This window comes from Streptomyces sp. NPDC107550, from assembly GCF_055639095.1.
In genome coordinates, this window is sequence record NZ_JBVKBC010000013.1 from 111,823 (window position 1) to 196,350 (window position 84,528).

Annotated in this window: 72 protein-coding genes and 1 pseudogene (1 of these 73 only partly in view); 36 read left to right on the forward strand and 37 right to left on the reverse strand. The window is 73.4% G+C overall.

Translation table 11 applies throughout. The features are described 5' to 3' along the window. Nucleotides 1–766 carry the 5' portion of an MFS transporter gene (locus ACZ7LY_RS19350; protein WP_471625843.1) on the reverse strand. It extends 689 nt beyond the left edge of the window, so 766 of the gene's 1,455 nt are visible here — the first part of the coding sequence; the start codon lies at nucleotides 764–766; the stop codon falls past the left edge of the window. A 179-nt stretch (nucleotides 767–945) separates the two neighbouring features. Here ACZ7LY_RS19350 and ACZ7LY_RS19355 point away from each other — a divergent pair, with 179 nt between their 5' ends. The 3 genes from ACZ7LY_RS19355 to ACZ7LY_RS19365 all read left to right on the forward strand — a co-directional run bounded on the left by ACZ7LY_RS19355 (nucleotide 946) and on the right by ACZ7LY_RS19365 (nucleotide 4,537). Then, the gene (locus ACZ7LY_RS19355; protein WP_471625844.1) at nucleotides 946–1,398 is read left to right on the forward strand and encodes a MarR family winged helix-turn-helix transcriptional regulator; all 453 of its coding nucleotides are present in this window, start codon (nucleotides 946–948) and stop codon (nucleotides 1,396–1,398) included. A gap of 359 nt (nucleotides 1,399–1,757) precedes the next feature. Beyond that, the gene (locus tag ACZ7LY_RS19360) at nucleotides 1,758–3,851 is read left to right on the forward strand and encodes a catalase (RefSeq protein WP_471625845.1); all 2,094 of its coding nucleotides are present in this window, start codon (nucleotides 1,758–1,760) and stop codon (nucleotides 3,849–3,851) included. Next, entirely contained in the window at nucleotides 3,848–4,537 is a 690-nt protein-coding gene (locus tag ACZ7LY_RS19365; RefSeq protein WP_471625846.1) for an HAD family hydrolase, read from the forward strand. The genes ACZ7LY_RS19360 and ACZ7LY_RS19365 overlap by 4 nt, the downstream gene beginning before the upstream one ends. 219 nt (nucleotides 4,538–4,756) lie before the next feature. Here the strand turns inward: ACZ7LY_RS19365 and ACZ7LY_RS19370 are convergent, their stop codons facing one another. From ACZ7LY_RS19370 to ACZ7LY_RS19380, 3 genes are read right to left on the reverse strand one after another with little or no spacing between them, the layout of a single operon-like run. Then, on the reverse strand, nucleotides 4,757–5,044 hold the full coding sequence (locus ACZ7LY_RS19370) for a CDGSH iron-sulfur domain-containing protein (protein WP_471625847.1): 288 nt from the start codon (nucleotides 5,042–5,044) through the stop codon (nucleotides 4,757–4,759). Further along, entirely contained in the window at nucleotides 5,025–5,702 is a 678-nt protein-coding gene (locus ACZ7LY_RS19375; RefSeq protein WP_471625848.1) for a HemK2/MTQ2 family protein methyltransferase, read from the reverse strand. Before ACZ7LY_RS19375 ends, ACZ7LY_RS19370 begins: the two co-directional genes overlap by 20 nt. Continuing rightward, a complete protein-coding gene (locus ACZ7LY_RS19380; protein WP_471625849.1) occupies nucleotides 5,699–6,745 on the reverse strand; it encodes an iron-containing redox enzyme family protein in 1,047 nt (348 codons plus the stop codon). The genes ACZ7LY_RS19375 and ACZ7LY_RS19380 overlap by 4 nt, the downstream gene beginning before the upstream one ends. Before the next feature lie 117 nt (nucleotides 6,746–6,862). On the opposite strand from ACZ7LY_RS19380, the gene ACZ7LY_RS19385 reads away from it, so the two are divergent. The 4 genes from ACZ7LY_RS19385 (at nucleotide 6,863) to ACZ7LY_RS19400 (ending at nucleotide 11,053) form a co-directional block, all read left to right on the forward strand. Beyond that, nucleotides 6,863–8,002: an FUSC family protein gene (locus ACZ7LY_RS19385; protein ID WP_471625850.1), complete on the forward strand. Its 1,140-nt coding sequence runs from the start codon at nucleotides 6,863–6,865 to the stop codon at nucleotides 8,000–8,002. A gap of 256 nt (nucleotides 8,003–8,258) precedes the next feature. Further along, nucleotides 8,259–9,791, forward strand: coding sequence for an FAD-dependent oxidoreductase (locus ACZ7LY_RS19390; RefSeq protein WP_471625851.1), 1,533 nt, complete (start codon nucleotides 8,259–8,261; stop codon nucleotides 9,789–9,791). A 49-nt stretch (nucleotides 9,792–9,840) separates the two neighbouring features. Beyond that, nucleotides 9,841–10,029 (forward strand): hypothetical protein, encoded by a 189-nt coding sequence (locus ACZ7LY_RS19395; RefSeq protein ID WP_471625852.1) that lies wholly within the window; start codon nucleotides 9,841–9,843, stop codon nucleotides 10,027–10,029. Then, entirely contained in the window at nucleotides 10,019–11,053 is a 1,035-nt protein-coding gene (locus ACZ7LY_RS19400) for a YihY/virulence factor BrkB family protein (protein WP_471625853.1), read from the forward strand. Before ACZ7LY_RS19395 ends, ACZ7LY_RS19400 begins: the two co-directional genes overlap by 11 nt. Before the next feature lie 78 nt (nucleotides 11,054–11,131). Here the strand turns inward: ACZ7LY_RS19400 and ACZ7LY_RS19405 are convergent, their stop codons facing one another. After that, nucleotides 11,132–11,797, reverse strand: coding sequence for an endonuclease (locus ACZ7LY_RS19405; protein WP_471625854.1), 666 nt, complete (start codon nucleotides 11,795–11,797; stop codon nucleotides 11,132–11,134). A gap of 111 nt (nucleotides 11,798–11,908) precedes the next feature. Beyond that, on the reverse strand, nucleotides 11,909–12,940 hold the full coding sequence (locus tag ACZ7LY_RS19410) for an NAD-dependent epimerase/dehydratase family protein (protein WP_471625855.1): 1,032 nt from the start codon (nucleotides 12,938–12,940) through the stop codon (nucleotides 11,909–11,911). Between the two features lie 117 nt (nucleotides 12,941–13,057). On the opposite strand from ACZ7LY_RS19410, the gene ACZ7LY_RS19415 reads away from it, so the two are divergent. Together ACZ7LY_RS19415 and ACZ7LY_RS19420 are read left to right on the forward strand one after the other, a co-directional pair. Beyond that, complete coding sequence (locus ACZ7LY_RS19415) at nucleotides 13,058–14,374, forward strand: ATP-grasp domain-containing protein (protein WP_471625856.1); 1,317 nt, start codon at nucleotides 13,058–13,060, stop codon at nucleotides 14,372–14,374. 55 nt (nucleotides 14,375–14,429) lie between these two features. After that, nucleotides 14,430–16,457: a CocE/NonD family hydrolase gene (locus ACZ7LY_RS19420; protein WP_471625917.1), complete on the forward strand. Its 2,028-nt coding sequence runs from the start codon at nucleotides 14,430–14,432 to the stop codon at nucleotides 16,455–16,457. 390 nt (nucleotides 16,458–16,847) lie between these two features. On the opposite strand, the gene ACZ7LY_RS19425 is transcribed toward ACZ7LY_RS19420, so the two are convergent. From ACZ7LY_RS19425 to ACZ7LY_RS19440, 4 genes are read right to left on the reverse strand one after another with little or no spacing between them, the layout of a single operon-like run. Next, entirely contained in the window at nucleotides 16,848–17,966 is a 1,119-nt protein-coding gene (locus ACZ7LY_RS19425) for an XdhC family protein (protein WP_471625857.1), read from the reverse strand. Next, nucleotides 17,959–20,088 (reverse strand): xanthine dehydrogenase family protein molybdopterin-binding subunit, encoded by a 2,130-nt coding sequence (locus tag ACZ7LY_RS19430; RefSeq protein ID WP_471625858.1) that lies wholly within the window; start codon nucleotides 20,086–20,088, stop codon nucleotides 17,959–17,961. Before ACZ7LY_RS19430 ends, ACZ7LY_RS19425 begins: the two co-directional genes overlap by 8 nt. Continuing rightward, nucleotides 20,085–21,077: an FAD binding domain-containing protein gene (locus ACZ7LY_RS19435; RefSeq protein WP_471625859.1), complete on the reverse strand. Its 993-nt coding sequence runs from the start codon at nucleotides 21,075–21,077 to the stop codon at nucleotides 20,085–20,087. The genes ACZ7LY_RS19430 and ACZ7LY_RS19435 overlap by 4 nt, the downstream gene beginning before the upstream one ends. Continuing rightward, nucleotides 21,074–21,640, reverse strand: a complete 567-nt coding sequence (locus tag ACZ7LY_RS19440; protein ID WP_471625860.1) for a (2Fe-2S)-binding protein — start codon at nucleotides 21,638–21,640, stop codon at nucleotides 21,074–21,076. Before ACZ7LY_RS19440 ends, ACZ7LY_RS19435 begins: the two co-directional genes overlap by 4 nt. Before the next feature lie 191 nt (nucleotides 21,641–21,831). Here ACZ7LY_RS19440 and ACZ7LY_RS19445 point away from each other — a divergent pair, with 191 nt between their 5' ends. Beyond that, nucleotides 21,832–22,413 carry a TetR/AcrR family transcriptional regulator gene (locus tag ACZ7LY_RS19445; protein WP_471625861.1) on the forward strand — a complete coding sequence of 194 codons (582 nt, stop codon included), beginning with the start codon at nucleotides 21,832–21,834 and terminating at the stop codon, nucleotides 22,411–22,413. A gap of 67 nt (nucleotides 22,414–22,480) precedes the next feature. Here the strand turns inward: ACZ7LY_RS19445 and ACZ7LY_RS19450 are convergent, their stop codons facing one another. Then, nucleotides 22,481–23,290 carry a LysR family transcriptional regulator substrate-binding protein gene (locus tag ACZ7LY_RS19450; RefSeq protein WP_471625862.1) on the reverse strand — a complete coding sequence of 270 codons (810 nt, stop codon included), beginning with the start codon at nucleotides 23,288–23,290 and terminating at the stop codon, nucleotides 22,481–22,483. 58 nt (nucleotides 23,291–23,348) lie between these two features. Between ACZ7LY_RS19450 and ACZ7LY_RS19455 the strand changes: the two genes are divergently transcribed. Next, nucleotides 23,349–23,756, forward strand: a complete 408-nt coding sequence (locus ACZ7LY_RS19455) for a DUF5997 family protein (RefSeq protein ID WP_471625863.1) — start codon at nucleotides 23,349–23,351, stop codon at nucleotides 23,754–23,756. 152 nt (nucleotides 23,757–23,908) lie between these two features. Here the strand turns inward: ACZ7LY_RS19455 and ACZ7LY_RS19460 are convergent, their stop codons facing one another. Both ACZ7LY_RS19460 and ACZ7LY_RS19465 read right to left on the reverse strand, forming a co-directional pair. Continuing rightward, entirely contained in the window at nucleotides 23,909–25,075 is a 1,167-nt protein-coding gene (locus ACZ7LY_RS19460) for an MFS transporter (protein WP_471625864.1), read from the reverse strand. Further along, complete coding sequence (locus ACZ7LY_RS19465; RefSeq protein WP_471625865.1) at nucleotides 25,072–25,641, reverse strand: helix-turn-helix domain-containing protein; 570 nt, start codon at nucleotides 25,639–25,641, stop codon at nucleotides 25,072–25,074. The genes ACZ7LY_RS19460 and ACZ7LY_RS19465 overlap by 4 nt, the downstream gene beginning before the upstream one ends. Here ACZ7LY_RS19465 and ACZ7LY_RS19470 point away from each other — a divergent pair. Beyond that, nucleotides 25,640–26,161 (forward strand): GNAT family N-acetyltransferase, encoded by a 522-nt coding sequence (locus ACZ7LY_RS19470; RefSeq protein ID WP_471625866.1) that lies wholly within the window; start codon nucleotides 25,640–25,642, stop codon nucleotides 26,159–26,161. The two genes, ACZ7LY_RS19465 and ACZ7LY_RS19470, sit on opposite strands and share 2 nt — an antisense overlap. Before the next feature lie 34 nt (nucleotides 26,162–26,195). On the opposite strand, the gene ACZ7LY_RS19475 is transcribed toward ACZ7LY_RS19470, so the two are convergent. Then, nucleotides 26,196–26,504, reverse strand: a complete 309-nt coding sequence (locus ACZ7LY_RS19475) for an ANTAR domain-containing protein (RefSeq protein WP_471625867.1) — start codon at nucleotides 26,502–26,504, stop codon at nucleotides 26,196–26,198. A gap of 180 nt (nucleotides 26,505–26,684) precedes the next feature. Between ACZ7LY_RS19475 and ACZ7LY_RS19480 the strand changes: the two genes are divergently transcribed. From ACZ7LY_RS19480 to ACZ7LY_RS19490, 3 genes are all read left to right on the forward strand, one after another. After that, nucleotides 26,685–27,650 carry a helix-turn-helix transcriptional regulator gene (locus ACZ7LY_RS19480; protein ID WP_471625868.1) on the forward strand — a complete coding sequence of 322 codons (966 nt, stop codon included), beginning with the start codon at nucleotides 26,685–26,687 and terminating at the stop codon, nucleotides 27,648–27,650. 122 nt (nucleotides 27,651–27,772) lie between these two features. Further along, nucleotides 27,773–29,548 (forward strand): aminotransferase class I/II-fold pyridoxal phosphate-dependent enzyme, encoded by a 1,776-nt coding sequence (locus ACZ7LY_RS19485; protein ID WP_471625869.1) that lies wholly within the window; start codon nucleotides 27,773–27,775, stop codon nucleotides 29,546–29,548. After that, nucleotides 29,545–30,348: a phosphatidate cytidylyltransferase gene (locus ACZ7LY_RS19490; protein ID WP_471625870.1), complete on the forward strand. Its 804-nt coding sequence runs from the start codon at nucleotides 29,545–29,547 to the stop codon at nucleotides 30,346–30,348. The genes ACZ7LY_RS19485 and ACZ7LY_RS19490 overlap by 4 nt, the downstream gene beginning before the upstream one ends. A gap of 597 nt (nucleotides 30,349–30,945) precedes the next feature. On the opposite strand, the gene ACZ7LY_RS19495 is transcribed toward ACZ7LY_RS19490, so the two are convergent. After that, nucleotides 30,946–32,361, reverse strand: coding sequence for an aminopeptidase P family protein (locus ACZ7LY_RS19495; RefSeq protein WP_471625871.1), 1,416 nt, complete (start codon nucleotides 32,359–32,361; stop codon nucleotides 30,946–30,948). 128 nt (nucleotides 32,362–32,489) lie between these two features. On the opposite strand from ACZ7LY_RS19495, the gene ACZ7LY_RS19500 reads away from it, so the two are divergent. Next, nucleotides 32,490–33,512 (forward strand): helix-turn-helix domain-containing protein, encoded by a 1,023-nt coding sequence (locus ACZ7LY_RS19500; protein ID WP_471625872.1) that lies wholly within the window; start codon nucleotides 32,490–32,492, stop codon nucleotides 33,510–33,512. 50 nt (nucleotides 33,513–33,562) lie between these two features. On the opposite strand, the gene ACZ7LY_RS19505 is transcribed toward ACZ7LY_RS19500, so the two are convergent. Next, nucleotides 33,563–34,492: an NADP-dependent oxidoreductase gene (locus ACZ7LY_RS19505; protein WP_471625873.1), complete on the reverse strand. Its 930-nt coding sequence runs from the start codon at nucleotides 34,490–34,492 to the stop codon at nucleotides 33,563–33,565. Nucleotides 34,493–34,797: 305 nt separating this feature from the next. Between ACZ7LY_RS19505 and ACZ7LY_RS19510 the strand changes: the two genes are divergently transcribed. Next, nucleotides 34,798–35,619 (forward strand): aldo/keto reductase, encoded by an 822-nt coding sequence (locus ACZ7LY_RS19510; protein ID WP_471625874.1) that lies wholly within the window; start codon nucleotides 34,798–34,800, stop codon nucleotides 35,617–35,619. Between the two features lie 58 nt (nucleotides 35,620–35,677). Here ACZ7LY_RS19510 and ACZ7LY_RS19515 read toward each other — a convergent pair whose 3' ends face one another. Further along, nucleotides 35,678–36,172: a methyltransferase domain-containing protein gene (locus ACZ7LY_RS19515; RefSeq protein WP_471625875.1), complete on the reverse strand. Its 495-nt coding sequence runs from the start codon at nucleotides 36,170–36,172 to the stop codon at nucleotides 35,678–35,680. A 495-nt stretch (nucleotides 36,173–36,667) separates the two neighbouring features. On the opposite strand from ACZ7LY_RS19515, the gene ACZ7LY_RS19520 reads away from it, so the two are divergent. The 3 genes from ACZ7LY_RS19520 (at nucleotide 36,668) to ACZ7LY_RS19530 (ending at nucleotide 40,191) form a co-directional block, all read left to right on the forward strand. Next, a complete protein-coding gene (locus tag ACZ7LY_RS19520) occupies nucleotides 36,668–37,720 on the forward strand; it encodes a zinc-binding dehydrogenase (protein WP_471625876.1) in 1,053 nt (350 codons plus the stop codon). Between the two features lie 423 nt (nucleotides 37,721–38,143). Further along, on the forward strand, nucleotides 38,144–39,109 hold the full coding sequence (locus ACZ7LY_RS19525) for an alpha/beta hydrolase (protein ID WP_471625877.1): 966 nt from the start codon (nucleotides 38,144–38,146) through the stop codon (nucleotides 39,107–39,109). A 65-nt stretch (nucleotides 39,110–39,174) separates the two neighbouring features. After that, nucleotides 39,175–40,191: a hypothetical protein gene (locus ACZ7LY_RS19530; RefSeq protein ID WP_471625878.1), complete on the forward strand. Its 1,017-nt coding sequence runs from the start codon at nucleotides 39,175–39,177 to the stop codon at nucleotides 40,189–40,191. A gap of 7 nt (nucleotides 40,192–40,198) precedes the next feature. Here ACZ7LY_RS19530 and ACZ7LY_RS19535 read toward each other — a convergent pair whose 3' ends face one another. Further along, nucleotides 40,199–40,621: a YjbQ family protein gene (locus ACZ7LY_RS19535; protein ID WP_471625879.1), complete on the reverse strand. Its 423-nt coding sequence runs from the start codon at nucleotides 40,619–40,621 to the stop codon at nucleotides 40,199–40,201. 169 nt (nucleotides 40,622–40,790) lie between these two features. On the opposite strand from ACZ7LY_RS19535, the gene ACZ7LY_RS19540 reads away from it, so the two are divergent. From ACZ7LY_RS19540 to ACZ7LY_RS19565, 6 genes are all read left to right on the forward strand, one after another. Then, the gene (locus tag ACZ7LY_RS19540) at nucleotides 40,791–40,874 is read left to right on the forward strand and encodes a putative leader peptide (protein ID WP_471625918.1); all 84 of its coding nucleotides are present in this window, start codon (nucleotides 40,791–40,793) and stop codon (nucleotides 40,872–40,874) included. Between the two features lie 193 nt (nucleotides 40,875–41,067). Beyond that, a complete protein-coding gene (locus ACZ7LY_RS19545; RefSeq protein ID WP_471625880.1) occupies nucleotides 41,068–41,952 on the forward strand; it encodes an ABC transporter permease in 885 nt (294 codons plus the stop codon). After that, nucleotides 41,925–42,692 carry an ABC transporter ATP-binding protein gene (locus ACZ7LY_RS19550; RefSeq protein ID WP_471625881.1) on the forward strand — a complete coding sequence of 256 codons (768 nt, stop codon included), beginning with the start codon at nucleotides 41,925–41,927 and terminating at the stop codon, nucleotides 42,690–42,692. Before ACZ7LY_RS19545 ends, ACZ7LY_RS19550 begins: the two co-directional genes overlap by 28 nt. 116 nt (nucleotides 42,693–42,808) lie before the next feature. Then, nucleotides 42,809–43,858 (forward strand): ABC transporter substrate-binding protein, encoded by a 1,050-nt coding sequence (locus ACZ7LY_RS19555; protein WP_471625882.1) that lies wholly within the window; start codon nucleotides 42,809–42,811, stop codon nucleotides 43,856–43,858. A gap of 3 nt (nucleotides 43,859–43,861) precedes the next feature. Further along, complete coding sequence (locus ACZ7LY_RS19560; protein ID WP_471625883.1) at nucleotides 43,862–45,052, forward strand: LLM class flavin-dependent oxidoreductase; 1,191 nt, start codon at nucleotides 43,862–43,864, stop codon at nucleotides 45,050–45,052. A gap of 235 nt (nucleotides 45,053–45,287) precedes the next feature. Further along, nucleotides 45,288–46,454, forward strand: coding sequence for an NAD(P)-binding domain-containing protein (locus ACZ7LY_RS19565; RefSeq protein ID WP_471625884.1), 1,167 nt, complete (start codon nucleotides 45,288–45,290; stop codon nucleotides 46,452–46,454). 86 nt (nucleotides 46,455–46,540) lie between these two features. On the opposite strand, the gene mltG is transcribed toward ACZ7LY_RS19565, so the two are convergent. Both mltG and ACZ7LY_RS19575 read right to left on the reverse strand, forming a co-directional pair. After that, complete coding sequence (gene mltG, locus ACZ7LY_RS19570; RefSeq protein WP_471625885.1) at nucleotides 46,541–47,377, reverse strand: endolytic transglycosylase MltG; 837 nt, start codon at nucleotides 47,375–47,377, stop codon at nucleotides 46,541–46,543. Nucleotides 47,378–47,458: 81 nt separating this feature from the next. Continuing rightward, the gene (locus tag ACZ7LY_RS19575) at nucleotides 47,459–49,273 is read right to left on the reverse strand and encodes an ABC transporter ATP-binding protein (protein ID WP_471625886.1); all 1,815 of its coding nucleotides are present in this window, start codon (nucleotides 49,271–49,273) and stop codon (nucleotides 47,459–47,461) included. A gap of 128 nt (nucleotides 49,274–49,401) precedes the next feature. Between ACZ7LY_RS19575 and ACZ7LY_RS19580 the strand changes: the two genes are divergently transcribed. From ACZ7LY_RS19580 to ACZ7LY_RS19590, 3 genes are all read left to right on the forward strand, one after another. Next, nucleotides 49,402–49,845, forward strand: a complete 444-nt coding sequence (locus ACZ7LY_RS19580) for a MarR family winged helix-turn-helix transcriptional regulator (protein ID WP_471625887.1) — start codon at nucleotides 49,402–49,404, stop codon at nucleotides 49,843–49,845. 14 nt (nucleotides 49,846–49,859) lie between these two features. Next, nucleotides 49,860–52,787: an FAD-binding and (Fe-S)-binding domain-containing protein gene (locus ACZ7LY_RS19585; RefSeq protein ID WP_471625888.1), complete on the forward strand. Its 2,928-nt coding sequence runs from the start codon at nucleotides 49,860–49,862 to the stop codon at nucleotides 52,785–52,787. Nucleotides 52,788–53,009: 222 nt separating this feature from the next. Continuing rightward, a complete protein-coding gene (locus ACZ7LY_RS19590) occupies nucleotides 53,010–54,536 on the forward strand; it encodes a Gfo/Idh/MocA family oxidoreductase (protein ID WP_471625889.1) in 1,527 nt (508 codons plus the stop codon). An 86-nt stretch (nucleotides 54,537–54,622) separates the two neighbouring features. Here ACZ7LY_RS19590 and ACZ7LY_RS19595 read toward each other — a convergent pair whose 3' ends face one another. The 9 genes from ACZ7LY_RS19595 to ACZ7LY_RS19635 all read right to left on the reverse strand — a co-directional run bounded on the left by ACZ7LY_RS19595 (nucleotide 54,623) and on the right by ACZ7LY_RS19635 (nucleotide 66,447). Continuing rightward, nucleotides 54,623–56,296 (reverse strand): dipeptide ABC transporter ATP-binding protein, encoded by a 1,674-nt coding sequence (locus ACZ7LY_RS19595; protein ID WP_471625890.1) that lies wholly within the window; start codon nucleotides 56,294–56,296, stop codon nucleotides 54,623–54,625. Next, the gene (locus ACZ7LY_RS19600; protein WP_471625891.1) at nucleotides 56,293–57,282 is read right to left on the reverse strand and encodes an ABC transporter permease; all 990 of its coding nucleotides are present in this window, start codon (nucleotides 57,280–57,282) and stop codon (nucleotides 56,293–56,295) included. The genes ACZ7LY_RS19595 and ACZ7LY_RS19600 overlap by 4 nt, the downstream gene beginning before the upstream one ends. Further along, a complete protein-coding gene (locus tag ACZ7LY_RS19605; protein WP_471625892.1) occupies nucleotides 57,279–58,328 on the reverse strand; it encodes an ABC transporter permease in 1,050 nt (349 codons plus the stop codon). Before ACZ7LY_RS19605 ends, ACZ7LY_RS19600 begins: the two co-directional genes overlap by 4 nt. A gap of 2 nt (nucleotides 58,329–58,330) precedes the next feature. Beyond that, nucleotides 58,331–60,052 (reverse strand): ABC transporter substrate-binding protein, encoded by a 1,722-nt coding sequence (locus ACZ7LY_RS19610; protein WP_471625893.1) that lies wholly within the window; start codon nucleotides 60,050–60,052, stop codon nucleotides 58,331–58,333. A gap of 213 nt (nucleotides 60,053–60,265) precedes the next feature. Beyond that, entirely contained in the window at nucleotides 60,266–60,361 is a 96-nt protein-coding gene (locus ACZ7LY_RS19615; RefSeq protein ID WP_471625894.1) for an Ms4533A family Cys-rich leader peptide, read from the reverse strand. Between the two features lie 545 nt (nucleotides 60,362–60,906). Continuing rightward, on the reverse strand, nucleotides 60,907–61,959 hold the full coding sequence (locus ACZ7LY_RS19620; RefSeq protein WP_471625895.1) for a hypothetical protein: 1,053 nt from the start codon (nucleotides 61,957–61,959) through the stop codon (nucleotides 60,907–60,909). Continuing rightward, on the reverse strand, nucleotides 61,959–63,602 hold the full coding sequence (locus tag ACZ7LY_RS19625) for a M48 family metalloprotease (protein WP_471625896.1): 1,644 nt from the start codon (nucleotides 63,600–63,602) through the stop codon (nucleotides 61,959–61,961). The genes ACZ7LY_RS19620 and ACZ7LY_RS19625 overlap by 1 nt, the downstream gene beginning before the upstream one ends. A gap of 262 nt (nucleotides 63,603–63,864) precedes the next feature. After that, on the reverse strand, nucleotides 63,865–65,496 hold the full coding sequence (locus ACZ7LY_RS19630) for a peptide-N4-asparagine amidase (RefSeq protein ID WP_471625897.1): 1,632 nt from the start codon (nucleotides 65,494–65,496) through the stop codon (nucleotides 63,865–63,867). A 198-nt stretch (nucleotides 65,497–65,694) separates the two neighbouring features. Beyond that, complete coding sequence (locus ACZ7LY_RS19635) at nucleotides 65,695–66,447, reverse strand: L,D-transpeptidase family protein (RefSeq protein ID WP_471625898.1); 753 nt, start codon at nucleotides 66,445–66,447, stop codon at nucleotides 65,695–65,697. 343 nt (nucleotides 66,448–66,790) lie between these two features. Between ACZ7LY_RS19635 and ACZ7LY_RS19640 the strand changes: the two genes are divergently transcribed. Then, nucleotides 66,791–68,692 (forward strand): ABC transporter transmembrane domain-containing protein, encoded by a 1,902-nt coding sequence (locus ACZ7LY_RS19640; protein WP_471625899.1) that lies wholly within the window; start codon nucleotides 66,791–66,793, stop codon nucleotides 68,690–68,692. Further along, nucleotides 68,689–70,479 (forward strand): ABC transporter ATP-binding protein, encoded by a 1,791-nt coding sequence (locus tag ACZ7LY_RS19645; RefSeq protein ID WP_471625900.1) that lies wholly within the window; start codon nucleotides 68,689–68,691, stop codon nucleotides 70,477–70,479. Before ACZ7LY_RS19640 ends, ACZ7LY_RS19645 begins: the two co-directional genes overlap by 4 nt. A gap of 188 nt (nucleotides 70,480–70,667) precedes the next feature. Here ACZ7LY_RS19645 and ACZ7LY_RS19650 read toward each other — a convergent pair whose 3' ends face one another. Then, the gene (locus ACZ7LY_RS19650; RefSeq protein ID WP_471625901.1) at nucleotides 70,668–71,462 is read right to left on the reverse strand and encodes a metal-dependent hydrolase; all 795 of its coding nucleotides are present in this window, start codon (nucleotides 71,460–71,462) and stop codon (nucleotides 70,668–70,670) included. Nucleotides 71,463–71,604: 142 nt separating this feature from the next. On the opposite strand from ACZ7LY_RS19650, the gene ACZ7LY_RS19655 reads away from it, so the two are divergent. The 3 genes from ACZ7LY_RS19655 to ACZ7LY_RS19665 all read left to right on the forward strand — a co-directional run bounded on the left by ACZ7LY_RS19655 (nucleotide 71,605) and on the right by ACZ7LY_RS19665 (nucleotide 75,645). Next, a complete protein-coding gene (locus ACZ7LY_RS19655; RefSeq protein WP_471625902.1) occupies nucleotides 71,605–74,178 on the forward strand; it encodes a DEAD/DEAH box helicase in 2,574 nt (857 codons plus the stop codon). 82 nt (nucleotides 74,179–74,260) lie between these two features. Beyond that, a complete protein-coding gene (locus ACZ7LY_RS19660; protein WP_471625903.1) occupies nucleotides 74,261–75,133 on the forward strand; it encodes an acyl-CoA thioesterase in 873 nt (290 codons plus the stop codon). Then, entirely contained in the window at nucleotides 75,130–75,645 is a 516-nt protein-coding gene (locus ACZ7LY_RS19665) for a tetratricopeptide repeat protein (RefSeq protein WP_471625904.1), read from the forward strand. The genes ACZ7LY_RS19660 and ACZ7LY_RS19665 overlap by 4 nt, the downstream gene beginning before the upstream one ends. A 158-nt stretch (nucleotides 75,646–75,803) precedes the next feature. On the opposite strand, the gene ACZ7LY_RS19670 is transcribed toward ACZ7LY_RS19665, so the two are convergent. Beyond that, the gene (locus ACZ7LY_RS19670; protein WP_471625905.1) at nucleotides 75,804–76,805 is read right to left on the reverse strand and encodes a DUF6397 family protein; all 1,002 of its coding nucleotides are present in this window, start codon (nucleotides 76,803–76,805) and stop codon (nucleotides 75,804–75,806) included. 243 nt (nucleotides 76,806–77,048) lie between these two features. Next, complete coding sequence (locus ACZ7LY_RS19675; protein WP_471625906.1) at nucleotides 77,049–77,462, reverse strand: roadblock/LC7 domain-containing protein; 414 nt, start codon at nucleotides 77,460–77,462, stop codon at nucleotides 77,049–77,051. A gap of 117 nt (nucleotides 77,463–77,579) precedes the next feature. Here ACZ7LY_RS19675 and ACZ7LY_RS19680 point away from each other — a divergent pair, with 117 nt between their 5' ends. Further along, nucleotides 77,580–78,008: a PPOX class F420-dependent oxidoreductase gene (locus tag ACZ7LY_RS19680; protein WP_471625907.1), complete on the forward strand. Its 429-nt coding sequence runs from the start codon at nucleotides 77,580–77,582 to the stop codon at nucleotides 78,006–78,008. A gap of 17 nt (nucleotides 78,009–78,025) precedes the next feature. On the opposite strand, the gene ACZ7LY_RS19685 is transcribed toward ACZ7LY_RS19680, so the two are convergent. From ACZ7LY_RS19685 to ACZ7LY_RS19705, 5 genes and pseudogenes are all read right to left on the reverse strand, one after another. Beyond that, nucleotides 78,026–78,634 carry a GTP-binding protein gene (locus tag ACZ7LY_RS19685; RefSeq protein ID WP_471625908.1) on the reverse strand — a complete coding sequence of 203 codons (609 nt, stop codon included), beginning with the start codon at nucleotides 78,632–78,634 and terminating at the stop codon, nucleotides 78,026–78,028. Beyond that, a pseudogene (locus ACZ7LY_RS19690) lies at nucleotides 78,615–78,995 on the reverse strand (DUF742 domain-containing protein); the annotation flags it as partial. The gene ACZ7LY_RS19685 and the pseudogene ACZ7LY_RS19690, both read right to left, overlap by 20 nt. Before the next feature lie 245 nt (nucleotides 78,996–79,240). Next, complete coding sequence (locus tag ACZ7LY_RS19695) at nucleotides 79,241–79,684, reverse strand: roadblock/LC7 domain-containing protein (protein WP_471625909.1); 444 nt, start codon at nucleotides 79,682–79,684, stop codon at nucleotides 79,241–79,243. After that, nucleotides 79,681–82,215 (reverse strand): sensor histidine kinase, encoded by a 2,535-nt coding sequence (locus ACZ7LY_RS19700; protein ID WP_471625910.1) that lies wholly within the window; start codon nucleotides 82,213–82,215, stop codon nucleotides 79,681–79,683. Before ACZ7LY_RS19700 ends, ACZ7LY_RS19695 begins: the two co-directional genes overlap by 4 nt. A 235-nt stretch (nucleotides 82,216–82,450) precedes the next feature. Then, entirely contained in the window at nucleotides 82,451–83,224 is a 774-nt protein-coding gene (locus ACZ7LY_RS19705) for an MHYT domain-containing protein (RefSeq protein ID WP_471625911.1), read from the reverse strand. 217 nt (nucleotides 83,225–83,441) lie between these two features. On the opposite strand from ACZ7LY_RS19705, the gene ACZ7LY_RS19710 reads away from it, so the two are divergent. Then, entirely contained in the window at nucleotides 83,442–84,041 is a 600-nt protein-coding gene (locus ACZ7LY_RS19710; RefSeq protein ID WP_471625912.1) for a class I SAM-dependent methyltransferase, read from the forward strand. Nucleotides 84,042–84,528: the final 487 nt, after the last annotated feature.

The window sequence follows — 84,528 nt, forward strand, 5'->3', positions numbered from 1 at the left end:
TGAGCGGGTCGCGGGTGCGCAGTTCGTACGCGCCCCAGACGAGCAGGGTGACGACGGCGACGGCGAACAGGCCGAGCGTGGTGCCCGAGGCCCAGCCCCAGTCGGCGCCCTTGGAGATGGCGAGCAGCAGCGAGACGAGCCCGATGGCGAGGCCGACCGCGCCGGGCGCGTCGAAGCGCTGCCCCTTGGCGGCCGCCGGGGAGTCGGGGACGACGGCGAAGATGAGCGCGCCGACGGCGAGGGCGAGCACGGCCGAACCCCAGAACAGGACGCGCCAGTCGGCGTACTGGGCGACGGCGGCGGCCAGCGGCAGGCCGATCGCGCCGCCGATGCCCATGGAGGCGCTGACGAGGGCGATGGAGCCGCTGAGCTTCTCGGCCGGTACGACGTCCCGCAGCAGGGCGATGCCGAGCGGGACCATGCCCATGCCCATGCCTTGCAGTCCGCGTCCGACGATCATCGGGACGACGGACGAGGACAGCGCGCACACCACCGAGCCGGCGACGAGCGGGATCACGCAGACGAGGATCATGCGCCGCTTGCCTATGAGGTCGCCGAGGCGGCCGGAGACGGGGACGCAGACGCCGCCGACGAGGAGCGTGACGGTGACGACCCACGCGGAGTTCGACGAGGACGTGTGCAGGATCCGCGGGAGTTCCGCGATGAGCGGGGTCACCAGCGTCTGCATGATCGCGGCGACGGTGCCGGCGAGCGCGAGGGTGGCGACGATGCCGCCCGCCCGGCCGCTCGACTGGGGGGCATCCATGGGCGGACTCCTCAATCTCTTCAGATGTGTCAGCAAGCGATGTGCATCATACATACTCCATGCATCGCACACATTCCATGCATGGGCCATATTCTGTGTATCGCCCATATGCTGTGCGGGACGCATAGTCTGGGTCGTGACGCCCCTGCGATACGGTCGGGCCGGGAGGACGCACGTACATGGACAAGCCATCGCATCTGGTGGAGTTCGAGCACATGGTGCTCGGGCGGCATCACCTGAGCACCTCCAAGCGGCTGCATCAGCAGGGCCGCCTGGAGCGCAGCACGTACATCATGCTCAGCCGCATCCGGATGCAGGGGCCCATGTCGATCGGGCAGATCAGCGAGGCGTTCGCCCTTGACGCCTCGACCGTGAACCGGCAGACGGCGAGCGCCGTGAAGGCCGGGCTCCTTGAGCGCATCCCCGATCCGGACGGCGGCATGGCCCGTAAGTTCCGGCTGACGCGGGAGGGTGAGGCGCGCCTCGACCACGAGCGTGAGACGCATGTCCAGGAACTGGACAAGGTCTTCGAGGACTGGTCGGCGCAGGACGTCGAGACGTTCGCCCGCTACCTCCAGCGGTTCAACACGAGCGTGGAGCGGCTGAGCGGCCAGCCCTGGCCCCGCGACTGAGCCTTTGGCGGGGGCGGGTTTTCGGCGCGGGGTGCTTGTACTGGGCGTGTGCGCGGTTCCTCGCGGGGGCCTCCCGGCGGGGTCCCTGGGTGCAGGGGGCTGGCCTCTTCGTGCGCGGTTCCTCGCGCCCCTCGGCGGGGTTCCTGGGGTGCAGGGGGCTGGCCGCCTCGTGCGCGGTTGCTCGCGCCCCTTTGCCGGGGTTGTCCCGGCGCCGGCCGGAGGGGGTGGGGCATGAGGTGGGTGGGGGTGGGTACTCCGCGGCGTGTGGTGAGCAAGATCGCGGCCGGCGGACGCCCCCGGTGGCGGGTCGGCGGCTGTCGGCCGACGATCGAACCGACCCCGTACGTGAGGAGCAGACGGTGACCGACCCCAAACAGGAGCAGCGTGACGCGGCGCGCGCGGAGGATCCCTCGACCGGACCGCTGACCACCGATCAGGGGGTACCGGTCGATCACACCGACGACTCACTGGCGGCGGGCGAACGCGGCCCCACCCTGATGGAGGACTTCCACTTCCGGGAGAAGCTGACCCGCTTCGACCACGAGCGCATCCCCGAGCGTGTGGTGCACGCCAGGGGCGCGGGCGCGTACGGGTACTTCGAGCCGTACGAGTCGTGCGCCGAGTTCACGCGCGCCGCGTTCCTCCAGGACCCGTCCGTGCGCACCCCCGTGTTCGTCCGGTTCTCCACCGTGCAGGGCCCGAAGGGGTCGGCGGACACGGTGCGTGACGTGCGCGGCTTCGCCACGAAGTTCTACACGTCCGAGGGGAACTACGACCTCGTCGGCAACAACTTCCCCGTGTTCTTCATCCAGGACGGCATCAAGTTCCCGGACTTCGTGCACGCGGTGAAGCCGGAGCCGGACACGGACATCCCGACCGGCGCCTCCGCGCACGACACCCTGTGGGACTTCGTCTCGCTCCAGCCGGAGACGCTGCACGCCATCATGTGGCTGATGTCGGACCGGGCGATCCCGCGCAGCTACCGCATGATGCAGGGCTTCGGCGTGCACACGTTCCGGTTCGTGAACGCCGAGGGGCGCGGTACGTTCGTCAAGTTCCACTGGACGCCGAAGCTCGGCGCGCACTCCCTGGTGTGGGACGAGGCGCAGGAGTGCCAGGGCCGCGACCCGGACTTCAACCGGCGTGACCTGTGGGACATGATCGAGGCGGGCGAGTACCCCGAGTGGGAGCTGGGCGTCCAGCTCGTGCCGGAGGAGGACGAGTTCAACTTCGACTTCGACCTGCTCGACGCGACGAAGGTCATCCCCGAGGAGCAGGTGCCGGTGCGGCCCATCGGCCGGATGGTCCTCAACCGCAACCCCGACAACTTCTTCGCGGAGACCGAGCAGGTCGCCTTCCACACGGCGAACGTCGTGCCCGGCATCGACTTCACCAACGACCCGCTGCTCCAGGCCCGTAACTTCTCCTACCTGGACACGCAGCTCATCCGGCTCGGCGGCCCCAACTTCAGCCAGATCGCGGTGAACCGGCCCGTCGCACCCGTACGCAACAACCAGCGCGACGGCTACCACCAGTCGCAGATCCACACCGGCACGAACTACACGAAGAACTCGCTGGGCGCCGGGTGCCCCGCGCTCGCGGGCGACGCCGGCTACAAGCACTACGCGGAGCGCGTCGACGGCGCGAAGATCCGGCGCCGCAGCCCCAGCTTCGAGGACCACTACAGCCAGGCCGCGCTGTTCTGGAACAGCATGAAGGACTGGGAGAAGGAGCACATCGTCCAGGCGTTCCGGTTCGAGCTGGGCAAGGTGAACGCCCTCGCGGTGCGCGCCCGCACGGTCGAGCAACTGGCGCAGGTGGACCTTGAGCTGGCCCGGGACGTGGCGCGCGGCGTCGGCGTGCCCGAGCCCGAGGACGGCGTGGCGCCCGGCACGTACAAGGGGCAGTCGCCCGCGCTCAGCCTCACGGCACTGACCGGCGACGGCTCGATCCGCACCAGGCAGATCGCGGTGCTCGTCACCGACGGCATCGACGCGGAGCAGGTCACCTCGGTGCGGGAGGCGCTCGCCGCGCAGGGCGCGGTCGTCGAGGCCATCGCCCCGACCGACGGCACGGTCACGGGCGCGGACGGCGAGAAGTACCAGGTCGACCGGGCGCTGCCGACGGTCGCCTCGGTGCTGTACGACGCGGTGCTCGTCCCGGGCGGTCCGGTCGGCACGCCCCCCGTGGCGAAGGACCCGGACGCGATCCGCTTCATCCGGGACGCCTACCGGCACGGCAAGCCGGTCGGCGCCCTCGGTTCCGGTGTCGGCGCGCTGACGCCGGTCGTGCCGGAGGACGTACGGGTGGCGACACAGCAGGGCAGCGTCGTCTCCGACCAGGGCGTGGTGACGGACTCGTCGCCGGGAGCGGCCGGGGAGGAGTTCGTGCGGGCGTTCACCGAGGCCGTGGCAGCGCACCGGCACTGGGGCCGTCCGTCGGTGCGCGCATGAGCGGCAAGGGAGACGGCCGGGCCGCGCTGTTCGACGTGGACGGCACGCTCGTCGACACCAACCACCTCCATGTGACGGCCTGGTGGGAGGTCCTGCGCCAGGCCGGGCACCGCGTGCAGATGCACGAGGTGCACCGGTCGGTGGGGCTCGGCGGCGGCGACCTCATCGAGCGGCTGCTCGGCCCCGACCGGGACAAGGACCAGGACGACGCGCTGAGCGCCGCGCACAAGACGCTGTACGCGACGTACTTCGAGCGGCTGCCCGCGTTCGAGGGCGCCGGCGACCTGCTGCGGGCGCTCGCGGAGCGCGGGCGGCGGATCGTGCTGGCCACGTCGGCGGGCGGCTCCGAACTGGGGGCGCTGCGCCGGGCCATCGACGCGGACGACGTGATCGCCGGGGTGGCCAGCGCCGACGACGTGGAGGAGGGCAAGCCCGCGCCCGAACCCGTCGAGCACGCGCTGGAACTGGCGGAGGTGCCCGCCGAGCGGGCCGTCTTCGTCGGCGACACCGTGTGGGACATGCGGGCGGCCGCGCACGCCGGGGTCGTCCCGGTGGGGCTGCTGTGCGGCGGCATCCCGGCGGAGGATCTGCGGGCGGCGGGCGCGCGGGCGCTGTTCCGTGACCCGGAGGACCTGCTGCGGCACCTGGACGAGAGTCCGTTCGCCGACGGGGGCGCCTCCGGCTGACGGCGGCGTACGAGCTGCCTCACGCGCGTGTACGGCCCGGACCGATGACTTCGGTCCGGGCCGTCGTGCGTGTGTGCCGTCGTGCGTGTGTGCCGTCGTGCGTGTGTGCCGTCGTGTGTGTGTGCCGTCGTGTGTGCGTGTCGGCGGTACGTGGGGGCCGTATACGGGGTGGAGCGGGGCGCGGGTCGGTCGGTGCGCCGCGGGACGTCCGGGAGGGCGTCAGTCGGTGCGGCGGGGGGTGGGCTTGGCGCGGCGGTGGCTGGTGTCGCACCAGGGGTAGCGGCGGCTGCGGCGGCAGGTGCAGATGGCGACGAGGAAGCGGTCCGAGGACGCCACGGTCCCGTCGTCGAGCGTCACCTCGACGGGACCCTCGACGAGCAGCGGCCCCTCGGCCCGCCGGGCGGAGATCCGGGTGACATCGCGGTGACCTGCGGCGATGCCCTCCGACTCCGGCGCCGGGCCGGGGCCGGCGGCGGGGGGCGGCGGGTCAGTGGGGGCGTTCGGCACGGATGACCACCAGTCCTTCCTTCGTCTGGTCGGGGGCGAGGAGTTCCTGTTCCCGGAACCAGGACTGCCGCTCGGTGACGACGGGCCCGAACGGGATCCAGCGGCGGCGCACCAGCGCGGGCCGCAGCCCGTGCCCGTCCAGGAGGTCCATCGTGCGGTCGGGGCCGCTGAGCACGGAGTGGACGAGCAGCAGCGTGCCGCCGGGCCGCAGCAGGCCGGGGGCGCCCCGGCAGATCCGGTCCAGGACCAGCCGCCCGTCGCGGCCCGCGTCCCAGGCCCGCGCGGGCCCCCTGCGCGGGACGCGGGCGGCGGGCGCGGGCACGTACGGCGGGTTGGCGAGGACCAGGTCGAAGGTGCGGTCCGCGACCGGCGCGAAGAGGTCGCCGCGCAGCACCCGCAGCGGCAGCCGGGACAGGCGGGCGTTGAGGCGGGCGGTGAGGACGGCGCGCCAGGAGACGTCGACGGCGGTGACGCGGGCGCCGAGTTCGGCGGCGGCGAGGGCGACCGCGCCGGTCCCCGTGCCGATGTCGAGGACGTCGGCGCCGGGCGGGAGGTCCTCGCGGCGCAGTTCCTCCGCGAGCAGCCGGGTGTCGTGCTGCGGGGCGTACACACCGGGCAGCGTGAACAGCGAGGTCAGCGGCGTCAGGGGCAGGGTCACAGCGCGCCTCCCGCGCTACCGGCCCACTCGGGGCGCAGGGACGTGACGCCGGACTCCCAGGCGGGGCGCAGGCGGCCGGCGAACCGGTCCTCCAGCCAGCCCGTGGCGTCCGCGCCGAACGCGATGTCGGCGTCCAGATGGGGTTCCTCGGCGAGCAGCCCGTCGACGATCTCGTGCCGCACGACCTGCTCGTGCACCGCGTCGGCGGAGACGTGCTCGTCGTAGAAGAAAGCGGCCCGCTCCCCCGCGTCGCACCGCCGCATGGCCTCGGCGAGCCGCCGGGAGCCGGGCGAGGAGGTGATCTCGACGGCGGCGAAGTGCCCGACGAGCGCGCCACGCAGCGAGCGGTGCAGCCCGAACAGGGACATCTGGTTGACGAGGGCGAGGGCCTGTGCGGGCGCCGCGTCCACGTAGTGGCCGTAGTCGGTGACGAGGCCGAGGTCGTCCATGAGGTCGGCGAAGAGCTGGGCGTGCACCCGGTCGGCGCGGCCCCCGCCGAACTCGTCGAACTCCACGGCCGCCATCCCCGCCTTCGCGCGGCCCCAGAGCCGGGGCAGCACCCAGGCGTGCGGGTCGGCTTCCTTCAGGTGGTACAGGGAGCGGTGGACCGCGTACTCGCGGAGCTGCCACAGTTCGCCCCGCTCGCGCAGGAAGTGACTGAGCCCGTCGCCCTCCGCGTCCGGCGGCTCGATCAGGAGTTCGGCGATCGCGTCCTGGGCGCGGTCGTGGCGGGTGGCACCGGCGCGCAGCTCGCGCAGGAAGCCGCGTTCGAGGTGGGCGCGGACCCGCAGCAGGTCGGGGTCCCACTCGCGGGCGTCGGGTACGCCGTCGAAGCCCCGGTAGTGCAGTTCGTAACAGGCGTAGAGCGCGAGCTGCGCGTCGTCCCCGAGCGGGTCGAGGGCGGTGGTCGTCGCGGCGTCGGGCAGCGGGGCGCGCGCGTCGCGCAGATAGGCGAGGACGGCGGCCGAGACCGGTCCCCTCGGCGCGGGCGGGGCCGGCGCGCGCTGCCCCCGGGCCGTGGTCGTCGTCGTGTCGGTACGCATGGCGACCGAGTACCCCCATCCTCCCGAGCACCACCTGTCACCTGCGTGTTTGGTTCGCATCCGGGTGGGGAACCCGGTGCGCTCCCCGCTGACCGACCGATCATGAAAGGACGCCGCATGCCGCGTTTGCCGGGGTCCGCGCTCCTGGTGCGGGAGGCACAGAACGTCGCGCACTCCGCCCGGCTGGCCGTGACGACGTCGGGCCCCGAACGGGCCACGGCCGTGCAGGCCCTCAAAGCCGCCGGAGCCGCGATGCTCGCGTGGACCATCGCCGGCTGGTGGTGGAACGCCCCGCTGGCGCTGCTCGCGCCCTGGACGGCGGTCGTCCTCGTCCAGCGCACGGTGTACCGGTCGCTGCGCTCGGCGGTGCAGCAGTTCGTGGTCGTCGCCGTCGCCACGCTGATCGCGGCCGGTTCGATGGCGCTGACGAGGGACGTCCTCGCGGCGATGGCCATCGCGCTGCCGATCACGGTCTTCCTCGGCTCGTACGGGCGCTTCGGCGACCAGGGCTGGTACGCGCCGACCGCCGCCCTCTTCGTCCTGACGTACGGGTCGTACGCGCCGATCGAGATCGCCCACCGCCTCCTGGAGACGCTGCTCGGTGCGGTGATCGGCATCGGCGTCAACGCGCTGGTGCTGCCGCCCGTGCACACCGACGAGGTACGGCGGCTGCGGGCCCGCGTGCCCGCCGAGTGCGCGCGGCTGATGCGGGACGCGGGCGACGGGATCGACGCGGGGTACGGGGTGGCCGACGCCGAGGAGTGGCACGGGCGGGCGCTGCGGCTCGGGGCGACAGTCGCGGAGCTGCGGGCGGCGCGGGGGCGCGCGGACGAGGGGCGGCGCTTCAATCCGGGGCGGCGGTTGCGGCGGGGGGCGCCGTTGCCGCCGGAGGGGCCGGTGGCGTGGGAACGGGTGACGGATCATCTGGCGACGGTGTTGCGGCCGCTCGCGGAGACGGCGCGGGACTCGCCGCCGTTCACCGCGCCGACCGCGGGGGCGCTCGCGGAGCTTGCGGGGCTTTTGCGGGCTGCGGCGGAGGTGTGTGAGGCCGACGCGGAGTGGGTCGGGGGGCGGGAGCCGGATGACTCGGGGCGGGCTGAGAAGGCGCTGGATCAGGCCCGGGGGGCGGCGGGGCGGCTCGGGGCGCTCCTTGAGGACCCTTCGCAGGGCGCGTCCGCGTCCCTCGGCGAGCTGACAGCGGCGGCCACCCGCCTGATCACCGACCTGACCCCTTCCGCCCCGGCCCAGCCGAAGTAACCGCCGTGCGGAGTTCCCCGCGCCCCTGAGGGAGCGGGGCTTCGCCCCAGCTCCCCAGGGGAGGAGGTGGCGACGCTGTCGCCCCGACAGGGGCGCGGGGAACTGCGCGAGAAGCCCCACCCACCGGTAGACAAAGAACCACGGGCAGGCCCACCCACCCAGGGGCGCGGGGAACTGCGCGACCAGCCACCCACCGGCATGCAGGGGAACCGGCACCCCGGGGCGTGAGCCCCGTTTCGTGGGGGACTCGGGTCACATGACCCAGAACGTGAACGACCCCCCACGCTCCTACTGGATCGAGTCCACCCCGGCCCCACCCCACCCCGCCCTGGACACGGACCTCACCGTGGACGTCGCGGTCATCGGCGCCGGCATCGCCGGCCTGAGCACGGCGTGGGAACTGACCCGCGCCGGCCTGGACGTAGCCGTCCTGGAGGCGAACCGCGTGGCGGAAGGCGTCACGGGCCACACCTCGGCCAAGCTCACCGCGCAGCACACCCTCGTCTACGACCGCCTGCGCCGCACCCAGAACGCCGAGGCCGCCCACCTGTACGCCCGCTCCCAGGCCGCCGCCGTCGAACACGTCGTGGAGATCGCCGCCGAGCTGGGCGCGGACTGCGACATCGAACGCGCCGACGCCTACACGTACGCCACCGGCGAGGACCTCGTACCGTCGCTGCTCGCGGAGGCGGAGGCGGCGCGGGAGGCGGGGCTGGCGGCGACGTTCACGACGGAGACGGATCTGCCGTTCCCGGTGGCCGGGGCGGTGCGGGTGAGCGGGCAGGTGCAGTTCCACCCCCGGAAGTACCTGCTGGCGCTCGCCCAGGACCTCCAGGCGCGCGGCGCACACGTGTTCGAGCACACGCGGGTGACGGGCCTGGAGGAGCGGCACAGCCCGTGCGTGCTGACGACGGAGGGCGGCGCCCGGGTACGGGCCAGGGACGTCGTGGTCGCCACGCACTACCCGATCTTCGACCGCGCGCTGCTGTTCGCGCGGCTCGCCCCGCGCCGCGAACTGGTGGTGGCCGCCCCCGTGGACGCGGCGGAGGCCCCGCGCGGCATGTACATCACGCCGGAGAACGACACGCGGTCGATGCGCAGCGCCCCGTACGGGGACGGACAGCGGCTGCTCGTGGTGACCGGGGAGAAGTTCACGCCGGGCACCGGGGACACCGCGCACCGCTTCGAGACGCTGACGAAGTGGGCCCGTGAGCACTTCCCCGGGTTCGAGCCGCGCTACCGGTGGGCGACGCAGGACACGTTCCCGACGGACACGGTCGCGCTGGTCGGCGCGCTGCATCCGGGGGCCCGGCACACGTACGTGGCGACGGGGTTCGGCGGCTGGGGCCTGAGCGGCGGGGTCATGGCCGGTTCGCTGCTGACGTCGCTGATCGTCGGCAGCGAACCGCCGCCGTGGGCGGGCCTGTACGATCCGCGCCGCCTCAAGCCGCTGCTGCGCGAGGCGCCCCGCCTGCTCGGCCAGCAGGCGGAGGTGGCCCAGCACTTCGTGGGCGACCGGCTGCGCCCGCCGGAGCTGGACGACGTCGCGGACCTGGCGCCGGACAGCGGCGCGGTCGTCCGGATCGACGGGCACCGTACGGCGGTGTACCGCGACGCGGCCGGGGAACTGCACGCTGTGTCGGCGCGCTGTACGCACCTGGGGTGCCTGGTCGCGTTCAACGCGGCGGAGCGGGCCTGGGAGTGCCCGTGCCACGGCTCCCGTTTCGACACGGACGGCAAGGTCGTCCAGGGGCCGGCGGTCGAACCGCTCGCACCCCGCGACCTGTGAGCCACGGCGAGCGAAGTCCCGTACCACGACGAACTACTGAGGGAGTGTCATGACGGCGGACAAGCGTCACGAGCAGGGCGGCGAGAAGCCCGAGACGGCGGTGGAGAGCGTCCTCGAAGGGATCGAGAAGGACCAGCGGGACCCGCGCCCGGCGCCCGAGAAGGACCGCCACGACGGCGAGAGCGGCGACGCCGTCACGCCCAACGAGGAGGCGCAGGAGGAGTCGCATGGCAACTGAGGGGGAGGACGAGCCGGACAAGCCGGCGACACTCGCGCCCGACGACGCGCCCGACGCCCCGACCGAGCTGCCCGCCCGGTCCTGGGGCGCGGTGCTGCGCCGCACCGGCAAGGAGTTCCTGGACGACGACCTGCCCGACAAGGCGGCGGCACTCACCTACTACGGCGTGCTGTCCCTGTTCCCGGCGCTGCTCGTCATGGTGTCGCTGCTCGGCGTCATCGGCGAGAGCGCGACCCGGGCCGTCCTGGCGAACCTGCGCCACCTGACGCCCGGCCCGGTACGGGACCTGCTGGGCCAGGCCGTGCTCCAGTTGCGGGACAAGGGCGGCGCGAGCGGGGTCGTCGCGGTGGTGAGCCTGGTCGCGGCGGTCTGGTCGGCGTCGAGCTATGTCGCCGCGTTCATCCGTACCGCGAACGCCGTGTACGACCTGCCCGAGGGGCGCCCGGTGTGGAAGCTGACGCCGCTGCGGCTCGCGCTGACGGTGACGCTGATGGTGCTGCTCGCGGTGAGCGCGGTGATCGTCGTGTTCACCGGGCCGCTGGCGCGGCGGGCGGGCGAGGCGGTCGGCGCGGGCCACGCGGCGGTGCTGACGTGGAACATCGCCAAGTGGCCGGTGCTGCTCGTGCTGGTGGTGGTGATGGTGGCGCTGCTGTTCTGGCGGGCGCCCAACGTCCGCGGCCCGGGCTTTCGCTGGCTGAGTCCGGGCAGCTTGCTCGCGGTCGTGCTGTGGCTGGTGGCGTCGGGCGCGTTCGCCCTGTACGTGGCGGGGTTCAGCTCGTACAACAAGACGTACGGCGCGCTCGGCGGTGTCGTCGTGTTCCTGATCTGGCTGTGGCTGTCGAATCTGGCGATCCTGCTGGGCCTGGAGTTCGACGCGGAGCTGGCGCGGCAGCGGGCGATCAGCGGCGGGCTGCCGGAGGGCGAGGAGCTGTATGTGCAGCCGCGTGACACGCGGACGTGGCCGCCCCGGCTGCGGCGCAGGCTCGCGCGCCTGAACCGCGCCGCCGGAGACGACACCGCGTAGGGCCGGTCCGCGCCGGTGACGACACCGCGTAGGGCCCGTCCGCGCCGGTGACGACACCGCGCAGGGCTGGCCCACCGCTCAGGCCGCCGCCTCGCGGACCTCCTCGGCGATCTTCTTGTCGAGGGCGGCCCGCACCAGGGCGGCGGCGCAGCGGGCCGGGTCGGCGTCCCCGGCGGCGCGGGCGAGGGCGTCGGCGTCGTCGGGCAGGCCGAGCTGCCGGGCGCCCTGGAGCGCCTTGGCGTCGAAGTGCGGCGCGTACTCGGGCCAGACGCCCTGGACCTCGCGGACGAAGATGTCGGCGCCGGCGGGCCCGATGCCGGGGGTTTCGGTGAGCAGGCCGCGCAGGGTGGCGAAGTCGCCGTCGGCCTCTCGGCGCAGCCGGCGCAGGTCGCCGCCGTGGTCGCGGAGCAGGAGGGCGGCGCCGTCGCCGAGTTGGGTGGCGGTGCGTTCGTCGTAGCGCCGGTAGCCGCCGCGCCCGAGGGCGTCGACGCGTTGCTGCCAGGTGGCGTCGGCCATCTTGCGGGGCGTGTTCATGCCCGCGTCGAAGAGTTCACGGGCGGCGGCCACGGCGACCGAGCCCCGGATGCGGGCGCTCAACAGGTCGGCCAGGACAAGGAGTTGGTAGAGGGGTTGCGGGGTGTCCCGCAGCCGGATCCCGGCTTCCCGCGCATAGGTCTGCCCATGCCGGTCGAGGAGCGCCCGCAGGAGGGCGGACGCCTTCGCGGAGGTGGTTCGCTCGGACATGCGCGCCGAGTACCCCGGCATACGTGGATGAACCGGGCGGATGTCACCCACTCCCCCGGCGCGCGGGACGCCGGTGCGCGCCCCGTCGTCCCGGAGCGCCTTCCCGGGGCCTCAGGCGGCGCCCACCGCGCTCCCCGCGAGCGGTGCCGTGGGCGCGCCCGCGCCTTCCCGCAGGCCGCGCAGCAGTTCCTCGACGGCCTCGACGGCGGTGTGCTCGGGCCGCCAGCGCAGCACGGCCGCCGCCCGCCCGCAGTCCATCAGCGGCAGCCGCAGCACGGCGTCGAAGAGCTGCGGCGACGCCTGCACGAGGTGCATCCCGTACGCGGCGGCGAGCGCCGTACGGGCCGCCCGGCGCGGCAGCCGCACCGCCCGCGCGTGGAACAGCTCACCGAGCCGCTCCGCGTCGAGGACGGGCTCGGCGGCCAGATTGAACGGGCCGCGCGCGTCCTCGTCGAGCGCGGCGAGCACGAACGCGCGGGCCGCGTCGTCGGTGTGCAGGGTCTGCACGCGCAGGCCCGGTACGTCGGGCAGCACCGGCAGCCACTCGGGCCGGGCCAGCTGCCCGGGCAGGAACCGGCCGCCGAACAGCCGCCGCTGCTCGCTGGCCGCCTCCTCCTTGAAGAGGAACGCGGGCCGCATACGCGCCACCCTGACCTCGGGGTGGGCCTGCTCGAAGGAGTCGAGGGCCCGCTCCAGATACGCCTTCTCGCGGCAGTACGCGGCACCGGGCCAGCCGTGCGTGGGCCACGACTCGTCGACCAGGCGGTCCTTGGGCCCCGGCGAGTACGCGCCGACCGACGAGGAGTGCACGAACGCGGGGACGCGGGCGCGCGCCACGGCGTGCAGCACGCGGACGCTGCCGAGGACGTTGGTGTGCCAGGTGACGGCCGGGTCCCGGGTCGGCTGGAACCGCCAGGCCAGATGGATCACGGCGTCGGCGCCCCGGAAGCAGTCCGCCAGGTCGTCCATGTCGGTCAGATCGGTGGCCCGCCACGCCGTCTTCGGCGGTGACCACTCGGGGACCCGGCGCGCGAGGCCCAGGACCGAGCCGACGCGCGGATCGGTGGCCAGGTGCCGGACCACGCTCGTGCCCACGTTCCCGGTCGCGCCGGTCACGACGATCCGCTTGCCCTGCGTGGTCATGGCGTACCCCTTCCGTGATGCTCCGGCGTCCGGTGTGCCGGAACGTGACACGCGACGTGTGCCCATGTCAGGCATGGGTACACGGCCGCTCCGTACCCACAACCCCTAGGAGCCGCTGTGCCCGATACCGCCGCCACCGCCCGTCGTCGGAACGTGTTCGTGCTCGGCCTCGACGAGGCCAACCTGCCCGCACTGCGTGCCGTGCCCGGCGCCGACGGCGTCCGTTTCCACCCACTCCTCGGCATCGACGAGCTACAGCACGGGGAGGTGAGCGTGCCCGACCTCATGGCGCGTGCCTGCCGGGTCCTGGACGCGTTCGAGGAGCCGATCGACGCGATCGTGGGGTACTGGGACTTCCCCGTGAGCACGCTCGTCCCCCTGCTCGGCGAGCGCTACGGCACCCGGGCCACGAGCCTGGAGTCGATCGTCAAGTGCGAGCACAAGTACTGGAGCCGGCTCGTGCAGCAGGAGGTCGTCACCGAGCACCCGCGCTTCGGCCGGGTCGACCTCGACGCCGATGACCCGCGGCCGCCGGAGGGCGTGCGCTTCCCGATGTGGCTCAAGCCGGCTCTTTCGTACTCCTCCGAACTCGCCTACGGGGTCGAGGACATGGACGGGTTCCGGGAGGCCGTCTCCCGGATCAAGGAGGGCATCGCCCGGGTGGGCCGCCCCTTCGAGTACATCCTCGACCAGCTCGAACTCCCGCCGGAGATGGACGGGGTGGGCGGCCAGGTGTGCCTCGCGGAGGAGAAGCTGACCGGGGTGCAGGTCGCCGTCGAGGGCTACGTCCACGACGGCGAGGTCACCGTCTACGGCGTGCTCGACTCCATCAACTACCCGGACTCCACGAGCTTCTTGCGCCACCAGTACCCCTCGATGCTGCCCGAGCGGGTGCAGCAGCGGGTGCGGGAGGTCGCCGAGCGCGTGATGCGCCAGGTCGGCATGGAAGGGGCCACGTTCAGCATCGAGTTCTTCCACGACCCGGGCACCGACGAGACGAACGTCCTGGAGATCAACCCGCGCCACTCCCAGTCGCACGCCGAGCTGTTCCAGTACGTCGACGGGGTTCCGAACCACCACTGCATGCTGGCGCTCGCCCTCGGCGGCGACCCCGAACTCCCGCACCGGCAGGGCCCGTACAAGCTCGCCGCGAAGTGGTACTACCGCTGGTTCACGGACGGCGTGGTGCACGAGGTGCCGCGTGACGAGGAGATCGCCCGGATCGAGAAGGAGATACCGGGCGTACGGGTGGACGTCGTGCCGCACGAGGCGCAGCAACTGACCGACATCGACCAGCAGGACAGCTACAGCTACGAGGTGGCGCACATCTTCACCGGCGGCGACAGCGAGGAGGAGCTGCGGGAGAAGTACGACCGCTGCGTGGCCGCCCTGCGGCTCGCGTTCGACCCGGCGGACGGCGAGCAGCCCGCCTGACCCGCACCCCCGACCGGCCCCCTGAGGACCCCGAACGGAGATGAGCCACCGCACCATGCGACACGTCGACAACCTCCCCCACCCGACGAAGGAAGAGAACCACGTCCGCATCCCCCTGTCGGACGGCGTCGAGCTGTCCGCCCGGCTGTGGCGCCCGGTGACCTCCGACACCGAGCCCGTGCCGGCCGTCCTGGAGTACATCCCGTACCGCAAGGGCGACCTCAGCTCGGTCCGCGACTCGATCCACCACCCCTACATCGCGGGGCACGGCTACGCGTGCGTGCGGGTGGATCTGCGCGGCACCGGCGACTCGGAGGGGGTGCTGACCGACGAGTACCTGGAGCGTGAACAGGCCGACGCGGAGGAGGTGCTGGCCTGGCTCGCGGCGCAGCCGTGGTGCGACGGGACGACGGGCATGATGGGCATCTCGTGGGGGGCGTTCGCCGCGTTGCAGGTCGCCGCCCGCCGGCCGCCGAGCCTCGGCGCGATCGTCATCTCGTCGTTCACCGACGACCGGTACGCCGACGACATGCACTACATGGGCGGTGCGCTCCTCTCCGACAACCTCGCCGAGTCCGGCACGATGTTCGCGTACTCGACGTGCCCGCCGGACCCGGCGGCGGTCGGCGACCGGTGGCGCGCGATGTGGCGGGAGCGGCTGGAGGCGGTCGAGCCGTGGGTCCTGCCGTGGCTGCGCCACCAGCGCCGCGACGACTACTGGCGGCACGCGTCGGTGTGCGAGGACTACGGCGCGGTGCGCTGCCCGGTGCTCGCGTCCAGCGGCTGGGCCGACGGCTACTCGAACGCCGTGACGCGGCTGCTCGGGCGGCTCGACGTGCCGCGCAAGGGCCTGATCGGGCCGTGGTCGCACACGTACCCGCACCTGGGTGAGCCGGGGCCCGCGATCGGCTACCTCCAGGAGGTGGTGCGCTGGTTCGACCACTGGCTCAAGGGCGCGGACAACGGCGCGGCCGACGGGCCGATGCTGCGGGCGTGGATGCAGGAGAGCGTGCCACCGTCCACCGCGTACGAGGAGCGCCCCGGGCGCTGGGTGAGCGAACCGGAATGGCCCTCGCAGCGGATCGGGCCCGTCTCCTACGCGCTGCGCGACCACCGGCTCACCCCGCCGGACGACGCGGACGGCGCGCGGGGCGCGGGCACGGCGACCGTGTCGTCGCCGCTGAGCGTCGGGCAGTTCGCCGGGAAGTGGGCGTCGTACAACGCGCCGCCGGACCTGCCCTACGACCAGCGCGAGGAGGACGGCGGCTCCCTCGTCTACGAGACGGAGCCGCTGACCGAGCGGCTGGAGATCTTCGGCTCGCCCCGCGTCGAACTGGAGGTCAGCTCCGACCGGCCGGTGGCGCAGGTCGCCGCGCGGCTGTCCGACGTGGCGCCGGACGGGCGCGCGACCCGGGTCACGTACGGGATCCTGAACCTGACCCGGCGCGAGGGCGCCGACGCGCCCGACCCGCTGGAGCCGGGGCGGCGCTACCGGGCGACCGTGGAACTGAACGGCGTCGCGCAGGCGTTCCCGCCCGGTCACCGGGTGCGGCTGTCCCTCTCCACCTCGTACTGGCCGCTGGCGTGGCCGCCGCCGGAGCCGGCGCTGCTGACGGTGCACGAGGCGGACTCGCGGTTCGTGCTTCCGGTGCGGCCGGTGTGCGAGGAGGACACCGCGGAGCCGTTCGGGCCGCCGGAGGGCGCGGAGCCGCTGGTCACGTCCCGTACGGAGCCGCCGGAGCAGCGGTGGCAGGTCACGCGGGACCTCGTCGACTACGGGCAGAAGCTCGACATCGTCAAGGACCGGGGCACGGTCCACTACGACGCGATCGATCTGTCCGTCGGGTGCCGGGCGCACGAGTGGTACACGTCGACGGCCGACGACTTCGCCTCTCCGGCGGGGACTTCGGCGTGGACCATGCGGTTTCGGCGGGGCGAGTGGGATGTGGAGGTGCGGACGGGGACGACGCTGCGGTGTGACGCGGGGATGTTCTACGTCGACGCGACGCTGGATGCGTATGAGGGGGGCCGGAGGGTGTTCTCCCGTACGTGGAATGAATCCGTCCCCCGAGACGCGCTCTGACGCTCCGCTGAGCGGGGGTCTTCATCCTTCGCCGGGTGGTGGGCTGATCGCGCAGTTCCCCGCGCCCCTGGGTTGTACGTCGTGTGCGGGTGGGTGGGGCTTCTCGCGCAGTTCCCCGCGCCCCTGGAGGCGGGGCTTCGCCCCAGCCTCCCCCGATAGAGGTGGCGACGCAGTCGCCCCTCCAGGGGCGCGGGGAACTGCGCGAGCAACCACGACGAAAGCCGAGCATCTCCACCCGGCTGAGGCCACCCACTCACCTCAGGGGCGCGGGGAACTGCGCAAGGCGGTCACTGCAAGCGGCCCCCGCCGGAGAACTCCCCAGGGGCGCGGGGAACTGCGCGATCAGCCACGACGAATGTCGAGGAAACCCACCGGCCGGGGCCCCCCCACTTACCCAGGGCGACCATGGATCCGGCCCCCGCTCCCGCGCAACGGCACACCAGTCCCACCCCGCCGCACGGCAACCACCTCCGCCCCGATGGAGATCGCCGTCTCCTCCGGCGTCCGCCCACCCAGATCCAGCCCGATGGGCGACCGCAGCCGCGCCAGCTCCCCCTCCCCGAGCCCCGCCTCCCGCAACCGCGCGAGCCGCTCCTCGTGCGTACGCCGCGACCCCATCGCCCCGACGTACGCGACCGGCAGCCGCAACGCCACTTCCAGCAGCGGCACATCGAACTTGGCGTCGTGCGTCAGCACACACAGCACCGTCCGCTCGTCGGTCTCCGTACGCCGCAGATACCGGTCGGGCCATTCGACGACGACCTCGTCGGCGTCGGGGAAGCGCGCGGCCGTGGCGAACACCCCGCGCGCGTCGCACAGGGTGACGTGGAACCCGAGGAGCTTGCCCACGCGGACCAGCGCCCCCGCGAAGTCGACCGCGCCGAACACGATCATCCGGGCGGGCGGCACGCTCGACTCCACGAACAGGGTGACGTCCCCGCCGCAGCGCGCGCTGTCCTCGGGGACCGCGCACGTGCCGGTGCGGCCGAGGTCGAGCAGCGCGCGGGCCTGCCGGGCGAGCGCGTCGTCGTCCGCGGAGCCGAGCCCGCCCTCGTGGGACCCGTCGGAGCGCACCGCCAACAGGCCGCCCTCGAGGGCGAGTTCGCCCGGCCCGTCGAGGACGCGGGCGAGTGCGACGGCCTCCCCGCGGGCGGCTGCGCCGAGCGCGGCGACGGCGGTGTCCCGGGCGGGTGAGCCGATCCGCAGCGGTACGACGACGACCTCGACCTCGCCGCCGCACGTCAGGCCCACGGCGAACGCGTCGTCGTCGCTGTACCCGAACCGCTCGCGCCGCACGGCCCCGTCCGCGAGGGCGTCGGCGCACAGTTCGTACACCGCGCCCTCGACGCAGCCGCCGGAGACCGAGCCGATGACCTCGCCGTCGGCGTCCACGGCGAGGGCCGCGCCGGGCGGCCGGGGCGCGCTGCCGCTCACCGAGACGACGGTGGCGACGGCGAACTCCCGGCCCTGCGCGGCCCACGCGCTCAGTTCGGCGGCGAGGTCAAGCATCCCGCTCGTCTCGCCCGGCCTCGCCGAGCAGGACCCGGTCGGGGCGGATGGGCAGTTCCCGGTGGCGGACGCCGGTCGCGTGCCAGACGGCGTTGGCGACGGCGGCGGCCGTGCCGACGATGCCGATCTCGCCGACGCCCTTGATGCCGACCGGGTCGTCGGGGTCCTCGTCGGGCACCCAGTCGGCCTCGATGACGGGCACGTCCGCGTTGGCGGCGAAGTGGTACCCGGCGAAGTCCGCGCCGACGTGCCCGCCGCTCGCCTCGTCGCGTACGGCCTCTTCGTGCAGGGCCATGGACAGGCCCCAGGTCATGCCGCCGACGAGCTGGCTGCGGGCGGTGAGCGGGTTGATGATGCGGCCGGCCGCGAACACGCCGAGCAGCCTGCGCACCCGCACCTCGCCGGTGCTCACGTCGACGGCGACCTCCGCGAACTGGGCGCCGAAGGAGTACCGCTCCTTCTCGGACAGCGCCGCGATGAGGGCGCCGGTGTCGGTGGTGGCGGTGAGCCCGTCGGCGGGGATGTCGCCGCCGGCGAGGGCGAGCTTCTCGCGCAGTTCGCGGGCGGCGGCGATGACGGCCCAGCCCCAGGAGCGGGTGCCCATGGAGCCGCCCGCGACCCAGGCCGCGCCGAAGTCGCTGTCGGCGATGCGGACATGGACGCGCTCGGGCGTCGTCTCCAGCGCGTCGGCGGCGATCAGGGTGAGCGCGGTGCGGGCGCCGGTGCCGACGTCGGCGGCGGTGATCCGCACGGTGTACGTACCGTCGGGTTCGGCGGTGACGGACGCCGTGGAGGGGATCGACCCGGCCGGGAAGAGGGAGCCCGCGACACCCGTGCCGAGCAGCCAGCGGCCCTCGCGGCGCACGCGCGGGCGGAAATCGCGACCCGCCCAGCCGAAGCGGCGGGCGCCTTCCTCGTAGCAGGCGAGGAGGTTGCGGGTGGCGAAGGGCAGGCCGGACAGGGGCCCGCGGTCGGGCTCGTTGCGGCGGCGCAGCTCGATGGGGTCGAGGCCGAGCTGTTCGGCCAGTTCGTCCATCGCGGCCTCGACGGCGAAGGAGCCGGGTGCCTCGCCGGGGGCGCGCATCCAGGTGGGGGTGCCGACGTCGACGGGCGTGACCCGGTTGACGGTGTGATGCGCGTCGGCGTCGTACATGATGCGGCCGAACCCGGCGCTGCCCTCGACGAACTCGCGCAGCGTCGACGTCCAGTTCTGGTTGTCGTGCGCGAAGGCGCGCAGTCTGCCGTCCGCGTCGGCGCCGAGGCGGACACGCTGCACGGTGGGGCTGCGGTAGCCGGTGATGGCGAAGACCTGGCGCCGGGTCAGGGCGATGCGGACGGGCCGCTGGAGTTCGGTGGCGGCCATGGCGGCGGCCACATGGTGCGAGCGCAGCCCCTTGGAGCCGAAGGCGCCGCCGACGTGCTCGGAGCGGACGCGCACGGCCGTCAGGTCGAGGGAGAACAGCCGGGCGAGGTCGTCGGCGATCCACTTGCTGCCCTGGTTGGAGTCGAAGACCTCCAGGCGCCCGTTGTCCCAGTGGACGGTGACGGTGTGCGGCTCCATGGCGCTGTGGTGCTGCTCGGGCGTGGTGTAGGTGGCGTCCAGCACCGTTGCCGACGCGGCGAGTTCGGCTTCCAGGTCGCCCTTGGCGCTGGCCTGGCCCTCGGGGACGTACGTGCCGTCCTTGCCGGGCGCGAAGCCGATGTCGTGGGGCTCGGTGTCGTAGGTGACGACGAGCCGTTCGGCGGCCTCGCGGGCCTGCTCGGGGGTCTCGGCGACGACGAGGGCGACGGGCCAGCCCGCGTGCGGCACGCGGTCGTGCTGGAACACCTCGACGATGGGGTCGGGGCGGCCGAGGGCGCCGACGACGTCGTCGCGTACCCGTGGCGCGTTGCCGTGGTGCAGGACGGTGACGACGCCCGGCATGGCCCGTACCTCGGCGTCGGCGATCTCCCGGATCCGGCCGCGCGCGATCGTGGAGAGCACCAGCCAGCCGTGGGCGAGGTCGGTGAAGGGGATCTCACCGGCGTAGCGGGCGGCGCCGGTGACCTTCTCGACGCCCTCGACGCGGGTGTGCGCGACGCCCACCGACCGGGGGGCCGTCGTGGTCTGCGCTGTGGTCATCGGGTCGCCTCCTGCGCGAGTTCGGTGAGCAGTGCCACGACGAGGTTGCGCAGCAGCGGCACCTTGTAGGCGTTCTGGGTGAGGGGGCGGGCGGCGGCGAGTTCGGCGTCGGCGGCGGCGGCGAACGCCTCGGCGTCGGCGGGCCCGCCCAGCAGTGCCCGCTCGGCGGCGCGGGCGCGCCAAGGCCGGGAGGCGACGGCGCCGAACGCGAGCCGCACGTCGTGGACGTGTCCGTCGCGGACGTCGAGCGCGGCGGCGGCCGAGCCGATGGCGAAGGCGTACGAGGCGCGCTCGCGGACCTTGCGGTAGCGGGAGTGGGCGCCGACGGGCGCGGGCGGCAGCGTGAGGGAGGTGATGAGCGCGCCCGGCGGCAGCGCGGTCTCCAGGTGCGGGGTGTCGCCGACGGGCCGGTAGAAGTCGGTGAGGGCCAGCTCGCCGGGCCCGTCCGCGCTCTCGTACTGGACGACGGCGTCGAACGCGGCGAGCGCGACGCCCATGTCGGAGGGGTGCACGGCGACGCAGGAGTCGCTCGCGCCGAGGATCGCGGCGTTGCGGTGCTCGCCGGTGACGGCGGGGCAGCCGGTGCCGGGCTCGCGCTTGTTGCACGGCTTGGTGACGTCGGTGAAGTAGCCGCAGCGGGTGCGCTGGAGGAGGTTGCCGCCGACGGTCGCCATGTTGCGCAGCTGCCCGGAGGCGCCGGCGATGACGGCCTGGGTGAGCGCCGGGTAGCGGCGGCGGACCTCGGGGTGCGCGGCGAGGTCGCTGTTGGTGACGGTGGCGCCGACGCGAAGGCCGCCGTCTTCGGTGGACTCGACGCGGTCCAGGGGCAGTTCGGTCACGTCGACGAGGGACGAGGGGCGCTCGACGCCCGCTTTCATCAGGTCGACGAGGTTGGTGCCGCCGCCGAGGAAGCGGGCCTCGGGGTCGGCGCCGAGGACGGCGACGGCGCCGCTCACGTCGGCGGCGCGCTGGTATCCGAACTCCCTCACGCGACGGGCTCCTTCGGCTCGTTCGTCTGCTGGGCGGCGGCCTGGGCGACGGCCCGCACGATGGACACGTACGCGCCGCAGCGGCACAGGTTGCCGCTCATCCGCTCGCGGATCTCTTCCGGGGTGAGCGGCGGTGGCCCGGCCTCGGGGCGCACGTCCTCGGTGGCGGCGCTCGGCCAGCCGGCGGCGTGCTCCTCCAGGACGGCGAGGGCGGAGCAGATCTGGCCGGGGGTGCAGTAGCCGCACTGGTAGCCGTCCAGTTCGACGAACGCCTCCTGCACCGGGTGCAGCCGGCCGTCCTGGGCGACGCCCTCGATGGTGGTGATCTCCCGGCCCTCGGCGGCGACGGCGAGCTGGAGGCACGCGACGGTCCTGCGGCCGTCCACGAGGACGGTGCAGGCGCCGCACTGGCCCTGGTCGCAGCCCTTCTTGGTGCCGGTCAGGTCGAGGCGCTCGCGCAGGGCGTCCAGGAGGGTGGTGCGGTGGTCGACGGGCAGCGTGTACTTCTCTCCGTTGATGTGCAAAGTGATCGCGCTGGAGGTGGAGTTGCCCGCTGGGGCCATGAGCAGCCTTCTTTCACGTGTCCGGTGCGTGGAGAATCAGCGCTGTACGCGGGAGGGGCGGCGGTCTCGGCCGGTGGCGCCGCTAGGGTGGCCGGACCGAAGTGGACAGTTGTCCGCTCTGCGGCGACGAACGTAACGGACAACTGTCCGTACGAGCAAGGACGTTTACGCGCCACGGCCGAGGAGGACGCGTGCGGGACCCGGACAGACAGGCGGCGCTGCGCACGGACGCCCAGCGCAACCGCGCCCGCATCCTGGAGGTGGCCCTCGCCGAGCTGACCCGCTCGTCGGGGACGCCGCTGAGCGCCATCGCGCGCAAGGCGGGCGTCGGACAGGGCACGTTCTACCGGAACTTCCCGAGCCGGGAGGCGCTGGTCCTTGAGGTCTACCGCTACGAGGTGGCCCAAGTCGCCGAGGCCGCTGCCGAGTTGCTGTGTACGCGGCCGCCCTGCGAGGCGCTGCGCGAGTGGATGGACCGGCTCGCCCGGTACGCGATGGCCAAGGCGGGGCTCGCGGACGCGCTGCGCGAGGTGACGGGTGTGCGCGGCACGATGAAGCGCCTCGGGCACGGCCCGCTCACGGAGGCGGTGACGCTGCTGCTGCGGGCGAACGAGGAGGCGGGCACGATCCGCCCCGGCGTCGACGCGGACGACTTCATGCTGGCCATCGCCGGCCTGTGGCTGATCGACCCGCACGCGGCCGACTGGCGCGAGCGCGCGACCCGCCTGATGGACCTCGTCATGGACGGCCTGCGCGCGGGGGCCCCGGGCTGACGCCTTTCCTTCGGGTCAGGCCGGCCCAGGCCGAGGCCCAACGGCAGGGCACGGCGGGACGGGCGGGTCAGGAGCGGCGGCGGGGCTTGCCGCGCTTGGCGGGCTGGGCGCGGCCGCCCTTCTTCGCGGTGCCGCCGGCCTTGGAGGCGCCCTTGGCGGCCGGCTTCCGGGGCTTCTGGGGCTTCTGGGCCGCCTTCTTGGCGTCCTTGCCCTTCTGGCCCTGCGCCGCCTTGCCCGCGTCGGCCGGAGCGGTGCGGCCCCGGGAGCTGTTGACCGTACGGCCGCGCACGATGCCGATGAAGTCGTCCACCTCGTCCGTGGTGCGTTCCTCGGGCCAGGCGAGCGCGACGGTGGACGCGGGCGCGTCGGTGACGGGCCGGTACGTCAGGTCCCTGCGGTGGTGCAGCCGGGCCAGCGACTGCGGCACGATCAGCAGGCCGACCCCGGCGGCGACCAGTTCCACGGCGTCGGCGGTGGTCGCCGGCCGTTCGAACGCGGGCTGTCCGGGCGGCGCGTCCGGCCAGTCGAGCACGTCGTCGAGGGGGTGCTGGACGATCTCGTCGGCGAGGTCGGCGAGCGTGACCTCCTCGACGGCGGCCACCACATGGCCCTTGGGGACGAGGACGACGGTCGTCTCGGTGTAGAGGGGGATGGCGCTGAAATACGTACGGTCCACGGGGAGCCGGACCAGGCCCGCGTCCGCGTCGCCCGCGCGCAGCACCGCGCCGGCGTCGGCGGCGGCCACCTGGAGGAGGGCGAGCGGGGTCGCGCGGTGCCGCTCGCTCCAGACCCGCGCCCACTTGGCGGGGGTGGCTCCGGGAACGTACGCGAGCCGGAAGCCGGGGGGCGGAACGGGGGTGTCTTGCGTGCCTGTCACCCCGCAAGGCTACCCGCCGTGGTCGGACCTCTCCCCCGCGCTCGATACCCTTGACCTCATGAGTTCGCACCAGAGCACCCAGACCATGAAGCCCGCCACGGCGGCGAAGAAGCTGGGTGTGCTCCTCGACGCCACGCCCTCCGAGTTCCAGGAGGGCGTCGTCTCGCGCGCCGAGCTGTCCGCGCTGCAGGCCGACCCGCCGCAGTGGCTGACCGAGCTGCGCGCGAACGGCCCGCACCCGCGCCCGGTGGTCGCGTCGAAGCTCGGTGTCTCCATCGCGGGCCTGGCCCGGGGCGGTGTCACCGAGCCGCTGACCACCGAGCAGATCGAGGCGCTCAAGGCGGAGAGCCCCGAGTGGCTGGTCAAGGAGCGCGCCACGCAGGCCGAGGTCCGCAAGGAGAACGTCCGGGTCAAGAAGCTGCACGCCGAGCAGGCGGAGCGGCGCGCGGCCCGCGCCGAGGACTGACGGACACGGCACACCGCTGACGAGGCGGCCGGGGCACTTCCGCCCCGGCCGCCTCGCGTTTCCCAGCCCGTAGGAGAGTCCTCCCAGCCCGTACGAGAGCCCTCCCAGCCCGTACGAGAGTCCGTACGAGGATTCCCTGCCCGTACGAGGATTCAGGCCGCCCCGCGCGCGCGTCCCGGCGCGAGGGTGACGAGCGCGGCGAGCAGCAGTGCCGCGAGGACCGCTCCGGCCGCCGCCGCCCAGTCGCCGGCCGTCAGCAGGGGCGCGGCGACGGCGGAGCCGACGACCCCGGCGAGGAAGTAGAGCAGCAGGTAGACGCCGCTGAGGCTGCCGGAGCGGGCGGGGTCGACGGCGAGGACGCGGGTCTGGTTGGCGGCCTGCGCGGCGAAGCAGCCCGCGTCGACGAGGGCGAGCCCGGCGGCGGTGACGGCGGGCCGGTCGAGCCCGGTGTACAGCAGCGCGGCGCCCGCGGCCGCCACCGCGAGGGAGCCGCGCACGACGGCGAGCGGACCGTACCGGTCGCCGAGGCGCCCGGCGAGCGGCAGGGCGGCGAACCCGAGGGCGCCCGCGAGGCTGTACAGCCCGATGGCGGCGGCGTCGAGGCCGTACGGGGGCGCGGCGAGCCGGAGCGTGAGCGCCACCCAGACGAGGCTGAACGCGAAGTACCACAGGCCGCCCGCGAGGACCGCCCGGCGCAGGGTGCGGTGGCGGCGCAGCAGTCCCGGCGCGGCGGCGAGCGTGGCGAGGTAGCCGGCGCCGGGGACGGGCCGCTCGGCGGGCAGCAGCAGGCGGGCGGCGAGGGCGCAGGCGAGGACGAGCGCGGCGAAGGCGAGCAGCATGCCGCGCCAGCCGACGGCGTCGGTGAGGGCGCCCCCGACCAGGCGGCTCAGCAGGATCCCGGCGGACATCCCGGCGGCGACGAGCGCGACGGCGCTGCCCCGGCGGGCGGGCCCCGCGCCGCGTCCGGCGATGGTGGAGGCCATGGCGCTGACGCAGGCGCCGGCGCCCACGACCACGTACGCCACGAGCAGGGCGGGGAGGGTGCGGGCGCTCGCGGCGAGGAGCAGCCCGGCGGCGAGGACGGCGAGCTGGGCGGGGACGAGGCGGCGGGGCGCGGTGCGGTCGGCGAGCGGCAGCAGGAACGCGAACCCGGCGATGCAGCCCGTCAGCGCGGCCGTGGTGACCAGGCCGACGGCGGCGGCGGGCGTGCCGGTGTCGCGGGCGATGTCGGCGAGGGCGGGCTGCACCGCGTAATTGTTGGCGAGGGCCACCCCGGCGGTGCAGGCGAGCAGGGCGTTGGCGCCGCGCGGCAGGCTCACGGGGCCGTGTCGCGGACGAGGACGACGGCGTAGCGGCAGGCGCGGTCGTTGGCGTTGACGAAGACGCAGGGGGCTGGCGGGCCGAGGGCGACGGTGTCGCCGGGGCCGAGTTCGTGGACGAGGTCGCCCTCGTGGAAGGTGAGGTGCCCGTCCAGGACCCAGACGGTCTGCCGGTGGAAGGCGAACGCGGCGCTCGGGTACGGCACGCGCGCGCCCGGAGGCAGCCGGATCTCGGCGACCTCGGCGGGGAAGCCCGGGGCGGTGATCTGGCGGCGCTCGTAGCCGGTCGCGGGGTCCTGCCACAGCGGTGCGTCATCGGCGCGGCGTACGCGCTCGGGCGGTGCCTCGGGGTCGAGGAGGGTGGCGACGCTGAGCCGGAACGCGGCGGACAGCTTGCCGAGGACGACGGCGGTCGGGCTGCTCTCGCCGCGCTCCACGCGGTGGATCATCGCCCGTGAGACCCCGGAGTGCTCCGCGAGGTCCGCGAGGGTCCAGCCGCGCCGGTCCCGCTCGGCGCGGACGCGCGCGCCGATCCGCTCCACGAGGGGGTCTACGATATTGGACATGGATCTAGCATATGAGACGGGACGCGGGGAGGTGACCGTCCGCCCGGCGCGGGCCGACGACCTCGACGCCGTGCTCGCCATCCGCAACCACGCCATCGCGCACGGCACCGCCCTGTGGACGGACACGCCGCAGACGCGCGCGGAGGGCGCGGCCTGGCTCGGCGCGCATCTGGCGCGGGGTTCGGCGTACGTGGCCGAGCGCGGCGGCGCGGTCGTCGGGTTCGGGGTGTACGGGCCGTGGAAGGACTACTCGGGGTTCGCGCACACCGTGGAGAACTCGGTGTACGTGGCCGAGGGCGCGCACGGCGCGGGCATCGGCTCGGCGCTGCTGGCGACGCTCGTCGCGTCGGCGCGGGCGGCGGGCCTGCATGTGATGGTCGCCGGCATCGAGTCGGGCAACGCGGCCTCGATCCGGCTGCACGAACGCCATGGCTTCGAGCACGCGGGGACGGTGCGCGAGGTGGGCCGCAAGTTCAGCCGCTGGCTGGACCTGACGCTGATGCGGCTGCCGCTGGAGTAGCGGCGGCACCCCGTGATCGGCTGCCGGCGTGGGGTCACAGGCTCTCCACCGCGCCCGTCCTGGCTCTCGCCAGGGCCGCGTCCAGGGCGATGCGGACCTCGTTGTCGAGCCCGCCGCCGTGGGTCCAGGCCACCAACTGGTCGGCGACGACGCGCAGTTTCGTGTTGGTGTGCTGCGAGACCTCCCGCAGCACCGTCCAGCCCCGGTCGGGGGTGAGCCCGCCGAGGACGATGACGACGCCGATCGCCTGGTCGACGACGGTGTGCGATGCGATGGCCTGGTGGAGTTGGCGCACCTCGTTCTCGAGCACGTCGATCCGCTCGTGTCCGCCTTGCTCCGCCATCAGCACCCGCCCTTCTTCGATGATCTCGTACGTCCCCACTGTCGACGGCCGCTGACCGGCGCGACGACTCGCTGAGCGAACACTTCTGCGGGCCGCGGTCCATAAAACGAAACCGCGCGTGATGTGTACCTCTTTTTCGTTCGTCGCCCGGCTCGACGGCGTCGCCGTACGCTGCCGGACATGGAGACCGTCCACTTCGACAGCAGCGACATCTCAAGGACAGAGGCGTTCCTCTCCGAGGCGTACGCCAAGATGCGCATCGGCAACGGCACTCCCGACAGCAGCCGGGCCCAGATCGTGCGCACGGCCGTACCGGGGCTGAGCATCGACGAGCTCGACCTCGACTTCGACATGCGGTACGCGGTCACGCCGCTCGGCAAGATCTGCCTGTGCGTCGTCCATGACGGCACCATCGACGACCACAGTTTCGCGGGCGTGGAGGACGAGGCGTTCGGACCCGGTGACGTGGTGTCGTTCGCGCCGCCGGAGCTGCCGTACGAGGGGCGGATCCGCGGCGCCCGCTACAACATCACGATGCTGGACACGGATCTGCTGACGCAGGTCGCGGCGAACGCCCCGCAGTCGCCGGCCGGCCCGGTGCGGCTGACCGGGCACCGCCCGACGTCGCAGGCGGCGGGCCGCGCCCTGCACCGCTCGATCGTGCATGTGCGGGACCACGTCCTGGGCGAGCCGGAACTGGCCGCCGAGCCGCTGGTGGTGTCGACCGCGCTCCAGCATCTGGCGGCGAGCGTGCTGGCCGCGTTCCCGAACACCGCGCTGATCCGGCCCACGGGCACCGACCGGCACGACGCGCATCCGGCGACGCTGCGCCGGGCCATGGCGTACATCGACGCGCACGCGCACGAGCCGCTGTCGGTCGCGGACATCGCGGCGGCCGCCCATGTCACCGTGCGGGCGTTGCAGTACGCGTTCCGCCGCCATCTGGACACCACGCCGCTGGCGTACGTGCGCCGGGTCCGGCTGGAGCACGCCCACGAGGAGCTGCGGGACACCGATCCCGTGGCGACCGGCGCGACGGTGACGTCCGTCGCGGCCCGCTGGGGCTTCCACCACCCGGGCCGCTTCGCCTCGCTGTACCGCAGGACGTACGGCCGCCCGCCGCTGCGCACGCTCACCGAGGGCTGAGGGGCCCACGCGCGGGTCGGCGCCTGAGTACGGATACTCAGGCGCCACCCGTCACTTCACCCTCGTGGCGGCGGCGCGGGGCCGCCACGATGAAGCCCTTTCCGTGTCGAGAGAGGGTTTCCATGAGCCGCGACCGCCTGCATGTGCGCAGCGCCACCACCGAGGACCTGGAGTGGGTCCACGAGCTGCGGCACCGGGTGTACGCCCTCGAACTGGGCCAGCACCGGCCGGTCGCCGAGGGCCGGTTGAGCGACGCGCTCGACGGCACGGGCATCGTCCATCTCGTCGTGGCGCGCGGCGCGGAGCGCGTCGGGTTCGTCAGTGTCACGCCGCCGTGGGCGGGCCGCTACAGCCTCGACAAGTATCTGAGCCGGGCGGAGCTGCCGGTGCTGGACGAGGCCGGTGTGTTCGAGGTGCGGCTGCTCACGGTCGAGCCGGGGCGGCGCGCGACGGCGGCGGCGCCGCTGCTGATGTACGCGGCGCTGCGCTGGGCCGCGTCCCGGGGCGCGCGCCGGATCGTGGCGATGGGCCGCACCGACCTGCTCGGCATGTACGAGGCGGCGGGCCTGCGGACGGTAGGGCACACCGTGCGCTCGGGCGCGGTGACGTTCGAGGTGCTGACGGGCGCGGTGCCGGAGCTGACGGCGGGCGCGCTCCGCCGGTTCGGCCCGGCGCTGGACCGGCTGCGGGCGGGCGTGGACTGGGAGCTGGACATGCCGTTCGCGCCCGCGCCGGACGGCTGCGAGCACGGCGGCGCGTCGTTCACGGCGATCGGCGCGGACTTCCGGACGCTGGAGCGGCGCCATGAGATCGTCGCCGCCGATGTGCTGGACGCGTGGTTCGCGCCCGCGCCCGGGGTGGGCGAGGCGCTGGCCGTGGACCCCGCGTGGGCGGCGCGGACCTCGCCGCCGTCGGCCGCGCAGGGGCTGATCGCCGAGATCGCGGGCGCCCGTGACCTGCCGGAGAGTTCCCTCGCGGTGGGCGCCGGTTCCTCGGACCTCATCTTCCGGGCGTTCGGCCACTGGCTGACGCCGGACAGCCGCGTCCTGCTCACGGACCCGGCGTACGGGGAGTACGCGCACGTCACCGAGCGGGTCGTGGGCTGCCGGGTGGACCGGCTGCCGCTGCGCCGCGAGGACGGCTGGCGGATCGACCCGGACCGGCTCGCCGCGCAGGTCGCCGCGCACCCCTATGACCTCGTCGTCCTCGTGAACCCGAACAATCCGACGGGCCGGCACGCCCCGGCGGCCGGGCTGCGGCCCGTGCTCGCGGCGGCGCCCGCCCGCACCCGCTGGTGGATCGACGAGACGTACCTCGGGTACGCGGCGCCCGACGACTCCCTCGCGCCGCTCGCCGCGGCCGACGAGCGGGTGACGGTGTGCACGTCCCTGTCGAAGATGTACGCGCTGTCCGGCATGCGGGCCGCCTATCTCGTCGCCGGCCCCGGCACGGCGGCGGAGCTGCGGCGCCGGACACCGCCGTGGCCGGTGAGCCTTCCCGCGCAGCTCGCCGCCGTCGCCGCGCTGCGCGATCCGGCGTACTACGCGGAGCGCTGGGCCCGTACGCACGCGCTGCGCGCCGAACTCGCGGGGGCGCTCGCCGAGTTGGACCCGGCGTGGGAGGTGGAGGAGTCGGTGGCGAACTTCCTGACGGTGTTCCTGCCGCCGGACGGGCCGAGCGCCGCCCGCCTGGTGGAGCGCTGCCGCCTGGACGGCGTGTATCTGCGGGACCTGTCGCCGCTGTCGGCGCGCTACGAGGGGCGTGCGGTGCGGATCGCGGTGCGCGGCGCCGAGGAGAACGCCCGGACGGTCGCGGCCTGCCGGTCCGCCCTCGCCGCGCTGCGCCCTGCCGCTCATGCCGCTCCGGCCGCTCCGGCCGCGGTGGGGGCCGCGCTGTGACGACGGCGGCGGCGCTCGCGCCGGTCCTCGGCGGGGCACTGGCGGTCGGCGGGGTGGCCGTCGTGGCGTCCCGGCGCCGGGAGCTGATGGTGCGGTGGTGCGCGTGGGCGGTGGGGGTGCCGCTGGTGACGGGCGCGTTCTGGTGGGGACCGTCCGGCGCGGCGCTGGTCGCGGGGGCGGCGGGGGTGGTGGCGGTCGCGGAGTTCGGGGCGCTGACCCGGCTGCCGCGCGCGGACCGGCTGGTGCTGGGCGCGGCCGTGGTGGGCCTGGTGGTGACGGTGTGGCTGGCGCCGGGCCAGGTCGCCCGGGTGGCGGGGGCGGCGGCGCTCGCGGTGGCGGCGGTGCCGTTGCTGGCGGCGGACGCGGAGGACGGGCTGCGGCGGCTGGCCACGGGGCTGCTCGGGCTGGTGTGGCTCGGGGTGCTCGCGGGGCTCGTGCCGCTCGGCGCGGACGGGCTCGCGCTGTTCGTCGCGGTGTCGGTCGCGGACATCACGGCCTACTTCGCGGGCCGCCGCCTGGGCGGCCCGCGCCTGTCGCCCCTCTCCCCTGCCAAGCGCTGGAGCGGCACTCTGGCGGGCGCGGTCGCGGGCGTCGGTGCCCTGGCCGCGCTGTCGGTGCTCAGCTGGCCGGCGGCGCTCGCGGTGGCGGTCGGCGGCCCGGCGGGCGATCTCCTGGAGTCGATGGTGAAGCGCGGCGCCCGGGTGAAGGACGCGGCCGGCTGGCTCCCCGGCTCCGGCGGCCTCCTGGACCGCGTCGACTCCCTGCTCGTGGCGCTGGCGGTGGTGCTGCTCACCCGCTGAGGGTCTGGGCTCAGCGCCCCAGAGTGCCGGGTGCGCTGTGGCTGGGCGCGCAGTTCCCCGCGCCCCTGAGGGAGTCGGCCTCAGCGCCAACTCCCAGCCCCTCCGGCGCTTGAGGAGCGGGGCCTGGGGCAGCGCCCCAGAGTGCCGGGTACGTCGGGGCTGGGCGCGCAGTTCCCCGCGCCCCTGAGGGAGTCGGCCTCAGCGCCAACACCCAGCCCCTCCGGCGATTGAGGAGCGGGGCCTGGGGCAGCGCCCCAGAGTGCCGGGTGCGCTGTGGCCGCTCGCGCAGTTCCCCGCGCCCCTCAGGGAGTCGGCCTCAGCGCCAACACCCACCCCCTCCGGCGATTGAGGAGCGGGGCCTGGGGCAGCGCCCCAGAGTGCCGGGTGCGTCGTGGCTGAGCGCGCAGTTCACCGCGCCCCTGAGGGAGTTGGCCTCAGCGCCAAACATCCAGCCCCTCCGGCGATTGAGGAGCGGGGGCTGGGGCAGGGCCCCAGAGTGCCGGGTTCGCTGTGGCTGGGCGCGCAGTTCCCCGCGCCCCTGGCGGGGTTGGGCTGAGCGCCGAACTTACAGCCTCTCCGGCGCGCGGGGCATGGTGCTCAGCCCGCGTGCCGGGCCATCCACTCCTCGACCTCGGACGAGGAACGCGGCAGGCCCGCCGAGAGGTTCTCGTGGCCGTCCGCCGTGACGAGGAGGTCGTCCTCGATGCGGACGCCGATGCCCCGGTACTCCTCGGGCACGGTCAGGTCGTCGGCCTGGAAGTAGAGGCCGGGCTCGACGGTGAGGACCATGCCGGGCTCCAGGACCCCGTCGACGTACTCGCTGGTCCGCGCCTGCGCGCAGTCGTGCACGTCGAGGCCGAGCATGTGCCCGGTGCCGGCCATGGTGAAGCGGCGCTGGAGGCCCAGCTCGTAGGCCCGGTCGGCGGGGCCCTCGATGAAGCCCCACTCGACGAGCCGGGCGGCGAGATGGCGCTGGGCCACCTCGTGGAAGTCGCGGTAGGCGGCGCCCGGCTTCACGGCGGCGAACCCGGCCTCCTGCGCCTCGTACACCGCGTCGTACACCTCGCGCTGTACGGGCGTGAAGGTGCCGTCGATCGGCAGGGTGCGGGTGACGTCGGCGGTGTAGAGGCTGCGGGCCTCGACGCCCGCGTCGAGCAGGAGCAGGTCGCCGGGGCGGACCGGGCCGTCGTTGTCGGTCCAGTGCATGATCGTGGCGTGCGGTCCCGAGGCGCAGATCGTGCCGTAGCCGACGGCGTTGCCCTCCAGGCGGGCGCGGCGGAAGAACGTGCCCTCGATCCAGCGCTCGGACGTGGCGACGGCGCGGGAGAGTTCGCCGACGACGTCGGTGAAGCCGCGCACGGTCGCGTCGACGGCCTTGCGCAGCTCGCCGATCTCCCAGTCGTCCTTGACGGCGCGCAGGTCGCTGAGCGCCTCTTCGAGTCCGGCGTCGCGGGCGGGGTCGGTGGTGACGGCGGCTTCGAGGGCGGGGGCGACGCCGCGCACGATGCGGGTGGGTACGCCGGTGCTCGCGGCGGCGAGGTCGGCGGCGGCGGTGCGCACGTCGCGGCAGGGCAGCCCGAGGACGCGCTCGGACTCGGCGAGGGAGCGGCGGCGGCCCATCCACAGTTCGGCGTGGGCGCCGGTCCAGAACTCATCGTCGTCACGGCTGTCGCGCGGCAACTGGAAGCAGTACGCGTCGTGCCCGCCGTCCGCGCGCGGCTCAAGTACGAGGGCGCCGTCGCGGGCCTGGTCGCCGGTCATGTGGACGTAGGCGGAGTGCGGGCGGAAGGGGTAGGTGTCGTCGTTGGAGCGCACCTTGAGGTTGCCGGAGGGCACGATCAGCCGCTCGCCGGGGAAGCGGGCGGAGAGCGCGGCACGGCGCCGCGCGGCGTACGGGGACTGCGGCGCGGGCTCCAGGTCATGGCGCTCGGTGTCCGCCCACCCGGTGCGCATCAGCGCGGACAGCTCCGCGGAGATCCCTGCGTACAGCCCGTTCTTGCGGCCCTCTGCCACGGCGTCCACCCTTCTGCGGTCCAGTTCGGTCCCGGGCACCGTACGCCTGCGGGAGCCCGTCCGGCGCCCATCTCTGCCATTGGCACGATTCGGCCACGCGGCGGGCGCGCACCGCCGATAATGCGGACATGACGCAGCGCTCCACCCCGCCTACGACGCCCGCGCCCACGCCCCCGCCCGCCGACCGTCTCGGCGCGGCGCTGCGCCGCCTCGGCGTGGACGCGGACGCGGCCCGCATGTACGCGACGCTGCTGGAACGGGCGCCCGCTCCGCTCGACGAGATCGCGGGCGCGGCGGGCCTGAGCGTCAGGTCGGCGGGGCGGGCGTACGCGGCGCTGGTGGACGCCGGTCTCGCGGGCGCCCCCGACGCCGGTGAGGGCCTGCCCGTACCGCCGGGCGCGGCGCTCGACGCGCTGGTGCGGCGCAGGTCGGCGAAGATCGAGGAGTCGCGGGTCGCGGTGGGCGGCGCGTTCGAGGCGTTCCGGCGGCGCAGGGTCGCCGCGCACGACGCGCACCTCGTGGAGGTCGTCACCGGGGAGGCCGTCGGCCCGCGCATGCGGCAGGCGTGGCGCGGGGCGCGGGAGCAGATCCGACAGTTGGAGTCGCCGCCGTACGTGCCGCTGCCGGGGGCGACCGACGACGCGCTGGAGACGCTGGCGCGGGGCGTCACGCAGCGAGTGGTCTACTCGCGGGAGTCGCTGCACCACCCGGGCCGTCTCAAGGACGCCATCGAGCCGTGCGTCAACGCGGGCGAGCAGGCACGGGTGCTGCCGTCGGTGCCGGTGAAGCTGGTGATCGTGGACGAGGCGTGCGCGCTGGTGTCGCTGGCGCTCGTGGACGCGGACGTGCACCACACGATGCTGGTGGTGCAGCCGTGCGGGCTGCTGTCGGCGCTGATCGCCCTGTTCGAGCAGTGCTGGCGCGACGCGCTGCCCTTCCACGGCAGCACGGCCCTGCCGGGCGGTCTCGCACCCGCCGACCGGCGCCTGCTGTGGCTGCTGGCGGGCGGGGCGGGCGACGAGACCGTGGCGCGGGAGTTGGGCATCAGCCGCCGCACCCTGTACCGGCGCCTTCAGGTGCTGATGACGCGGCTCGGGGCGGCGAACCGGTTCCAACTGGCGTTGCAGGCGGGGCGCCAGGGCTGGCTGTGAGCCCCGGCGGGGCGGCCTGCTAGGGCATGACCCGAAGGACAGGCCCCAGGTCAGTCCGAGGACACGGTCAGGACGAGCTTGCCGCGGGTGTGGCCCTCGGCGTTGAGCCGCCAGGCGTCGGCGGTCTCGGCGAGCGGGAAGACGCGTTCGACGTGGACGGGCAGCTTGCCCCGGTCGGCGAGGTCCGCGAGGGCGGTGAGCCCGTCGTGGTCGGGCCGCACCCACACGTAGTGGCCGCCCGCGCTCGCCGCCTCCGGGTCCACGATCGAGGCGAGGCGCGCGGGGTCGCGCAGCAGGTCGAGGGAGGCGGCGACCGATCCGGCGCCCGCGAAGTCGAGCACGGCGTCCACGCCGTCGGGCGCCAGTTTCCGTACGCGGTCCCCGAGCCCGTCCCCGTACGCGACGGGCTCGGCGCCCAGTTCCCGTACGAAGTCGTGGTTGCGGGGGCTCGCGGTGCCGATGACGCGGGCGCCCCGGTCGGCGGCGAGACGGACGCCGAGGGAGCCGACGCCGCCCGCCGCGCCGTGCACGAGGACCGTGTCGCCGGCGCGGACCCCGACGCGGTCGAGGGACTGGAGGGCGGTGAGGCCGGCCAGCGGCACGGCGGCGGCCTCCTCCCAGCTCAGGGCGGCGGGCTTGCGGGCGATGAGGCGTACGTGCGCGGAGACGAGTTCGGCGTACGCGCCGTGCTGGACGACGTCCTTGCGGACGTAGCCGAAGACCTCGTCGCCGGGCGCGTACTCCTCCACGTCGAGGCCGACGCGTTCGACGACTCCGGCGACGTCCCAGCCGGGGACGAGCGGGAAGTGCGTGTACATGAGCGCGTCGAGGCCGCCGGAGGCGTGCTTCCAATCGACGGGGTTGACGCCCGCCGCCCGCACCCGGATCAGGACCTCGCCGGGCGCGACCTTCGGTTCGGGCAGGTCGGTCAGGCGCAGGTCGTCGGGGCCGCCGTAGGCGTCGAGGGCGATGGCCTTCATGCGGCACCTCCCGCGCGGGCGGGCTCGGCCGCGGTCACGGCGGTCAAGGCGGTCTGGGTCACGGTCATGGGACCTCCTTCGGTCGCGCTTCGGTCCGTGCGGGCCGTACGCGACGACCCCGCACGGAGCACTGCTTGCACACAACCATAGACGCACTACGCGAATGTCGTCATTTGCATTTAACCCGCGCGTGCAAGTAATGTCGTGGCTGTCCGAGGCGCCGTCCCCCGACCGGGGACCGCCGCCTCTCCTGTTCCACCGTGCGCACAGACCGCACCCCCGCACCACCCGGAAGGACCCCCGCCATGGCACCCGCCACCGTCACCCTCAACAACGGCGTCACGATCCCGCAGCTCGGCTTCGGCGTCTTCCAGGTCCCCGACGAGGAGACCACCGCGGCCGTCTCCGCCGCCCTGGACGCCGGGTACCGCTCCATCGACACCGCCGCGATCTACGGCAACGAGGCGGGCGTCGGCCGCGCCCTCGCCGAGTCCGGGATCGCCCGCGAGGAGCTGTTCCTGACGACGAAGCTGTGGAACGCCGACCAGGGCCACGACGCCACGCTCCGCGCCTTCGACGCCTCGCTCGCCAAGCTCGGCGTCGACTACGTCGACATGTACCTGATCCACTGGCCGACCCCGGAGCGCGACCTGTACCGCGAGACCTGGAAGGCCATCGAGCGGCTGGTCGCGGACGGCCGGGTGCGCGCCGCCGGCGTCTCCAACTTCCAGCCGGCCCACCTCCAGCGCCTCCTCGACAGCTCCGACCTCGTGCCGGCGGTCAACCAGATCGAGCTGCACCCCGGCCTCCAGCAGCGCGAACTGCGCGCCCTGCACGCCGAGAAGGGCATCGTCACCGAGGCGTGGAGCCCGCTCGCCCAGGGCGCGGTCCTCGGCGACGAGACGCTGACCGCGCTCGCCGAGCGGTACGGGAAGTCGCCCGCACAGGTCGTCCTGCGCTGGCACCTCCAGCTCGGCAACGTCGTCATCCCGAAGTCGGTGACCCCGGCCCGCATCCGCCAGAACCTCGACGTCTTCGACTTCACGCTGACCGACGACGAGATGGCGGCCGTGGCCGGCCTGGACCGCGACCTGCGCACGGGCCCGCACCCCGACGAGCTGAACTGACCCCGCTCCCCCGCCCGCGCCTCAGCCTCAGTCCCCGCCCCCACCCCCGCCCCCACCGTCAGGCGCTGGCGGGGGTGGCGCGCAGCAGGACGAGCGAACCGAGGTAGGCGGGCCGGCCGCGCAGATGCCCGTACGCCTCGTCCCAGGTACCGGAGCCGAGCGCGCGGCGCAGCGAGAAGTCGAACTCCTGGCGGGCCCGGTCGTCCAGGAAGCTCCAGGCCGGGGACGCCTGCCGCACCGCCGGGTCGAGCAGCAGTTCGGGGCGCCCGTAGTACGCCAGGTCCTCGGCGGCCGCCTCGAGCGCGGTCGCCAGTTGCGCGGGGCGGCGCACGCGCAGGGCCGGTGACGGCTCGACGGCCGTGACGGTGTGCGCGCGGCTCTCGTACGCGCCGACGCCCGCGCCGACGTTCAGGACGGTGTCGGCGTCACCGAGCGCCCGCGCGACGACCCGGGCGATACGGGCGTCGGGGCGGCCGCGGCGCGGGGGGTGTCGGGCGCCGGGGGCACGGGAAGCGGTGGCGAGGCCCCGGGCGCCCCCTTCGTGGCTGCGCATGACCATGGAAGACCTCGCCTCGGGGCCTCGATCCGGCCGGGACGAGGACCCCGCCCCGGACAACTCCTTCATCTTGCATCTGCGAGGCGAATAAGGATGGATGGCTTGCTGATGCTTGGGTGATTACTCAAACAGGCTCGTGTCTGCACCTGTCGTTTTGGACGTTGCGCCGGTGGGATCACGGCTTTTCGCCCCGGCGCGCGATCGGCGGGGCCCCCGGCCCGTATCCGCCGCACTCGGCGGTGGCCCGGGCCCTCGGCCGACCCGCACGATGATCCGGACACCGCAGTCGTGCACCGGGCAGTTCTCCCGGTGGCCGGCGTACTCGTCCGCCCGTCGGCCGGTCCCCGGTGCCGCCCTCTCACCCCGCCGGGCCCCCCCTTGCCCGGCGTGCGCGACCGGGGGCCCGGGCCGGCCGCCGCGCGGACGGGGCGGGTCGTGTCGAACCGACGGCGACCGGCCGCACATCGGTCGCCAGTGACAGGGAGTTGAACGATGAAGGCAGCACGCTTCCACGCAAAAGAAGACCTCCGCGTGGAGGAGGTCCCCGAGCCGAGCCCCGGCCCGGGCCAGGTGAAGCTGCGCAACGCCTACGCCGGCATCTGCGGCTCCGATCTGCACCTGTACTTCTATCCGGAATCCATGCCGTTCGACGTGCACGCGCCGCACCCGGTGACGGGCGCGATGGCGCCGCTGATCGTGGGCCACGAGTTCTCGGGCACGGTCGTCGAGGTCGGCGAGGGCGTCACGGACATCCAGGTCGGCGACCGCTGCGCCGTCTACCCGCAGCAGGTCTCCTGCGGCACCTGCACGGCCTGCCGCCGCGGCCGCCCGTTCATCTGCACGAAGATGGCGGCGCTCGGCGCGAACGTCGAGGGCGGCGGCCTCGCCCAGTACACGGTCTGCGACGCGCGGACCGCGCACGTCCTGCCGCAGAACGTGGACCTGCGCATGGGCGCGCTCGTCGAGCCGATGTCCGTGGGCTGGCACGCGGTGACCCGCAGCGGCGTCGAGGCCGGCGGCAGCGCGCTGGTCATGGGCGCGGGCCCCATCGGCATCGGCGCCTGGTTCGCGTTCAAGGCCAAGGGGGTCGACAAAGTCCTCGTCTCGGAGCCGAACGCGGAGCGGCGCGGCGTCCTCGCCGCCCTCGGCGCGCACGTCGTCGACCCGGCGAACGAGGATCTGGCCGCCGCCGTCGCCGCGCTCACCGACGGCGAGGGTGTGGACGCGGCGGTGGACGCGGCCGGCGCGGGGGCCGCGTTCACCAGTGCGGTGGCCTCGCTGGCGCCGGGCGGTCGCGTCGTCGCCACGGCGCTGCACGAGCATGCGCTGGAGTTCAATCCGACGCCGCTGATGATGCACGAGACCGAGGTCATCGGCTCGGTCGGTTACCGTCCCGAGGAGTTCGACGCGGTCATCTCCGCGATGGCCGAGGGGTTCTACGACACGGCCGGGTGGGTGCGGGAGATGTCGATGGACGAGGCGGTGGACGCCCTGCGTCTGCTCCGTTCCGGGGCAGGCGGCAAAATCCTCCTCACCATCGACTGACCGAGCCCCAGAGTGCCGGGTGCGTCGTGGCCGCTCGCGCAGTTCCCCGCGCCCCTGACGGGGCTGCCAATCCCGGTGCCTTTCGGGCGCCGCCCGCCCCCGCCGCCTTGGGCAGTCTGCCTCCCCCAGACTTCGTCCGGGGGGACCCCCAGGGCGGCACGGGTGGGCAAGGCGGCACCCAGCGCCGGGTGCGTTGATGTTGTACGTCCAGTTAAGCCCCGGTGGGGCTTCTCGCGCAGTTCCCCGCGCCCCTGACGGGGCTCACCTCAGCGCCGGTCAATTCAAGCCCCTCCGGCGATTGAGGAGCGGGGGCTGGGGCGGAGCCCCAGAGTGCCGGGTTCGTCGTGGCTGGGCGCGCAGTTCCCCGCGCCCCTGAGGGGGCTGACCTCAGCGCCGATCCATGTACTAAAAGAAGGAGCCCCGATGCCCGCTAACCCGCCGCGCCCCCCGTTCGACCCGGAACTGGACGCCGTACTCGCCGCCCTCGCCGCCCAACTCCCCCCGACGATGACGGCAGAAATGATCCCGTACATGCGTCAGGCAGAACCCGCCGAGGTCACCGACGACATGCTGAAGGCACGCGCGCTGGCCCGCCGCGACGTCACCGTCCCCGGCCACCTCGGCGAGGACATCACCCTCTCGGTGATCACCCGCGAGGACCACCGCGGCTACGGCCCCGGCATCTACCACACGCACGGCGGCGGCATGGTCAGCGGCGACCGGTTCTCGGGCCTGATCCAGGCGCTGCCGTGGGTCGTGGAGCACGACGCCGTCCTCGTGACCGTGGACTACCGGCTGGCGCCCGAGCACCCGGACCCGTACCCCGTCGAAGACGCGTACGCGGGACTGCTGTGGACCGCCGAGCACGCCCGCGAGATCGGCATGGACCCGCACCGCCTGCTGATCGCCGGCCAGAGCGCGGGCGGCGGCATCGCGGCCGGCGTCACCCTGCTCGCGCGCGACCGGCAGGGCCCGCCGCTGCTCGGCCAGGTGCTCATCTACCCGATGCTCGACGACCGGGACCGCACGGTCTCCGCCGCGCAGTTCGAGGGCATCGGCCTGTGGGACCGCGCGAGCAACGTCATGGGCTGGACCGCCCTGCTCGGCGAGCGGCGCGGCACGGACGACGTGTCGGTGTACGCGGCTCCCGCGCGCGCCACGGACCTGTCGGGGCTGCCGCCCGCGTACATCGACTGCGGTTCGGCGGAGGTCTTCCGCGACGAGGACGTGGCGTACGCGGGGGCGCTGTGGGCGGCGGGTGTGCAGGCGGAACTGCATGTGTGGCCCGGCGGCTTCCACGGCTTCGACCTCACCGCGCCGCACACCGCGCTCGCGCACGCGATGACGGCCGCGCGGAACGCCTGGGTGGCGCGCACGCTGGGCGCCTGAGCCGGCCCGGCGCCGCGTGGCGTGGATCTCGCTAGACTGTGCGAAAGGGCGCAAAGGAGTGCACATTGCACCAGTTGGTGAGGCGGTTGAACGCCCTCGATCCGGAGGCCGGCGAGTTTCTGCGGATCGTGTCCTACTTCGACGTCCTCTTCGCGCGCGGCGCCGGGCTCGACGGGTTGTTGCGCGGCGCGGCGGTGCTGTCCGGGACGGTCGCCGGCGCGGAGATCCGCGGCCGGGTCAGCAGACGTGACCCGGACGGGCGCCTGCTGCCGGCCGCCGCCGAGCCCGAGGCGCCCCACCGCTCCGGCGAGCGCGCGCACGCGGACCGGCGGGTGTGGCTGGAGCGGGAGGGCGAGCCGGGTCCGCACGACGAGATGATCGTGGAGCGTCTCGCGCTCGGCGTGGAACTCCTGGAGGCCCGCCGCCGCCCGGACGGCGGCCTCGACGCCGTCATCGACGCGTCCCGCCCGCTCGCCGAGCGCGTCACGCTGCTGTCCCGGTTCCGCGTGGACGCGGGGACGCGGGTGCGGCTCGTCGCCACGTTCGCGGACTCCCCCGAGTCCGATCCCGGTAAGGGCGCGCCGAGCGCGATCGTGCCGACCCGGTACGGGCTGCTGCGGGCGACGCTCGACGCGCACGGCGGGATCGAGCCGCCCGGGCCCGTCGGCTACGGGACCTGGACGCGCGCCGACCAGGCCCCCGAGTCCTGGGACGCGGCGATCGTGGCGCTGCGCCTGACGGACGCGGAGAACCCGGCCGTCCGGGCGGAGGACCTGGGCGCGATGCTGCTGCTCGCGCAGGCGTACGACGCGCGGACCCCGCACCCGGACGTGCTGGCCCTCGCCGGCCTCGACCCGCGCTCCGCCGCCATCCTCCAGACACTGGTGGAGTCCGACAGCATCCGCTCGGCCGCCGCCGAACTCGGCATGCACCACTCGACCGTGCAGGCCCGCCACGACGCCCTGACCCACGCCATCGGCTACGACCCCCACACGAACCTGGGCCGCATGCGCTACATCGCGGCGGCCCTGCTCCTGCGCCTGACCGACCCGGCGGCCCCGGGCAGCACCCGCGAGGACTGACGCGCGCTCACCCGAGAAAGCTCAGCCGGACCTTGCGGCTCGGATTGTCCACGTTGGTGTCCACCAGGCAGACGGACTGCCAGGTGCCCAGTTCCAGCGCGCCGCCGATCACGGGGAGCGTCGCGTGCGGCGGGACGAGGGCGGGCAGGACGTGGTCGCGGCCGTGGCCGGGCGTGCCGTGGCGGTGCTGCCAGCGTTCGTCCGCCGGGAGCAGGGTGTGCAGCGCCGCGAGCAGGTCGTCGTCGCTGCCCGCGCCGGTCTCGATGACGCCGATGCCGGCGGTGGCGTGCGGGACGAAGACGTTGAGGAGCCCGTCGCGGCCCCGGGCCGCTTCCCGCAGGAAGGACTCGCAGTCGCGGGTGAGGTCGACGACGCGCTCGCTTGAGCCCGTGTCGACGGTGAGGATTCGGGTCGTGAATGCGTCGGACATGCCGTCATTGTCCCCCGGAACGCCCAGCTCACGCCTGTCCTGTCGCCCTGGGCGCGCCCGGCCCGGCACCAGTCCCCCTTCCAGGACTTGCGCCCGCCCCCTGATACGGGCGGTCCACCCGGTGAGACGGCATTGACCGTGCGCCGGGGAACTGGCTACGTTCTGCGGCATGTTGCGTTCAGCCCTGCTCACCACGCGCGGTCACATCGACCTGCTGCGGGTGGCCTCCGCCGCGTGTCGCCTCGGCCGCTGACGCCTTCTCGCGCCTCTTCCGGCCCCCTGCGCAACATCACCCTCACCTCCCTGCCCCGGCTCTCGCCTCCCGTGCGCCCCTCTCGGCACCGGCCCCCGCTCTCGCGCTCCGGGCCCGCCCGCCGCTGAGGTGTGCCGTGCCGCCGTCGCGGCACGTCTGACGCCGGGACGCGCTCCCCCGTCCTGGAGTCCCTTTGAGCATCAGCCATGCTCCACCCGCACGCCCTGAGGCAGACATATCCGCTACTTCGGATACGTCCGCGCCCCGACCGGCGCCCGAACTCGCCCCCCTCGTCCCCTCCTCCGCGCGCCGCACCCGCGTACCGCGCTGGCTCCGCCGTACGTCGGGGCCGCTCCTGCTGCTCGCACTGTGGCAACTCCTCAGCTCCACCGGCCTGTTGACACCGGACGTGCTCGCGTCGCCGGGCACGATCGCCCGGGTGGGCGGTGATCTCGTCGCGGACGGTTCCCTGCCGGGCGCGATGGGTGTCTCCCTCCAACGCGTCGCCCTGGGCCTGCTGTTCGGGGTCGTCGTCGGCGTCGGGCTCGCTCTCGTCTCCGGCCTGTTCCGGGTCGGCGAGGACCTTGTCGACGCCAGTGTGCAGATGTTGCGTACGGTGCCGTTCGTCGGTCTGATCCCGCTGTTCATCATCTGGTTCGGCATCGGCGAGGCCCCGAAGATCGCCATCATCACGCTGGGCGTGTCCTTCCCGCTCTATCTGAACGTGTACGCCGGCATCCGGGGCGTCGACTCCCAACTCATCGAGGCAGGCGAGTCATTGGGCCTGAGCCGCTGGGGTCTCGTACGGCATGTCGTCCTGCCCGGCGCGCTACCCGGCGCCATGACCGGGCTGCGGTACTCGCTCGGCATCGCCTGGCTCGCGCTGGTCTTCGCCGAGCAGATCAACGCGGACGCGGGGATCGGCTTCCTGATGGTGCAGGCGCGGGACTTCCTGCGCACCGACGTCATCGTCGTGTGCCTCGTCGTCTACGCGTTCCTCGGCCTGCTCGCCGACTTCGTCGTCCGTACCCTCGAAAGGCTGTTGCTGCAATGGCGACCGACGTTCACCGGCCGGTGACCCCCACCGAGGCACCCGCCGCCGAGGTCAGTGCCGTGCGGGTCGAGGGGCTGACGCGGTCCTTCGACGGGCGGGCCGTCATCGACGATCTGCGACTGACCGTGCGGCCGGGCGAGTTCGTGGCGCTGCTCGGCCGCAGCGGATGCGGCAAGTCGACGCTGCTGCGCGTCCTCGCCGGGCTCGACCGGGACATCGAGGGCACGGTCCTCGTGCCGCGCCGCAAGGCGGTCGCGTTCCAGGCGCCCCGGCTGATGCCATGGAAGCGGGTCTGGCGCAACGTCCTGCTCGGCCTGCCCGACAAACCCGAACGCGCCGTCGCCGAGCGGGCGTTGGCCGAGGTCGGTCTCGGGCAACGCGCGCTGGCCTGGCCGAAGACGCTGTCCGGTGGTGAGGCGCAGCGGGCCTCGCTGGCCCGCGCCCTCGTCCGCGAGCCCGATCTACTGCTGCTGGACGAGCCGTTCGGCGCGCTGGACGCCCTCACCCGGCTCAAGGCGCAACGTCTGGTGGGTGAGTTGTGGCGGCGGCGCGGCTGCGCGGTGCTGCTCGTGACGCATGACGTCGAGGAGGCGGTCCTGCTCGCCGACCGGGTGCTCGTCATGGACGGCGGCGTCATCGCGCACGAGGTCGAGGTCCCGCTGGAGCGGCCGCGCGAGCTGTCCGACCCGGCCGTGGGCGCGCTCCGCGCGGAGTTGCTGCGGCTGCTGGGCGTCGACCACGACGAACCCGGCGCCCCCGAGTGAGCGCGCCCGCTCGCGGTTCCTCACCCCCGGCTCCGGTCGCGGCCCACCCCGCGGCGACCCGCGCCCCTGGCAGGGCGGCCGCGCCGCCGCCTCCCCCTCTCCCCGAACGGACCGACATGCGACGCCCCCTCCTCGTACCCGCCCTGCTGACCCCGCTCGCGCTGCTTCTCGCCGCCTGCTCCGGCGCGTCCTCCGCCGGCACGACCGCCGCCGCGGGCGTCGGCGGCGGCAGGACCGACGGCAAGGGGTCGCTGACCCTCGACGTCGGTGACCAGAAAGGCGGTTCGGAAGCCGTGCTGCGGGCCGCGGGCGAGCTGGACGATCTCACGTACAAGATCCACTGGTCCACCTTCACCTCGGGCCCGCCGCTGCTCGAAGCGGTGAACGCGAAGGCCGTCGACATCGGCGGCGTCGGCAACACCCCGCCCGTCTTCGCCGCGGGCGCCGGATCGAAGATCAAGGTGGTGGCGGCCACGCACGGCACCGCGAAGGGCGACACGATCCTCGTCCCGCACGGCTCGAAGCTGCGCGCCACCGCCGAGTTGAAGGGCCGGTCGGTCGCCGTCGCGCAGGGATCGTCGGCCCACTACCAACTGGTCGCGTCACTCGAGAAGGCCGGCCTCGGACTCAAGGACGTGCACGTCAAATACCTCCAACCGGCCGACGCGCTGGCCGCGTTCACCGCCGGGAAGGTCGACGCGTGGGCCGTGTGGGACCCGTACACCTCGCAGGCACTGCGGGGCGCGAAGGCCCGCGTGCTCACCGACGGCGACGGCATCACGAACGGGCTCGGCTTCCAGGTCGCCTCCCCCACCGCGCTCGCCGACCGTGCGAAGTCCGCCGCCATCAAGGACTATCTGGCGCGGCTGCGGCGCGCTCAGAACTGGGTCCACCGGCATCCCGAGGCGTGGGCCAAGGTGTGGGCCAAGGACACCGGCCTGCCCTACGAGGTGGCGCTCGACGCCGTGAAGCGGACGAACGGCACCCGGGTCTCCGTCGCCGTCGACAAGGCCGCGGTCGCCTCCGAGCAGCAGATCGCGGACGCCTTCACGGAGTTGAAGCTGATCCCGCGCAAGGTCGACTTCTCCGCGTTCGTCGACACCCGGTTCAACGGCGATCTGCCGCCGTCGTCCACCGCCCCGCGCACGTACCCGAAGGAAGGCTGAGCCATGACCGTCCACCTGCACTGGTTCCTGCCGACGGGCGGCGACGGCCGCACGCTCGTCGACCGGCACGCGTTCAGCGGCGGCGCGCTGGAGCGCACGCCGGGCGGCGGTGTCGCCGGGGTGCGCGCGCCGAGCCTCGACTATCTCGTCCAGATCGCCAAGGCCGCCGAACAGCTCGGTTTCGAGGCGGTGCTCACGCCGACGGGCACGTGGTGCGAGGACGCCTGGCTGACCACGGTGGCGCTCGCGCAGCACACCGAACGGCTCAAGTTCCTCGTCGCGTTCCGCCCCGGCCTCCTCTCCCCCACGCTCGCCGCGCAGATGGCGTCGACGTACCAGCGCCTGACCGGCGGGCGGCTGCTCCTGAACGTCGTGACCGGCGGCGACTCCACCGAGCAGCGCCGCTTCGGCGACCGTCTCGACCACGACCGCCGCTACGCCCGCACCGACGAGTTCCTGTCCGTGGTGCGGGGCGTCTGGGGCGCGAGCGCGGGGCGCCCGTTCGACTTCGAGGGCGAGCACTACCGCATCGAGCAGGGTTTCGGGGCGCTGCCGCCGGACCCGGTGCCGCCGATCTTCTTCGGCGGGTCGTCACCGGCCGCCGGGCCGGTCGCCGCCCGGCACACGGATGTGTATCTGACGTGGGGCGAGCCGCCCGCGCAGGTGAAGGAGAAGATCGACTGGATCCGTGAGCTGGCCGAACGGGAGGGGCGCACCGTCCGGTTCGGCATCCGGCTGCACACCATCACGCGCGACTCGGCGCGCGAGGCGTGGGCGACGGCGGACCGGCTGCTCGACGACCTGTCGCCGGAGACGGTCGCGGCCGCGCAGGCCGCGCTCGGGCGCAGCGAGTCGGTCGGGCAGCGGCGGATGCTCGCCCTGCACGGCGGCCGGCGCGAGGGCCTGGAGGTCTCACCGAACCTGTGGGCGGGCGTGGGCCTGGTACGCGGCGGCGCCGGAACCGCGCTGGTCGGCAGCCACGCGGAGGTCGCGGACCGCGTCGAGGAGTACCACGCGCTCGGCGTCGAGCACTTCGTCCTGTCGGGCTACCCGCATCTGGAGGAGGCGTACTGGTTCGGCGAGGGCGTCATCCCGGAACTGGCGGCCCGGGGCCTCCTCCCGGCGGCCGGGGCCACGGGCCCGCGCCGGGACGTGGCGCGGAGCGCGCCGCTGCTGCTGGCGCGCGGACGCTGAGACCCCGCGGCCCCTCCCGCCGCTTCCGCCTGCGCGGGGGGCCGGGACCGCGCTCGGGTCGCCTCGGGGGCGACTCGGGTCGCCTCAGGGCTGGCTCGGGGGCGGCCCGCGGGCGACTAGGGTCGGCTCGGGGCCGCTCGGGGCCGCTCGGGGCCGCTCGGGTCGGCTCGGGGCCGTTCGCTCTCGTTCGGTCTCGTACGGGAAGAAGCAGGACCCCGGCCGGGTTGGTTAAAGCGTGAACGATTTCGGGGTACGGGATGTGCCGGCCGGCCGCGCGCGTGAGGCGCGGCCGGTCGACGTCGTCGTGATCGGCGCCGGTCAGGCCGGTCTGTCCGCCGCCTACCACCTGCGGCGCGTCGGGTATGTGCCGGAGCGGGACTTCGTGGTGCTCGACCACGCGCCCGCGCCCGGCGGCGCCTGGCAGTTCCGCTGGCCCTCCCTCACCTACGGCAAGGTCCACGGGATGCACGCGCTGCCCGGCATGGAGCTGACCGGCGCCGACCCCGACCGGCCCTCGTCCGAGGTGATCTCCGGCTACTTCGCCGCGTACGAGGACGCCTTCGACCTGCGCGTCCGGCGACCCGTCGAGGTGCGCCGGGTGCGGGAGGGCGAAGGCGGGCGGCTGCTCGTGGAGACCTCCGACGGCACCTGGTCGACGCGGGCGCTGATCAACGCGACGGGCACCTGGGACCGCCCGTTCTGGCCGCGCTACCCGGGGCAGGAGTCGTTCCGCGGGCGGCAACTGCACACCGCGCAGTATCCGGGGCCCCGCGAGTTCGCCGAGCAGCGGGTCGTCGTGGTCGGCGGCGGCGCGTCCGGCACCCAGCACCTGATGGAGATCGCCCCGTACGCGGCACGGACGTACTGGGTGACGCGCCGCCCGCCGGTGTTCCGCGAGGGGCCCTTCGACCAAGAGCGCGGCCGGGCGGCGGTGGCGCTCGTCGAGGACCGGGTGCGGCAGGGGCTCGCCCCGCTGAGCGTGGTCTCGGTGACGGGGCTGCCGGTGAACGACGCGATCCGCGAGGCCCGCGCCAACGGCGTCCTCGACCGGCTGCCCATGTTCGACCGGATCACCGAGACGGGCGTGGCCTGGGACGACGGCCGCGCGATCGACGCGGACGTCATCTTGTGGGCCACCGGTTTCCGCGCGGCGATCGACCATCTGGCACCGCTGAAACTGCGGGAGCCGGGCGGCGGCATCCGCATGGAGGGCACGCGCGCGGCGCTCGATCCCCGGGTACATCTGGTCGGGTACGGGCCTTCCGCGAGCACCATCGGCGCCAACCGCGCCGGACGCGCCGCGGTCCGCGACATCCAGCGCCTGCTGACGCCCCGGGCCGGGGCTGAGGAAGGGTCGGCGGGGCCGGCCGGGGCTGAGGCGGCGGCCGGGGTCACCGCCTGATCGTCCGGTGTACCGGCGCGCCCGGCTCCCCCTCCCCCGGCCGGTCGGTCGTCGGGGCGCGGGGGGCCTACTCGACCGGCGGCCCCTCAGCCGGAGCCGTTCGAAGCGGCCTGGTTCTTGTTGAACTCCTCGACGTTCCTCTTGTGCTGCTCATAGTCCCCGGTGAACCGCGTGTCGCCGGGCTTGACCGTCACGAAGTACAGCCAGTCCCCGTGCGGCGGGTCCAGCGCCGCCTTCATCGCCTGCTCCCCCGGGTTGTCGATCGGCGTCGGCGGCAGCCCCTTGCGCGCGTACGTGTTGTACGGACTGCGGGTGCGGGTGTCCTCGTGGGTGGTGGCGAGCGTGGAACGGCCGAGCGCGTAGTTGATGGTGGAGTCCATCTGGAGCGGCATCCCGCGGTTGAGCCTGTTGTAGACGACGCGGGCGACCTTGCCCATGTCCGCCGCGTTGTCCGCCTCGGCCTCGACGATGCTCGCCACGATCACGGCCTGGTACGCGTTCACCCCGTTGCCCTGGGCGCCCGCTGCGCTCCGCGCGCCCTGGAACTTCTTGTTCGCCGTGTCCACCATGTACGCGAGCAGCGACCTCGGTGTCGACTTGTCGCTGAGCGGATAGGTCGCCGGGAAGAGGTAGCCCTCCGGGTTGCCGCCGGCCTCGGCGGGCAGCCGCAGGTCCGCGTTCGGGACCGCCTTCTTCGTGGTGCCGGGCGGGACGTCCAGCGCCTTGTCGACGGCCTCGTACACCTGCGTCGCGCGCCGGCCCTCCGGGATCGTCAGCGTCCGGGGCCCGCCTGGGCCCCCGCCGGAGAGCAGCAGCGGGACCGCGACGGCGATGGCCACCACGACGGCCCCGATGACCAGCAGGGCGATGCGTCCTCGGCGCGTCAGTCGTGTCCCGCGGCGGCGCGGAGTCTCGTTCACCATGCCGGAACGGTAACCCGACCCCTGCGACAACCCCGACATATCTTCATCCCGGGCCGTCGCCTCACACCACGGTCTCCAGCCTCACGCCACTGTCTCCAGCCGCGTGTCGCGCTGGACGAGTGCCGCGTAGCGCCCCTGTCTGCGCAGCAGTTCCTCGTGGGTGCCGCTCTCGGCTATGCGGCCGCCGTCCAGGACGACGATCTGGTCGGCGTCGCGGATCGTGGAGAGGCGGTGCGCGATGGTGAGCGTCGTGCGGTCGGCGGACAGGGCGTCGATGGCTTCCTGCACGGCGTGCTCGGTGCGGGTGTCCAGGGCGCTGGTCGCCTCGTCGAGTACGAGGATCGGCGGGTCGCGCAGGATCGTGCGGGCGATGGCCAGGCGCTGCTTCTCGCCGCCGGAGAAGCGGTGCCCGCGCTCGCCGACCACGGTGTCGTACCCGTCGGGCAGGGCGGCTATGTGGTCGTGGATCTGGGCCGCGCGGGCCGCCGCGTGCAGTTCCTCGTCGGTCGCGTCGGGCTTGGCGAACCGGAGGTTGTCCGCGACCGTCGCGTGGAAGAGGTACGTCTCCTGCGAGACGACGCCGACCGCGCGGGCCAGGGTGTCGAAGTCCAGGTCGCGCACATCGACGCCGTCGATGGTGACCCGGCCGCCCGTCACGTCGTACAGGCGCGGCACGAGATGGCTGAGCGTGGACTTTCCGGAGCCGGTGGGGCCGACGACGGCGAGGCTGCCGCCCGCGGGGACGGAGATGTCGATGCCGGCGAGCACGGGCCGCTGCCGCGCGTCCTCGGTGTCGTAGCGGAAGTCGACGTCCTCGAAGCGGATCTCGCCCTTGACGGTGTCGAGGTGGACCGGGTCCGGCCGCTCGGTGATGTCGACGGGCAGGTCGAGGTATTCGAAGATGCGCTGGAAGAGGGCGAGCGAGGTCTGGATCTGGACGCCGGTCTGGAGCAGGCTCACGGTCGGCCGGAACAGGCCCTGCTGGAGCGAGACGAACGCGACGAGCGTGCCGATGGAGACGGTCGGGCCGCCGAGCTGGAAGGCGATGCCGGCCGCCCAGTAGATGACGGCGGGCATGGCGGCCATGACGATGCTGATGACGGCCATCCGCCAGCGGCCCGCCATGTTCGACCGGACTTCGAGGTCGACGAGCTGGTCGGACTCCTCGGCGAAGGAGCGGGTGAGGGAGTCGGCGCGGCCCATGGTGCGGCCGAGCAGGATGCCGCTGACGGAGAGCGACTCGGTGACGGTCGCCGCCATGACGGCCATCTGCTTCTGGCGCTGCGTGGCGATCTTCTTGCGCTCGCGGCCGACGCGCCGGGCTATCCACACGAACACCGGCAGCAGGAGCAGTGAGACGACGGTCAGGCGCCAGTCGAGCGCGACCATGGCGACGACGGTGGCGACGACACTCGTCAGATTGGACACGAGGGAGGTCGCGGTGGAGGTCACGGTCGCCTGCATGCCGCCGATGTCGTTGGCGATGCGGGACTGGACCTCGCCCGTGCGGGTGCGGGTGAAGAAGGCGAGCGACATGCTCTGCAACCGGCCGTAGACGGCGGTGCGCAGGTCGTGCATGACGCGCTGGCCGACGGTGGTCGAGATGAGGGTCTGCAGGACGCCGAAGACGCTCGTGACGACGGCGCTGACGATCATGCCGAGGGCGAGCAGGCTGAGCAGCCCTGTGCGGCCCTGCGGGATGGCGACGTCGAGGATCTCCTTGAGCAGGAACGGCGTCGCCACGGTGACCAGGGACGCGGCGGCGACGAGCAGCCCGACGACGGCGAGGCGGCCTCGGTAGGGGCGGAAGAGGGTCAGGATCCGGCGGATCTGGCGCGGCCGGCCCGATGCGGTGGCATCAGGAGGGGGCGTCCAGTCGATGTCTGCGTGGCGCATGGGCCTCCTAGGCGTACGGGACACGGGGCACGGGCTCGGCCGGTACGGAGGGACCGGGCCCGGCCATGAGGAGCATAGCTCATTGTTACCTATACTCACAATGCACGGGGTCCTGATAATGTTCCCGCATGAGTACCCCGGACGCCGACGGCTTCCTCGCCGAGCAGCTCCTGCGGCTGACCCGCCGCCTCTACCGCATCCAGAAGCGGCAACTGGAGCCGGTCGGGATCACGCCCGCACAGTCCCGGCTGCTGCGCACGCTGGTGCACTACGACACGCCGCCGCGGATGGCGGACCTGGCCGAGCGCCTCGAGGTCGTGCCGCGCGCCGTGACCAGCACCGTCGACGGCCTGGAGGCGGCCGACATGGTGCGCCGGGTGCCCGATCCGACCAACCGCCGGGTGATCAGGATCGAACTGACCGAGCGGGGCAGGACCGCCCTGCGGGAGCTGCGCGGCGCGCGCCGCGCGGCCGCAGAGGAGATCCTGGCCCCATTGGACGCGGGCCAGCGCGCGCAGCTCACCACTTTGCTGAACGCGCTGTTCGAAGCCCCGCGCGACCGCGACTGCTGAACTGTGGAGAGGCCATGCCGCTGCTGGAGCCGAAGCCGGAAGCACTGCGACCCGGGAGCCGCCGCGCGGCCCCCGCGCCCGACCGGGTCACGGACGGGCAGGCGGGCGGCACGCCCGAACCGCTGCGCTCGGAGCTGATCCGGCTGCTCGGCGCGGACAAGGTCCTCACCGGCGTCTCCGACCTCGTGCGCTACGCCTCGGACGCGAGCCCGTACCGCTTCGTACCGCAGGTCGTCGTGGTCGCCGAGGACATCGACGACGTCTCGGCGGTCCTGTCGTACGCGCACGGCAAGGGCCGCGAGGTCGTCTTCCGCGCGGCCGGCACCTCGCTCAATGGTCAGGCGCAGGGCGAGGACATCCTCGTCGACGTCCGTAAGTTCTGGTCGGGCGTGGAGGTGCTCGGCGACGGCGAGCGGGCCCGGATCGGCCCCGGCACCACGATCGTCCGGGCCAACGTGACGCTGGCCCGGCACGGCCGCGTCCTCGGCCCCGACCCGGCGAGCGCCATCGCCTGCACGATCGGCGGCGTCGTCGCCAACAACGCGTCGGGCATGACCGCCGGCACCACCCGCAACTCCTACCGCACGGTCGCCTCGCTGACGTTCGTGCTGCCGTCCGGCACCGTCGTGGACACCGGCGACCCGCGCGCCGACGAGGACCTGGCCCGCTCCGAGCCGGAGCTGTGCGAGGGCCTGCTCGCCATCAAGCGGGAGATCGAGGCGGACGCGGAGCTGACCCGCCGTATCCGCGCCAAGTACGAGATCAAGAACACGAACGGGTACCGGCTCGACGCGTTCCTGGACGGTGCGACGCCGGTCGAGATCCTGCGCGGCCTGATGGTGGGCTCGGAGGGCACGTTCGGGTTCATCTCCGAGGTCGTCTTCGACACGCTGCCGCTGGACCGGAAGGTGTCGACGGCCCTGCTGTTCTTCCCGTCGCTGCCGGCGGCCGCGGCGGCGGTTCCCGTGTTCAACGAGGCGGGCGCCCTCGCCGTCGAGCTGATGGACGGCAACACCCTGCGCGCGTCGGTCAGCGTGCAGGGCGTCCCGCAGGACTGGGCGCGGCTGCCGAAGGAGACGACGGCGCTGCTGGTGGAGTTCCGCGCCCCCGACGAGGAGCGGCAGCGCGCGTACGAGGAGGCCGCGGCCAAGGCGCTGGAAGGGCTCGAACTGGTGGCGCCGGTCCCCTCCGTGACCAACGAGTTCACGCGGGACGCGAAGACGATCGCCGGCTACTGGAAGGCCCGTAAGGCGTTCGTGACGGCGGTCGGCGGGTCGCGTCCCTCGGGCACGACCCTCATCACGGAGGACTTCGCGGTGCCGCCGTCGCGGCTCGCCGAGGCGTGTGAGGCGCTGCTGGAGCTCCAGACGCGGCACGGCTTCGACGCGGCCGTCGCGGGGCACGCGGCCCACGGGAACCTGCACTTCCTGCTGGCGTTCGACGCGGGCGACCCGGCGGACGTCGAGCGGTACGCGGCGTTCATGGACGACTTCTGCCGCCTGACGGTCGAGCGGTTCGACGGCTCGCTCAAGGCCGAGCACGCGACCGGGCGGAACATCGCGCCGTTCCTGGAGCTGGAGTGGGGCCCGCGCGCCACCGAACTGATGTGGCGTACGAAGCAGGTCATCGACCCGGACGGGGTGCTCGCGCCGAGGATCGTGCTGGACCGGGACCCGAAGGCGCATCTGCGCGGCCTGAAGACGATCCCCAAGGTCGAGCTGATCGCCGACCCGTGCATCGAGTGCGGGTTCTGCGAGCCGACCTGCCCGAGCGAGGACCTGACGACGACGCCCCGGCAGCGGATCGTGCTGCGGCGCGAGATGATGCGCCAGCCCGCGGGCTCGCCGGTCGAGGACGCGCTGATCGACGCGTACGGCTATGACGCGGTGGACACCTGCGCGGGCGACTCGACGTGCAAGCTGGCGTGCCCGGTCGGCATCGACACGGGCGCCTTCATGAAGGGCTTCCGGCACGCCCGGCACTCGCCGCGCGAGGAGCGGGTCGCCGCGCTGGCCGCGAAGAACTTCAAGGCGGTCGAGGCGTCCGCGCGGCTCGCGGTGGCGGCGGCCGACAAGATCGGCGACCGGCTGCTGACGGCGGTCACGGGCGCCGCCCGCAAGGCCGTGCGCCCCGATCTGGTGCCCGAGTGGCTGCCGGAGATCCCGGGCGCCGCCGCCCGCAAGCTGCCGCGTACCGAGCGGGTGGGGGCCGCCGCCGTGTACTACCCGGCGTGCGTGAACCGCATCTTCGGCACGCCCGGCGATGTGACGCTGCCGCAGGCGGTCGTCGCCGTCTCCGCGCGCGCGGGGAAGCCGGTGTGGATCCCCGGGGACGTCGCGGGCACGTGCTGCGCCACGATCTGGCACTCGAAGGGCTACGACGAGGGCAACACGGTGATGGCGAACCGGATCGTGGAGGCCGCCTGGGGCTGGACCGCGGGCGGCCGGCTCCCGCTGGTGGTCGACGCGTCGTCGTGCACGCTGGGCATCGCGCACGAGGTGGTGCCGTACCTCACCGACGACAACCGGGCGCTGCACGCGGAACTGACCGTCGTCGACTCCATCGTGTGGGCGGCGGAGGAGCTGCTGCCCGAGCTGACGATCCGGCGCACGGTCGGGTCCGCCGTGCTGCATCCGACCTGCTCGATGGAACACCTGGGCGACGTGGCGCAGTTGAAGGCGGTCGCCGAGGCGTGCGCGGACGAGGTGGTGGTGCCGGACGACGCGGGCTGCTGCGCGTTCGCGGGCGACCGGGGCATGCTGCACAAGGAGTTGACCGAGTCCGCGACCCGCAAGGAAGCGGCGGAGGTCACCTCGCGCGCGTACGACGCCCATCTCTCGGCGAACCGGATGTGCGAGGTCGGCATGGACCACGCGACGGGCCGCTCCTACCGGTCGGTGCTGTTGGAGCTGGAGCGCGCCACGCGCCCCGGCCGTCGCTGACCACGGGGGCCTCTACGGTCCATCAGCCCCGGCCCGTACGGAACAGACCGCACTGGACAGACCGTAAGGACCCGACCGCACACGACAGACCGTAAGGAACAAGCCAAGGGGCGGTAAAGGAAGTCCAAGTACTTCTTCCTTTCCGTCCCTTGCGCCTGTCCCGTACCGCCTCCAGGGTGGCTGCCGTTCGACCGGCACCGCACCCACCACCGTGGAGGTTCGATGCACGACCACGAGCACGTCACCCACACCGGCGCCCCTGCCGACGCTCCCGCCGATAGCGGTCACCCCGGGGACATCGGGCACGCCGGGCATGCCGGGCACGCCGACATCGGGACAGGGAGCGGCCGTTCGCGGCGGGACGTCCTGCGGACGGCCGGGGTGGCCGGCGCGGGCCTCGGCCTCGCCGCGTTCGGGGGCTCCTCCCCCGCGACGGCCGCACCGCAGGCCGCCGGGGCGGGCCAGGCGGAGGCGAGCGCCATGGCCACGCCCGCGCGGCAGGGCCGGACCATGGTCGGCGTGCCGTTCGAGCGGCGCTCCACCGTGCGCGTCGGCATCGTGGGCCTCGGCAACCGGGGCGGCGGCATGATCGACCTCTTCCTGGCCATGCCGGGCGTGCGCGTCGTCGCGCTGTGCGACCCGGTGAAGGACAAGACGCAGCGCGCGGCGGCGAAGGTGACGGCGGCGGGCCAGCCGGCGCCCGCGACCTATGTCAAGGGCGAACACGACTTCGAGAACCTGTGCAAGCGCGGTGACCTCGATTTCGTGTACGTGGCGACGCCCTGGGACTGGCACTTCGAGATGGCGAAGACGGCCATGCTGAACGGCAAGCACGTCGGCGTCGAATGTCCCGTCGCGCTCCAGCTCGACCAGTTGTGGGAGCTGGTGGACCTGTCGGAACGTACGCGCCGCCACTGCATGCAGTTGGAGAACTGTTGTTACGGGCGCAACGAGATGCGTGTCCTGCGCATGGCGCACGCGGGCAAGTTCGGCGAGCTGCTGCACGGCGCGGGCGCCTACAACCACGATCTGCGGGGCCTGATGTTCGACCCCGACTACTACGAGGGGCCGTGGCGCCGGTTGTGGCACACGCGGCTGCGCGGCGACCTCTACCCGAACCACGGATTCGGGCCGGTCGCCTCCTACATGGACGTCAACCGGGGCGACCGCGTCACGCACATCTCCAGCTTCGGCACGCCCGCGCTGGGCCTCGCCGCGTACCGCGCGGAGCACATGCCGAAGGGCGACCCGAGTTGGAAGGAGACGTACATCGAGTCGGACCGCACGATCAGTCTCCTCCAGACGGCCAAGGGGCGCGTGATCCGTCTGGAGCACGACGTCAGCACCCCGCACCCGTACTCGCGGATCAACCAGCTCGGCGGCACGAAGGGCGTGTTCGAGGACTACCCGGCGCGGATCTACATCGAGCCGGACCACTCCGACGACGAGTGGGGCGACTTCGCGCGGTACGCCGACTGGGACCACTGGCTGTGGAAGGAGCACGCGAACCCGCCCGGCGGCCACGGCGGCATGGACTACATCATGGTGTACCGCCTGATGCAGACGATGCGCCTGGGACTCGTACCGGACTTCGACGTGTACGACGCGGCCACCTGGACCTCGCCGGTCCCGCTGAGCCATCTGTCGATCAAGGCGCAGGGCGCGCCGCAGCAGATCCCCGACTTCACGCGCGGCGAGTGGAGGCACGCGCGCCCCGGACTGGACTCCGAGAAGCCGCAGGAGGCGTAGCGGCCCGGCCTCCCGTCCCCGGTCGCGTCGCGTGGTGTGGCGCGTCCGGGGGCAGGAGGCCGTCATGTCCGGCCGGCGGCCCGGGCTCAGGCGGCCTGCACGGAAGGGGTCCGCGTCTCGGCCCGTTCCGTGCGGCGGCGCGCCGCCGGGCCGGGGTCCAGCGAGGGGACCGCGGCGAGGAGTTGCCGGGTGTACGGGTCCCGCGGTGCCGCGTACACCGTCTCCGCGTCGCCCTCCTCCACGATCCGGCCCGCGCGCATGACGGCGACCCGGTCGCTGATCTGGCGTACGACGGCCAGGTCGTGGGCGATGAAGACCAAGGCGAGTCCCAGCTCCCGCTGCAACCGGCGCAGCAGGGCGATGACCTGTGCCTGGGTCGTCACGTCGAGCGCCGACACGGCCTCGTCGCAGACGATCAGGTCCGGGTCCGCGGCCAGGGCGCGGGCGATGCCGACCCGCTGGCGCTGGCCCCCGCTGAACTCGTGCGGGTAGCGGTCGTAGTGGCCGGGATCGAGGCCGACGCGTTCGAGCAGGTCGCCGACGCGGGACCGGATGGCGTGCTCGTCGCGCCCGCCCGCGGCCCGCAGCGGGTCGGCGACGGACTCGCCGATGGAGCGGCGCGGGTTGAGCGAGGACTGCGGGTCCTGGAAGACCATCTGGACGCGTGCCCGCCGCAGCAGACTGCCCGATGTGGGGGCGAGCAGCCCGACGAGCATGCGGCCGAGCGTGGTCTTGCCGCTTCCGCTCTCCCCCACGACGCCCAGCACCTCGCCCGGGCGGACGGTCAGGGAGACGCCGTCGACGGCGGTGTGGGCGGCCGCGCCCTTGCCGAAGACCCGTACGACATCGACGGCCTCGACCAGCGGCGCGCCCGCGCCCCGCGCGTCCCCGGCCGCCGGCGCCCCGTCGCCCGCCGCCGTGGTCGCCCCGGCGTCCCCCGCGTCCCGCACGTCCCCCACGCCCCGCGCCGCGACGGCGCTCCCGGGGGCCGGGATACGCGGCACCGCCGCCAGCAGCGCCCGGGTGTACGGCTCGCGGGGCGCCCGCAGCACGTCCTCGACCGGGCCGCGTTCGACGGCTTCGCCCGACTTCATCACGAGCACGTCGTCCACGGACTCGGCCGCGACCGCCACGTCGTGCGTGACGAGGAGCAGGCCCATGCCGGTCTCCGTCCGCAACTGGTGCAGCAGGTCCAGGATCTGGGCCTGCACCGTCACGTCGAGCGCGGTGGTCGGCTCGTCGGCGATGAGCAGCCGGGGTTCGCAGGCCAGCGCCATGGCGATGAGCGCCCGCTGGCGCATGCCGCCGGAGAACTCGTGCGGCCTGGACCGGGCGCGCCGCGCCGCGTCGGGGATGCGGACCCGGTCGAGCACCTCGACGGCCCGCGCCCGCGCCGCCCGCCGGGAGACGCGGTGGTGCGCCCGGTAGACCTGCGCGATCTGGTCACCGACCGCGTAGTACGGGTCGAGCGAGGACAGCGGGTCCTGGAAGACCATCGCGGCGAGGCCGCCGCGCAGCTCCCGCAGTCCGGCCGCGTCCGCCGCGTTCACGTCCACGCCGGCGACCCGGACCGCGCCGCTGACCTCGGCACCCGTACCCCGGTGCAGGCCGAGGAGGGCGTACGCCGTGGCGCTCTTGCCGGAGCCTGACTCGCCGACGACACCGAGCGCGCGGCCCGGCTCAAGCGTGAACGACAGGTCGTGGACGGCGCGTACGTCACCGAACGCGATGGAGAGACGGGAGACATCGATCAGGCTCATGCGAGCACCACCCTTCGGTCGGCGAGCGCGTGCAGGACGTCCGCGACGGCGTTGGCGAGGACGACGAAGAATCCGGTGGTGAGGACCAGGCCGACGACGACCGGGAGGTCCACCTTCTTGACGGCTTCCACGAGTTCGCGGCCCACCCCGGGGATGCCGAACAGGGACTCGGTGAGGACCGCGCCGCCGAACATCGCGCCCACGTCGAGCGCGGCGAGGGCGATGACGGGCGCGAGGGCGCCGCGCAGGGCGTGCCGTCCGACCAGCGTCCGTTCGCTGATCCCGTACGCGCGGAAGGTGCGGATGTGGTCCTCGGCCAGCGTCTCCAGCATGGCCGAGCGCGTCATACGGGCGTAGGGCGCGGCGGAGACGAGAGCGAGCGCGATCCACGGCAGCAGCAGGTTCCACGCCCACTGTTCGGGATCGTCGGTGAAGGGCACGTAGTCCGGAAAGGGCAGGATCTGCAGCCAGGTCACCGCGAGGATGATGAGCAGCAGGCCGATGACGAACACGGGCGTCGCCATGCCCGCGAGGGTGATCCAGGTCAGGACGCGTTCGGTAATCCGGCCGCGCCGCCACACCGACAGGGCGCCGGTGCCGACGCCGAGCAGCATCCACAGGACGAAGGCGCCGGCGACGAGGGAGGCGGTCGCCGGGAGCTTGGCGAGGATGAGTCCGGTGACCTGCTGGTCGCTCTGGTACGAGAGGCCGAGGCAGGGCGCCGGGCAGTGCGTCACGCCGGTCCCGGTGGAGTAGTCGCGGCCCGTGAAGAGTGCCTCGACGAAGTGGGCGTACTGGACGTACAGCGGGTCGCCGAGGTGCAACTGCTCGCTGACCTGCGCGACTTGCGCGGGCGAGCAGCGCGGCCCGCACGCGATCTGCGCGACGTCACCGGGAGCGACGTAGAACGCGGCGTAGACGACCATGCTGAGGGCGACGAGGACGAAGACCGCGCCGCTCGCGCGCCGGAGGAGGAAGCCTGTCATGCGCCGGCCTCCTTCGCGCGCGTGCCGCGTCCGGCGCGGCCCGTGCCTCCGGTGCCTCCCGTGCGTCCGGTGCGTCCGGTGCCGATCCGCAGCCGGGACTCCGCGCGCGGGTCGAGCGCGGTGCGCACGCCGTCACCGAGGACGGTCAGCGCGAGGACGGTGCCGAACAGGAGCAGGGCGGGGATCAGGAGATAGCCGGGCGCGGCCTGGTACCAGGCGTCGGCGCTGCTGAGCATCTGCCCCCAGGACGGTGTGGGCGGTTTGATGCCGACGCCGAGGAAGGACAGGGCCGCCTCGACCACGATGTTGGCGGGGAAGAGGAGCACGGCGTACGTGAGGACGGGCGTGGCCAGGGCCGGAAGCAGCTCGCGCCGGGCGACCTGCGGGCCGCTCCAGCCGCTGAGCCGGGCGGCGGCGACATGGTCGAGGGACTTGAGGGCGAGGGTCTGCGCCCGCACGATCTTCGACGTGCCCGACCATCCGACGAGGCCGATGATCAGGGCGATCAGGACCGGGCGCGGGAAGGACGCGGGGACGACGGCGAGCGCGCCGAGCGCGATGACCATGGTGGGCAGGGCGACCATGACGTCGGTGACGCGGCTGAGGGCCTGGTCGACGAAGCGGTTGCCGAGTCCGGCGGCGAGCCCGACGGCGACGCCGACGGCCACCTGGACGAGGGTCGCGGCGAGCGCCACGCCGAGCGAGACGCGCGCGCCGTACACGACGCGGGCGAACAGGTCGCGGCCGGTGAGGGGTTCGACGCCGAGCCAGTGGTCGGCGCTGATGCCGCCGAACGAGCCGAGCGGGACGCCTCCGGTGGCCGAGTCGACCAGGGCCGGGTGGTAGGTGGTGGGGTCCTGCCCCTCCAGCGCGGTGAGCAGGGGTGCGGCGAGGGCGACGAGGACGAGGAGGGCGACGGCCGCGCCCGCGACGAGGGCCGCGCGGCGCTCGCGCAGGCGCCGCCAGAACGAGCGGCCCCCGGCGGCGGGGGCCGCGTGCACGGCCCCCGCCGGTTCCGTCTCCTCGGCGAGGAGTGTCTGTGTCATGGCTACTTGACCGCCACCTGCGAGATGTCGAGCACGCCCGTCCAGTCGCTGATCACGATGTTCTTGACGGACTTGCCGTACAGCCGCTTGTAGACCGGGTGGAACAGCGGCACGGTCAGGGCCTTCTCGCCGGCCTTCTTGTCGAGCGCTCCCCATCGCTTCGCGGCGGCGCGCAGGTCGGTCAGCTTGTTGATCTCGTCGATCTCCTTGTTGACCGAGGGGTCGTTCAGGAAGCCCGAGTTGAAGTTGTAGCCGTCCTTGACGATCTGCCGGCCGTCGAAGACCGGGGCGAAGAACGGGCCGCCAGAGGGCCAGTCGGCGCCCCACCCGGCGAGGAAGAAGCCGGGCTCGCGCTTCACGTCGTGGATGGTGTCCTGGTAGTCGTTGTCCTCAAGGCCGCGCAGCTTGACGGTGATACCGGCCTTCTTCAGCGCCTCCTGGAGCGCGGTGGCGATCTCGGGACTGGTGGCGAAGTCCTTGTCGTTCGAGTGGGTGAGGGTGACGGTCAGGCCCTTCGGGTGACCGGCTTCCTTGAGCAGTTCCCTGGCCTTGGCCGCGTTGCCGGACCTCCCCGCCGGGAAGTGGTCGTAGGGCGTGTACCCGAAGGACTTCTGGTTCGGCAGGAACGTGGTCGCGGGCTCCGCGAGCGAGGAGCCGCCCGCCGCGTTGACGACGGACGAGCGGTCGACGGCGTAGGCGATGGCCTGGCGGACCTTCGGGTCGTCGAACGGCTTCACCTTCGGGTTGAAGGCGATGTAGTTGGTGTAGCCGAAGTGCCCGGTGCCGACGCGGGCGGCGAGCTGCTTGTCGCCGCTGACCTTGGCGAGTTCGGCCGGGCCGAGGTTGGTGTCGGTGGTGACGGCGGCGGCGTCGGTGCCGCGCGAGGCGGCCAGCCGCTGGTTGATGACGGCGGAGTCGAGCCCGGAGCGGACGTCGACGCGGTCCGGGTACGCCTTGCGCTCGTCGTCGGTCGCGGCCGACCAGTGGGGGTTGCGGGCGAGGACGAGCCGTTCCCCGTCGCCCTCGTTCCTGACGACCTTGTACGGGCCCGAGGACAGCGGGTGCTGCTCGTACTTGGTGCCCTTGTCCTTGGCCTTCGGCACCGGCGTCGTCTGCGTCTGGGTGGCGAGGTACGGGAACTCGCCCTCGGGCTTGTTCAGATGGAACACGATCGTCTTCGCGTCGGGCGTCTCGATCGAGTCGAGGCCCTTCTTGTCCTTGTACGGGCCCTGGTAGTCGGCCCCGCCGATCAGCCAGTCCCGCAAGTAGGGGGCACCGCCGGAGAGTTCGGCGGCGAAGGACCGCTCGATGCCGTACTTGATGTCGGCGCTCGTGATCGGGGTGCCGTCCTCGTACTTCAGACCGTCCTTGAGCGTGTACGTCCACACGGTGGCGTTCTTGCTCGGCTTGCCGAGGTCGGTGGCCAGGTCGGGGACGACCTTCGCGCCGGCGGCGCCGTCCTCGCGGTGGCGGGTGGTGAGCGTACGGAAGACGAGGGAGGGGACGTTGCCGCCGCCGGAGGTGTAGAGGCGGGCGGGGTCGAAGTCGGTCTGCGGGCTGCTGTTCAGGACGGTGAGCGTGCCGCCCTTGTGCGGCGTGCCCGACGCGGCGGCGCTTTCGCTCTTGCCGTCCTGCGGGCCGCAGGCCGTCGCGGCGGCGCCCACGACGAGGATGGCGGCGGTGGTGGCGGTGAGGCGGCGGGATATGAAGGGTGGTTGACGCATCGGGACATGACCTCTCGGGCTGCGGCCAGCGCGGAATGCTGACAGAACGGGATGAATCCGCGCAGGCGGCACCGAGGAGTCGGGGGGTGGTGCTGGGACACCGGGGTTGTCGCGCCTGCGAGGGGAGGGGGTGCGGGTACGCAGTCGGGAACGGCCTCGGCGGGGCCGGCTCAGGCCCCCGGAGGGATCACGTGACGGGTACGCCGGCAGGCGTCAGCAACAGTGGACGTCGGAGACGCAGAGCCCGGTCACGCCGATGAGCGCCAGCCGGATGGCGGCGTTCGTGGGGGTGAGGGGGTTGCGTGACATGCACAGGAATATGGATCACGCTGGTCGGCGATGTCAACGCGGGGGTGAGACGGGGTCTCAGGATCCGGACGGGGTCGCTGGGCGCTGTGCCAACCCGGTCCTGGTGAGCTGGCCTCGCCGCCGACTCGGGGCCGGGGCGGAGCCCCAGAGTGCCGGGTGCGTCGTGGCCGCTCGCGCAGTTCCCCGCGCCCCAGACGGGGCTGCCAACCCCGGCACTTCTTCGGCGCCCCCCGCCACCTTGGGCAATCTGCCGCCTGGGGCGGCAGGGTGGGCAAGGCGGCACCCCAGCGCCGGGTGCGTGATCGTTGTACGTCCAGTACAGCCCCGGTGGAGCGTCTCGCGCAGTTCCCCGCGCCCCTGACGGGGCTGGTCTCAGCGCCGGTCAATCCAAGCCCCTCCGGCGATTGAGGAGCGGGGCCTGGGGCGGAGCCCCAGAGTGCCGGGTGCGTCGTGGCCGCTCGCGCAGTTCCCCGCGCCCCTTACGGGGCTGATCTCAGCGTCCCCTCCCCAGCGGCAGCGTGCCCGCGCCCCTGACGGGGCTGACCTCAGCCCGTGAGGGTCTGCGCTGCGCAGTAGTCGCGTACCCGCACATACTCCCGCGCGGACTCCGGCCGATAAAGCCACGGCGCAGTCCCGACAAACCCGTCCACCACCCGGAACTGCTCCAACGCCTCCTCATACCGGTTCTGCCAGTACAGGAAGTACCCGAGCATATGCCGGGCAGGCGGAATGTCCCGGTCCTCCGGATCCTTCGCATGCGCCGCCGCCACATCCGCAAGCGCCACATCCGTCGCCGAGACGATATGCGGCTGCCGGTAGTAGGCACCGGGGTTCAGCTTGTCGTCCGCGATCTCGTACTCGAAGTACGCGGTCAGTATGATCGTGGTCAGCAGCTCCCCGGGGACGCCCTTGGCCGCGGCCGCCTCCCCGAACGCCTCCGCCGCCTCGTGCGAGCCCCGCCACTTGGCGCACCAGTACTGGAGCGCGGAGTGGTGCGCGGCCAGATTGTGGGGGTCGCGGCGCTCGACCTCGGCCCAGATCGCCCCGAACGTCTCGTGGTCGTACCCGAGCCCCATGGCCAGCGGCATCTCCGCGACGTACGGGCACGGATCGTCACCCGCGAGCGCCTGCGCTTCGGCGAACGCCTCCCGGGCCCGCGCCAGCACACTGTGGAACCCGGCGAACTGCTCACGGCTCGTCGCGGAGGCGCGCCGCCCGCCCCGGATCTCCCACGCCAGATCGACCAGGGAACGCGCGTTGACGAGCGCCGCGTTGGGGTCGTCGCGCCGGGCGGTGCGCCAGGCGAGCAGCCAGCCGTCGTCCGTGACGGCCTCTGCGGCGAGGGCGTTGGCGCGCCGCCCGCGCTCGGCCCAGTCGCGGCCCGCGTCCTCCAGAAATGCGGCCGCCGCCTCCCAGTTCCCGGCGCGGGCAGCCGACTTGGCCTCCTCGGTGCGCGGGTCGGGGGCCATGGCCGCCTTGGCGTCGATCTCCTCCATCGGGACGAGACCGAGCTCGCGTGCCGCCGCCGTCAGCCTCTTGTTGCTGAACGACCCGAGACGGTTCGGGCCCGCCCCGCGCCTCCTGCCGAAAATGCCCATCAGATCGTCTCCCGCTCTCGGTCGCCGGCCGGCGAAGGGGCCGGTGTCATCAACTTCTTCAGCCCGGCGGTCTCCGGGACGTCCGCGACTGCCGCGTCGAGTGCCTTGCTCAGTTCGTCGTCGGTGGCGTGGTGCAGCCGCAGCAGCGCCGAGTCCGTCCAGGACAGTTCGAAGTGCGCGCCGCCGCGGGCGACCAGTTCGGCGACGGTCAGGTCGCGGAGCATGTCGTGCAACCGGGGGCGGGCGATCTCGCGGGCGGCGCGGCCCTTCGCGGCCTGTGCCTGCGGCGACTTGGGGAGCCGGTCCGCGATCTGCCACAGCGCACCGGCGTCGATCGCCGCGACCACCGAGTCGAACGACCCGTCCGTGCCCGTCACTTCGCGCACCGCCGCGCACAACGGCTGTGCGGCGCCGCCCGCGTAGGTCGTCATCGATTCGTGGACGAGCTGCTCCCAGTCCCCGGCGCGCCGCATCTTGAGCGCCTCGGGGGTGAGCGCCACCTGTTCGAGTGCGGCGAACGCGGCGGCCGGGTCGTCGAGCAGACCGAGCGCGGGCCCTGCTGCGTCCGACGCGCGTCTGTCGTCGGGGAGTTGCTCGATGCGGGCGACCCGGTCGGCGATCGGCGGGTGTGTGTCGTACGCGGAGTGCTCCTCCTCGGGCATGTCCCGGCGCAGTTCGTCGAGTTCGGCGGCGCGCGCGTCCAGCAGGCGGCGCAGGCCGCCGTAGACCTCGCCCGGGGGCGGCAGCAGGCCCGCGTTGGCGCCGAGGCTCGCGTAGGACCGCATGTAGAAGGCGAACGCGGTGTCCAGAACGGGGATCTCGCGCAGCGCGGACGCCATGGGGGCGCGGCCCGCGATCCGGGCGGCGGTGAGGTCGGCGGCGTACTCCTGGCGGCGCATCGTGCCGTGCATGCAGCGCACGTAGAACATGCCGTACCAGAGGAACGGCTTGGCGGCGAGGCGGTAACTGAGGCCCGCGGTGCCGGTACCGGTGCCGGCCGGCCGTGGCTTCTTGCCCTTGGCGAGGCGGCGCGCCTGCTGCTCCTCCGCCTTCGCGCGCACGTCGTCGACCCTGGCCGCCGAGCGCCGCATGAGCGTGTCGACGGTACGGGATATCTGCTCGAAGCCGCGCCGGTTGATCGCGCCGAGCCGGGTGTCGGAGTTGGAGTAGTGGCCGAACTCGTGGGCCAGTACGGCGATGAGCTGCGCCTCGTCGAGACCGCTCAGCAGGGGCATGCCGACCAGCAGGACGCGCCGGCCGGGGAAGAGGCCGAGCAGCCGCGACTCCTCGTAGACGGCGGCGTTCACGGCGGGCACGAGATAGATCTCGTCCGGGCCGCGCGTGCCGGTCTGTTCGGCGAGCCGGCGGACGGCGGCCCACAGGCGCGGCTCCTGCCGCTCGTCGACCCGCAGCCCGTCCTCGGGCGGCTCGAACCGGGGACCGCGCAGGGCGAACATGCCCTGGAGGATCGGTACGGCGACGATCAGCGTGACGAAGACGATCTTCAGCGCGCCGATGCTGTGGCTGACGTCCGTGATGAGCCACCAGTCGGCCACGCCGAGGGCGCCGAGCAGCACGATGCCGACGAGATAGAAGCCGAGCAGCAGGACGAGAGCGCGCGCCGCGCGCAGAGTTGAGCCCATCGGGCGGTTCCCCCCACGGGAAGAGAGCCGGCCTCACGAGGGCGTGCCGCGTGCGGGCATGCCGGGGTGAGGGCAGTGGCAGACAAGTGGATAGCTGTGGGGGGAACGGAAGTATGGCACAGGGGCGGCGCGGGGTGCGGCCGGGCCCGGGTCGGCCGCACCCCTGGTCACGGCCGCGTTCCGCTTCCCTTCCCGGCCGGCCGCACCCTGAGCCGTGCCACGGGCCGCACCCCGAGCCGTGCCCTGGGCCGCGTCCGGATGGTCAGCAGCGCAGGCGGTCGAGCGTCAAGGCGCCCTGCTCGGTGCGGAGTTCCCGGTCGTGGCAGACGCCGGGCCCGGTGAGACGGTAGCGCTCGCCGGTGACGCCCACCGCGTGCCGCTGCTCGCGCGGGACGCCGGTGAGGTAGGAGGCGTCGCCGGTGTAGGTGTCGTCGAGCACGGTCGGCCGCCCGCCGTCGCCGGTCACGGCCCGGTCCCCGAGGGTCATCACGGTACGGAGCCTGCCGTCGGCGCCGAGGGTCGTGGCGCCGTCCATGGTGTACGTACGGTCGGCGCGGGCGGTGTGCTTGCCGGTGGTGACGCTCTCGCGGTCGGTCCAGCGGGCGGTGAGCGCGTCGTTGTCCTCGCCGTCGGTCCAGCGGTGGGCCGAGGTGGTGGTGAGGGCGCGGCGGACGGTGGTGATGACACGGCCGTGCGAGGTGTCGAGGTAGCCGCTGACGGTGAGGCTGTGCCCGCCCTCGGTGTCGAGCCGGTGCTGCCGCGTGCCGGAACCGGGCGTGTACGTCGAGGAGTTGGTGAGGTCGCCGACGTGGTGGGCGGTGACGGCGCCGGGGACGTGGGCGCGACCGGCGTCCTGCCAGACGAGCACGTTGACCGGGGTGCTCCAGCCGCTCTGCCCTGCGGGGACGCCGACGACGGAGACCTCGACGCGGTGCGGGCGGCCGTCGTTGAGCAGCCCCGCGTACGGCGTGAGGTCGTACTCGACGGGCTTGACGTCGAAGGCGCGCGGGCCGGGGATCACGTACCAGAGAAACGGATTGGACCAGCCGCCGGTCCAGACGGTGGGGAACGGCGCGGCGATGCCCGCGAGTTGGCCGTCGACCTTGATCTGCACCTCGCGGTACGGGCCGCCGTCCGCCTTGCAGGAGTACGGCGCGGGGTCCGGCACGGCGAGGTACCAGAACTCCTCGCAGCCGCCTCCGGAACCGGTGGCGTACACCTCGGCGACGACGCGTTCGCTGTTGCGCGGGGTCGTGAGCGTGCCGCCGTCGCCGAGGGTGAGGACGCGGTCGGGGGTGTGCGCGGCGGGGGCGGCGCGGCCCGGGGCGTAGAAGGTGAGGGTGGCCTTGACGTCGATGACGCCGGTGTACGTAGAGTCGACCACGTTCCCGATGAGCATCTCGACCGGGCGGGGAGCGCGCAGGGTGTCGCTGTAGCGGGTGACGTCCTTCTCGACGTTCCAGGCGATGCCGTCGGGCGAGGGCTCGGGCGTGGAGGTGCGCAGCACTTCGACGCCGCCGACGCGCAGATAGCCGAGCCGGTCGAACTGGCGGCCCTTCACCTTCCCTTCGAGGCGCAGCACGACCTTGCTCCACCGCTCGCCGCAGCCCTTGGGCGGGGTGTACGTGCCTTGATACGGCGTGAAGTCGCGGAACTGGGCCTCGGCGAGCGTCACGGAACAGGACCGGGTGCGCGGCCGCTCGACGGGCGGGGCGGCGGTCACCGGATCATGCCAGTCGGTGCCGAACTCCGGCGGCGCGGCGGGGGTTTGGGCGGCGGTGCCTGCTGCGGGTGAGGCGGGGGTGGTGGCGGTGGCGGAGGCGGGGTTCACGGCGAGGAGGCTGCCCGCCGCGAGGATCACCCCGGCGAGCATGGACATGACGCGTCTTCTCATGGCCGGTGTTCTACGGGGAGGGGGCACGCCCGCGCAACGGTGCGTGGGGTTCCGCCACCGGACGCGGGCGGGGCGCGCCCCTTGCCCGCGCGGGTGCGTCGGGGCCGCCATCGCTGTACGGGACCGCCCGAACCGGCGTTCAGGCCGCCCGGGTCAGGCGTTCAACCCGGGCAGGTCAGGCATCTGGCTCGGGCCGGGTCAGGCGTTCAACTCGGCCTTGTCGCCCATCACGACGACCGGATGCTGCTTCGGGTCGAGGGTGCGCAGGAGATACTCCATGTCGCCCTTCGACTGGCTCACGCATGCCGACGTACCGCTGCCGTGGTCCATGTGCAGCCAGATGCTGCCGCCCTTGGACTGCCCCTGGGGACGCGTCGGGTTGTTGGGCGGAGTGCCCTTGACACGGTTGTAGTCGATGGCGATGACGTAGTCGAAGTCGTGCCAGTGCGACTTGGCCCAGTAGTGCGGCGCCTGGATCGACGCGGTCTGCGTGTAGGGCAGATGCGCGCCCGGGTCCGCGAGGGCTCCCCCGGCGTCGGAGAGCGTGAACACGCCGACGGGGCTGCGCTTGTCGCCCTCGTGGTGGTCGGTCGTCCAGCCCTTCTTGCCGTTGTGCCCGGACCAGCTCCGCTGCTTCTTCCAGGTGTCGCCGGTCTTGGCGAACAGGGCGATGGTCGAGTCGGCCGAGTCCTTGCCGTCGCCGTAGACCGCGACGACCTGCCGCGCGTCCGCCGGGATCCGGCGCTGGTAGCGGTCCCCGACGCCCGGGATGCGCTTGAGGTCGGCCGTGGCGCCCTCGCCGCCGTGCGCGTCGTCGCCCGAGGGACGGGCCGACGCCGAGCCACCCTTCCCGCCTCCCTTGTCGTCGGCGCCGCACGCCGTGACCGTCGCCAGGAGGACCCCGCATGCCGCCACCGCGACACCCGCTCGAACCGCAACCGCTGTACGCATGCGGTCCATGGTCGCACCCCGCGCGGCGACCGCCCGGCGCGGGCGGGGGCGAGGGTCGCCGGGCGGACGCGCCGTCAGCGGGCGGGCGGGGCCGGAAAACCGGTTGCCCGAAGGCCGCCCGGAGCGCGAACCTTTCACGGTTTGCTCCCTGAATTCCCCCTTCGCCGCAGCCTTCTCAGCCGACTCGTCCCGTTTTGCCATATTCCGTACGCCTTTCTGTCCTGCGTCTTGTCCGCCTTCCCCCACTCCTCTTCCCCTCACCCCTCGCTCCCCGCCTCCCTTCTCCCCCTCCCCTCCCTCCCCCTCCTACTCCTCCGCTTCCCTTCAAGAGCTCTGGGGCGTCATGCAGATCTCCGACCTTCCCTATCCCGATCCGGGCGTGCCCGATGCGCGCTCCGGCCCCCGGTTCCTGCTCTGGCTCGGCCGGAACCAGCTCGGCGGACAGCTCAGATCCCTCGCCTGGGGCCTGCTCCACTTCAGCGCGGTCGCCGGACTGCCCTACGGCGTCGGCTACGCCGTCCAGGCCGTCGTCGACCGCTCCGGAACCCGGCTCGCCCTCGCGGGCGCGCTGATCGTGCTGCTCGGCGTCGGCATCGCGGTCGGCGACACGATGCTGCACCGCACGGCGGTCACGAACTGGATCACCGCCGCCGCCCGCGTCCAGCAACTCCTGGCCCGCAAGACCGCCGCGCTCGGCGCCGCCCTGACCCGGCGCGTCGCGGCGGGCGAGATCGTGGCCGTGTCCACGGGCGACGTCGAGAAGATCGGCTGGTTCGTCGAGGCGCTGTCCCGCTTCGCCGCCGCCGCGACCACCGTGGTCCTGGTCTGCGTCGGGCTCGTCCTCTACCAGCCGGCGCTCGGCGTCGTCGTCGCCCTCGGCGTGCCCGTCCTCGCCGTGTCGGTGCTGCCGCTGCTGCCCCGGGCCACGCGCCGCGCCGACCGGCAGCGGGACAAGGCGGGCCGGGCCACCGAACTCGCCTCGGACACCGTCGCCGGGCTGCGCGTGCTGCGCGGCATCGGCGGAGAGGAACTGTTCCTCGACCGCTACCGGCGCGCCTCCCAGGAGGTGCGGCAGGCCGCCGTGCGCAGCGCCCGCATGTGGTCGCTGATCTCCGCGATCCAAGTCCTCCTTCCTGGCCTGCTGCTCATCGCCGTCGTCTGGTACGGCGTCCATCTCGCCCGCGAGGGCCGGATCGCCGTCGGTGAACTCGTGACCGTCTACAGCGCGGTGATGATCCTCAACTACCCCCTCCGGCACTTCGAGGAGATCGCCAAGGCGTACTCCTTCTCACGCCCCTCCGCCCAGCGCGCGGCGCGCGTGCTCGCTCTGGAGCGCGTCACCGACCCGGCCGGCGCCTCACCCGAGCCCAGCGCTTCGCGCCCTTCCCCGGCGCCTTCCGTGAGCGGCGATCTGTACGACCCGGCGACGGGTCTCCTGGCCCCGGCCGGGTTGCTCACCGCTGTGGTGTGCGGCGACCCGGACTTCGCCGGCCGGCTCGCGGAACGCCTCGGCGGCCATCCCACCAGCGACGACGACCCGCGCGACACGGGCAGTGCCTGCCCGCCCTCCGCGCTGCTCGGCGGCGTCGCGCTCGACGAACTGCCGCTGGAGCAGGCCCGTCCGGCGGTGCTCGTCCAGGACAAGGACCCGGTGCTGCTCTCGGGCACGCTCGCGGAACTCCTCGACGTGCCCTCCTCCGGGCAGGTCCCGCCGCACCGCGCACTGGACGCCGCCCAGTGCTCCGATGTGCTCGCCGCCCTGCTCCAGACCTCGCTCGACGACGACCCGATGAGCGCCCGCATCACCGAACGCGGCCGGTCGCTGTCCGGCGGGCAGCGCCAGCGACTCGCCCTGGCCCGGTCGCTGGTGACGGACCCGGCGGTGCTCGTCCTTGACGAGCCGACCTCGGCCGTCGACTCGCACACCGAGGCGCGGATCGCCCAGGGCGTGCGGGCGCTGCGCGAGGGCCGCACGACGGTGGTGCTCACCTCGTCGCCGCTGCTGCTCGACCGCGCCGACCGCGTCGTGTTCGTCGACGAGGGCGAGGCCACCGCCGTCGGCACCCACCGCGAACTGGTGCGCACCGAGCCCCGGTACCGCGCGGTCGTCACCCGCGAGACCGACGAGGAGTCCGCCGCCGGGCACCCGGGCCCGGGCACCGACCCCGGTGCCGACGCCAGCGCGGGGCGAGCGGACATCGGCATCGACTTCGAGACCGCCATCGACATCGAGGAGACGGCATGATCGGCGTAGCGCCCCCGGCCTACGACCCGGCGGCCCCCACCACCGCCCACACTCTGCCGGTCGGCGCCCCGGCCACGGTCCGCGCCTACGTCCGCGAGCTGTACCGGCGCCACCGGCGCGCCTTCCTGCTCCTGATCGGCGTCAACACCGTAGCCGTCGTCGCCTCCATGGCCGGCCCCTATCTGCTGGGCGGGCTGATCCAGGACGTCTCCGACGGGCCCGGCGGTCTGGGCGCCCTGCATCTGGAGCGGACCATCGCCCTGTTCGTCGTCGCCCTGCTCGTCCAGGCGGTCTTCGTCCGGGAGGTGCAGTTGCGCGGGGCGATGCTCGGCGAGCGGATGCTGGCGGACCTGCGCGAGGACTTCCTCGTACGGTCCGTCGGGCTGCCCCCGGGCGTCCTGGAGCGGGCCGGCACCGGCGATCTGCTGTCGCGGATCACGACGGACGTGGACCGGCTCGCCAACGCCATGCGCGAGGCCGTGCCCCAGTTGTCCATCGGCGTCGTCTGGGTGGCGCTGCTGATCGGCGGGCTCACGGTGACGGCGCCGCCGCTGGCCCCTGCGGTCCTCCTCGCCGTGCCGGTGCTGCTCGTGGGGTGCCGCTGGTACTTCCGGCGGGCGCCCTCCGCGTACCGCTCGGAGGCCGCCGGGTACGCCGCCGTCGCCGCGGCGCTCGCTGAGACCGTCGACGCCGGGCGGACCGTCGAGGCCCACCGGCTCGGCGAGCGCCGCGTCCAGCTGTCCGAACGCCGGATCGCGGAATGGACCTCGTGGGAGCGGTACACCCTCTTCCTGCGCTCGGTCTTCTTCCCGGTGATCAACGCCGTGCACGTCCTCGTCCTCCTGTCCGTCCTCCTCGTCGGCGGTGTCTTCGTCCTGAAGGGCTGGATCGGCGTGGGGCAGCTCACCACGGGCGCGCTCATCGCGCAGATGATGGTGGACCCGCTGGGGCTGATCCTGCGCTGGTACGACGAACTCCAGGTCGCCCAGGTGTCCCTGGCGCGGCTCGTGGGCGTCCGGGACATCGAGCCCGACGCGGGTGACGCCTCGGTGCGTCCGGACGGGCGGGACGTGCACGCGCGGGACGTCCACTTCGGCTACCGCGAGGGCGTCGACGTGCTGCGCGAGGTCTCCTTGAAGGTCGCCCCCGGCACCCGTCTCGCCCTGGTCGGACCGTCCGGCGCGGGCAAGTCGACGCTCGGGCGGCTGCTGGCCGGGATCTACGCGCCGCGCACGGGCCGGGTCACGCTCGGCGACGCGGAACTGTCGCGGATGCGGGCCGAGCACGTCCGCTCCCACGTCGCCCTCGTCAACCAGGAACACCACGTCTTCGTGGGCTCCCTGCGTGACAACCTCCGGCTCGCCCGGTCCGGCGCCGAGGACGCCGAGCTGTGGGCGGCGCTCGGCGCGGTCGACGCCGACGGCTGGGCCCGCGCCCTGCCCGAGGAACTGGACACGGAGGTCGGCTCGGGCGGCACGGCGCTCACCCCGGCGCAGGCGCAGCAGATCGCGCTGGCCCGGCTCGTCCTCGCCGACCCGCACACGCTGGTGCTTGACGAGGCGACCTCGCTGCTCGACCCGCGGGCCGCGCGGAACCTGGAGCGCTCCCTCGGCCGCGTCCTCGACGGGCGGACGGTCGTCGCCATCGCCCACCGGCTGCACACCGCGCACGACGCCGACGTGATCGCCGTCGTGGAGGACGGCCGCATCCGGGAGCTGGGCAGCCACGACGACCTGGTCGCGGCGGACGGCGCGTACGCCGCGCTCTGGCGCTCCTGGCACGGCTGACGAGCGCGGTGGCCGAGGCCGGGGTGACGGTGCCCCCTGCGGTGCGGGTGACGGCGACCCCAGTGGGTGGAGTGGCGTTGCCCCCGGCGGCAGGGGTGGCGGCGATCCCTGTGGCGATCCCGGGGGCGGCGGCGCGGGCGCTGCCCCCGGTGGCGGGGGTGACGGTGGATGGGGCGGTGGCGGTGGGGTCAGATGACGCCGAGTGCCGCCGCGCAGCCCACGCCGCCGAGCAGCATGAACACCGGCATGAGGATCTTCAGCTCGACCCAGCTGCCGGCCCGGAACCGCATCATCTTGGGCGGGCCCACCGGGTACCAGCGCTTGCGGCCGATGGGGATGGGCCACAGGATCGGGCAACCCGAGACCGTGAGCGCGTCGCCGATGTCGTGGACCAGGGCGCCGAGCACGATCGGCAGGCCCAGCCACAGGTACTCCTGGCCCGGGTCGGTGAACAGCCAGTCCGCCCCGTTGCCCGGCTTGTCCAGGACACCGGCGAGGATCCAGGCACTGGTCGCGGCGAGCAGCCACACCAGTATGTCGCTGCTGGAGCCGCGCGCGGCCCGCCACAGCAGGCCCTCGATGGCGAGCACCATGTGGACGAAGAGGATGGCGAGGACCGTCCAGCGCCCGCCGGTGATCGCCGCGACGGACGTGCCGCCGCCGATGAGCACCGCCCACAGCCACGTATGGGTGAGCGTGCGGTGGCCGCCGGAGCGGCGCGGGTCGCCCTTCATTCGGGTGGCCTTGTAGACGCCGTAGGACAGCTTGTCGACGATCTCGCACAGGCCCCGGGAGAGCGGCCCGAAGGCGCGTGAGATGGTCGCGGCCTTGTGGTCGAGGTCGGGGGCGAGCGCGGCGCCCGCGCAGATCAGCGCCCCGACGAGGATCACGGGCCAGGGCATCGGATGCCCGGCGGCTGCCGCTGCCGCGCCCACCCCCAGCCAGGCCGCCGCTCCTGACAGCGAGTGTGCCGGTCCCATCATGGCTGTGATCCGCCCCTGTTCCTGTTGTGCCCGGCGCCTGCGCGGCGGCGGTGTGTCCCATGTGCCGACGTCCTGTCGCCCGGCGGGGTGCACCGGCGTTCTGACGGTTCTGACGGCTCGTCGGCGACTCAGCGTAGCGTTCATGATCTTCGTGCGGGCATCCGATTGCCGGATCGGGACGGAAGGCAGGCAAGATGGTGGGGTGACCCTTATCGATCAGCTCCCGCAGACCGCCGACCCGGACGCCCTCTACGACGCCTTCGAGTCGTGGGCTCAGGAACGCGGGCTGACCCTCTATCCCCACCAGGAGGAGGCGCTGATCGAGGCGGTGTCCGGGGCGAACGTGATCGTCTCGACCCCCACCGGCTCCGGCAAGAGCATGATCGCGGCGGGCGCGCACTTCGCGGCACTCGCCCGCGACGAGGTCACCTTCTACACCGCGCCCATCAAGGCACTGGTCTCCGAGAAGTTCTTCGAGCTGTGCAAGCTGTTCGGCACGGAGAACGTCGGCATGCTCACCGGCGACGCCTCGGTCAACGCGGACGCGCCGGTCATCTGCTGCACCGCCGAGGTCCTCGCCTCCATCGCACTGCGTGACGGCGCCCGGGCCGACGTGGGCCAGGTCGTCATGGACGAGTTCCACTTCTACGCGGAGGCCGACCGCGGCTGGGCCTGGCAGATCCCGCTGCTCGAACTGCCGCAGGCCCAGTTCATCCTCATGTCCGCGACGCTCGGCGACGTCTCGATGTTCGAGAAGGACCTGACCCGGCGCACCGGCCGGCCCACGTCGGTGGTCCGCTCGGCGACCCGTCCGGTGCCGCTGTCCTACGAGTACCGGCTCACGCCGCTCACGGAGACCCTGACCGAACTGCTGGAGACGAAGCAGGCCCCGGTCTACATCGTGCACTTCACGCAGGCGCAGGCCGTCGAGCGGGCGCAGGCCCTGATGAGCATCAACATGTGCACGCGGGAGGAGAAGGACCAGATCGCCGAGCTGATCGGCAACTTCCGCTTCACCACCAAGTTCGGCCGCAACCTCTCGCGCTACGTACGGCACGGCATCGGCGTGCATCACGCCGGCATGCTGCCCAAGTACCGCCGCCTGGTGGAGAAGCTCGCGCAGGCCGGGCTGCTGAAGGTGATCTGTGGTACGGACACGCTCGGCGTCGGGGTCAACGTGCCGATCCGTACCGTGCTGTTCACCGCGCTCACCAAGTACGACGGCAACCGGGTCCGCACCCTGCGCGCCCGCGAGTTCCACCAGATCGCCGGTCGCGCCGGGCGGGCCGGGTTCGACACCGCCGGGTTCGTCGTGGCGCAGGCGCCCGAGCACGTCATCGAGAACGAGAAGGCGCTCGCCAAGGCCGGCGACGACCCGAAGAAGCGCCGCAAGGTGGTGCGCAAGAAGGCGCCGGAGGGCTTCGTCGGCTGGACGGAGAACACGTTCGAGAAGCTGATCGCCTCCGATCCCGAGCCGCTGACCTCGCGCTTTCGTGTCACGCACACCATGCTCCTGTCGGTCATCGCCCGCCCGGGCAACGCGTTCGACGCGATGCGCACGCTCCTGGAGGACAACCACGAGCCGCGCAAGGCGCAGTTGCGGCACATCCGCCGGGCCATCGCCATCTACCGCTCGCTGCTGGACGGCGGCATCGTCGAGAAGCTGGACGAGCCGGACGCGACGGGCCGGATCGTGCGGCTGACGGTCGATCTCCAGCAGGACTTCGCGCTGAACCAGCCGCTGTCCACGTTCGCCCTCGCCGCGTTCGACCTGCTCGACAAGGAGTCGCCGTCGTACGCGCTGGACATGGTGTCCGTCGTCGAGTCGACGCTGGACGACCCCCGGCAGATCCTGCACGCGCAGCAGAACAAGGCGCGCGGGGAGGCGGTCGCGCTGATGAAGGCGGACGGCGTCGAGTACGAGGAGCGCATGGAGCGCCTCCAGGACATCTCGTACCCGAAGCCGCTCGAGGAGCTGCTGTTCCACGCGTACAACACGTACCGCACGAGCCACCCGTGGGTCGGCGACCACCCGCTGTCGCCGAAGTCCGTCATCCGTGACATGTACGAACGGGCGATGTCCTTCACGGAGTTCGTGTCGTATTACGAGCTGGCCCGGACCGAGGGCATCGTGCTGCGCTACCTGGCCAGCGCGTACAAGACGCTGGAGCACACCGTCCCCGACGATCTGAAGTCCGAGGACCTGGAGGACCTGATCGCCTGGCTCGGCGAGATGGTGCGCCAGGTCGACTCCAGCCTGCTCGACGAGTGGGAGCAGTTGGCGAACCCCGAGGTGATGACCGCCGAGGAGGCGCAGGAGAAGGCCGACCAGGTCAAGCCGGTCACGGCGAACGCGCGCGCCTTCCGCGTCCTCGTCCGCAACGCGATGTTCCGCCGCGTCGAACTGGCCGCCCTCGACAACGTCGACGAACTGGGCGAGATGGACGCCGACTCGGGCTGGGACGCGGACGCCTGGGGCGAGGCCATGGACAAGTACTGGGACGAGTACGACGACCTGGGCACGGGCCCGGACGCGCGCGGCCCGAAGCTGCTGATGATCGAGGAGGACCCGGAGCACGGGCTGTGGAAGGTGCGGCAGACCTTCCTCGACCCGAACGGGGACCACGACTGGGGCATCAGCGCCGAGGTCGACCTCGCGGCCTCGGACGCCGAGGGCCGGGCCGTCGTCCGCGTCACGGACGTCGGGCAGCAGTAGATCACGGCGCCGCCGGACGGTAGGGTCCGGCGGCGTCCCCGCGCCGGAGCCGTCCGGCCGCGCATACGAGAGAGAACCACGCATGACGAATCCTGCGGAGCGGCTCGTCGACCTGCTCGACCTGGAGCAGATCGAGGTCAACATCTTCCGTGGCCGCAGCCCGGAGGAGTCCCTCCAGCGTGTCTTCGGCGGGCAGGTCGCCGGGCAGGCGCTGGTCGCGGCCGGCCGCACCACGGACGGCGACCGGCCCGTGCACTCGCTGCACGCGTACTTCCTGCGCCCGGGCCGCCCCGGGGTGCCGATCGTGTACCAGGTCGAGCGGGTGCGGGACGGTCGGTCCTTCACCACACGCCGGGTGACGGCCGTCCAGCAGGGTCGCACGATCTTCAATCTCACCGCCTCCTTCCACAAGCCCGAAGAGGGTGCCTTCGAGCATCAGTTGCCGGCGGCCCGGCAGGTGCCGGACCCGGAGTCGCTGCCGACCATCGCCGACGAGATCAGGGGCCATCTGGGCGCGCTGCCCGAGGCGCTGGAGCGGATGGCGCGCCGCCAGCCCTTCGACATCCGCTATGTGGACCGGCTGCGCTGGACCCCGCAGGAGGTCGAGTCGGCCGAGCCGCGCAGCGCCGTGTGGATGCGCGCGGTCGGGCCTCTCGGCGATGACCCGCTCGTGCACACCTGCGCCCTCACGTACGCGAGCGACATGACGCTGCTCGACGCCGTGCGGCTGCCCGTCGAGCCGCTGTGGGGGCCGCGCGGCTTCGACATGGCCTCCCTCGACCACGCCATGTGGTTCCACCGTCCTTTCCGTGCCGATGAGTGGTTCCTGTACGACCAGGAGTCGCCGATCGCCACCGGCGGCCGGGGTCTCGCGCGCGGCCGGATCTACGACCGCGAAGGCCGGCTGCTGGTGTCCGTCGTCCAGGAGGGTCTGTTCCGGAAGCTCGGCGCGTGACGTCGGCGGGGAGCGAGCGCGACGACCTGCTCGCGCGTGCCGTGCGGCTGCGGGAGTCGGGGCGCCGCGAGGAGGCCCGTGCGCTCCTCCTCGGCCTGCGCGCCCGCTACCCCGACGACGCGGCGATCGCGTACCAGACCGCTTGGGCGCACGACGTGCTCGGCCTGGAGGCGGACGCCGTCCCGCACTATGTCGCCGCCGTCCGGGGCACCGGCCTCGATGCCGACGAACGCCGTGGGGCGCTGCTCGGCCTCGGCAGCACGTACCGCACGCTGGGCCGGTACCCGCAGGCCGTGAGGACGCTGAGCGAGGCCAGCGCGGAGTTCCCCGACGACAACGCCCTCAAGACGTTCCTGGCGATGGCGCTGTACAACGCGGGGCGCGCCCGTGACGGGATGCGGCTCCTGCTCACCGTCCTCGCGGACACGAGCGGGGATGCGGACATCGCCGCCTACCGCGCCGCGATCGAGCACTACGCGCAGGACTTGGACGCCGTCGAGCCGTCCCGGTAGGGGCGCGAGCTCCGAAGGCACCGAGCACACCGAGCGGTCCGCCGTGGCGGGACGTGCCGCGTGACGCGCCTCAGCCGGGTCTGCTGTACAGGCCGATCCCTCAGCCGCGTCCGCCGGGCAGGCGATCCCTCAGCCGCGTCCGCCGAGCGGCCGAGCCCTCAGACGCGTCTGCCGAGCAGGCGCTCCCACAGGCTCCGGGCCGGTTCGGGCCGCCCGGGACGGGGCGCTGCGGGCGTCGAAGCCCGTGCCTCCCGTACCGGCCCCCGCGCCGGCCCGTGTCCCTGCTCTCGTACCCGCGCCGGCGGTCCCCCAGCACGGGCGGAAGACGGCGAGGTCGGCGACTGCGGAGCCGGCATCGGCGGGGCCGGGCGGTCCTCGGAGCCGGACAGCTCGTACGCGGGGCGGCCGCGGCGGGCCTGCGCGAGGCAGAGCAGCAGATTCGCCCTGATCCAGCTCAGTTCGTGCGGGCCGTCGGCGACGAGGATGCGTTCGAGGGGCTTGGCGGCCGGCGAGTCGGGCGCCCCGAACCATGTCTCCTCGGGGCGCAGCCGCTCCAGGCGGGCCCGCTCGTCGGGGTTCTCCACCAGCTCGGCGAGCTGGGCCGGGGCCAGCAGCGTGGCGATGGCAGCGGCCCGCTCCCATGGGTCGTCGCTGCGTCCGAGCAGGTAAGTGGCGTGTCGGGAGCGCCAGTTGCGCGGACGCAGGTCCTCCCCGGTGGCGAGGCGCGCCCGGATCTTCTCCGGCGCCCGCCCGGTGAGCAGCGGGGCGTTCGGCGCGGCCCGCGCGAACTCGACCAGTTCCTCGGCGAGATAGAGCCAGACGACGGTCCGGTAGCGGTTGAGGTAGAACTTCGCCGGGATGAGCAGTCCCGCGCGGGCGAAGCGGGTGAAGCGGCTGGGCGGGATGCCCATGAGCTTCGCCCCCTCGGCCGTGCCGACGACCCGTACCTGTCGGCGCAGGCGATCGGGGAAGCCCTCGGAGTCCCGGATCCGGTCGATCTCCTCCTGGGTCACGCGACGCCTGCCTCCGTCGGACGCGGGGACGGTGCGGATGCGTCCGAGCCGGACGGCGAGGTCGAACTCGGTCCGCTTCAGCCCCAGTTCGCGGGCGGCGCTCCCCTGCGAACGGGTCCTCGTGTGGTCCTGCGTGATGGTGTGCATGCTGGTTCTCCCCCGGTCGGCCGTGCGTCGGTCGATGACGGGCAGTCACTCTCCGTGACCGCCTGGGAAAACCGTAGCCCGGATCGAGAAATCTCGTCCGGGCCTGTGGATAACTTTCGTCCCCGCCACGTCTCCGCAGGTCAGCGCCGCACCATCAAGGCTTGGGCGAGGCGCGTCCGAGCCATGACCGAAGCAGGACAGAGGCGCGGCGGGAAGCGGGAACGTGGGCGCCGATCCGTCCGGTCAGAGGTCTCCGGCGGTTATCCGTCCCGGCTGGCGGGCGTCCACGCCGAGGTGCTCACCGACCCGGTTGACGAGGAGGGTCATCTCGTACGCCACCTGGCCGATGTCGGCCTCGGCGCCGCTGAGCACGCACAGGCAACTGCCGTCGCCCGCCGCGGTGACGAAGAGGACCGCGTCATCGAACTCGATCATGGTCTGCCGCACCCCGCCCGCGCCGAAGTGCCGCCCGGACCCCTTGGCGAGGCTGTGCAGCCCGGAGGAGACGGCGGCCAGGTGCTCGGCGTCCTCGCGGCGCAGTCCCGTACTGGCGCCCGTGACGAGCCCGTCGTTGGACAGGACCAGGGCGTGCCGTACGTGATCCACACGCTCTGTCAGATCGTCCAGCAGCCACCCGAGTTTCGCGTTCTGCACCATGATCCCGTCTCCCCGCTTCCCTGTGGGTCCCCGCCCCGAGGGGATCGCTCCCCTGCTCGGAGGATCTGTCCCGCCAGCCTTACCCACGGTTGCCCTCCGGGCAAGCAGGATGGGTCCATGGCACACAAGATGACCGATGAGGAATGGAAGACCTTCGTCTCCGAAGGCACCCGCACCGCCAAACTGTCGACCGTCCGGGCCGACGGCAGCCCGCACATCGCGCCTGTCTGGTTCGTCGTGGACGGGGACGACATCGTGTTCAACACCGGAAAGGACACGGTCAAAGGCCGCAACCTGGCGCGCGACGGACGTGTCGCCCTCTGCGTCGACGACGAGCGGCCTCCGTTCTCGTTCGTGACCGTGCAGGGGCGCGCAGAGCTGAGCGAGGACCCGGACGAACTGCTGGATTCGGCCACCCGGATCGGCGCCCGGTACATGGGCGCCGAGCGGGCCGAGGAGTTCGGCCGGCGCAACGGCGTACCGGGCGAACTCGTCGTCCGCGTACGGGTGGAGAAGGTCGTGGCCCTGGGCGGCGTGGCGGACTGACCGGCGGCGCCCGCGCGTCAGCCCACGGAGTCGAGCAGCCGGGCGGTGTGCATCCGCCCGGCGTACTCCACCAGCCGGATGAGCACCTCCTTCCCGGAGTCCTTCTCGCGCGCGTCGCACAGCACCACCGGCGTGCCGCTGTCCAGGTCGAGGGCGCGGGCCACATCGCTCTCCCCGTACGCGCGCGCGCCGGTGAAGCAGTTGACGGCGACGACGAACGGGATGCGGCGGTGCTCGAAGTAGTCCACCGCCGGGAAGCAGTCCTCCAGGCGGCGGGTGTCCGCGAGGACGACGGCGCCCAGCGCGCCCTGGGACAGTTCGTCCCACAGGAACCAGAAGCGGTCCTGGCCCGGCGTACCGAACAGGTAGAGCGACAGCCCCGACCTGATGGTGATGCGGCCGAAGTCCATGGCGACGGTCGTGGTCGTCTTGCGGGCGACTCCGGCGGTGTCGTCCACGTTCTGGCCGAGTTCGCTCAACTGCTCCTCGGTGCGCAGCGGCCGGATCTCGCTGACCGCGCCGACCAGGGTGGTCTTGCCCACCCCGAAGCCGCCCGCGACCAGGATCTTCAGGGCCATGGCCGCCGTCGTGTCGGTGGCCATGGCGTCAGAGTGCTCGGAGCCCATCGATGACTTCCCTCAGGATCTTCTCGTCCGGTAGCTGTGCGGGCGGTACCGGCCTGCTGACCTTCACGCAGCCCAGTTCCAGGAGGTCGCCGAGGAGCACGCGGATCACGCCCACGGGCAGATCGGTGCCGGCGGCGAGTTCGGCGACCGTCTGCGTCTCCACCCGGCACATGTCGATGATCGAGCGGTGCTCGGGGCCGTAGGCGGCGTCGTCGTGCGCGGCGAGCACGACGACATCGAGGCTGACCAGGGCGATCAGGTCGAACCGCGCACCCTGAGGGCCGGCAGTGGTGCGCCCGCCGGTCAGGGCGTAGGGCCGTACGAGAGGTCCGGCCTCGTGGTCGAACCACTGGCTGCCCTGGTCCTGGGCGCTGCCGCGCTGCTCCTCGCCGTCGTGGCCGTACGGACCGTGGTGCCCGTCCTCGCGCGCGTAGCGCTGCGCGTACGTGCCTCCGCGCTCGTCGCCGTACCCGTCCGCGTACGCGTCGGTGAAGTCGTCGCCGTACTCGTCGGGGTGGTCACTGTCGCGGTCCGCCTGCCGGTACGCCTCGACGGCCCGGTAGACGTCGGCGAACCTGTCGTCGTTCATGGTGCGGTCCGTGCCCGTCAGCTCGCGGTGGGCGGCTGGCCGGCGAACCTCGACGGCGTGTACAGGTGCTCACCCACGCGTTTGACCAAGCGGGCCATCTCGTAGGCGACCAGGCCGATGTCGGCCGTGACGGCGCTCAGGACGGCGAGGCAGGAGCCGTCGCCCGCGGCGGCCACGAAGAGGAAGCCGTCGTCCATCTCGACCATCGTCTGGCGCACGCCTCCGGTGCCGAAGTGCCGGCCGGTGCCCTTGGCGAGGCTGTTGAAGCCGGAGGCGACGGCGGCGAGGTGCTCGGCGTCCTCCCGGCCGAGGCCGTTGGAGGCGCCCACGGCGAGTCCGTCGTTGGACAGGACGACGGCGTGCCGCAGTTCGCTGACGCGCAGCACCAAGTCGTCCAGGAGCCAGTCCAGTTCGCCGGAGCCGTGGACGGCGCCCGGGCCCGTGGTCGGTTCCTTGATCATGTGAGGTCTCCTTCGGTGCTGTCGCTGCCGGGCCGGCGTCCGCCGCCTCTGACCCAGCCGTCCCGGAAGGACGCCATGCGGGCGCGGGCCTGTTCGGGGGTGCGTTCTCCGAGGTCGGGGACGCGGGTGGGTGCGGGGCGTGCGTCGGGCCGTTCGCGCAGTTGCGGGGCGAGGCTGGCCTGACGCACACGGCGCGGGAGTCCGTCGCTGTCGTCCGCCGGGGCGGGCGCCCGGTCGCCGCCGTCGGCCAGGGGCCTGCGGGTGCGCAGCGCGGTGACGCCGGGCGGGTGCGGGGCTGGTTCGGGGGCCGTCTCGGGTACGGCCTGGGCGAGCGCGGGGCGCGGGTGCGGTGCGGGTACGTGGTTGCCGTTCATGGGCGCTGCTTCGGGTTCGGGCACGCGCGCGTAACGGCGTTCTTCGTCGATGGGCGGGTGGGCGGCGCCGTCGGCGGCGCCGATGCTGTCGGCCGGGGCGGCGGTGTCCTTGTGGAGCAGGGAGGTGGGCAGCAGGACGACGGCCGTGGTGCCTCCGTAGGGCGAGTTGCGCAGATGCACCTTGATGTCGTGGCGGTTGGCGAGGCGGCTCACGACGAACAGGCCGAGCCGGTCGCTGTCGAACAGGTCGAGCGCCTCGGAGTGCTCGATGCGGCTGTTGGCCTCGGCGAGCGTCTCCTTGCCCATGCCGAGCCCGCGGTCCTCGATCTCGATGGCGTATCCGTTGCCGACGACTTCGCCGCTGACGCGCACCTTGGTGTGGGGCGGGGAGAACTGGGCGGCGTTCTCGACGAGTTCCGCGAGCAGATGCGTGAGGTCGGCGACGCCCGCGCCGGCGACACCGGCGTCGGCGAGCTGACGTACCTCCACGCGCGCGTAGTCCTCGATCTCGGAGACGGCGGCCCGTACGACGTTGGTGAGCGGGACGGGCATGCGCCAGGCGCGGCCGGGGGCGGCGCCGGACAGGATGATGAGGCTCTCCGCGTGGCGCCGCATGCGGGTGGTGAGGTGGTCGAGGCGGAAGAGGTCACCGAGTTCGTTGGGGTCCTCGGCGCGGCGTTCCATGCTGTCCAGGAGGCCGAGTTGGCGGTGGACGAGGACCTGGCTGCGGCGGGCGAGGTTGACGAAGACCCCGGAGATGCCGCTGGCCAGCTCGGCGCGTTCCACGGCGGCGTGCAGGGCGGCGCGGTGGACCGTGGTGAGGGCCTCGGAGACCTGGCCGATCTCGTCCTCGGCGGGGGGCCCGAGGGGCGCCTCGGCGGACACGTCGATCTCCTCGCCCGCGCGCAGCTTCCGCATGGTGTGCGGGAGTTTGCGGCGGGCGATCTCCAGAGCGGTGTTGCGCAGGCTGACGAGTTCGACGACGAGGCCGCGGCCGATGCGCACGGAGATGACGAGGGAGGCGGCGACGGCGGCGAGGCCGAGCAGGACGGCGCCGCCGGCCGAGGTGAGCACGCCCCGCGCGAACGGGTCGGCGCGGTCGGCGGCGCTGCGGGCCGCGTCGGAGGCGAGGGTGCGCATGCCGCTCTGCACGGCGCTGTGGGCGGGGTCCCAGGTGCCGGCGGGCGCCTGCTCGATGGCGGGGCGCCCGGCGCGGGTGGCGAGCGCGTGGTCCTCGGCGGTGCGGACGTCACGGTAGGCCCCCGTCCTCACCAGCCGCTCCCAGGCCGCTTGGCCGGGGCCGCGCAGGTCGGTGGCGGCGGTCTCCGCGAGGTCCCGGCGCATCTGGACCGCGCCGGTGAACAGGCGCAGCCGCGCGCCGTCGAGGCCACCGGCGAGGCGGGCGCCGGTGAGCAGCGCGTCCTCGCGGGAGAGCATCTCGCCGGAGCGGCCGAATTCGAGCAGCACGCGCGCGTCGGAGCCGAGCGCTGCGTCCTGGATGCCGGTGAGCGCCCCGTTCACGGCAAAGGCGTCACCGATGGCGGTGGTGTACCGCGCGTAGGCGGTGCTCCAGTTCGCGGAACGGTCGCGTACGGCGGAGCGCACGGTGGTGAGGCGTTCGGCGGTGGTGACGAAGGTGTCGAGCCGGCCGGCGACGGCGTGCGGCAGGTCGGCGCCGTCCGCGACGGTGTTGCCCTTGCCGAGGCGGAGGGCGGCGACGGCCCGGTCGGTGGCGCGGGAGAGGCGCTGGAGGTCGTCGGCGCGGGCGGGCGCGGGCCGGGTCGCGTAGGCGACGGCGGCGGTGCGTTCGGCCTGGAGGGCGGCGACGGCGTCGGCGAGGGGCGCGCGCACGACGCTGTCGACGCGCTGCACCTGGCGCAGCCGCGCGATGTCCTGGGCGGTGCTGACCGTGGCGTACGCCCACAGGGCGAGCAGTGAGACCACGGGCACCATCAGGAGACAGACGATCTTGGCCCGGACGGTACGGGGACGCAGGCGACGTCTGCCCACGCGTGTGGGCGGCACGTCCGGGGCCGTCTCCGCAGCGGGGCGGGCGTCCTCGGCGGCGGGCGGCCCGGCGTGGGCGCGCCGGCCGCGCGGCGGGGGCGGGGCGAGCTGGGGCGGGCCGTCGGGCGGCGAGGTGCGGGGCGGGCGCATGGCCTCCTCGTTCGGGGTCTGGTGCGGGTCGCGGCGTGGGACATCGGCGGCGTCCCCGGCTTCGGGGGCCTGAGCGGCGGGTGGCGTCCTGGCGGTGCGTGGGGCCTGACGGTGCTTGGGGCTGGGCCGTGGGTGGGCCTGTGCGGTGGACAAGGCCTGGGCCGCGGGCCAGGACCGACGAGGCGTCAGACGGCTGGGCCCGGCGACCGGGTTGGGCGGGCGACGTGCTGCGCGGTCAGTGGCTGAGGCTCTCCAGCGGGCGCTGCGCGGAGGCGGACGCCTGTTTCTCGTCGGCTGTCGGGGACAGTGCGACGAACGCGGAGGTCAGGAAGAGGTACGAGCCGAGGCCGACGGCGAGCGGGAAGATGAACTGCATCGCGGTCGCCCCGGGCAGCGTCGTGGCCGAGGGGGTCACGTGGACGCTGACCGCCATCATGCCCGTGTAGTGCATGCTGCTGACCGCGCCGCCCATGACGAGCGAGGCGACCGCGACGGCGGCGGGCGACTTGATGTTGAGGCCGGCCCACAGGGCGGCCGTCGCGGCGACGACCGCGATGACGACGGAGATCGCGACGAGCACCGGGTCGTAGCCGACGCGCCCGTGCAGCCTCAGGGCGGCCATGCCGAGGTAGTGCATGCTCGCCACGCCGAGGCCGGTCGTGAGGCCGCCCACGGCGAGCGCGCGCCCGCGTTCGCGGCTGTAGCCGACGGTGAAGACGCCGACACCGACGACCAGGACGGCGACGACGAGACTGAGGATGGTCAGCGGCACGTTGTAGCGGATCTCGGTGCCGGTGACGCCGAAGCCGAGCATGGCGACGAAGTGCATCGTCCAGATGCCGGTGCCGACAGCGGAGGCCGCGGTGATGAGCCAGTTGCGGCGCGCCCGGCCGGTGGCGGCGAGCGCGCGCACGGTGCAGCGCAGGCCGAGCGCGGCGCCTATGCAGGCCATCACGTACGACAGTGCGGGGGTAAGCCAGCCGAAGGTGGCGTGGTCCAGGTGTCCCATGGCCCCGGGACGCTAGTCGCGGCGGGGGCGCACAAGAGGGGCGCATTTCGAAAGCTGCTGGAATATGACAGAGATGCGTGCCGGAACGATCGTGTCGGGGTCGAACATGTGCACCGCACGCGCATGCGACAGTTTCGGTTCTCCGAGGGATCTTTCGACCAGCGCTCCCCCGTACGGGTCACGCCGGTTGTCAGTGGGGTGAGCAATCATGGAGCACATGAGCGATGACGCCACACGTGTGCAGGAGTTCTTCGGGGCCCGTGCCGCCGGCTGGGACGCCCGGTTCCCGGACGACGGCCCCGCCTACGCCGCCGCGGTGGCCGCGCTCGGGCTGCGCGCGGGCGACCGGGTACTCGACGCGGGCTGTGGCACCGGGCGCGCGCTGCCGCCGCTGCGCGCGGCGGTCGGGCCGTCGGGCGTGGTCGTCGGCGCCGACCTGACTCCGCAGATGCTGACGGCGGCCGTACGGGAGGGCCGGGACCGGCACGGGCGGCTGCTGCTCACCGATGTGAGGCGGCTGCCGCTGCGCGACGGCTCCCTGGACGCGGTGTTCGGCGCGGGTCTCATCTCGCATCTGCCGCACCCGGTGGCGGACTTGGGCGAGTTGGCGCGCGTGGTGCGGCCCGGCGGGCTGCTGGCGCTGTTCCACCCGATCGGCCGCGCCGCGCTCGCCGCCCGCCACGGCAGACAGCTCACCCCGGACGACCTCCGGGCGGAGCCCAACCTCCGGCCGCTGCTGGCCGAGGCGGGGTGGCGTCTGACGTCGTACGCGGACGAGGACACGCGCTTCCTCGCAATGGCGGAGCGGGTCACCTGAGGGCCGCTCCTAGGGTCCGTTGCGAAAGCGGTTCTTGTTCGTTGATCATCAAGTCCGTGGGACGCGGGGATCTGACGAAACGGCCGGTGGGCCCGGCTTGAGCCCCTGCTGCCGACGGGCATCAAGCCGGGTCGGCCGCAGGTATGGCCGCGGCGACAACTGATGGACGGCATACGGTGGGGGACCGAACCGGTGCACCGTGGCGGGACGTGCCCGAACGTCATGGGCCGTCGGAGCGGGTCTACACCGTCCCGGTACCGGCGGACCGGGTCCGCAACCGCCTCAAGCGCGGATCGCGTGCTGGGCGGCCACCGAAGTTCGACAAAGACGACTACAAGCAGCGGCACTCGGTCGAGTGCGGGATCAACCGGCTCAAGCGCCACCGGACCGTCGGTGAGGTCGACTCGGGGCGCCCTGCCGGTGTTTCCACCAGTGGGTTTCCCCGTGCCGCCTCCCGAACCCGGCGTGCCCGTCTCCGGGCACCGGG

Excerpts from the sequence above, each read along its gene's own strand:
- ACZ7LY_RS19355 (WP_471625844.1), top strand. The coding sequence starts at position 946 with ATGGACAAGCCATCGCATCTGGTGGAGTTCGAGCACATGGTGCTCGGG.
- ACZ7LY_RS19365 (WP_471625846.1), top strand. The coding sequence starts at position 3,848 with ATGAGCGGCAAGGGAGACGGCCGGGCCGCGCTGTTCGACGTGGACGGC.
- ACZ7LY_RS19380 (WP_471625849.1), bottom strand. The coding sequence starts at position 6,745 with ATGCGTACCGACACGACGACGACCACGGCCCGGGGGCAGCGCGCGCCG.
- ACZ7LY_RS19385 (WP_471625850.1), top strand. The coding sequence starts at position 6,863 with ATGCCGCGTTTGCCGGGGTCCGCGCTCCTGGTGCGGGAGGCACAGAAC.
- ACZ7LY_RS19390 (WP_471625851.1), top strand. The coding sequence starts at position 8,259 with ATGACCCAGAACGTGAACGACCCCCCACGCTCCTACTGGATCGAGTCC.
- ACZ7LY_RS19395 (WP_471625852.1), top strand. The coding sequence starts at position 9,841 with ATGACGGCGGACAAGCGTCACGAGCAGGGCGGCGAGAAGCCCGAGACG.
- ACZ7LY_RS19400 (WP_471625853.1), top strand. The coding sequence starts at position 10,019 with ATGGCAACTGAGGGGGAGGACGAGCCGGACAAGCCGGCGACACTCGCG.
- ACZ7LY_RS19405 (WP_471625854.1), bottom strand. The coding sequence starts at position 11,797 with ATGTCCGAGCGAACCACCTCCGCGAAGGCGTCCGCCCTCCTGCGGGCG.
- ACZ7LY_RS19410 (WP_471625855.1), bottom strand. The coding sequence starts at position 12,940 with ATGACCACGCAGGGCAAGCGGATCGTCGTGACCGGCGCGACCGGGAAC.
- ACZ7LY_RS19420 (WP_471625917.1), top strand. The coding sequence starts at position 14,430 with ATGCGACACGTCGACAACCTCCCCCACCCGACGAAGGAAGAGAACCAC.
- ACZ7LY_RS19425 (WP_471625857.1), bottom strand. The coding sequence starts at position 17,966 with ATGCTTGACCTCGCCGCCGAACTGAGCGCGTGGGCCGCGCAGGGCCGG.
- ACZ7LY_RS19430 (WP_471625858.1), bottom strand. The coding sequence starts at position 20,088 with ATGACCACAGCGCAGACCACGACGGCCCCCCGGTCGGTGGGCGTCGCG.
- ACZ7LY_RS19440 (WP_471625860.1), bottom strand. The coding sequence starts at position 21,640 with ATGGCCCCAGCGGGCAACTCCACCTCCAGCGCGATCACTTTGCACATC.
- ACZ7LY_RS19455 (WP_471625863.1), top strand. The coding sequence starts at position 23,349 with ATGAGTTCGCACCAGAGCACCCAGACCATGAAGCCCGCCACGGCGGCG.
- ACZ7LY_RS19470 (WP_471625866.1), top strand. The coding sequence starts at position 25,640 with ATGGATCTAGCATATGAGACGGGACGCGGGGAGGTGACCGTCCGCCCG.
- ACZ7LY_RS19465 (WP_471625865.1), bottom strand. The coding sequence starts at position 25,641 with ATGTCCAATATCGTAGACCCCCTCGTGGAGCGGATCGGCGCGCGCGTC.
- ACZ7LY_RS19475 (WP_471625867.1), bottom strand. The coding sequence starts at position 26,504 with ATGGCGGAGCAAGGCGGACACGAGCGGATCGACGTGCTCGAGAACGAG.
- ACZ7LY_RS19480 (WP_471625868.1), top strand. The coding sequence starts at position 26,685 with ATGGAGACCGTCCACTTCGACAGCAGCGACATCTCAAGGACAGAGGCG.
- ACZ7LY_RS19485 (WP_471625869.1), top strand. The coding sequence starts at position 27,773 with ATGAGCCGCGACCGCCTGCATGTGCGCAGCGCCACCACCGAGGACCTG.
- ACZ7LY_RS19500 (WP_471625872.1), top strand. The coding sequence starts at position 32,490 with ATGACGCAGCGCTCCACCCCGCCTACGACGCCCGCGCCCACGCCCCCG.
- ACZ7LY_RS19505 (WP_471625873.1), bottom strand. The coding sequence starts at position 34,492 with ATGAAGGCCATCGCCCTCGACGCCTACGGCGGCCCCGACGACCTGCGC.
- ACZ7LY_RS19510 (WP_471625874.1), top strand. The coding sequence starts at position 34,798 with ATGGCACCCGCCACCGTCACCCTCAACAACGGCGTCACGATCCCGCAG.
- ACZ7LY_RS19515 (WP_471625875.1), bottom strand. The coding sequence starts at position 36,172 with ATGCGCAGCCACGAAGGGGGCGCCCGGGGCCTCGCCACCGCTTCCCGT.
- ACZ7LY_RS19520 (WP_471625876.1), top strand. The coding sequence starts at position 36,668 with ATGAAGGCAGCACGCTTCCACGCAAAAGAAGACCTCCGCGTGGAGGAG.
- ACZ7LY_RS19525 (WP_471625877.1), top strand. The coding sequence starts at position 38,144 with ATGCCCGCTAACCCGCCGCGCCCCCCGTTCGACCCGGAACTGGACGCC.
- ACZ7LY_RS19535 (WP_471625879.1), bottom strand. The coding sequence starts at position 40,621 with ATGTCCGACGCATTCACGACCCGAATCCTCACCGTCGACACGGGCTCA.
- ACZ7LY_RS19540 (WP_471625918.1), top strand. The coding sequence starts at position 40,791 with ATGTTGCGTTCAGCCCTGCTCACCACGCGCGGTCACATCGACCTGCTG.
- ACZ7LY_RS19550 (WP_471625881.1), top strand. The coding sequence starts at position 41,925 with ATGGCGACCGACGTTCACCGGCCGGTGACCCCCACCGAGGCACCCGCC.
- ACZ7LY_RS19555 (WP_471625882.1), top strand. The coding sequence starts at position 42,809 with ATGCGACGCCCCCTCCTCGTACCCGCCCTGCTGACCCCGCTCGCGCTG.
- ACZ7LY_RS19560 (WP_471625883.1), top strand. The coding sequence starts at position 43,862 with ATGACCGTCCACCTGCACTGGTTCCTGCCGACGGGCGGCGACGGCCGC.
- mltG (WP_471625885.1), bottom strand. The coding sequence starts at position 47,377 with ATGGTGAACGAGACTCCGCGCCGCCGCGGGACACGACTGACGCGCCGA.
- ACZ7LY_RS19575 (WP_471625886.1), bottom strand. The coding sequence starts at position 49,273 with ATGCGCCACGCAGACATCGACTGGACGCCCCCTCCTGATGCCACCGCA.
- ACZ7LY_RS19580 (WP_471625887.1), top strand. The coding sequence starts at position 49,402 with ATGAGTACCCCGGACGCCGACGGCTTCCTCGCCGAGCAGCTCCTGCGG.
- ACZ7LY_RS19585 (WP_471625888.1), top strand. The coding sequence starts at position 49,860 with ATGCCGCTGCTGGAGCCGAAGCCGGAAGCACTGCGACCCGGGAGCCGC.
- ACZ7LY_RS19590 (WP_471625889.1), top strand. The coding sequence starts at position 53,010 with ATGCACGACCACGAGCACGTCACCCACACCGGCGCCCCTGCCGACGCT.
- ACZ7LY_RS19595 (WP_471625890.1), bottom strand. The coding sequence starts at position 56,296 with ATGAGCCTGATCGATGTCTCCCGTCTCTCCATCGCGTTCGGTGACGTA.
- ACZ7LY_RS19600 (WP_471625891.1), bottom strand. The coding sequence starts at position 57,282 with ATGACAGGCTTCCTCCTCCGGCGCGCGAGCGGCGCGGTCTTCGTCCTC.
- ACZ7LY_RS19605 (WP_471625892.1), bottom strand. The coding sequence starts at position 58,328 with ATGACACAGACACTCCTCGCCGAGGAGACGGAACCGGCGGGGGCCGTG.
- ACZ7LY_RS19610 (WP_471625893.1), bottom strand. The coding sequence starts at position 60,052 with ATGCGTCAACCACCCTTCATATCCCGCCGCCTCACCGCCACCACCGCC.
- ACZ7LY_RS19615 (WP_471625894.1), bottom strand. The coding sequence starts at position 60,361 with ATGTCACGCAACCCCCTCACCCCCACGAACGCCGCCATCCGGCTGGCG.
- ACZ7LY_RS19620 (WP_471625895.1), bottom strand. The coding sequence starts at position 61,959 with ATGGGCATTTTCGGCAGGAGGCGCGGGGCGGGCCCGAACCGTCTCGGG.
- ACZ7LY_RS19625 (WP_471625896.1), bottom strand. The coding sequence starts at position 63,602 with ATGGGCTCAACTCTGCGCGCGGCGCGCGCTCTCGTCCTGCTGCTCGGC.
- ACZ7LY_RS19630 (WP_471625897.1), bottom strand. The coding sequence starts at position 65,496 with ATGAGAAGACGCGTCATGTCCATGCTCGCCGGGGTGATCCTCGCGGCG.
- ACZ7LY_RS19635 (WP_471625898.1), bottom strand. The coding sequence starts at position 66,447 with ATGCGTACAGCGGTTGCGGTTCGAGCGGGTGTCGCGGTGGCGGCATGC.
- ACZ7LY_RS19640 (WP_471625899.1), top strand. The coding sequence starts at position 66,791 with ATGCAGATCTCCGACCTTCCCTATCCCGATCCGGGCGTGCCCGATGCG.
- ACZ7LY_RS19645 (WP_471625900.1), top strand. The coding sequence starts at position 68,689 with ATGATCGGCGTAGCGCCCCCGGCCTACGACCCGGCGGCCCCCACCACC.
- ACZ7LY_RS19650 (WP_471625901.1), bottom strand. The coding sequence starts at position 71,462 with ATGATGGGACCGGCACACTCGCTGTCAGGAGCGGCGGCCTGGCTGGGG.
- ACZ7LY_RS19655 (WP_471625902.1), top strand. The coding sequence starts at position 71,605 with ATGATCTTCGTGCGGGCATCCGATTGCCGGATCGGGACGGAAGGCAGG.
- ACZ7LY_RS19660 (WP_471625903.1), top strand. The coding sequence starts at position 74,261 with ATGACGAATCCTGCGGAGCGGCTCGTCGACCTGCTCGACCTGGAGCAG.
- ACZ7LY_RS19670 (WP_471625905.1), bottom strand. The coding sequence starts at position 76,805 with ATGCACACCATCACGCAGGACCACACGAGGACCCGTTCGCAGGGGAGC.
- ACZ7LY_RS19675 (WP_471625906.1), bottom strand. The coding sequence starts at position 77,462 with ATGGTGCAGAACGCGAAACTCGGGTGGCTGCTGGACGATCTGACAGAG.
- ACZ7LY_RS19680 (WP_471625907.1), top strand. The coding sequence starts at position 77,580 with ATGGCACACAAGATGACCGATGAGGAATGGAAGACCTTCGTCTCCGAA.
- ACZ7LY_RS19685 (WP_471625908.1), bottom strand. The coding sequence starts at position 78,634 with ATGGGCTCCGAGCACTCTGACGCCATGGCCACCGACACGACGGCGGCC.
- ACZ7LY_RS19695 (WP_471625909.1), bottom strand. The coding sequence starts at position 79,684 with ATGATCAAGGAACCGACCACGGGCCCGGGCGCCGTCCACGGCTCCGGC.
- ACZ7LY_RS19700 (WP_471625910.1), bottom strand. The coding sequence starts at position 82,215 with ATGCGCCCGCCCCGCACCTCGCCGCCCGACGGCCCGCCCCAGCTCGCC.
- ACZ7LY_RS19705 (WP_471625911.1), bottom strand. The coding sequence starts at position 83,224 with ATGGGACACCTGGACCACGCCACCTTCGGCTGGCTTACCCCCGCACTG.
- ACZ7LY_RS19710 (WP_471625912.1), top strand. The coding sequence starts at position 83,442 with ATGAGCGATGACGCCACACGTGTGCAGGAGTTCTTCGGGGCCCGTGCC.